The organism is Pseudomonas sp. TE3899, from assembly GCF_056279105.1.
In genome coordinates this window covers 3,239,362-3,353,827 of record NZ_JBWBQR010000001.1, presented here as the reverse complement: position 1 = coordinate 3,353,827, position 114,466 = coordinate 3,239,362, and the positions used below count along the sequence as shown (strand labels likewise).

Here is a 114,466-nt window from a genome sequence, read left to right as displayed (position 1 = left end):
CGGGGCTCATGTTGTCGAGGAAATTCAGCGCAGCCTTGGCCCGGCCAATCGGGTCGTTGGCGAACGGGTCTTTCCAGTTTTTCTTCTGATCTTCCGGGCCGCTGTAATGACCCGACGCCAAGCGCGCCTGTTGCTGCATCAGCGCCTTGGCCGCTTCCTGTTCATCGCTGGAAAACTTGCCGCCCTCGTTGGTGGCCACGGCGTTCAGCGAACGGCGATCCAGGTCGCCCATCAACGCATTCTTGTCTTCAACGCTGGCGTCGTAGGGCTTTTCGCCGGCCTTCATCTGCGCGTATTTCACGTCCATACGCTTGCGTGCATCCGCGGCGACTTCCGGGAAGGTCTTGTCCTTGGAGCTGGACACCGCGCCGGGTTGGGTGACGCCCAGCACCAGGGCGTCCGCGTTCATGCCCTTGCGCACCGGGAAGAACGGCGCGTTGTTGCCGATCGAACCGCTGTAGTCGGTGGATTTTGGCGAGAGGCTGACCGAGTCACCAGTCTTGGGGTCTTTGGCGGCCTGCTCGGTGGCAGCGGTTTTAGCCTTGGCCTGAGCAGCGGCGCCGTAAGCCAGCATCGCAGGGCTGTTGAAGGTTGAGGTGACGTTCATCGTCTTCCACTGTCTGGCGTGTATTGATGCGGATACATCGCAAGAACAGTGCCAGCAACGCTGATGGCATCTCGAACCCAAACGGGCAGGGGCTTTTGTAACGGGTCAGACACGATTGGAGCGCGGCAAAAAAATGACATCCTTTGCCAGCAGCGGCAGTTTTTGGCCGCTGCATGGCCAGGTGTCAGTCTTCTTTCTTCATCAACCCCGCCAGCGCGGCGAATGGGTTGTGCGTGGCCTTGGCGACTTTCGGCGTGCTGAGGGAGCCTTCGCTGAAGTACTGCTGGTCGGTGTAGCGCGAGTGTTCGTTGTCGTGGCAATACAGGCACAACAATTCCCAGTTCGAGCCGTCCTGGGGGTTGTTGTCGTGGTTGTGGTCGCGGTGGTGCACGGTCAGTTCGCTCAGGCGCTTGCCGGAAAATTCACGGGCACAGCGGCCGCACACGTGCGGGTACATCTTCAGGGCCTTGTCGCGGTAACCCATTTCCTTGTCGCGCTGGTTGTCGGCGAGGATGCGATCCAGCTTCGAGGTATTGGTTGGGGTGGACGAACTCATGGGTTCACCTTTGTAGAAGACTAATGACGGTAATGAACAGAGTTTAGCTCAGCCCTTGAGCTTCTCGGCAATCCAGATCGTATGGCGCGTGCCTTTGTTGCCGTGGGCGAAGACCTGGACTTCTTCGGCCTTGAACCCGGCCTTCTTCAATTTGTCGGAAAACTGCTTGTCGGCGCTGGCCGACCACACCGCCAGTATGCCTTTGGGGCGCAGGGCCTTGGCGCAGGCGTTGAGGCCGCCGGAGGAATAGAGCCAACTGTTGGCGCGCTGGGTCAGGCCTTCGGGGCCGTTGTCGACGTCGAGCATGATCGCGTCGAAACCCTGGGGCTCGGCTTGCAGCACTTTGGCCACGTCTTCCATGCGGATCACCGTGCGCGGGTCGAGCAACGGGTTGCCGGCCTTTTCGCCCAGCGGTCCGCGATTCCACTCGACCACGCCGGGCACCAGTTCGGCGACCACCACTTCAGCGGTCTTGCCCAGGTGCTTGAGGGCGGAGGCGAGGGTGAAGCCCATGCCCAGGCCACCGATCAAGACGCGGGAGTTCGGCCGGCCGGCGACCTTGCGGCACGGGATCTCGGCCAGGGCGTCTTCGGAGCCGTGCATGCGGGTGTTCATCAGTTGCCCGCCATCGCCACCCTGGATCTTGATGACGAAATCCTCGCCGTATTCGAACAGGCACAGGGCACCGCCGTTTTCAGGGATGGGGGCGGTGTCGAGTAGAACGAAACGTTTCATGGCAGGCTCTTGGAAAAAATTGGCATAAGGCAAACGGACGCGGTTGGGAGTAGCCTGCAAGCAGACAACAAGGCCAACGGAGCCATTGATGAAGCGCACCATTCTAACGGTCATTGCCCTGGCCGCGCTCTCGATAACTGCAGTGCAGGCCCAGGAGCAGCAAATCATCCCCATCAGCCCGGCGCCAATGCCCGGCTCGCCCGGCACCGCGACCCCCACGCCCTACCCGCAAATCACCCCGACCAGCGTGCCCCGCACCGGGCCTGGCAGCGGCGGCCCGCCCCTGGTGCCGATCGAAATGCCCAGCCCGCCGTCCAAGGACCAGCCGTTGCCGGGCCTTGAGCCGAACGGAGCGAAAAGCAAGTCGCCGGGGGGTTAGACCTGTTGCGAGAGTAACTGCCCGTCGGCCATGCGCAAACGCTTGGACAGGGAGATGGCGAGGGCGCGGATGATCTTGGCGGCGATTTTCGGCGCGTCGTTGAGCATCTTTTCCAGCGAATCCTTGCCCAGGTTGAGCAGTTGGCAGTTGCTCGCCGCGACGCAACTGGCCGAGCGCCGCTCGCCGTCGAGCACGGCCATTTCGCCGAACGCCCGACCGCTGCGCAGGGTGGCCATGATCACCGTTTGCCCGTCGCTGTTGGTCTTCTGCACCGAGACCTGGCCGGTGTGGATGATGCACATGAAACTGCCGGCATCGCCCTCGTGGAAGATCTCCTCGCCCTGGGCGATGGTGCTGATGCTGAAGTAGCCGGAAGCGGCGGCGAAGTCCACCGGCAGCAGTTGATCGAACAGGCCGCAGTCCATCAGCCAGTCGCGGATTTCGTTGTTCAGTAAGGTCGGTTCTGACATGTCGTCACGGTCTTTTTTGTTTTTTGCTGAATGATGCTCGTATCCCTGTAGGAGCGAGGCTTGCCCGCGAAGGCGTCGTGTCAGCCAACATAGATGTTGAATGTTGCGGCCTCTTCGCGGGCAAGCCTCGCTCCTACAAGGGCGGGTCGGCGTACGAGGTTTAAGACCGGAACGCCGAGCCAAGTTCCTCAGGCAATGCCCAAAACCTGGAAAACAAATGCGTATTCGAGGGCTACGTCACGTAATCCCTGGTAACGCCCGCTCATCCCGCCATGCCCGGCGCCCAGTTCGGTCTTGAGCAGCAGCGGGTTGTCGTCGGTTTTGGTCGCGCGCAATTTCGCCACCCACTTGGCCGCTTCCCAATACTGCACGCGACTGTCGTTGTAGCCAGCGATCACCAGCGTTGCCGGATACGCCTGGGCGGTGACGTTTTCGTACGGGGCGTAGGCCTTGATCCGATCATAGACGTCCGGCTCTTCCGGGTTGCCCCATTCATCGTATTCGGTGACGGTCAGTGGCAGGTCCGGGTCGAGCATGGTGTTGAGCACATCGACGAACGGCACTTCGGCAATCGCCGCCGCGAACAGCTCTGGACGCTGATTAAGCACCGCGCCGATCAGCAAGCCACCGGCGCTGCCGCCGCTGATCGCCAATTGCTGGGAAGTGGTGAAGCCGTTGGCGATCAGATGCTCGGCGCAGGCGATGAAGTCGCTGAAGGTGTTGTGCTTGTGTTCCTGCTTGCCGGCGCGGTACCAGGCTTCGCCCAATTCACCGCCTCCGCGCACATGGGCGATGGCGAAGGCGACGCCGCGATCCAGCAGGCTCAGGCGCGCATGGGAGAACCACGGGTCGAGGCTTTCGCCATAGGCGCCGTAGCCGTACAGATAAAGTGGCGTCGGTTTACCGAGTGCTTCGCGTTTGACCACCAGGCTGATCGGCACTTGCGTCCCGTCCGGCGCGGTCGCCCACAGGCGCTGGCTGACATAGGCATCGGCGTCGAACGGGCCGAGCACCGGGGTTTCCTTCAGCACTTTCTGCTCGCCGGTGGCCAGGTCCAGCTGACGCACCTGCGCCGGACGGTTCAACGCCTCATACCGCAGGCGGATCCGGTCGCTGACGAATTCCAGGCTGTTTTGCACATGCAGGCTGTAGGCCGCGTCCGGCAGTTGCACGCGATAAGGCGCCAGGCCTTGTGGGCGCACCTCGATGATCGGCAAGCCGCCTTCGCGCAGGCTCAGGGTCACGGCTTCGACGTTCAGGCTCAGGCCTTCGATCATCACCGTGTCGCTGTGGGGGATCAGGTTCTGCCACTCGGCCTCGGTCGGCGCCACGCCCGTGTCGGCGGCGGTGTACAGGGCGAAGTTGATGCCGTCGCGATTGCTGCGGATAAACCAGGTCCATTCGCCATCGAGCGCGCCGTGATCGACGTCGTACTCGTGATCCTCGACCCGTGGCGCCAGGCAGGTAAAGGCCAGGTGCGGCTGGAACGCATCGAGCACCCAGACTTCGCTGGTGGTCTTGCTGCCCAGGGACAGCAGCAGTTGCTGTTCGGAGCTGGAGCGGTAGCAATGCAGGAAGAATCGGCCGTCCGGCTCATGGAACACTTCTTCGGCCGCCGTGCCGTCCAGGCGATAACGCATCAGTTTATGCGGGCGATGGGTGTCGTCCAGTTCGCCGAAGAACAGGGTCAGGCTGTCGTTGGCCCAGGTCATGCTGCCGTCGCAGTCCTCGAACGCCAGTTCGCTGACACGGCCGCTGGATAATTCCTTCACGAACAGCGTGTAAATCTCATCGCCCGTGGTGTCGAGGCTGTAGCCCAGGCGCTGGTGGTCCGGGCTGATGCTGAAGGCGCCGAGGGAGAAGAAGCCGCCGTTGGCCAGTTCGTTCGGGTCCAGCAGCAGTTGCTCCTGGCTTTCGTCGATCAGCAGGCTGTCATCGGCCGGGCGCGGGCAGCGGTAGTGGCGAGCGTATTCGTCACCGGCCGTGGTGCGGGTGTAATACAAAAACGGCCCCCACGGCGACGGCAGGGACAGGTCGGTTTCCAGAATCCGGCCCTTGATCTCTTCGAACAGGGTTTCGCGCAATCCGGCCTGATCGGCGGTTTGTGCTTCTTGATAGCTGTTTTCAGCCTTCAGGTAGTCGAGCACCGCGTCGGTGTCGCGCTCCTGGAGCCAGGCATACGGGTCAACCCCATCGGCCTTGCGGGCAATCGGGGCGCGGGTGACGTTGGCGGTTAAGGGCATGAAGGGCTCTCGGACAATGTACGGAATAAGGGTTTCGCAGCGCTGCAGATCCTTGTGGCGAGGGAGCTTGTGTGGCGAGGGAGCAAGCTCCCTCGCCACAGGCAAGCTCCCTCGCCACACAAGCTCGCTCCCACAGGTTCTGTGTCTTGACCGGCTGGCATTGGGACAAGCCGGACGCGCGAAAAGTCGTTACTATAAGCGCCTCTTTGCCTGCCTTGCCATGGACACCATGACCGAGAACGACTATCTGATCGCTTGGGGCCTCTACGCCTTTGCCGCTTTAGGCTGCCTGTTGGTGTGGATGCGCCTGACCCGCTGGATGTGGCGCTACCTGCGCGAGCCGTTGCGGCTGCTGATGGCGGTGTTGCTGTTCAGCCCGACCATCATCGACCCGGTGAAGGAAAAGGTCGCTCCGGCCATCGCCATCACCGCCCTGGACCTGGCGTTCAAAGTGGGCAACAACGCCTGGCGCGCGATTTCCGATCTGTTCATGTACGGCATGATCGCCTTCGGCCTCTACCTGATTCTGGTGCTGATCCGCTGGCCGATCGAACGCGCCGCCGCAACCCGCAAGGAACAGGCCGCTGCTGCCAAAGCCGCGATCAAACCTGACGATTATGAAGACGATCAACCGTTCGGCGTCGCCGGGGATGATCGCTACGGCCGTCCACCAATCCCGAACAACCCTCAGCGTTCGCGCATCGAACCGCGTTTGTAACCTTGCCCCAGCATTGAAGCGAGAGTCCGAGCATGTGTGAGTTATTGGGCATGAGCGCCAATGTCCCGACCGATATCGTGTTCAGCTTCACCGGGCTGATGCAGCGCGGCGGGCGTACCGGGCCGCACCGTGACGGTTGGGGCATCGCCTTCTACGAAGGCCGTGGCCTGCGTCTGTTCCAGGACCCGGCGGCGAGTTGCGAGTCCGAGGTCGCGAACCTGGTGCAGCGCTACCCGATCAAGAGCGAAGTGGTGATCGGGCATATCCGCCAGGCCAACGTCGGCAAGGTCTGCCTGTCCAACACCCACCCATTCGTGCGCGAGTTGTGGGGGCGCAACTGGTGTTTCGCCCACAACGGCCAGCTTGCGGACTTTGAACCGATCAAGAGTTTCTACCGCCCGGTCGGCGATACCGACAGCGAAGCAGCGTTCTGTGACTTGCTCAACCGCGTGCGCGCAGCGTTCCCGGAACCGGTGGAAATCGAAGCACTGCTGCCGGACCTGGTAGCGGCTTGCGCCGAATACCGCAGCAAAGGCGTGTTCAACTGCCTGCTCAGCGACGGCGACTGGCTGTTCTGCTATTGCTCGACCAAACTGGCACAAATCACCCGCCGCGCCCCGTTCGGCCCGGCACGCCTGAAGGACGTCGATGTGATCGTCGACTTCCAGGCCGAAACCACGCCCAACGACGTGGTCACGGTGATCGCCACCGAACCCTTGACCGAAAACGAAACCTGGACCCGCTACGAACCGGGCCAATGGAGCCTCTGGCGACGCGGTGAATGCGTCAGCCAGGGCAAGACCGAATAAGGACTTACCCCATGTTGCTCAGTTATCTACGGCTGGTGTTGTTTGCGGCGGGCCTGTTGATCGGTGTCCAGGTGCCGGGGTTTATCAGCGACTACGCCAAGCGGATCGAAGCGCACCTGATTGAGGCGCAGACCGGGTTGAGCGGTTTCCAGGGCACGGCCAATGAGTTCTTCAAGGGCGACATGCAGGCGTTGGTCGCGCATTACCGGGCGAGCGAAGACCCGATCTTTCGCAGCGATGCCGACAGCCTGAGCAACCTGCTCACCCGTCAGGTCGCCCTCGATAAACAGCACATGGCGATGCAAGGCCCGTGGTACATCCGCTTCCTGCAAGTGGCACTGGCGGCTGATCCGGACATTCGCAAGGAAACCTGGAACGGCTACAGCTACCAGATCCTGCTGACCCCGGAAGCGATGATCTGGGGCATGAGCGGCGCATTGCTGCTGTCGTTCGGCATTGAATGCCTGTTCCGGTTGATCGACTGGGTGGTACTGGGCGGCAAACGCCTGCGCCAGAGCCGTCCGATTGAAGATCGGGATGTGCGCGGCCTCTAAAACCAAAGATCACTGCCCCCTGTAGGAGCGAGGCTTGCCCGCGAAGGCATCGTGTCAGTCGACATCGACGTTGTTTGACACGACGCCTTCGTGGGCAAGCCTCGCTCCTACGAGGGCGGCGGTGTGTCAGGCCAGCACGATGTAGCTTTCACCCACCTTGCGCGCATACCCCTCCAGCACCTGCTGACTCAACGCCACAATCTCCTCGACCCATTCCACCCCGATCCGCCACGACACCACCACTTGCAAGTTCGGTGGCCGTTGATCAATGGCCAGCAAGGTCAATTCCCCCCGGGCCAGCTCCTCGGCCACCAGCACCGGTGGCAGTGCGCCGATACCAAAGCCATCGCGCAGCAACCGGGTAATCGCCGACACCGAGTTTACGCAGTTCAACCGTGGCGCCATCACGCCATTGGCCTGCATCAACGCCAGGATGTCCTGGTGCGGATGGGAGTTTTTCGAGTAGGTAATGATCCGCTCGCGGGCCAGGTCCGCCACCCCTGAATACTCACGGTTGTAGATGGAGTTGCTGGCCACGATCCAGCCCATCGGGTGGCTGGCCAGTTCCAGGCTGCGCACGCTTTCCTGGCGCAGCAGGTCGGTTTGCAGGATCAGGTCGAGAAAGCCTTTTTGCAGCTGATCGCAGAGGTTCAGCGAGGTATCGGCCACCAGCTCGATTTCCACCAGTGGATAGTGATCCATCATCTGCGCCACCAACGGGCTGAGCCAAGTGTGAATCACCGTGTCCATCACCCCGATGCGCACCCGCCCGACCTTGCTCGAACGGGTCTCGATCGACTGCTTGAGCGCCTGCATGGTGTCCATCATCTGCTCGGCGTATTCGAGCACTTTCAAGCCTTCCGGGGTCAGGCTCACGCCCCGGGAATCGCGCAGGAACAGCTTTACCCCCAGCTCGCTTTCGAGCACGGCGATGCGGCTGGAAATCGACGCCTGGGTGGTGAAGAGCTTGTCCGCGGTCAGGCGAAAACTCTTCAGCCGCGCGACCCAAACGAAGGTTTCGAGGAACTTCAAATTCATAAGATCAACTTTTTCTTATGCCTAGGCCGGGTTTTTATTAGTTGGACGCAGCAGGGCCGGGCGCCCAAAAATCGGGCCATCCGGTTCCCACGATAGGCGTCGTCGGGGCTTCGAACAATACCAATAAAATTTGCACGGAGATTCGCCATGAGTGCGCCCGACACCACCGCCATCCCCAAGGCCACGGCTCGCCCCGGACCTTTCGACTGGTATCGCAACATCAACAAACAGGAACGCCGCACGTTCTGGAGCTGCAAGATCGGCTATGGCCTGGACGGCATGGACACCCAGATGCTCAGCTTCGTGGTGCCGACCCTGATTGCCATGTGGGGCATTACCACCGGTGAAGCGGGGCTGATTCACACCAGCACCCTGATCGCCTCGGCCATCGGCGGCTGGGTCGCGGGGATTCTCTCCGACCGCATCGGCCGGGTGCGCACCTTGCAACTCACCGTGCTGTGGTTCGCGTTCTTCACCTTCCTCTGCGGCTTCGCCCAGAATTACGAACAGCTGCTGATCAGCCGCACCTTGATGGGCTTCGGTTTCGGTGGTGAGTGGACGGCTGGCGCGGTGTTGATGGGCGAAGTGATTCGCGCCAAGGACCGCGGCAAAGCGGTGGGTATGGTGCAATCCGGTTGGGCGCTGGGCTGGGGGCTGACCGCGATTCTGTATGCGCTGCTGTTCTCGGTACTGCCGCCGGAAGACGCCTGGCGCGCCTTGTTCATTCTCGGCATCGTCCCGGCGATTTTCGTGATTTTCGTCCGCCGCCTGGTCAAGGACCCGGAAATCTATCGCGAAGCCAAAGCCAAACAAACCCCGGACAACCCGGCCAAGTTCTACGAGATCTTCGCCCCTGGCATCCTCTTCACCACGATTCGCGCTTCGGTGCTGACCACCGGCGCACTGGGTGGTTACTACGCGATCACCTCCTGGCTGCCGACCTTTCTGAAGAACGAACGGGGCTTGAGCGTACTCGGCACAGGCGGTTATCTGGCGATGGTGATCGTCGGTTCCTACGTCGGTTACGTCATCAGCGCGTACTTGACCGACATCCTCGGGCGCAAGAAGAACTTCATCCTGTTCGCCGTCGGCTCGTTCACCATCGTCTTGCTCTACACCCAATTGCCGGTCAGTAACGGCGTGATGCTGTGGCTGGGCTTCCCGTTGGGCTTCTTTGCCTCGGGGATTTTCAGCGGCATGGGCGCGTTTTTGACCGAGTTGTTTCCGACGCGGATTCGCGGCTCGGGCCAGGGTTTTTGCTACAACATCGGGCGGGCGCTGGCCGCGTTGTTTCCACTGTTTATCGGTTTGCTCAGCCAGAAAGTGCCGCTGAGCGTCGGCATCGGAGCGTTTGCGGCGGTGTCCTACGGCGTGGTGATCCTGGCGGCGTTGAGCCTGCCGGAAACCCGTGGCAAGCAACTTGAAGCCGAGTAACTGATAATCTGCCGGGCATGTTTTACAAGCATGTCCCGGCAGTTAAAAAAGAATATGCCTACAGGAGTGTTCACCGTGAGCCGCCTGCTATTGAACTGCGACATCGGCGAAAGCTTCGGCAACTGGACCATGGGTCTGGACGCCGAGGTCATGCCCTTCATTGATTGCGCCAACATCGCCTGCGGCTTCCATGCCGGCGACCCGAGCATCATGCGCAAGACCGTCAGCCTGGCCCTGAGCCATGGCGTACAGATCGGCGCGCACCCGGCGTATCAAGACCTGGTCGGCTTCGGCCGGCGTTCCATGGCCTACACCGCCCAGGAACTGCAAGACATTCTGCATTACCAGATCGGCGCCCTCGACGGCATCTGCCGGGCCCAGGGCGGCAAGGTCAGCTACGTCAAACCCCACGGCGCGATGTACAACGACATGATGGCCAACCCGGCGCAATTGCGCGCGGTGATCCAGGCTGTGGCCGCCTATGACCGCACCTTGCCGCTGATGCTGATGGCCACCCGCGACAACAGCGCCGCGCAGCAATTGGGCGATGAGTACGGCGTGACCCTGTGGTTCGAAGCCTTCGCCGACCGCGCCTACGACAGCGCCGGGATGCTGGTCTCGCGGCAACTGCCGGGCGCGGTGCATCACGATTCGGAGAAGATCATCGAACAAGCGCTGATCATCGCCCGTGGCGATCACCTCACGGCCAATGACGGCAGCGCTTTGCATTTGCGGGCCAACACGTTGTGCGTGCACGGCGACAACGCCAGTTCGGTGGCGGCCGTGCGCCGTATCCGCGAGGCCTTGAACCAGCAGAGCGCGTCATGAAGCCACGGGTGGAAGTGGTCGCGCTGGATTGCCTGATGGTGCGCCTGTTCGATGAAATCGCCGAAGCGAACATGCCATGGATGCTCGCGGCCAGCGAAAGTCTGCGCGCTGCGTTCGGCGGGCATTTGATCGATCTGGTGCCGTCTTATACGACGTTGATGGTGCATTACGACCTGACCGCACTGAGCCCGGCCCAGGCGCGGGAGTTGATCGCTGAGGCGTTGATCGATCTGTCGCCCAATGCCAGTGCCGGTGGCAAATGCCATGTGCTGCCGGTCTGGTATGACTTGAGCGTAGGTCCCGAATTGAGACTGTTGTCTCAACGCAGCGGCTTGGCGATGGACGAGGTGATCCGCTGCCACAGCGAGCGTGAGTACCAAGTGTTCGCACTGGGCTTCGCCCCGGGGTTTGCCTTCATGGGGCTGGTAGAGGAAATCCTCGCCGCACCGCGCCTGAACACGCCGCGCAAGAAAGTCGCGGCGGGCAGCGTCGGCATTGCCGAGCGACAAACCGCGGCTTACCCGGTGGTGTCCCCTGGCGGCTGGAACCTGATCGGCCGCACCCCGGCCAAACTGTTCGACCGCGAGCGGGACGGCTACAGCCTGATGCAGCCCGGCGACACGGTGCGCTTCGAAGCCGTCAGCCATGCCGAGTTCATCAACCTGGGCGGCGACGACACGCCACTGGAGGCCCAGGCATGAGCCGTCTAAAAATTGAAGCGAGTACGCCGCTGTGCCTGTTGCAGGATGCCGGCCGATTCGGCGTGCGGCACCTGGGCGTAACCCAGGGTGGCGGGCTGGATTGGCGGTCGATGTCGTGGGCCAATTGGCTGCTCGGCAATGGGCTGGACGCGCCGGTGATCGAAATCACCCTCGGCGGTTTTACCGTGGTGGCCGAAGAGGATTGCGTGCTGGCGTTGGCCGGCGCGGATCTGGGCGCGCAAGTGGATGGCGAGGCGTTGGCGCCGTGGCGCAGTTTCAGGCTGCATAAAGGTCAGCGGCTGCAATTCACCCAACCGCTGCTTGGCGCTCGGGCCTATCTCGCCGCGCCGGGCGGGTTTGATGCGCCGAAGGTGTTGGGCAGCAGTTCGACGGTGGTTCGCGAAGAACTTGGTGGACTTGATGGCATGGGCCGGCCGTTGGCCAAGGACGCGCCGTTGAGCTATTCGGGCAGCGGATTAATCCTGTTGCGCGAATTGCCGCAGGAGCATGTCCCGGATTTCAAACTCAATTCACCGCTGGACCTGGTGCTCGGCGCGCAGATTGGTGCGTTCAGCGGGCAAAGTCTGTTCGACGCGTTCAACAGTGTCTGGGAATTGGACAGTCGTGCCGACCGCATGGGCATTCGCCTGCTGGGCACGCCGCTGGAATACCAGGGCAAACCGATGATCTCCGAAGGCATCCCGCTGGGCGCGGTGCAGGTGCCGCCGGATGGACAGCCGATTGTGTTGCTCAATGATCGGCAGACCATTGGCGGTTATCCGCGTTTGGGGGCGTTGACGCCGTTGGCCTTGGCGCGGCTGGCGCAGTGTCTGCCGGGGGCGAAGGTCAGGTTGCGACCAGTGGTGCAGGACGTGGCGCATCGGGAGCAGGTCGCCTATTTGCAGCGGTTTGCTTCACACTGATCGTTCCCACGCTCTGCGTGGGAATGCATCCAGTGACGCTCCGCGTCACAGGGGACGCAGAGCGTCCCGGGCGGCATTCCCACGCGGGAGCGTGGGAACGATCAGTACGCTACTTGGAAAGAAACCGCATCCCTTCTTCCAACCCCCGCAGCGTCAGCGGGTACATCCGGTCTTCAATCAAATCCCGAACAATGTTGGTCGACGAGGTATAGCCCCAGGTGTCTTTCGGATACGGGTTAATCCAGATCAGCTTCTTGTACTTCTCCATGAAGCGTTGCATCCACAAATAGCCCGGCTCTTCGTTCCAGTGCTCGACGCTGCCGCCAGCCTGGGTGATTTCGTAGGGCGCCATGGCGGCGTCGCCGATGAAGATCACCTTGTAGTCGGCGCCGTATTTGTGCAGCAAATCCTGGGTCGAAAAGCGCTCGGAGGTGCGGCGCATATTGTTCTTCCACACCGATTCATAGACGAAGTTGTGGAAGTAGAAATACTCCAAGTGCTTGAACTCGGTCTTGCAGGCCGAGAACAGCTCTTCGCAAATCTTCACGTGGGCGTCCATCGAGCCGCCGATGTCGAACAGCAGCAACAGCTTGACGGTGTTGCGCCGCTCCGGCCGCATCTGGATGTTCAGCAGGCCAGCATCCCGGGCGGTATGGTCGATAGTGCCATCGATGTCCAGCTCTTCCGCCGCACCCTGACGCGCAAATTTGCGCAACCGGCGCAGGGCGACCTTGATGTTGCGCGTGCCCAGTTCCACCGAGTCGTCGAGGTTCTTGTACTCGCGCTGGTCCCAGACTTTCACCGCTTTGCCCTGACGCTTGCCGGCATCGCCGACCCGGATGCCTTCCGGGTTGAAGCCGCCGGAACCGAACGGGCTGGTGCCGCCGGTGCCGATCCACTTGTTGCCGCCGGCGTGGCGTTCTTTCTGTTCTTCCAGGCGTTTCTTGAACTCTTCGATCAGCTTGTCCAGACCGCCGAGGGACTGGATTTGCGCGCGCTCTTCATCGCTCAGGGAGCGTTCGAACTCCTTGCGCAGCCAGTCTTCGGGGATCAACGCCTGAAGGTGATCGTCGAGTTTTTCCAGGCCATTGAAGTAGGCACCGAAGGCGCGGTCGAACTTGTCGAAATGCTTTTCGTCCTTCACCAGGATCGCCCGGGCCAAGTAATAAAACTCGTCCATGTCGGCGAAGACCACGCGCTGTTTCAGCGCGTTGATCAGGTCCAGCAACTCGCGCACCGAGACCGGCACCTTGGCGGCACGCATTTCATTAAACAGGTTGAGCAGCATGGCGGTCAGCCTCTTAGCGGGTGCCGCGACGGCTCATGAACGCCAGGCGCTCAAGCAATTGCACGTCCTGTTCGTTCTTCACCAGCGCACCGGCCAGCGGCGGGATGGCCTTGGTCGGATCACGCTCGCGCAGCACCGCTTCGCCGATGTTGTCGGCCATCAGCAGTTTCAGCCAGTCCACCAGTTCCGAGGTCGAAGGCTTCTTCTTCAGGCCCGGCACTTTGCGCACGTCGAAGAACACGTCCAGCGCTTCGCTGACCAGGTCTTTCTTGATGTTCGGGTAATGCACGTCGACGATGCGCTGCATCGTGGTGCGGTCCGGGAACGCGATGTAGTGGAAGAAGCAGCGGCGCAGGAACGCGTCTGGCAGCTCTTTCTCGTTGTTGGAAGTGATGATGATGATTGGGCGAACCTTGGCCTTGATGGTCTCGTCGATCTCGTAAACGTAGAACTCCATCTTGTCGAGTTCTTGCAGCAAGTCGTTCGGGAACTCGATGTCAGCCTTGTCGATCTCGTCAATCAGCAGGATCACCCGCTCCTCGGACTCGAAGGCTTCCCACAACTTGCCCTTCTTCAGGTAATTGCGCACGTCGTGGACCTTCTCGGTGCCCAGTTGCGAATCGCGCAAGCGGCTGACCGCGTCGTACTCATACAGGCCCTGATGCGCCTTGGTCGTGGACTTGATGTGCCAGGTGATCAACCGGGCGCCAAAGGACTCGGCCAATTGCTCGGCGAGCATGGTCTTGCCCGTGCCCGGCTCGCCCTTGACCAGCAGCGGACGCTCCAGGGTGATGGCGGCGTTGACCGCCAGCTTCAGGTCATCGGTGGCGACGTAGGCCTGGGTGCCTTCGAACTTCATCTGCTAATCCTCGAACGGTAACGCCGGCCTGAACGGGGCAGGGCGGGACGCGACATTTATGATGCCCCGACTATAACGCGCTGCCCGGTCGACTGTGAACGCAGACGGGTTATTCAGTCTCTGAATGGGGCGTCACTTGGTGACTTAACCCTTATCCGGCTTCGGCTGTTCATACCGCGCATTGAACGCCTGGACGAAACCATTACGCAAAATCTGCAAAAACGCCTGGAACGCGCTGATATCTTGCTGGTGCACGTTGCCGCTGAGTTCAACTTTGGTGGCGAACTGGTTCTTGCGCTGGTTCTTCAGCACGGTTTCGGTGCTGCCGACGATGGCTTCCCACACGGAGCGCAAGATCCCTTTGTTCTTGTTCTCGACGTCCTGCTGCCAGTTGAACACTTCAACGTCTCGCAGCAACGGTTTGATGTAACCCTTTAGCTGGCCCTTGTTGGCTTCGGCTTCGATCACCACGTCGCCGTGGCCGGCATTGAAATCGAATTTGCCGTAAGCCGAGGCGAAGTCGTTCATGCGTTTGAGTTCGATGTCCTTGGCCCGCAGGCGGAATTCGAAGTCTTCGAAGTTGCTCAGGGGATCGAAGGTGGCGGTGGTTTCCAGCGGGGCGTGGCCCAGCAGCAGGGCCTTGCCTTCGAAACGGGCGTCGCGCTTGCCTTGGGTGTCGACCACGTTGGTCAGGTTATAGAGGCTGGCGTTAACCTGGGTGGCGTTCATGTTCACCGGCGGCGTGGAGTTGAAGTTCCTGAAGCTGATTTTGCCGTCGTTGATCCGCACTTCGTTCAGGGTAAACGGCAGCAGTTTGCTCAATTGAGCGCGCCAGTCAGTGCCGCGACCGGTCTGGGAGTTCTGTTTGTTGGCCCCGCCATCGACGAAGTTCACTTCGGGGTTGATGAACTGCACCTCGGCCACCACGGCATGGTCGTACCACAGGGAGTGCCAACTCACCGAGAGGTCGATCAGCGGCGCGTTGACGAAAGGCACCGGCACCTTGCCGTCGACCTTGACGATCTTCAGCCCGTTGATCTTGTAGGCGCCGCGCCACAGGGCCAGGTCCACATCGACCACCTGGCCACGGTAGTCGCCCATGTCCGCGAGTTTGTCGTTGAGGTAATTGCGCACCATATAGGGCAAGGCGATGTCCAGGGCGACCAACAGGATAACGAGGCCGGCGAGGGTCCAAAGGGGCCAACTGTATCGACGTTTCATGATGGCAATTCCTTGGCAATGTAAAGCCATTGACTGCTGGCGCCGGCGGACGTTCGACCTGACTGGACGACCCTCGGCAACAGGCATACCTTGAACAGCTAATTCAACGCTGCATAAGGACCCAGCCATGAGCCGTATTTTCGCTGACAACGCCCATTCCATCGGTAATACACCGCTGGTGCAGATCAATCGCATCGCGCCTCGGGGCGTGACCATCCTGGCCAAAATCGAGGGACGCAACCCCGGTTACTCGGTCAAGTGCCGGATCGGCGCGAACATGATCTGGGACGCCGAAAGCACCGGCAAACTCAAGCCTGGCATGACCATCGTGGAGCCGACGTCGGGCAATACCGGCATCGGCCTGGCGTTTGTGGCTGCCGCCCGTGGTTACAAGCTGATGCTGACCATGCCGGCGTCCATGAGTATCGAGCGGCGCAAGGTGCTCAAGGCGTTGGGGGCTGAGCTGGTGCTGACCGAGCCCGCCAAGGGCATGAAAGGCGCGATTGAAAAGGCTGCGGAAATTCTCGCCAGCGACCCGGCCAAGTACTTCATGCCGGCACAGTTCGAAAACCCGGCCAACCCGGCGATCCACGAAAAAACCACCGGCCCGGAAATCTGGAACGACACCGACGGTGCGGTCGATGTACTGGTGGCAGGCGTCGGAACGGGCGGAACCATTACCGGTGTTTCGCGGTATATCAAGAATACCCAAGGCAAACCGATTCTCTCGGTGGCCGTGGAACCGGTGTCGTCGCCGGTGATTACCCAGAAACTGGCCGGTGAAGAGATCAAGCCGAGCCCGCACAAGATCCAGGGCATTGGCGCCGGTTTTGTGCCGAAGAACCTCGATTTGTCGATGGTTGACCGGGTCGAACTGGTAACCGACGACGAATCCAAGGCCATGGCCCTGCGCCTGATGCAGGAAGAGGGGATTTTGTGCGGGATCTCTTGCGGTGCGGCGATGGCGGTGGCAGTGCGCCTGGCCGAAACCCCGGAAATGCAGGGCAAGACGATTGTGGTGATCCTGCCGGACTCGGGCGAGCGTTACCTGTCGAGCATGTTGTTCAGTGATCTGTTTACCGAGGCGGAGACCCAGCAATAATCTGTGTACCGGTTGTGGCGAGGGAGCTTGCTCCCGCTGGGCTGCGCAGCGGCCCCAAAATGTTGTGAGCGCTGCGCACTCAAGCGGGAGCAAGCGCCCTCGCCACAAAATGCACCCTGACTCCCAATGGTTGACTCCGGTCAGCCTTCGTTCAGGAACCTTATGTTAATAAGTGCTTTGTTGCGCAATCCTCAACACTGTTTGTTCAGATAGGTGGGTTTTTCCCCAGTCCGGTAGTGGGTATCATGGCCGGCTGCCACGTCGGGTAAATGGCGCGGTGCACAGTTGTTTATTCTCAAGGAGTCGTTGATGACCTTTTCCCTGGCCGCGAAAGCGTCGGTGTTGCTGTTATTCCTCGGCAGTACGCTCTATGTGCATTTGCGCGGCAAGGCACGGTTGCCGGTCCTGCGTCAGTTCGTCAACCATTCGGCGCTGTTCGCACCTTATAACGCCCTGATGTACCTGTTTTCTGGTGTTCCGTCCAAACCCTACCTGGATCGCAGCAAGTTCCCGGAACTGGACGTGCTGCGGGACAACTGGGAAATCATCCGCGACGAAGCCATGCACCTGTTCGACGAGGGCTATATCCGCGCCGCCGAAAAGAACAACGACGCCGGTTTTGGCTCGTTCTTCAAGAAGGGCTGGAAGCGTTTTTACCTCAAGTGGTACGACAAGCCTTTGCCCTCGGCCGCAGCCCTGTGCCCGAAAACCGTGGCACTGGTCAGCAGTATCCCGAATGTCAAAGGCGCGATGTTTGCCCTGTTGCCGGGCGGCAGCCATTTGAACCCGCATCGCGACCCGTTCGCCGGGTCCCTGCGTTATCACCTGGGGCTGTCGACCCCGAACTCCGACGATTGCCGCATCTTTGTCGACGGTCAGGTCTACGCCTGGCGCGATGGCGAGGACGTGATGTTCGACGAAACTTATGTGCACTGGGTCAAGAACGAAACCGAGAAGACCCGGGTCATCCTGTTCTGCGACATCGAGCGACCGCTGAGCAACCGTGTCATGACCCGTATTAACCGCTGGGTCAGTGGCCTGCTGGGCCGCGCCACCGCACCGCAGAACCTTGATGATGAACGCGTCGGCGGGATCAACCAGGTTTACGCCTGGAGCAAGAATTTCACTGACAAGTTCAGCGGCGTAGTCAAGCAGTGGAAACGCCGTCATCCCAAGGCCTACCGCGTATTGCGCCCGGTGCTGGCAGTGGTGGTGCTGACGTTGTTGGGGTATTGGTTGTTTGGTTGAATCGGCCACTGAACAAAAAACCGCTCTGTATGAGCGGTTTTTTTATGCGTGACAGAAAGCGCACAAAGCGCGACAAACCGACACAAGCCGTTAAACTCCCTCCCGGCGGTACGGCCCTGAACCACAGGCTTTTCCCTTGGCTGGCTCGCGCACTCCCTCAATGAAGGCGCAGCACACCTGCAGTGTGCTGCCATACACCCCATGGAATAGGCGACTCCCCTTGACTCAATCCCTCAAGCCCGGCGAAAACACCACCCTCAGCCTGCCCAAAGGGCATGTCGTGGTCACCCATGCGGCTGGTGACCAGTTGGACGTCAACCTCACCGCCTTCCTGGTCACCGAAACCGGCAAGGTGACGAACGACAGCGACATGGTGTTCTTCAACGCCCCAGAACACGCGTCCGGCGCCGCGATGTTCATCGCCCCGGTCACGCAAAGCGGCACCGTCAGCCACCGTATCGGCTTTGATCTGTCGCGCCTGCCGGCCACCATCACCAAGATCGCCATCACCCTGACCCAAGATGGCAGCGCCGGCGGTTTTGCGGCGGTCAAGGACCTGCGCGCCCAAGTGGTGGTCGGCGACCAGGTGCTGGAACTCGCGCCGGGTGCGTTCTCCCAGGAGACCGGCATTGTCGTGCTCGAGTTGTACGTTCGAAACGGCCAGATGAAGGCGCGCTCGGTCTGGCAGGGGTTCGCTTCGGGCCTGGCCGGGCTCTGCGGTCTCTACGGGATTGAAGTGGACGACGCGCCTGCCCCGGCAGCGGCCCCGACTCCCGCCGCCAAACCAGTCAATATCGTCAAATCGGTCATCACCCTGGACAAGCCAGGCACCAGCCACAAAGTGTCCCTGGAAAAAGGCCCGAGCGCACCGAAGGTCATCCGGGTCAGTGCGACCTGGGTGGACAACGGCGATGGCGAGGACAACGACGACCTCGACCTGCGCATCGGCATCCTGCGCCCGGACGGCCGGATGTCCATCATCCAGGCGCCCGACAAGAGCGGTGCCTTTGACGTCGACCCTTTTGTGTTCCACACCGGCGACGTGGTCAGCGCCAGTGCGTCGGCACCGGGCATCGAAACGGTCGAAATCAACCCGGCGATCTCCCTGCGCATGGGTGGCAAGGTCGCGCTGGTCTGCAGCGTCTACTCCGCGGTGGACAACGGCGCCGTCTCGGTGGCGTCGCTGAAACCGAAAATGCGCATGGAATACGGCGACCAGATCGTCGAATGCGCCTTTGAGTTCAAGGACGGTTTTTTCAGCAGCGCGATTTACACCTACGTCATTGGCCTGATCGAAATCGACCTGGATCACATTGAACTGAGCCCGTCCGGCAAGACCTCCAAGAGCACCAGCGAAGCGACCCCGTGGCTGTCGCGCAAGGGTGACAAACTGGAAATCACCATGGATGGCCCCGCCGTGTTCAAAGGTCATCCGCCGGAAAACAGCGGCAACAAACGTTACGTCTGAGTCCCTGTGACGGGCGCGTGACACTCATCGAGTCGCCACGCGCTAACGTGACGCAACGCAGGCTTGCCGAGCCTTTTCGGCAAGTCGTTGCAATCTGTGTCTGGCGCTGGTTATAGTCGGCGCTCGGTGGTCTTGCGACGCACCGTTCTTCCCCTCAAAAAAGATCCGCCCATGCCTGCATCCCACATCAACGCGGTAGTCGATTCAGCGGTCAACGCTGGCGTCGTGCCGTGCGGGATCCAGCAGCCTGTGCAGATCAGTCATTACCCCCCTCCTGTCAGTAGCACGCCGGTGTGCGCCGTCGTATCACCGCCAGGCGTTGGCATTTCGGGCTGATCAGCTTTTCTCTGCTGTTCCCCCATGCCCGTCTGAAAAAACGACTGAACTTCAGCCTCGGCTGAGTTGGCTTTTTTGCCTGATGACAGGTGGTATTTCATGTTTGTCCTTTCGAAAAAAACCGCGCTCGCGGCGGCGTCCACGAGCCTGTTCGTCCTGCTGTGGAGCAGCGGGGCGATCTTCTCCAAATGGGGCCTGGCCCACGCGTCACCGTTTGCCTTTCTGTTGATCCGCTTCACCATCGCCCTGTGCGGGTTGCTGCTGTTGATGCCGCTGCTCAAGCTGAAACGGCCCAAGGGCGGCAAGCCGATGCTGTATGCGATGGCCACGGGCGTGGTGCTGCTGGGGGCGTATCAGATTTTCTATCTGCTGGCCCTGGACCTGAAGGTCACGCCGGGCGTGATGGCGACGATCATGGGCGTGCAGCCGATCCTCACCGTGGTGATCATGGAGCGCCAGCGCTCTATTAGCCGCCTGTTTGGCCTGGCGCTGGGGTTGGCCGGGTTGATCATGGTGGTTTACCAAGGCATCGGCCTGGCCGGGATGTCGCTGGCCGGAATGCTCTTTGGTCTGCTGGCGCTGGCGAGCATGACCTTCGGCTCGATCATGCAAAAACGCATCACCGACAATCCCCTCGGCACACTGCCCGTGCAATACCTGGCCGGGCTGTTGCTGTGCGGGGTCTTTGTGCCGTTCCAGCCGTTTCATTTCGAACACAACACCGGGTTTATCGTGCCGGTGTTGTGGATGGGCCTGGTGGTGTCGGTGCTGGCGACGTTGTTGCTGTATCGGCTGATTGCCCGGGGCAACCTGGTCAACGTCACCAGTTTGTTTTTACCTGGTGCCGGCAGTGACGGCGGTGATGGATTACCTGATCTTTGGTAATCGTCTGGCGTTGTTGAGCGTGCTTGGGATGTTGCTGATCATTGTGGGATTGGTGTTTGTGTTCCGTCAGGCTCGCTAACGCTGACTGCTGGTCCTACAGCGAACCTGTGCGCTGTCGCGGCGGCGCACAACTTTCCAAGACGTTTCCTACGAAGTACCCTGTTGCCGCGTTTCGGCATCGACCTCTATAGTTTGGGCTCGCGGAAAATCCCGCGAATGACCTTGGCCGGTCGATCACACCAAACGCACCAGCGTCATTGTTTAGACATTTTCATGTCTGGATGTCGTGTTATGGCAGCTGTGCGCGGGACACCTTCGGGTGTGCCGGGGTTGGGTGTGCCGGTCGGCCAACCCGCACACAGCTGCCACCTTTTTCGCTTGGCCGCGAACGGTGGCAGCTCTATATGGAGTTGCACCTATGCTCGAAGTAATGCCCCGTTACCTTCCCATCGACACCTACGACGCCGACCACCCGGTGCTCTACATCAACACCCACCGAGAAGTCAGCGACATCGCCGCCTGCGCAATGCACCGCTTCACCGTGATCCGCGACCTGACCGACACCCTGACCAGCCTCAACCTCACCGGCATTTCCGACGGCGACCTGACCCGCGTCACCCGCGCCGTTCACCTGCTGGCGCGCGAAGGCTGCGCCATGCTCAACGTGGTCCAGGCCCGGGCGCGGCAGCGAGAAGACGGTTACAAAGCGGCGGTGTAGCGACTGACGCCTGACCAGCGTGCGGTATGCCAGGCACGCCGCACACGAAAAATAACCCTCGAATTTTGCAGAAAACCTCAAGAACCGACCCCAGCCTGTCGACAACCTCCTTACATACTCAAGGAGCGTTCACTATGAACAGTCAGCGTTTGGCCGTCGGGATCAGTCTGTTTTTCGCCATGAGCGGTGCTTGCCTGGCGAGCACGACGATCAGCCAGGGCGTCATCGAGTTTCGCGGCAGTCTTGTCGAATCGAGTTGCGCCACCGGCATCGGGGCGAATTCGACGGTTGAACTCAGCGATTGCGCGACGTCGGCGCGGGGTGGCAACGTCAGTGCGCATCGCGTCGAGCCGGCGCGTTCGGTGAGTGCACTGGACCCTTCCAGCGTGGATGTGAAACTGCTGAGCGAAAGCCGTCAGGGTGAGCATTACTACGATCAGCAATACGCCTTGGTCGATGGCGCCGGCAAACCGGTGACGGCCGGCAATTACCTGATTACGCTGACAGCGCCTTAGCCGCCCAATACCCCGTAGCTGCCTAAGGCTGCGATCTTTTGATCTTGTTTTTACGATCAGGATCAAAAGATCGCAGCCTTCGGCAGCTCCTGCGGGGGGCAGTCTCTAGCGGGTAGCCACCTCAGCCGGCTTCACCACCGCCGGTTTCAACACCAGCCACAACGCCGCCGCAATCAACACCCCGCCATAGATGTGCGCCATCGACAACGGCTCATCCAGCAACAGCGCGCCCCACAACACGCCGAACGGCGGGATCATGAAGGTCACGGTCATCGATTTCACCGGGCCGATGGAGCTGAGCAAGCGGAAGTACACAATGTACGCAAACGCGGTGCACACCAGGCCCAGCCCCAGCAGCGACAACCAGACATTCCAGCCGCCCCAGCTTGCCGGAGGGTTGCTGATCACGCTGTAGCCGAACAGCGGCAACAGGAACAACGTCGCACCGAGCATGCTGCCCAACGCCGACAAGCGACTGTCGAGGCCGCCGGCTTGGTCCAGCCAGCGTCGGGCCAGGAACCCGGCGAAACCGTAGCACGTGGTGGCGAGCAGGCAGGCGAGGGCGCCCATCAGCAATTGCAGATCGAACGCCACCGGACCGGCGCGGGTCAGCACGCCGACGCCAAACAGCCCGAGGAACACCCCGCCTAGCTTGGCTGCGGTGAGTTTTTCATGGAAGAACAACCCACCGATCAACACGCCCATCAGCGGCGTGGTGGCGTTGAAGATCGCCGAGTAACCGGCCGGCAGCACTTGGGCAGCCACGGAATACAGGGTCGCCGGAATCCCGGAGTTGATCACCCCGAGCAGCATCACGGTCTTGAGTTTGCCTTTGAAGTCCCAGCTGATGCGCATCAGCCCCAGGATCACCAGCAAGCCAACGGCCGCAATCGACACCCGGAAAAACGCTGTGGGAATGGTGCCAATCACCGGGGCGATGATGCGCATGAACAGGAAACTCGCGCCCCAGATCGCCGCCAGCGAGAGTAAACGGACAATATCGACAGGGCTCACGGTGCACTCCTTCCTTTATGGGGACGGAAGTGTTGCCGAGCGCCTGATCGATGGCAACCGAAAAACGTGCAATTAACTCCGGCCGAAAATTACGCTTCTCCTGCACCCGGTTCACTGGCTAAGCTCAGGGCTCCGAAATACCCGCAGAGGTCTCACCATGCCGCAGCAATGGCCAGCCGCCGATATCGCCCGAAGGATCCTCGACGGCTTTGACGATTACCGCGAGCATTTTCGCCAGATCACTGACGGTGCCCGGGCGCGTTTCGAGCAGGCCCGGTGGCAGGAGGCGCAAGTCGCCTCGGCGGCGCGGATCAACCTCTATGAAGAAAAGGTCGGCGAAACCATCGAGCGATTGCGCGCGGCCTTAGACAGCGAAACGCTGATGGACGTGAGCTGCTGGCCACTGGTCAAAAGCGCCTATATCACGCTGATCGACCTGCGCTTCGACGATGAACTGTCCGAGACCTGGTACAACTCGATCTTCTGCGGGCTGTTCAGTCATGACCTGATCAGCGACGGCTGCATGTTCATCCACACCACCCGGCCGAGCCTGCGCCGGGCCCGGGCCGCGCAAACCCGCACCTACAAGCCCCAGGGGCACCTGTCGGAAATGTTGGCGAGTATTTTTGCCGACTACCGCTTCAGCGAAGATTACGCCGACCTGGCCGGCGACCTGCGCCGCCTCGAAGCGCAACTGCGCGAGAACCTGCCGGACTGGGTGTGCAAGGACCCGGAACTGTCCGTCGAACTGTTCTCCTCGGTGCTCTACCGCAATAAAGGCGCATACCTGGTCGGGCGCATCTACACCCATGACGAGCAATGGCCGCTGGTGATTCCATTGCTGCACCGCGAAGGGCGCGGGATTCAGATCGATGCGCTGATCACTGATGAAGCCGACGTGTCGATCATTTTTTCGTTCACCCGTTCGTACTTCATGGTCGATGTGCCGGTGCCGGCGGAGTTCATCGGCTTCCTCAAGCGCATCCTGCCGGGCAAGCACATCGCCGAGCTGTACACCTCGATCGGCTTCTACAAACACGGCAAATCCGAGTTCTACCGGGCGCTGATCAACCACCTGGCCAACACCGACGACCAATTCATCATGGCCCCCGGTGTGCGCGGCATGGTGATGAGCGTGTTCACCCTGCCGGGCTTCAACACCGTGTTCAAAATCATCAAGGACCGCTTCTCGCCGTCGAAAAACGTCGACCGCGCCACGGTGATCGAAAAGTATCGACTGGTGAAAAGCGTCGACCGGGTCGGGCGCATGGCCGACACCCAGGAATTCGCCGACTTCCGCTTCCCGCTGAGCAAGTTCGAACCGGCGTGTCTGGAAGAACTGCTCGACGTGGCGGCGTCCACGGTGTCAGTCGAAGGCGACACCGTGCTGATTCGCCACTGCTGGACCGAACGGCGCATGACGCCGCTCAACCTCTATCTGGAAAACGCCAACGAGGCGCAGGTCCACGAGGCGCTGGAAGATTACGGCCTGGCGATCAAGCAACTGGCGGCGGCGAACATCTTTCCCGGCGACATGTTGCTGAAGAACTTCGGCGTCACCCGACATGGGCGGGTGGTGTTTTATGACTACGACGAGATTTGTTTCCTGACCGAAGCCAACTTCCGCCACATCCCGCAGCCGCGCACGCCGGAAGACGAGATGGCGTCCGAGCCGTGGTATTCGATCGGGCCGCTGGACGTGTTTCCCGAGGAGTTTCCGCCGTTTCTGTTTGCCGATGCCGGGCAGCGGCGGTTGTTTGATCAGTTGCATGGCGAGTTGTACAACGCCGATTACTGGAAAAGCCTTCAGGAAGCGATTCGTGCGGGGAAGGTCATCGACGTGTTTCCCTACCGCCGTAAGGGCCTCGACAACGAATAGTTCCCACTGATCGTTCCCACGCTCCGCGTGGGAATGCCTCCCTGGACGCTCCGCGTCCGCTCTTGGGACGCAGAGCGTCCCTGGCTGCATTCCCACGCAGAGCGTGGGAACGATCACAGCTGCAAGCTGCAAGCTTCAAGCTTCAAGCTAAAAGCCGATCTGCTTGTAGCTTGATGCTTGTAGCTTGCCGCTGCTTCTCTGTTACCCTTGCGGCTTTTGGCTTACAGCTTGCCGCTGCTTCTATGACTGACGAATCGCCTTCCATCGACAAACTGCTGAAAAACCTCGATCACGCCATGATTGCCGACCGCCACCGGCTGCGGCGGCAGTTGCTTGAGCTGCGCAAGAAACCTGACGAGGCCAAGTTGGCCCAGTGGGTGACGCGCATGCAGGCGTCCTGTGATCAGGTGTTGGCGCGGCGCGCCAGCCTGCCGGTGATTCGCTACGACGACAGCCTGCCGATCGCCGCCAAGCGCGACGAAATCAAAGAGGCGCTGCTCAAGCATCAGGTGCTGATCATTGCCGGCGAAACCGGTTCGGGTAAAACCACCCAGTTGCCGAAGATCTGCCTGGAAATCGGGCGCGGCCAGCATGGTTTGATCGGCCACACCCAGCCGCGTCGGATCGCTGCCCGCAGCGTCGCCAGCCGGGTCGCCGAAGAACTGGCCACGCCACTGGGCGCGCTGGTCGGCTATCAGGTGCGGTTCGAGGACCAGAGCGATTCCAACACCCTGATCAAGCTGATGACCGACGGCATCCTGCTGGCGGAAACCCAGAACGACCGCTACCTCGAACGCTACGACACGATCATCGTCGACGAAGCCCACGAACGCAGCCTCAACATCGACTTCCTGCTCGGTTACCTGAAAACCCTGCTGCCGCGTCGCCCGGACCTGAAAGTCATCATCACTTCGGCGACCATCGACCTGGAGCGTTTCTCCAAGCATTTCGATGACGCGCCGATTGTCGAAGTCTCGGGCCGGACCTTCCCGGTGGACACCTGGTATCGCCCGCTGACCCTGGAGCAGGACGAAGAGGGCAACCGCGTCGAGGATGACTTGACCGTGGACCAGGCGATCCTCGCCACCCTCGACGAAATCGCCGCGTTCGAACGCAGCGAGCGCAAGAGCCCCGGCGATGTGCTGGTGTTTCTGCCCGGCGAGCGCGAGATTCGCGACGCCGCGGACATGCTGCGCAAGGCCCAGCTCAAGCACACCGAAATTCTGCCGCTGTACGCGCGGTTATCGCCGGCCGAACAGCAGCGGATTTTCCAGTCGCACCCAGGGCGCCGCGTGGTGCTGGCGACCAACGTCGCCGAGACGTCGCTGACGGTGCCGGGCATTCGTTACGTGATCGACAGCGGCACCGCGCGCATCAGTCGCTACAGCTACCGCGCCAAGGTCCAGCGCTTGCCCATCGAAGCGATTTCCCAGGCCAGCGCCAACCAGCGCAAAGGGCGTTGCGGTCGGGTCGAGCCGGGCATTTGCATTCGTCTCTACGGCGAAGAAGATTTCATCGGTCGCCCGGAATTTACCGACCCGGAAATCCTGCGCACCAACCTCGCCGCCGTAATTTTGCAGATGCTGCATCTGCGCCTCGGCGAGATCACCGATTTCCCGTTTATCGAGCCGCCGGATGGCAAGGCGATCAGCGACGGTTTCAACCTGCTGCAAGAGTTGTCGGCCGTTGACCGCAACAGCCAGTTGACCCCGCTGGGGCGCAATCTGGCGCGCCTGCCGGTGGACCCGCGCATGGGCCGCATGTTGCTGGAAGCGGCGAAACTCGGCAGCTTGCAGGAAGTGCTGATCGTCGCCAGCGCCATGTCGATCCAGGACCCGCGCGAACGTCCGCCGGAACGCCAACAAGCCGCGGACCAGGCCCACGCCCAGTGGAAAGACGTGGATTCGGACTTCGCCGGGCTGGTCAATCTGTGGCGCGGTTTTGAAGAGCAGCGCCAGGCGTTGACCGCGAGTCCGCTGCGTAACTGGTGCCGCAAGAATTTCCTCAACTACTTGCGCCTGCGCGAGTGGCGCGACTCGCATCGGCAATTGAGCCTGATCTGCCGCGACATGCAGTTGACCCTCAATAAAGAGCCGGCGGACTACCCGAAACTGCACAAAGCCGTGCTCTCCGGGTTGCTCAGCCAGATCGGCCAGAAAACCGACGAGGGCGACTACCTCGGCGCGCGTCAGCGGCGTTTCTGGATTCACCCGTCATCCGGCCTGGGCAAGAAGCGCCCGCAATGGCTGATGGCCGCCGAACTGGTGGAAACCACCAAGTTGTATGCGCGCATGGTGGCCAAGATCGACGCCGACTGGATCGAGCCGCTGGCCGGGCACCTGATCAAGAAAAACCACTTCGAACCGCATTGGGAGAAGAAGCGCGGCCAGGTTGTGGCGTTTGAACAGATCACCTTGTTCGGGCTGATCGTGGTGGGGCGCCGACCGGTGCATTACGGGCCGATTGATCCGGTGGTGTCCCGTGAATTCTTCATTCGCGAAGGCCTGGTCCGGGGCGAGATTCAGTCCAAGGCCAAGTGCCTGACCGCCAATGCGCAGTTGCTGGAGCAGCTCGACGAACTGGAGGCCAAGGCCCGGCGTCGCGACATCCTCGCCGACGAAGAAACCCTGTTCGCCTTCTACGACGCGCGGCTGCCGGCGGAGATCCACCAGACCGCAACCTTCGACAGTTGGTACAAGGTCAACAGCCAGAAAGACCCGCAACTGCTGATCATGCGCGAAGAAGACGTGCTGGCCCGCGAGGCCAGTGAAGTCACCGCTCTGCATTACCCGGACACCTTGCACATCGGTGATCTGGAACTGGCCCTGAGTTATCACTTCGAGCCCAATCACCCGCGTGACGGCGTGACCCTGCGCGTACCGGCACCGTTGTTGCCGATGCTGCCGCCGGAACGCCTGGAATGGCTGGTGCCGGGCGTCATTGAAGCCAAGTGCATCGCGTTGGTGCGCAACCTGCCCAAGGCCCTGCGCAAGAACTTCGTGCCGGTGCCGGATTTCGTCAAAGCCGCGCTGCAGCGCATGACCTTCGCCGAGGGTTCGTTGCCCCAGGCTCTGGGCCGCGAACTGCTGCGCATGACTGGCGCGCGGGTCAGCGATGAAGCCTGGGCCGAAGCGGCGCAGCAGGTCGACAGCCATTTGCGGATGAACCTGGAAATCGTCGATGGCCAGGGCAAGTTCCTTGGCGAAGGGCGGGATCTGGCGGAGTTGACCGCACGCTTCGCCGAGGCCAGCCAAGCGGCATTGGCCGTGCCGCAAACCGCGAAAAACCAGCAACCGGTGGAGCCGAAAGTCTTCGCCGCTGTCGCCGAGAAAACCCAGCAGAAGATCGCCGGGTTGTCGATGACGGTGTATCCGGCATTGGTGGAGGAGAGCGGGACAGTCAAGGAAGGGCGTTTTTCGACCCCGGCTGAGGCCGAGTTCCAGCACCGTCGCGCGTTGCAGCGTTTGCTGATGCAGCAATTGGCCGAGCCGGCGAAGTTTCTGCGCGGCAAGTTGCCGGGCCTGACCGAACTGGGGCTGATGTACCGCGAACTGGGGCGCATTGATGCCCTGGTCGAAGACATCCTGCTGGCGAGTCTCGACAGCTGCATCCTCGACGGCGAAGACCCGTTGCCGCGCGATGGCGCCGGGTTGGCGTCGCTGGCCGAGCGCAAGCGTGGCGGCTGGACCGAGCACGCCGAACGTCTGGCGAAGCTGACCTTGGAGATTCTCAAGCTCTGGCATGGTCTGCAAAAACGCTTCAAGGGCAAGATCGACCTGGCCCAGGCCGTGGCGTTGAATGACATCAAGCAGCAGCTCAGTCATCTGGTGTATCCGGGATTTGTCCGGGAAACGCCGATGCAGTGGCTCAAGGAACTGCCGCGCTACCTGAAAGCCGTCGAGCAGCGTTTCGAGAAGATCGGCGCGCAGGTGCAGCGGGATCGGGTCTGGAGCGGTGAGTTGTCGGGCCTGTGGACGCAATACCAGACCCGCGCCAACAAACATGCGCAGGAAGGCAAACGCGATCCGCAACTGGAACTGTATCGCTGGTGGCTGGAGGAATACCGGGTGTCGTTGTTCGCCCAGCAACTGGGGACCAAGGTGCCGATCTCCGATAAGCGCCTGAACAAACAGTGGACCCAGGTCGAGCCATAACCCCTCTGTGGGAGCGGCTTTTGTGGCGAGCGAGCTTGCTCGCGCTGGGCTGCGCAGCGGCCCCAAAATTTTGTGAGCGCTGCGCACTCAAGCGGGAGCAAGCTCCCTCGCCACAAAAGCCCGCTCCCACAGGGGTGAGGTGTTTGATCCGGCAAATAGGGCCAAACCCCAGCGTTTATGGCAAACTTCGCGCCTATAAACGCCGGCCCCGCCGTTTTGCGCCTTCACAGGCCCGGGCGGTTCGGAATAAAGCGATGCCAGGTTTGCTTCCCCGGACGGGAAACGACCCTTTGTGTGTTGGTACGTCGGTGCCAACGCTTTCTGCCTGAACAGATTAGAGAAACGACCATGCATAACGTCGTCATCAGCGGCACCGGCCTCTACACCCCGGCCAACAGCATCTCCAACGAAGAGCTGGTGCAGTCTTTCAACGCTTACGTCGCGCAATTCAACGCCGACAACGCTGACGCCATCGCGCGTGGCGAGCTCGAAGCGTTGACCGAGTCCAGCGCGGCGTTTATCGAAAAAGCCTCCGGCATCAAGAGCCGCTTTGTCATGGACAAGGACGGCATCCTCGACCCGCAACGCATGGCGCCACGCCTGCCCGAGCGGTCCAACGACGAATGGTCGGTGCTCTGCCAGATGGCCATCGGCGCTGCCGAGCAAGCCTTGCAGCGCGCCGGCAAGACCGCCGCGGACATCGACGGCGTGATCGTCGCCTGTTCCAACCTGCAACGCGCCTACCCGGCCATCGCCATCGAAGTCCAGGAAGCCCTGGGCATTGAAGGTTTCGGCTTCGACATGAATGTGGCCTGTTCCTCGGCGACCTTCGGTATCCAGGCCGCCACCAACAGCGTGCAACTGGGCCAGGCCCGGGCGATCCTGATGGTCAACCCGGAAGTCTGCACCGGTCATCTGAACTTCCGCGACCGTGACAGCCACTTCATCTTCGGCGACGCCGCCACCGCGGTGATCATCGAACGTGCCGACCTGGCGACCTCCCCGTACCAGTTCGACATTGTCAGCACCAAGCTGCTGACCAAGTTCTCTAACAACATCCGCAACAACTTCGGCTTCCTCAACCGCGCGGCGGAAGAGGGCATCGGTGCCAAGGACAAACTGTTCGTGCAGGAAGGCCGCAAGGTATTCCGCGACGTGTGCCCAATGGTCGCCGAGCTGATCGCCACGCACCTGGACGAAAACAAGCTCAACATCGGCGATGTGAAACGCTTCTGGCTGCACCAGGCCAACCTCAGCATGAACCACTTGATCGTCAAGAAACTGCTGGGGCGCGAAGCCACCGAAGAAGAAGCCCCGGTGATTCTGGATACCTACGCCAACACCAGCTCCGCCGGTTCCGTGATTGCGTTTCACAAGAACCAGGATGACCTGGCCAGCGGTTCGCTGGCGGTGCTCAGCTCGTTTGGTGCCGGGTATTCGATTGGTAGCGTGATTCTGCGTAAGCGCTGAGTTAACGCCTAAAAGATCGCAGCCTGCGGTAGCTGCTACAGGATCGGGTTCAACTCAATAGTGAGGTTGGACTCGATTCTGTAGCAGCTACCGCAGGCTGCGATCTTTTTTTGTGCATGAGGTATTTGGGCCAAGGACGCTTTTGTGGCGAGGGAGCTTGCTCCCGCTCGGCTGCGAAGCAGTCGTAAAGTCAGCGAATGCGGTCTGTCTGATGAAATGCAGGGGACCGCTTCGCGCTCCAACGCGAGCAAGCTCGCTCGCCACAAAAGGCCGGTGTGAATGGGAAATGAAAACAGCCCCGCGCTGGACTATCGGACGGATGATGGGGACCGATAGACCAACGCGAGGCTGTAAAGGAGCAGCTTCGAGCGGCAAGCTTCAAGCTGCCAGCAGTGCGCTTGAACTTGAAGCTTGTAGCTTGAAACTTGCAACTGCTTTTTTAGAACTTGGCTTCGGCATCCAGTTGCAGGGTCTTGATGTCCGAGTCGCGGATGGTGGCGTTGGTGAAGTCGGATTTAGCCATGAAGTACGTCGCGCCCAGGGCGAAGTTCTTGTCGATTTCATAGCTGACTTTCAACTTGCTGCCACGCGAACCGGTGAAACCGTTGGCGAAGTCGGAATCGGTGAAGGCACCGACCACGGCGTTACGCTGTACGTCGCGATAGTTGTAATCCACAGCGAAGCCGTAAAGCTTGGTCTTCACACCGGTCAACCAGGCAGCGTCCTGATCGTTGCTGGCGTCTTTGTTGGTGACGTATTGACCGTACAGCGACAACGGCATTGGCAGGCCGCCGATGTCGATCTGACCAAAACCTTCGTACAGCTTGAACTGTTCGTTCGGAGTGTTGCCGTTGGTGGCCAGGATCGATGGCGTGGTGGTGCCACCTGCGGTGATGTCGTCGTCGTTGTCGTAACCGTAGACGCTGCCACCCAGGGTCAGTTTCAGGTTGTCGGTGATGGCGAAGCGCGCACCCAACTGACCGGCGTACAGACGCAGGTCGTGCTTGAACTGCACGCCGTCGCCGTCGACGTTGTCCTTGAGGGTGTAGTGGCCGGCGCTGCCGAACAGCTCGGTGCTGGCGCCCAACGGGTACTTGTAAGTCAGTGCCAGACCTTCCGGGCTGATGTCGCTATCCCAGATGATGTCGCCCATGCTCACCCATTGCTGCGGCATCTTGCCGCCCACAACGTGCAGGTTCTTGAGGAAGTCGGGGTGGTAGTCGACGTAGCCCTGATCCAGCCAGATCGACTTCTTGTCGAAGTAGCCGTCCAGGCTCTGGTTGGTGGAGCGAGCGTCGTCGTTGTTGCCGGTGGCGATACGGATACCGGTGTCGACCTGCGGGTTGATTTCGCTGTAGGCACCCAGGCGAACGCGAATGCGCTGACGGTCCTGGTCTTTGTTGTTCGACACACCATCGTTCTTCACCGTTTCCTGGCGGAAACGCACGTCACCCTTGAACTGGGTCTTGGCAGCCCAGGCCAGTTTCTGGTCGAAGGTGCTCAGTTCATTGGTTTTCTTCGCGGTCGCGGCGATCTGCTCGTTGGTCTCTTGCTGAGCCTGGCGGGCGATTTGCTGGTCTTTCTGGTCACGGGCCAGTTCGGCTTGCAGTTCGGCGTATTGCGCCTGGGAAATCGAGCCGTTTGCCTTGAGCATGTCGAGCAGTTTGGCGTCGACTGCGGCGCTGGCCGGAACACTCATGGCCAGCATCAGGCCGCCACACAAGGCCGCCGCAGTTTTCGTGGAAGCAAGACGCATATCAATCTCCGAAGATGAAAGGGATGACTGAGCCATCCAGGACACAACCGACCAATGACGGACGGAAAACAGTGACCGGGTAGAACCCGGCGCTCTAAAAACAGGCGCCAGTATCGCGATGGTTTATGACAGTGCAGTGGCAAAGTGATGGCAGCTCGATGACGATACAAACCTTTCGTGAACCTTTGTTCTAGAGCACTGTCGGCGGATGACGGGTGTGCAATGGGCGGCGATAAGCGATACTCGCCGGGCTGTTACGCGAACAATTGTGAGAATGCCGATGCCGCTGCAACGTCTGGAAAGCCTGTCCGAAATCGCGCCGCTCACGTGGGACGCGCTGGTGCCCGAAAATCAGCCATTCCTGCGCCATGCCTTCCTCAGTACGTTGGAAGACAGCGGCAGCGTCGGCCCGCATTCCGGCTGGCAACCCGAGCATTTGCTGCACATCGAAGGCGAGCGTCTGATCGCCGCATTGCCCAGTTACCGCAAGTGGCATTCTTACGGCGAATACGTGTTCGATCATGCCTGGGCCGATGCCTGCGCCCGTGCCGGCATCGACTATTACCCCAAACTCCTGACCGCCGTGCCGTTCAGCCCGGTCAGCGGCCCGCGCTTGTTGGCGGCCCGTGTCGAGGATGGTTTTGAGTTGCTCAAAAGCCTGCCGGGTTATCTGGAAATCGAAGAACTCTCCAGCGCGCACATCAATTTCACCGACCCGTTCACCGACGCCGCGTTGGCCGAACAGCCCGGCTGGCTGCAACGCATCGGCTGTCAGTACCACTGGCAGAACCGCGACTATCGGGACTTCCAGGACTTTCTCGACGCCCTCAGTTCGCGCAAGCGCAAGCAGATGCGCAAAGAGCGCGAGCAAGTGGCGGGGCAGGGCATCGAGTTCGAATGGCTCGAGGGGGCGCAACTGACCGAGGCGCAGTGGGATTTCGTCTACGCCTGCTACGCCAATACTTATGCGGTGCGTCGGCAAACGCCGTACCTGACGCGGGAATTCTTCAGCCTGTTGGCCGAGCGCATGCCGGAATCGATTCGCGTGGTGCTGGCCAGGCAAGGCTCACGGCCGGTGGCCATGGCCTTCAGCCTGGTGGGGGGCGACAGTTTCTACGGTCGTTACTGGGGTTGCCTGGCGGAGTACGACCGTTTGCATTTCGAGACGTGTTTCTATCAGGGCATGGATTACGCCATCGCCAATGGCTTCCAGCGATTCGACGCCGGGGCTCAGGGCGAGCACAAGTTGATTCGCGGCTTCGAGCCGGTGATCACCCATTCCTGGCACTACCTGCGCCATCCGGGGTTGAAAGCGGCGGTCAAAGACTTCCTGCAACAGGAACGGGTCGGGGTGTTGGCGTATGCCGAGGAAGCGAGGACCGCCTTGCCTTACCGGCAAGCCTGATCCTCGCCACGGGCATCAGCTGCCTTCCTTGGCCAGCCAGCGATAAGTCACCCCGCCGACCACCGCGCCGAGCAGCGGGGCGACCCAGAACATCCACAACTGCGCGATGGCCCAGCCGCCGACTATCAACGCCGGGCCGGTGCTGCGCGCCGGGTTGACCGAAGTGTTGGTGACAGGAATCGAGATCAGGTGGATCAGCGTCAGGGCCAGGCCGATGGCGATCGGTGCCAGCCCGGCCGGCGCGCGTTTGTCGGTGGCGCCGAGGATGATCAGCACGAACATCGCTGTCATCACCAGTTCACAGACGAAGCCTGCGGCCATCGAGTATTTGCCGGGGGAATGCTCGCCGTAGCCGTTGGAGGCCAGGCCTGCCGACAGGTCGAAGCCTTCCTTGCCGCTGGCGATGTAGTAAAGCAAGGCCGCCGCGATGATCCCGCCAATGACTTGGGCGATGATGTAGGCCGGTAATTCCTTGGCCGGGAACCGACCGCCGACGAACAGGCCGACCGATACGGCCGGGTTGAGATGACATCCAGAGATATGGCCAATGGCGAACGCCATGGTCAGCACGGTAAGACCAAACGCCAGGGCCACACCCAGCACCCCGATACCCAACGGCGAAGACGCGGCCAGCACCGCACTGCCGCAACCTCCCAACACCAGCCAGAACGTACCTAACAACTCAGTGACTGAACGTTTGAACAGAGACATGAGAGCGTCCTTGATAGGCGACCTATCGAGACTGTAGTGCGTGATGCGTCCTGCAGATGTACGACAGGCTCATTTCCAGAACCTTGGCTGAGTACAGCAGGGTTCTGGCGGAAATCCAGCAGCCATGAAAAAACCGCCAGAGCCCGTGGTTAAAGGGCTTTGGCGGTGATCGTTCCCACGCTTCGGGTGGGAATGCAGCCCGTGACGTTCCGCGTCACTGGACGCGGAGCGTCCCCTGAGACATTCCCTCGCAGAGCGTGGGAACGATCAGGTAACGGTTTCAATCGATCCCGACAAACCCACCCGTCTGGTGCGCCCACAACCGCGCATATAACCCGCCATGGGCCAACAGTTCGGCGTGGGTGCCGGTCTCGGCGATCTTGCCGTTTTCCAGCACCACCAAGCGGTCCATGCGCGCGATGGTCGAGAGGCGGTGGGCGATGGCGATCACGGTTTTGCCTTGCATCAGGGTTTCCAGGCTTTCCTGGATCGCCGCTTCGACTTCCGAGTCCAGTGCCGAGGTGGCTTCGTCCATGATCAGGATCGGCGCGTCCTTGAGCAGCACCCGGGCGATGGCGATCCGCTGACGCTGGCCACCGGAGAGTTTCACCCCGCGCTCACCGACGTGCGCATCAAAACCGCTGCGACCTTCAGCGTCCGAGAGCAACGGGATGAACTGGTCGGCGCGGGCTTTGTGCACCGCGTCCCAGAGTTCGGCGTCGGTGGCATCGGGCCGGCCGTAAAGCAGGTTGTCGCGAATCGAACGGTGCAGCAGCGAGGTGTCCTGGGTGATCATGCCGATACGCTCGCGCAGGCTTTCCTGGCCGACTTCGGCGATGTTCTGGCCATCGATGAGAATGCGCCCACCCTCCACGTCATAGAGACGCAGCAGCAGGTTGACCAGGGTCGATTTGCCAGCGCCGGACGGCCCGATCAGACCGATTTTTTCTCCGGGCTTGATGGTCAGGTTGAGGCCGCCGATGATGCCTTTCTTCTTGCCGTAGTGGAAATCCACGTGCTCGAAACGCACCTCGCCACGGGCCACGGCCAGGGGTTTGGCTTGTGCGTGATCGGTGACGCTGACCGGTTGCGCGATGGTGCGCAGACCGTCCTGGACCATGCCGATGTTTTCGAAGATGCCGGTGACCACCCACATGATCCAGCCGGACATGTTGACGATGCGGATCACCAGGCCGGTGGCCAGGGCAATTGCGCCCACCGAGATCAGCGACTGCGACCACAGCCACAGCGCGAGGCCGGTGGTGGTGACGATCAGCAAGCCGTTCATGCTGGTGATGGCCACGTCCATGCTGGTGACCACGCGGCCGGCCATCTGGGCTTTTTCGGTCTGTTCCTTGATGGCTTCCTTGGCGTACTGCTGTTCGTAATTGGTGTGGGCGAACAGCTTCAACGTGGTGATGTTGGTGTAGCCATCGACGATCCGTCCCATGAGTTTGGAACGCGCATCGGAGGACTGCACCGAGCGGTCCTTGACCCGTGGCACAAAGTAATAGAGCGCGCCGATGAAACCGGCGATCCAGGTGATCAACGGGATCATCAGGCGCCAGTCGGCTTCGGCAAACAGCACCAGGGCGCTGATCGCGTAGATCAACACATGCCACAGCGCATCCACCGCTTGCACGGCCGAGTCGCGCAGGGCGTTGCCGGTTTGCATGATGCGTTGGGCGATGCGCCCGGCGAAGTCGTTCTGGAAGAAATTCAGGCTCTGCTTGAGCACGTAGCGGTGGTTCTGCCACAGGATCAGGCTGGTCATGCCCGGGGTCAGGGTCTGGTGCACCAGCAGGTCATGCAGGCCGAAGAAAATCGGGCGCAGCACCAGGGTGACCACCACCATCCAGGTCAGTTCGAGGGCGTGATCCTGGAAGAAATTCGGGTTCGGCGTGCCTTGCGCCAGGTCGATGATGCGGCTCAGGTAATTGAACAGCGCGACTTCGATCAGCGAGGCGAACAGGCCGACAATCAGCAGGGCGGCGAAACTCGGCCAGACCTGCTTCAGGTAATAGGTATAGAAGGGGAGAACCCGGTCCGGCGGAGCCGCCGTTGGTGCATCGCGGAAGATGTCGATCAGTTTTTCAAAACGGCGATAAAGCATGGGTTCTCCGCCCGCGCTGGGGCTCTCCTTTGAACAGTGTGAGCGGTGCCGCAGGGCGACAACCGCTCAAGACATCCTGTGAAGCTTAGTCGATGACTTTGGCCGACTTGATGAACACAGGATCGGCGGGTACGTCTTTCATGCCGCCACGGGTAGTGGTTGGCGTGTTGACGATGATGTCCACCACGTCCATGCCTTTGACGACTTTACCGAACACGGCGTAGCCATCGCCCTGGTCGAGGAAATCGTTGTCCTTGACGTTGACGAAGAACTGGCTGGTGGCCGAATCCGGATTGGAAGTACGCGCCATGGACAGCGTGCCACGCACGTTATGCAGGCCGTTTTTGGATTCGTTCTTGATCGGCGCCTTGGTGTCTTTCTGCTGCATCTGCTGCGTGAAGCCGCCGCCCTGGACCATGAAGCCCGGGATCACACGGTGGAAAATCGTGTTGTTGTAGAAGCCACTGTTGACGTAATCAAGGAAGTTTTTGGTACTGATTGGCGCCTTGACCGCGTCCAGCTCGATTTCGATCTGGCCGTTGGTGGTGTCCAGCAGCACGTGCGGTGCCTTGGCGGGCGTAGCGGCCATCAGGTTGGCGGCAAACAGCACGGAGCCGGCGACGAGGGCGATTTTTTTCAGCATGGGTCAGTGATCCTGAGTAGTGGTGTCGACTGCGGTGAGAAACTCGAGCAGGGTTTGGTTGAAGCGTTCGGGTTGATCCAGCGGGGTGGCGTGGCGCGAATCGGCGATCACCACCAGCCGCGCATCGGGCAGCAGTTTTACATAGGTTTCTTTCAGCGCCACCGGTGTGTAGTCACGGTCGGCGCTGACGATCAGGGTTGGACAGGCGACCTTCGAAAGTCGTTCCTGAACCCCCCAGCCAACGATGGCATCGAAGCTGGCGAGATAAGCATGTTTGTCGTTTTTTGCCCAGCGCTCGGTCATCTTTTGTCGCAAGTCCGCCTGCTCCGGTTTCGGGAACAGCTTGGCGCCCAGGGCCTTGCCGATGGCGCCGAGGCTGAGTACGCGCATCAGACTCCAGCGCTTGAACCACTGCCAATAGTCGTCGCGGCTGCGCAACTTGACCTCGGGCGAGCTGTTGACGATGCACAGGCTCTTAAGCAGTTGCGGCTGATCCGTGGCTAGCTGGAAACCGATCATGCCGCCCATGGACAGGCCCACGTAATGGGCCGGGCCGAGGTTCAGGTGTTCCATCAGCGCGATCAGGTCGGCGCTGAACCCGGCGATGCTGTAGCGCTCGCGGGGTTTGTCCGAACGACCGTGGCCGCGCACATCCGGGACGATCACCCGGTAGCGGGCGGACAGCGCCGGGATCTGCATTTCCCAGTCCAACGTGCTGGAACCCAGCCCGTGGACCAGCAGCAACGGCGTGCCGTGGCCATATTCCTCATAGTGCAGGTTGCAACCTTCATGTTCGAAATAGGCCATGCAGAAACTCCGTGTCAGGCTTGTTCAGGGGCGGCGAAAGGCGCATCCAGCGGCGCAGTGTCGAAGGTGCGCAGCAGTTCGATGAGGATTTGCGTCGCCGGGCCCAGGGGTTTGTCCTTGTTCGAGTACAGATAGAAGCTCGGGTTGCGACTGCCGCCCTGGTCCAACGGTAGCAGCTTGAGCGTGCCTTCCTTCAATTCCCGTTCGATCATGTGCCGGGGCAACCAGGCAAAGCCTAGCCCGCTGCTGACAAAAGTCGCGGCGGTGGCCAGGCTGCCGACGGTCCAGCGCTGTTCGGCGCCGAGCCAGCCGACGTCCCGTGGCTGCTGGCGGCCGGAGTCGCGGATCACCACTTGCATCTGGGTTTCCAGGTCCTGGAAATTGATTTCGCGGTTGAGTCGATGCAGCGAGTGATCGGGGTGGGCGACGGCGACAAATTCCACATCGCTCAATTCCGCGCCCAGGTAGCCGGGAATGCTGAAACCGGTGATGGCCAGGTCGGCCACGCCTTCGAGCAGGACTTCCTCGACCCCCGACAACACTTCCTCGCGCAGCCGCACCCGGCAGCCACGGCTTTGCGGCATGAACGCGGTCAAGGCGCGCACGAGACGGGCGCTGGGGTAAGCGGCATCGACCACCAGCCGCACTTCCGCTTCCCAGCCTTGTTCCATGTGATGGGCCAGGTCTTCCAGTTGACTGGCCTGTTTCACCAATTGCCGCGAGCGACGCAGCAACACGCCGCCGGCTTCGGTGAGCACGGCTTTACGGCCATCGATGCGCAGCAGCGGCACGCCGAGCTGGTCCTGCATGCGGGCCACGGTGTAGCTGACCGACGATTGCGAGCGATGCAGCGCTTCGGCGGCCTGGGCGAAACCGCCGTGGTCGACCACGGCTTGCAATGTTCGCCATTGATCAAGGGTCACGCGGGGCGCTTTCATGATGAGCTCCTCTTGTCCTAAGCTGGCGGTCCCTATTGGAGACTGCCGAATGAAAAAATTCTGTTGTGTAGTGTTGGCGCTGTTGCCGCTGACGGCGTTTGCCTATCCGATCGATGTTCAAAAACAGCTCAATGGCATGAGCATCGACTACAACGCCTTCGACACGGATAACGACATCGCGTCCATTCAGGTCAACAACTACGGCAGTACGGATGCGACGTGTAAGGTGGTGTTCAACAACGGCCCGGAAGCACCGCGCACCCGCACCGTCGACGTGCCCGCCGGCAAACATAAAAACGCCACGGCCAAATTCACCCGCACGATCATCAAGATGCGTATCAACCTGAGCTGCACCCCGAAATAGATGTCTCCCCGGTAGGAGCGAGGCTTGTGTGGCGAGGGGGCTTGCCCCCGTTCGGCTGCGAAGCAGTCGTAATCCAATCATCGCGGATTATCTGGAACACCGCGGTGGATGGTTTTGGGGTCGCTTCGCGTCCCAACGGGGGCAAGCCCCCTCGCCACACAAGCCCGCTCCCAAAGGAATAGGGCATGCTCAGCTTATAAACGAATTTATCGATGCTTTATAGCAGTTATTTGCGCTTTTTCATCGATATAACTCTGTTTAACCTCCACTCCATCGCCCTACAGCATTCTCAGATGGAGGCTACATCCCATGTCCCGCGTTCTGATCATCGAAAGCAGCGCCCGTCAGCAAGACTCGGTTTCCCGTCAGCTGACCCAGACCTTCATCAGCCAATGGAAAGCCGCGCATCCGGCGGATCAAATCACCGTCCGTGACCTGGCCGTCAATCCGGTGCCGCACCTGGACATCAACCTGCTCGGCGGCTGGATGAAACCTGCCGAACAACGCAACGACATCGAACAGGCTTCCCTCGACCGTTCCAACCAGTTGACCGACGAACTGCTGGCCGCCGACGTGCTGGTCATGGCCGCGCCGATGTACAACTTCGCGATCCCGAGCACCCTCAAAGCCTGGCTCGACCATGTGCTGCGTGCCGGCGTGACCTTCAAATACACCGACACCGGCCCCCAAGGCCTGCTCAGCGGCAAACGTGCCTACGTGCTGACCGCTCGCGGCGGGATCTATGCCGGTGGCCCGGCGGATCACCAGGAACCGTACCTGCGTCAGGTCATGGCCTTCATCGGCATCCACGACGTGACCTTCATTCACGCCGAAGGCATGAACCTGGGCGGCGACTTCCAGGAGAAGGGCCTGAACCAGGCCAACGCCAAGCTTTCCCAAGTGGCTTGAGGCTTTAATCGCCAGATAATCCCTTGATGTTCAAGTGGCCTGGCGCAACCCCTTCAAGGCTTTACGCGCATCGAACCTCCCTTTGCACTTGTTGCTCCTGAGTGCTGTAGCCCGATTGAACGCATTAGCGAGATCGGGCTTTTTTTTGCCCGGGATTCACACAGACCTGTAGGAGCGAAGCTTGCTCGCGAAAGCGGTGTGTCAGCCAACATCAATGTTGGATGGGCCGCCGCCTTCGCGAGCAAGCTTCGCTCCTACAAGGGATTTGTGTGATTAGCCGTGAAGCGCAAAACCCGCTATCGTCGCCGCCATTCGAAACGAGGCGAGCATGGGCTATCTACTTTTTGTCACGCTGATCCAGGCGTTTTCCTTCAGTTTGATCGGCGAGTACCTGGCCGGGCATGTCGACAGTTACTTCGCGGTGCTGGTGCGGGTGCTGCTGGCCGGGCTGGTGTTTATTCCGCTGACGCGCTGGCGTTCGGTCGAGCCGGCGTTCATGCGTGGCATGTTGCTGATCGGCGCGTTGCAGTTCGGCGTGACCTACGTCTGCCTGTACCTGAGTTTCCGGGTGCTGACGGTGCCGGAAGTGTTGTTGTTCACCATCCTCACGCCATTGCACGTGACCTTGATCGAGGATGCGCTGAACCGGCGCTTCAACCCGTGGGCCCTGGTCGCGGCACTGGTGGCGGTGGCAGGCGCGGCGGTGATTCGCTACGACCGGATCAACCCTGATTTCTTCATGGGCTTCCTGCTGCTACAACTGGCCAACTTCACCTACGCCGCCGGGCAAGTCCTTTATAAACACCTGGTGGCCCGTCACCCCAGCGACCTGCCGCATTACCGGCGTTTCGGCTACTTCTACCTCGGCGCATTGGCGGTGGCGTTGCCGGCGTTCCTGCTGTTCGGCAAACAGAACTTCCTGCCCGAAGCACCGCTGCAATGGGGCGTGCTGGTATTCCTCGGGCTGGTCTCGACCGCGTTGGGGCTGTACTGGTGGAACAAAGGCGCGTGCCTGGTGAACGGCGGGACGCTGGCGGTGATGAACAACCTGCATGTGCCGGTGGGGTTGCTGATCAATCTGCTGATCTGGAACCAACATGAGGAGTTGGGGCGGTTGTTCTTCGGTGGTTCGGTGATCCTGGCGGCGGTGTGGATCAGTCGATTGGGCGTACGCCGGCCTGTCTTGACGTCGTAAGCGCAAGTGCGCAAAAAGTTGCGCACTGCTTTTGGCTAAAACGACGGGTAAATGCGCTGTAAGCCACGCTGCTCAAGGCTTACAGCCAAGTGCGCAACTTCTTGCACAGTACTGCGCAACTTCTTGCGCACTTGTCGGCCGTTTCCTACAGCAAAAGTCGGAAAAACCCACGGTCACGTCGCCCAAACCCTTGAAACATAATGGCCACATGATGGCTGGCACGCCTTTTGATATCTCCTTCGGCACCTGGACAGGCAATCACGCCGTCCGGTCCTGTCTTTGAGCAAGGAGAGCATCCCATGGCAACACCTGCCTACATGTCCGTCACTGGCGAAAAACAAGGCCTGATCACGGCTGGCGCATTCACCGCTGACTCCGTTGGCAACACCTACCAGGAAGGTCACGAAGACCAGGTCATGGTTCAGGCGTTCAGCCACGACGTGATCATCCCGCGTGACCCGCAATCCGGCCAACCGACCGGTCAGCGCGTGCACAAGCCAGTGGTGATCACCAAGGTCTACGACAAGGCTTCGCCACTGCTGCAAGCCGCACTGACTTCCGGCGAGCGCATGAGCGAAATCGTTATCCAGTGGTACCGCACTTCGGCCCAAGGGACCCAAGAGCACTACTACACCACCAAACTGGAAGACGCGATCATCGTCGCCATCAACAACAAAATGCACAACTGCCAGGATCCGTCGAACGCCCACTTCACGCACCTGGAAGAAGTGCAGTTCACCTACCGCAAAATCACCTGGACCCACGAAGTATCCGGTACTTCGGGTTCCGATGACTGGCGTCTGCCGGTGGCCTGATCCAGGTTGACCGTTGTACCGCCTCGGCCCGCGCGGCCGGGGCGGTTGGTTGTCCCCTAAAGAATTTTTGCAGTCGTTGATCGCCAACGGGCGTCGACGGCTGTCGCAACAGCGCATGAGGAACACGGAATGTTCGCACCGGCCAATCAGACCCACTTTGCCCTGACTATCGACGGGGCCGACAGCTATTTTCAGGTGCTGTCCTTCACCGGCCGGGAAGCGCTCAACCAACCGTTCGAGTTCGAACTGGAACTGGTCAGCGAAAAGGCCTCGCTGAACCTCGAAAGCCTGTTGCACAAACTGGCGTTTTTACAGCTCGCGCAAAACGGCACCGGCATCCACGGGTTGGTCTACAGCATCGCCCAGGGCGAGGCCGGCAAGCGTCTGACCCGCTATAAAATCTCGCTGCGCCCGCAACTGGCGTACCTGGCGCACCGGGTCAATCAGCGGATCTTCCAGCAGATGAGCGTGCCGCAGATCATCAGCCAGGTGTTGGAAGAACACGGCATCCTTGCCAGCGACCACAAGTTCCAGCTCAGCGCCGTGTACCCGGAGCGGATCTACTGCGTGCAGTACGACGAATCCGACCTGCACTTCGTTCAGCGTCTGTGCGAAGAGGAGGGCATTCACTACCACTTCCAGCACAGCGCTTCCGGGCATCTGCTGATGTTCGGCGACGACCAGACCGTTTTCCCGAAACTGGCGCCGGTGACTTATCAGCAGGACACCGGACTGGTCGCCGATCAGCCGGTGATCAAGCGTTTCGGCCTGCGCGTAATCACCCGAACCAGCCGCACCACGCGCCGCGATTACGACTTCACCAAACCGAAGATCGAGCTCGAAAGCGACGCCAAGAGCGCGGCCAAACCGGACCTTGAGGACTACGATTACCCCGGCCGTTTTGTCGACCGCGAGCGCGGCAAACACCTGGCCAATCGCGCCCTCGAAAGACACCGCAGCGACTACCGCTTGGCCGAAGGCAGCAGCGATCAACCGGTGCTGGTCACCGGGCATTTCCTCGCCCTGACTGCCCACGCCAACCCGGCGTGGAACGACCTGTGGCTGCTCACCGAAATCTTCCACGAAGGCAAACAGCCGCAGGTGCTGGAAGAGGTGATCAGCAGCGACGTCACCGACCTCAAGGACGACTTTCACCAGGGCTATCGCAACCGCTTCAGCGCGACGCCGTGGAACGTGCCGTACCGCCCGCCGCTCGAGCACCCGAAACCCAAAGTCCTCGGCACCCAGAGCGCGGTGGTCACCGGCCCCGAAGGCGAAGAGATTTTCTGCGACCAGTACGGCCGGGTGAAGGTCCAGTTCTTCTGGGACCGCGAAGGCCAGCACGACGACAAGACCAGCTGCTGGATGCGCGTCGCCTCGAACTGGGCGGCGCAGACCTTCGGCTCGATCAACCTGCCACGGGTTGGCATGGAAGTGCTGATCACCTTCCTCGAAGGCGACCCCGACCAGCCGCTGATCACCGGTTGCCTGTACCACGGCGTCAACCTGCCGCCGTACAAACTGCCGGACTTCAAAACCCTGGCCACGGTCAAGAGCAAGGAATACAAGGGCAGCCGCGCCAACGAACTGCGCATCGACGACACCACCAGCGAGATCAGCATTGCGCTGCGCAGCGATCATGGCGCCAGTGCGATCAACCTCGGTTACCTGACCCATCCACGCCCGTCCGGCGGCCAGCCGCGTGGCGAAGGTTTTGAACTGCGTACCGACCGTCATGGCGCGGTGCGTGCGGCCGCCGGTCTGCTGATCACCACCGAGCCGCGTCCCAACGAATCCAAACACCATAAAGACTTGCCGGAAACCGCCGAGCGTTTGGCCACGGCCAGCGAGCAGCAGGACGGTTTTGCGATACAGGCCAAGGAACTGCAAGCCCAGGAAGCGGGCGATCAGGACGACGTGGCCAAGGCGTTGCACGCTCAGCACCAGGGCATTCTCGGTAGCGGCCCGGCGAACATGAGCGCCAACGAATTTCCCGAGTTCACCGAAGCGCATCTGGTGCTCGCCAGTCCGGCGGGCATCGCCCTGACCACCCCGCGCTCCAGCCACATCGCCACCGGCGAACACCTGGCCCTGAGCAGCACCGGCCACACCAGCCTGTCGATCGGTAAACGCCTGCTGGCCAGCGCCAGCCAGGGCATGCGCCTGTTCGTGCAAAACCTCGGCTGGCGGCTGGTCGCGGCGTCGGGTGACATCGACATTCGCGCCTTGAAAGACAGCATCAACCTGCTGGCCAAACTCAACATCACCGCGAATGCCGACCGCATCACCATCACCGCGAAAACCGAACTGGTGATCCAGGGCGGCGGCAGCGCCACGACCTACAACGCCGGCGGCATCACCCACGCCACCACCGGCCCGTATACCGCCCACGCGGCGAACTTCGCCTACACCGGGGCGAAAAGTCTGGCGGGTGTATTCCCCGAACCGCCGAAACCGGGCAAGGGCAATCTGGAACTGTTCAACCAGTACGCCGGGCTTCAAGGCATCAAGGGCGGCGACTTTGAAGTGGTTGATGCCTTGGGCAAGAGCCTCAAAGGCACGCTGGATGCGAAGGGGTTTGCCACGGTTTCCGGGGCGGCGCCGGGGCCGGCGCGGGTGATGTTTGGCAAGGACCCGGCGGACACCTGGAGTGATGGCAGTTACATCGGTAAACCGGAATGGCCGCTGCAACCGCCGAGTGCCGAGGACGTCCCCGGCCCGGTGCAATCGATGGTCGCCCAGGTATTGCCGAGCAAGAACTGGGACGTGCTGGAGCAAGGCAAAGCCCTGGCGCAAAGCGGCATGAGCGCCGTGCAAACCGCCCAAGGCGCGATGCAAACCGCGAAGCAAATCAAAGGCGTGGCGCAGGGCGGAATGGCCGGGTTGCCGAAGCTCGCCGGTGCCGCGATGCCGAGCGCCTCAAGCCTGCTCGGTGCCGCGAGCAAGAGCGGCAAGTTGCCGAGCCTGCCGGCTGTCACCCCTCCCAAGACCTCCTTTAAAACCCCGGGCCTGCTGGCGGGTGAGATGCTGTCATGACCACTGAAATCGTAAAACGTGAACCGCAGGTTGCCATTGTTCCGCTGAGCGCTATCGACGTTCAGGACGTCGCCAGCAGCGCGGCAGTCTTCGACGCCTGGTTGCAATCCGCCAGCGGCGGCGTGGTCACCCTCGACCGGATCAAGAACGTCGCCGGTGCCTTGCCGGTGGTGGGCAACATCATGGCGCTGGTCGATGCGCTGGGCGACATCGTCACCCTGTCGAATGCCCAGAAACGCGACCTGCTCGCCTGGGCCAGTCTCGGCATCAACCTGATCGGCGTCCTGCCGTTGCCGCCGGCCATGGCCGCTGCACGCATGACCCTGCGTCCGACCCTGTTTCTGGTGCGTCAGGAGATGAAGGCCTCGACCAAAGCGCTGCTTGGCTCGTCGGTGGTCGAAATACTGATAGGGCACTTGAACGATTCGATTATCGGTACCCTCGACGACTTCGTTGAACAAGCCAAAGGCAAGCTGCCGGGTATTCTGGCGGACGCCGGCAAGCTGGGCGAGGACGTCATCAACGAGATCGCCAAAGGCCTCGACGCGGTGGCCAATGGCAAGCTCGATGCCAAGGGTGATGCCCAGGCGGCCGGTCAAAAAATCAGCGCCGCCGGCGACCAACTGCTCAATGATCCACTCGCGGCGATCGGCAACATTTTCGGGGCCGCAGCCAGTGCATATAAAGCCGCAGGCAAGGGCCTGGCCAATAGCGCAGCCGAAAACCTGCTACCCGATGACATCAAAGAACGGGTGGCCACCGAAACCAAGAAGTTGCGGGCGATGGGGCCGGAACTGCGCACGCAGTTGAGCAAGCTGGACGATGAATCGGTACAAAACTCCATCGGCTGGTTGCTGTTTATCCTGTCCAGCGCCGTCACCGTCTGGCGTAAGCGCAATGCTCATGGTCAGAGCGCTGGAGTCAAACCTGACAAGACGAGTCAGGCCAAGCGCACGGCGTCTGAGGGTGGTTTGGGGGCCAACAGTCATCAGGTGCCGGCCACGAATACTGCCAATGGCAAGAAAAATGGCACCTGTACCGGCACCTGCAACAGCATCAGTTTTGCCATGGGGTCGGAGAGTCTTAGCCACACCGATTTCAGCCTGCCGGGGCCGTTCCCGATTGAGTGGACTCGTACCTACAGTTCGCGCCTCGGGGCCTACGATCAAAGCGAGCTCGGCGCCCGCTGGATCACTGAATTCACCACCCGTTTTGACTGCATTGGCGATGGCCTGAAGTTTCACGACGCCGACGGCCGCAGCCACGACTATCCGCTGCCGAAGGTCGGCCTGTTTCATTACGACGCCATCGAAAACATCACCCTGGTGCGCTCGGGAGATGACCAATTACTGCTGTGCCGTGGTTTCGAGCGCAAAGAAACCTACGTCCGTCGCGGCCAGCGTTATGTGCTGACGAATGTGGTCCTGCGCAACGGCGCCGGGATCATGCTGCATTACGAGCATCGCCACGGCGAGCAGTCGGTACTGTCGGACCTGATCACGTATCAAGAAAACGACATCAGCAAAGTTCACCTGCACCTCGGTACGATGACCGACGATCACGGTCGGCTTATTGGCCTCTGGGAAATCGTCGACGGTGCACCGCTGCGACAGCTCTGTGCCTATCAGTACGACGCTTACGGCGACCTGATCCAGGCGCAAGACGAGAACGGCGCCGCCTGGTCCTATCAGTACCAACATCACCTGATCACCCGCTACACCGACCGCACCGGTCGCGGCATGAACCTGGAATGGCAAGGTACCGGCGCCGACGCCAAAGCAGTGCGCGAATGGGCCGACGACGGCAGCTTCGACACCCGTCTGGAGTGGGACGAAAACATCCGCCTGACCTACGTCACCGACGCCCACGGCAACGAGACCTGGCACTACTACGACATCCTTGGCTACACCTACCGCATTCGTCACCCGGATGAGCGTTCGGAATGGTTTTTCCGCGATGACGCCAAGAATGTGATTCGTCATGTCCGTACGGATGGCAGCACGGATCGCTACACCTACGACGAGCGTGGCAACCGCCTCGAACACATCCGCGCCGACCACACCGTGATGCACTACGCCTACGACGATCAGGACTTGCTGATCAAGATCAGCGATGCCGAGGGCGGCCAGTGGCAACGGGCCTACGATGATCAGGGCAACCTGGTCGAAACGGTCGATCCGCTGGGCAACAAAACCGAATACGCCTACAACAAATCCGGCCAACCCACCGCGATCAAAGACGCCAACGGCAACGAAAAAGCCCTGGCCTACAACGACGCCGGGCAGTTGGTGGAATACGTCGATTGCTCGGGCAAAACCAGTGTTTGGGAATACAACGAACTCGGGCAGATGATTTGTTTCACCGATCCGGCCGGGCAGAGCACTGAGTACGAATACAAGGCCGGGCAGTTGGTGTTGATCAAACACCCGGACAAGACCGAAGAGCGCTTCGAGCGCGATGCCGAAGGTCGTTTGCTCACCCACGTCGATGGCCTCGATCGCTGCACCACCTGGAGCTACACCGCGGCCGGTCTGATCGCCGAACGGGTCGATGCCGCCGAACAAACCCTGCGCTACCGTTGGGACCGCCTCGGCCAGTTGCTGGCCCTGGAAAACGAAAACGAACAACGCGCGCACTTCCACTACGACCCGGTCGGTCGCCTGCTGGAAGAAACCGGCTTCGACGGCCGCTCCACGCGCTATCAATACGACGCCCAGACCGGGCGCCTGGCCCACACCGTCAACGGCGAACGCGTGATCTCGGTCAGCTTCGACCCCATGGGGCGCCTGACCGAACGCCGCGCCAGCCTGGGGGACAAGTCGCAAAGCGAAACCTTCGCCTACGACGGCAACGGCAACCTAGTCATGGCGAACAACGCCGACAGCCGCTTGCAATGGTTCCACGACCCGGCCGGCAACCTGTTGCGCGAACACCAGCACTACCTCGGCCTGGAACAACCCACGGTCGCCATCTGGCAGCACGAGTACGACGTGCTCAACCAGCGTGTCGCCACCGTACGCCCGGATGGGCACCGCGTCAGTTGGCTCACTTATGGCAGCGGCCACTTGCTGGGCCTGCGTTTGGACGATCACGAACTGATCGGCTACGAACGCGATGACCTACACCGCGAAGTCGCCCGCCACCAGGGCAACCACCTGCTGCAAACGCAAAAATGGGACCCGGCCGGCCGCTTGCAAGAGCAACTGCTGGGACGCAGCGACGACCAATCCACACTGCTCAAGCGTGAATACAAATACGATGCCGCCGGCCAACTGACCGACATCAACGACAGCCGCCGCGGCCCATTGGCTTACCGCTACGACCCGGTCGGCCGCCTGCTCAGCGCTACCACCCGCCAAGGCGTGGAAACCTTTGCCTTCGACCCGGCCAGCAACCTGCTCGACGACAAAGTCACGGAAATCCGCCGCCCACTGGACCAGACTCCGCCACGCAGCAAACTGGTCGACAACCTGCTGCGTGAATACGCCGGCACCCACTACGACTACGACGAACGCGGCAACCAGATCCAGCGCTGGCACAACGGCACCCGCAGCGATCTGCAATGGGACCTGTTCGATCGACTGGTGCGCTACGAAGACCCTCGCCTGGCCGTCGACTTCGCCTACGACGCGTTAGGACGGCGCCTGCACAAAAACTCCAGCGCCCACTACAAACAGCGCCCCGAAGCCGGCTCGCAATGGAACCGCAGCGAACACGCACGCAAACAACGCGAATACGGCTGCGGCTTCACCCTCTACGGCTGGGACGGCGACAACCTCGCCTGGGAAAGCAGCCCGGCGCAAACCGACGGCGCGCCGGGCCGCACTGTTCACTACGTCTTCGAACCCGGCAGTTTCGTCCCGGTCGCCCAGGCCGTGCGTCATGCGCCGATCAACCTGGCGGGCCAACCGGATTACAGCGGCGAATACAGCCTCGACGAGGATCCGTTGTGGAATCACAAGGCAACGGCCTTAGCGTTTGATGCGTTGGCTTGGTATCAGTGCGATCACTTGGGTACGCCGCAGGAACTGACGGACCCGCAAGGCAACATGGCCTGGACTGCGCAGTACAAGGCGTGGGGACAGGTGACGGAACAGCGTTCGGAATGGGCGCGGCAGCAGGGGGTGGTGAACCCGATACGGTTCCAGGGTCAGTACCACGATCATGAGACGGGGCTGCACTACAACCGACACCGGTACTATGATCCGGGAATTGGCCGTTTCATAAGCAAAGACCCGATCGGTTATATGGGAGGGCTAAATCTTTATGCTTATGCACCAAATCCGACAGGTTGGGTCGATAGCCTTGGTCTGAGTGCAACGTGCCCATGTGAGTGTAAAAAAGTACTTGAGGCCGAAGGTGTTGTGACAGGTCGCCATGGCGATCTTCGAAAAATAGGCGGGCTCCAAGACTCGCACCACATCTATCAAGATGCGTCGATGAATGGGATTTCAGGTTACAAATACAATGATGCGCCTGCTATAAGCCTTCAGGGAAGAAACCCAGATGGAACCACTCGTGGAACGCCGCACTATAATGCCAATCGAGCCCAAGATAAGGCATCAACCGCTGGCCTGCTTGGTAGTGAAACTGTCGTAGCTTTCAAGTCGCTCCGTGCTGCGGGACTGAGCCCGAAGGCAGCGAAGTGCGCGACACTCCAAGCACGCGGCTATTTCACCGGGATTGAAGCCAACGCGGGTACCAGCACCGCAACACCTTCCAAGAGACGGAGTCGATAAATGAGTACACCTACTAATCAGCAAGCCTATGCCAAGACCAAATTGCTCGTAGAGGCCATTGATCGGCGTGACTCGCCGGCGCTTGAGAGAGATTTTGGAATATCCAGCGCGGTTGCTGATGAGATTTACGAATCTATCGATGATTACTTCGACAAAGGAACCAAGATATCCATCGCACCAGAAGAAAAAGCTTTTGATTCACGTGCACAACACCGTCCTTTCATTGATGCATATGAAACTGACGGTAAAGCACTCGGATTAGAATGTGTCCTTTTTGCTAATGGCGCCCCCGGTGAAGCGATCCTTCATCTTGAGGTTTCCGAAAGTAATGGCCAATTGGCGGTTTATTATAAGTACATTGGTTCCTGATAGCTCATGGAGAGCGTGAATCAATGCGGGCATTGACCACTGATAATTTTTACGGAATCAAGGCGAGGGAAGTTGCTCAATGAAAGGCGTTATACGATTGGGCGACTCCACCTCCCACGGTGGAGTGGTGCTCGAGGCGTTCTCTCAAGCCAATAAAGGGGGACGGATTTATTTTCTACCCCGTCGGTAAAGAGTTTAGCCCTGAAAATAATGTGCTCATATAATTTGATGGTGAAGAGCAAAAAAATGGCCAAAAAAATGGGACGGATTTATTTTCTACCCAGTTGCTAAGAAATCAGCCTAGGAAATAAGGAATAAAAAAAGGGGACAGATTTATCTTTATCCAGTCGGTAAAAGGATCAGCCCTGGAACTAAGGAAAATAAATAAATCCCCTTTTCGGAGTATGCGAAGGTCACGTGTCAGGCGTAGGTTATGTGAAATATTATCGCGATGCCGACAATAAAAGGTGGTGGTCTGAAGATCAGACCGGTCATGGGGAAAGTGCGTGGAAAGTTCATAATAAAAGCGGTGAGTGGATAGCTGATGCTGATGCGTATGGCGACTATATGGAAGGAAAGCATAAGGGTGATACAGGTAAGAATTTGAATTTTAGTTCTATGAAATGTAAAGGTGCGAAATGATTGAGACAGCGGAGGAGTTTGTTGCGTTACGCAGTAGTCAAATAAAAGACGAATACGATAGAGCTGCAATGGAAGAAGCTCCTGTATCAGTGTGGCGCGAAGTTATAAGTGAGTATCCTGGCTATAGGAAGTGGGTTGCGCATAACAAGACGGTTCCTCTTGAGATTCTTGAGGAGTTATGCGTTTTCTCGTCGGATGTGAGACGATTTATTGCCTCAAAAAGAAAGCTATCGCTTAAGCTTTTCGAGCTTCTTTCCAATGATTTAGATGCTAATGTAAGAGTCGAAATTGCAGCGAATAATAAAGCGCCAAGGACGGTCTTGGAGAGCCTGTTAATGGATGCAGATGAAGATGTAGTGAGTGCGGCAAAAAATAACTTAGAGCGGCGGGGATGTACTCGCTAGATTTTCTACTGGTGATTATTTCAAAAATAAAGGGGGGCGGATTTATTTTTTATCCAGTCGGTAAAAGGGTCAGTCCTGGAAATAAGGAAAATAAATCTGTCCCATTTTTTTTTAAAGCAGGGCTGACATGCTTCATTCTTCTCTAAATGTATGAAAACTAAGCTGGGGATCTGATATGCAGCAGGCTGAACCAATCCATCCCGACGAGGCACAGATAGAGGTATGTAAAAAGTACGGGCTGTCTGTAATACCGCCAGAAGAGATGGTCGCCATCGCCATCAACTCGCTTAATCAAACTCCGATTTATGGCAGCAGAGTTCAATTGCCTGAGGGTGGGAATGTGAGTTGGTTTATTCATTGCGGTGAATATTCTGCAACTGATGATTTTTACAAAGCTGTCCACATTCACCACTTAAGCGAAATGCTACCTGAGGTCTTAAAATACCTATGTTTGCCGACAGGTTCAAAATTCATCATTGATACTCAAGGGTATGAAGATGTTTGGATGGCCGAATGACGCAACGCTAAAACATCCGGGCAAATTGGATTAATAATCATTGATGGAGTCGCTGCAGCATGGCTACTTTCTGTGTTGCTTAGGGGGGGAGGTGCAGAAAAGGTGACGGATTTATTTTAAGAGCGTTGGCATGTAAAGAATAAATCCCTCAGTTTTTCTAAGTTGCTAATTTTGATTAGTTGTCGCGTGAGCTTAGTGATGATTCGTCGAGATCGCCTGAAATCGCTTCAAATAACGCTTAACCCACCATCCCAATATGAGATTTTTGTATGCTGCAATTAACTCCTGTCTTTAACCGTTTCCGAACTGCCTGCATCGTCACTTCGGTTCTCTTCTGCGGCCCGAGCCTGGTGCAAGCTCAGTCGGCGGACGTGTCCAAGCAACTGGATAATGCGGTACTTCAATACGCTTATTCCAAAGAGCAGAAAGATCTTGAGGCCGTGAACCGGTTACTCAAGAGTGGCGCCAAACCCGATATTCAGATTTTGTGGCATGCCGCTTATTACAAGCGTCCTGACCTGGTCGATCGTTTTCTTGAATTTCCGATTGATGTCAATCAGCCCATCAGTGACAACGGAGAAACCGTACTGCTGTCAATGCTGGGGCATATGGGCGATCCAGAAGAGCTCAAAGATACAACGCACATTGTGCATAGTTTGCTCAAGGCGGGTGCCGACACTAATGTGATTGCTCAGGGCGGGACTAATACCCCACTTATTGCGGCGGCAAAGCTAGAGAAGTCATCGGCGCCGGAGTTGATTAAGTTACTGTTGCAATTTGGTGCTGATGCCAAGATGGTGACGCCGCAGGGGTTTTCGCCACTCATGAAGTCGGCGTCTGATCTTGAGGTTATCAAGGTGTTGATTGCCGCTGGCACCGATCCTTATGGTGTCACCAAGGTTGGTTCAACCGCTTTGCATTTTGTTTGCGAGCGCGCCTATAACCTGAGCGATCAACCTGATCCGCAAGCTGCACAGCGGATTGCCCTGCTGCACAAGGCTGGCACTTCGATTGATGCATTTCAGCCACAGCAGCAGGCATGGCCTGTTGGTACACCTTTGCTGGAAAGTGCGATCCACCACAATCCTGACTGCACCAAGGCCTTGATGGCAGCAGGTGCTGACAAGGATGCTCTCGCTTTCCCTCCGGAATATGTGGCTGAAGATCCCAGTGCGAAAGGCCAGACGGTGCGTCAAAATGTACTGAAGTCGGCAAAAGATGTACCTGATCTGTATTCGGATGCCGTTGTGAAGTTGTTCCAGTAAAAACATTAAACCGAGCACCATTAATTTAAGGATGAATATGAAAAACGCAGCATTGATCTTCGTACTCACAAGCACTTTTTCAACCTTTAACGTCGCACAGGCAGAAGACGTTGATCCCGCAGCAATGAAGAATGTCTACGACTCCACACGCAACATTGCCGGTCTCATTACTTACTGCGTCGATAAAGGCTTTCTAAAGTCGGACAGTACTGAAAACGCCAAGAAGATGGTGGCGTTCGCGAAAGGTATGCCTGGCGGTGTGGACACCAGCGACGGGGATAAGAACGAAGCCTATGGTCGCGAGGGTAAGGGCAAGGGGCCAGACGGAAAGTACGAGCGCGTGGAAAGCGCCGCGCCCCAGGGTGTTGAAGCCTGGTGCAAAGAAGCCGATGAAGGCGTGCGTGAAGGGTTGAAGTCAGTCGGTCTGTAGGCGTTACTGCACTTGCCACTATGATTGCCTGGACTGAAAGACGCTCGCTGACTGGCGAGCGTTTTCAGCTGTCGGGGACGTTCGGTTATTACAGGGATGACCACATCATGAAAGACATCATTCGCTTGGGCGACTCCACCAGCCACGGTGGCGTGGTGCTTGAAGCCTTTTCCCAAACCGACCTCAACGGCAAGCCGATTGCCGGTGTCGGCCACAAGGTCAGTTGCCCACTGTGCAAAGGGATTTTTCCGATTGCCGAGGGCAGCAGCACCTACACCGTGGGCGGTATCGCGGTGGCGCTGGATGGGATGAAAACTGCGTGCGGTGCTGCGTTGATTGCCAGCGGGCCAAAGGGCGCAGTGATCAGTTGAGTATCGAACAGGGTTACATGACGTGTTTTTCGGGTTCGGGAATATGGCTTGCGCCGAGCACCGCTGGCAGCAACCCGGACCGCAAATCTCCACCACTCGGCTGTTGATACAGGCTCAAGCCGAACTCCGGCAGCACCGCCAGCAGGTAATCGAAGATATCGCCCTGGATCCGCTCGTAATCGGCCCACGCGGTGGTGCGGGTGAAGCAGTAGATTTCCAGTGGGATACCTTGGGCGGTGGTCTGCATCTGGCGGACCATGCAGGTCATGTTCGGCTGGATCTCCGGGTGGCTTTTCAGGTACGCCAGCGCATAGGCGCGGAAGGTGCCGATGTTGGTCATGCGCCGGCGGTTGGCCGACATCGCCGCGACATTGCCCTGAGCCTCATTCCAGGCCTTGAGTTCCGCTTGTTTGCGGCCGATGTAGTCGGTCAGCAGGTGCACTTGGGCCAGTTTCGCCTCTTCGTCATCGCGCACGAAACGCACGCCGCTGGCGTCGATGAACAGGCTGCGCTTGATCCGGCGTCCACCGGACTGCTGCATGCCGCGCCAGTTCTTGAACGACTCGGACATCAGGCGCCAGGTCGGGATCGAGACGATGGTCTTGTCGAAATTCTGCACTTTGACCGTGTGTAACGTGATGTCCACCACGTCACCATCGGCACCGACTTGCGGCATCTCGATCCAGTCACCGACCCGCAGCATGTCGTTGCTGGTGAGTTGCACACTGGCGACGAACGACAGCAGCGTGTCCTTGTAGACCAACAGAATCACCGCCGACATCGCGCCCAGACCCGAGAGCAGCAACAGCGGTGAACGGTCGATCAATGTGGCGACGATGATGATTGCGCCGAGCACGTACAAGACCATTTTCGTCAGTTGCACGTAGCCTTTGATCGAGCGGGTGCGGGCGTGTTCGGTGCGGGCGTAGATGTCCAGCAGGGCGCTGAGCAGGGCACTGGCTGCCAATAGAAGGAACAGAATGGTGAACGACAGCGCGACGTTACCGAGGAAGATCCGGCTGGTTTTGCTCAGTTCCGGCACCAGGTACAGGCCGAACTGGATCACCAGTGACGGCGTCATCTGCGCCAGCCGATGGAAGACCTTGTTGTGCCGTAAATCGTTGACCCAATGCAGCGCCGGTTGGCGGCCGAGCATTTTGGTGGCGTGCAGAATGAGGTAGCGCGCCACTCGTCCGAGGACCAGCGCCACCACCAGTAGCAGGACCAGCGCCAGGCTGGAATGCAGGAGCGGGTGCTGGTCGAGGGCGCCCCAAAGGTCTTGGGCATTGAGCCAGAGCTGTTTGATATCCATGGGCGAAAACGATTCTTCTGTAGGTTGCGTCGGGGCGATTAGAGCATTTAAGACGCTGTGGATGACGTTTGGAGACAAACCAGGCAACAAAAAAGCCACTGTTTACTGTCGTTTGTATAAAGAAACTCGGCCTTAGCGCTCGAAACCGTTACCCTATGCAGCTGTTTTTTTGTATTTCTTCGAGGTAGCACCCGTGTTTTCCCAATTCGCCCTGCACGAACGCCTGCTCAAAGCCGTGGCCGAGCTTAAATTTGTCGAGCCAACGCCTGTGCAAGCAGCGGCTATTCCGCTGGCGCTCCAAGGGCGTGACCTGCGGGTGACAGCGCAAACCGGCAGCGGCAAAACCGCTGCTTTTGTTTTGCCGATCCTCAACCGTCTGATCGGCCCGGCGAAAGTCCGCGTCAGCATCAAGACCCTGATCCTGCTGCCGACCCGCGAGTTGGCCCAGCAGACCATCAAGGAAGTCGAGCGCTTCGCCCAGTACACGTTCATCAAGTCCGGCCTGATCACCGGCGGTGAAGACTTCAAGGTCCAGGCCGCCATGCTGCGCAAGGTGCCGGACATCCTGATCGGTACGCCGGGCCGGATGATCGAGCAATTGAACGCCGGCAACCTCGACTTGAAAGAAGTTGAAGTGCTGGTGCTCGACGAAGCCGACCGCATGCTCGACATGGGCTTTGCCGAAGACGTGCAGCGTCTGGTGGCAGAGTGCACCAACCGTCAGCAGACCATGCTGTTCTCCGCCACCACCGGCGGTTCGGGTCTGCGCGACATGGTCGCCAAGGTCCTGAACAACCCTGAGCACTTGCAGCTCAACAACGTCAGCGACCTGAACGCGACCACCCGTCAGCAGATCATCACCGCTGACCACAACCAGCACAAAGAACAGATCGTGAACTGGCTGTTGGCCAACGAGACCTATCAGAAGGCCATCGTGTTCACCAACACCCGGGCCATGGCCGACCGTATCTACGGCCGTCTGGTGGCGCAGGAATACAAAGCGTTCGTGCTGCACGGCGACAAGGACCAGAAGGATCGCAAACTGGCGATCGACCGTCTGAAGCAGGGCGGCGTGAAGATTCTGGTTGCCACCGACGTTGCCGCTCGCGGCCTCGACGTGGAAGGCCTGGACCTGGTGATCAACTTCGACATGCCGCGCAGCGGCGACGAATACGTGCACCGCATCGGTCGTACCGGTCGCGCCGGCAACGATGGCCTGGCCATCTCGCTGATCTGCCACGGCGACTGGAACCTGATGTCGAGCGTCGAGCGCTACCTCAAGCAGAGCTTCGAGCGCCGCACCATCAAGGAAGTCAAAGGCACCTACGGCGGACCGAAAAAGGTCAAGGCTTCGGGCAAAGCCGTTGGCGTGAAGAAGAAAAAAGTCGACGCCAAAGGCGACAAGAAGAAAACCGGCGCCAAGGCCCCGACCAAACGCAAAATTGCTAACCGCCCGAAGACCGACGCCCTGTCGCTGGTCAGCAAGGACGGCATGGCGCCGCTCAAGCGCCGCAAGCCGGAAGCGCCGGCTGCTGAGTAATGCCGCGTAGAAGCTTGCGAACAACAAATCTGTGAAGGGGCGTGTTGTGGCGAGGGGGCTTGCCCCCGTTGGACTGCGCAGCAGTCCCATTCTTTGGGGCCGCTTCGCGTCCCAACGGGGGCAAGCCCCCTCGCCACAAAGCCCTCTAATCACCGGTTCTGTGTTGCACCTGAATGACCCAATAAAAAACCCGGACAAGTGTCCGGGTTTTTTTTATCTCCAGCGTTTATCAGCTCCCCAACAGCCCACTGGTGTCCGCATCAAAGCGTTGCTTGGCCTGATCCGCCACCGGTTTGAGCAAAGCAAGCAGCGCCGCCTCGCTGTACAACTGAGTGACCGCCAGTTCCTTGGGCGTTGGCTCAATCGGGATCAGCACGTCTTCACCGTCTGCATGCAGCCAGATCGCCACAAGGTGAATCGCCGAGACAAACAGCACCCGCAGTTCAACGGTTTTACCCTGCAATTGCGGCGACTGCTCCGCCAGTTTCAACGCAGCCACCGTGGCGGCCGCGATGGCCCCGTGGTTCAGCGAAGCGAACTCGACATGACCGCGGACATCGGCCAATTGCGCATCGGCAATCGTCACGCCATCGGAAAACACCAGGTAATGCCAATCGCCGAGCTTGGCGTCTTTCAGGCCTTTGCCGTGGCTCATGTCCTCCAGGCTGAGCGAGTAACCGCGATAGGCCTCGCTGAGGCTGATCTTGCTGGCCGTGGCGCTGGCGAACTGGCGATTAATGCCAAAGCCTTGGGTTTGCAGGGCGGCTTGCAGCGCCGGACGCAATGTTTGCACGCCGTTGGAAGGCGCCTTTGGATAAGTCAGTTGCATGATGTCGCCCTCCTAGTTTTTCACGGTGAAGTAAGTGTTGGTCCAGTTGCCGCCGCCGTTGTACGAACCGGGGAACGAGTTCAGCGCGCGGGTCGAGTAACCGTAGATGGAATCCGCGATCAACACGTAGTTGCCGTTGGTGCCATAGATCGTCAGGAAGTGCGCACCGCCGCCGTACCAGGCACAACGCAAACCGATCGGTCGGCCCATGTTGATCTGGTTCTGAATGGCCGACATCTGCAACGAGCCTTGATTCATGCCGTTGAAACTGCGGGTGATCCTCAAGGCTGAATCCAGATAGCCATACACATTGCACGGGCCTGGCTGATTACAGCAATTGCGGTCCAGCGCAGCAGTGGCCACGCCGCATTGAGTCCAGGACCCGGTGCCGTAATAGTTGCCGACCGAGGCGGACACCGCCGCCCAGCACCAGTTGGTCTGGGTTTGTGGCTGCATCGTGAAGTTGAGGCTGGCAGCGGCCAGTGCATTGAGTGGTGCCGCCGACTCGACGTCGACCAGGTGCGGGTTGAGCAGATGACCGGTCAGGCACCTTGGCAGTGTCTCGCCGGTGAATTGCGTTGCTTCAGTGGTTAACATTTTCAATCCTCCATGAGTGAAAGCTAGCGTCCAGCTAGTGGGGGGGTAGCGGTGTTGCTGAGCGATCGGCGTACGCGGTTTGCCATGTTGAATGGCCGGCTCCGATCCAGGCTCGAGGTAACCTTAGGCGCGGTTATGCGTTTGTGCAATAATTAAATGCACTAGTGCAAAATCAAAGTCAAAAGATCGCAGCCTTCGGCGGCTCCTACGGGAATGTCGGTCTTACACGATCCCCGTAGGAGTTGCCGAAGGCTGCGATCTTTTGATCTTGCCTCTAACTCTCAGCCTTCTTATCCGCCGCATCCAATTCCTTCAACCGCTGATCAATCAACTGGCACTTGTCCGGCAAATCCGCGCTGGCTGTGCCGAGATCCATCTTCTGCAACTCATCGTTAATCTCCTTGGCCTTCTTCGGATTCTGCTCGGTGAGCCGGGTCACTTCCTTGGCCAGTTGTTCACGTTTGGCGGTGGCTTCCTCGGGTGTGCAAGCCCAGGCGGGCAGGGCGCAAGCGAGGGTGGCGGCGAGGGTTAGTTTCAGCAGGGTTTTCATGGGGCAGGCCTCAGTTCCGGTTAAGGCGGGTTATCCGGTTGAGGGTTGTCGGATGAAAAAAGTTCAGCACAGGTGCGAGAGCTGACGAAGGTCGGTGATGGGCTATTTACGGCGGTCCGTCATGCGGCCTCTATATGGCCATCAATTTTGCCTGCTCCCGGGACATCCACTAGCGAAAAGAACGGCACGCTTAAACGCTTCTCGCAGTTGGAGACGCAAGACGATTCCGATCAACCGTTCCAGGTCTCCGGTTACGCGAGTGGGGTGGAAGGTGCGGGTTCGACAGTGCTCACCGCATCATCAACCCCCCATCCACCGCGTACTGGCTGCCAGTAACATAAGCCGCATCATCTGAAAGCAGAAATAGCGCCACTGCCGCCGCTTCGCTCGCCGTTCCCATGCGTTTCAATGCCAGCCGGTTTACAACGCCTTCCTCAAATTCCTTGCGCATGGGCTCCAGCATAAAACTCCGAAATGGGCTTTCTATAGGCCCCGGCACTAACACATTAACCCTGATACCACGCTCGCCCAGCGCCGCCGCAAAACAGCGGGCCATGGATATCAGCGCACCTTTGCTGGCCGCATAAACACTCGCCATGGGCGCGGCTTCATAGGCAGAAGTAGATGAAGTGAGGACAACCGAGGCGCCTGGGTTCAGCAGGTTTGTCAGGCTGGCGATTTGCAGCATCGGCCCTCGGGCGTTGGCGTTCATCATGCGGTCGAAAAACTCGGCGCTGGTGTCCTCGATCCCTGCGACTCGCGCATAGCCGGCGTTCAGCCATAGTCCATCGAGCCCACCCAACGCTGCGACGGTGTTGGCCAGTTCTTCGGCTGCTGTCGGTTGTGAAGCGTCGTTCTGGAACACCAGGGCCTCGGCAGGTAGCTTCCGTCGGGCATCATTCAGATGCGCCCGGCTGAGCCCGGTCACCGCCACCGCTCCGCCTTCTTCCACGATACGGATAGCCCCCGCCAGCCCGATGCCGCTGGTGCCCCCGGTGATCAGAATGCGTTTTCCGGTAAATCTGCCCATCCGTCGTCTCCTTGCCGTTTTGGACTCCAATCCAGTATTACGCCAAGGGATTGCTTTGATAATGCGTTAGTATCCGAACGACTTATTAAGGAACCCATACATAATGCGAGGCAGTGAATACGCCCAGCTTCGGGCCTTCGTCGCGGTGGTCGAGCATGGCAGTTTCGTGCGGGCGGCGGCGCATCTGGGGATGTCGGCGTCAGCGCTGAGCCAGACCATCCGTCAGCTGGAAGAGCGTCTGGATGTGCGCCTGCTCAACCGCACCACCCGCAGCGTGTCGCCGAGCGATGCCGGTGCGCGGCTGTTGTTGCGCCTGCAACCGGCGCTGAACGAGGTGGACGCGGCTCTGGCTGGGGTCACGCAATCGCCGGGGACGCCTAGCGGCCGGCTGCGCATCAATGCGCCAAGGATCGCGGCGATTCATTACCTGGCGCCGCTGATTGGTCCTTTCCTCAATACGTATCCCGGCGTGAGCCTCGACATCGTGACCGATGAGCGTTTGGTGGACATGGTGGCGGGCGGTTTTGATGTGGGTATTCGGCTTGGTGAAAGCCTCGACCAGGACATGATCGCCGTGGAGTTGAGCGGGCATCTGGAAATGATGGTCGTGGCCTCACCGGCCTACATCGAGCAATTCGGCACGCCGCATACGCCTCACGATTTGAGCGAGCATCAGTGCCTGTCTTATCGCTGGCCCACCGATGGCAGCCTTTATCGCTGGGAGTTCGAGCGTGCGGGTGAACGCCTCGCGATTTCGGTCAACGGTCCGCTGGTGGTCACCGAACCGGAGATGCTCACCCGTGTGGCGCTTGAAGGCGCTGGTATTGCGTACCTGTTTGAGCATCAGGTTCGGGAGCACATCAGCGCTGGCCGGTTGGTCCATCTGTTGCAGGACTGGACACCGGCCTTTCCCGGTTTTTACCTTTATTACCCGAGTCAGCGGCAGATGGCACCGGCGCTGCGGGCGTTTCTGGATTTTGTGAAGAAGCCGATGCCACCGGACTCCTGATTCTTTGTAGGAGCGAGGCTGCCCGCGAAAGCGATTTCATGATCAACCGAGATGTTGAATGCTAAATCGCTTGCGCGAGCAATTGCACTCCAGGGCGCTATCCGCCATGGCAGCAACTGGCCGACGCCTTGTCGTCGTATTTGTCGTGGTGCTTCACCCACTCCATGATTTCTTCTTCATTGCGGCCCTTGGGCGTCAGGTCGAGGTAGTTGTAGGCGCCGACCAGCAGGTCCAGACCTCGTTCGTAGGTGGAGTAGGTGTGGAAGATGTCGCCGGCTTCGTTGCGATAAAACACGCTGAGGCCGGGCATTTCTTCCTCGGTCCAGTCAGATTTTTCGTAGTTGTAGGTAGCCGTTCCGGCCGCGACGTCTTCAGCTCGGGCGGAGACGCCAAAGTCGTAGTTGAAATCGCAACCTTCTGACGACACCCAATCGAATTTCCAGCCCATGCGCCGCTTGAAGGCCTGGAATTCGGCGAATGGCGCGTGGGAAACCGCCACCACCGCCACGTCATGGTGGGCCAGGTGCAGGTTGGCGCCGTCGATGTGGTCGGACAGGAACGAGCAGCCGGTGCAGCCTGCGTCCCAGCCTTTGGCGAACATGAAGTGATAAATGATGAGTTGGCTGTGGTCGCCGAACAGGTCGGCCAGTTTCAGTTCGCCGTTTGGGCCTTGGAAGTGGTAGTCCTTGTCGATCTTCACCCAGGGCAGGGCGCGGCGTTCGGCGCTGAGTTTGTCGCGTTCTTTGGTGAAGTCTTTTTCGTGGGCCAAGTGTTGCTTGCGGGCGGCGAGCCATTCTTCTCGCGATACGACGGGATGATTCTGAATGTTCATCGGATTTCTCCTGCGCAGTGCTGGGGAGGTCACTTACACCGGTTAGTCGTTTGACCTGTGGAAAATTCGACATACCGCCGATCGGCGCCGTTCAAAACCTCGGCTGAACGGCTAACCGCCGCGCCGGTCACAACCTATGAAGGCCATCACACACTCTGGCTTGGAGGTTGAATCAGGATGACGACTTATAACTGGGATTTGATTGAGCGCTTGCTACACGAAGTGCAACACGGTGAAGGCAGCTACACGCCACGCGCCTATGCCGAGCAGTACGCGGCGGAGAAAGCCTCCGAGGGCGAGCAGACTGAAAACCTGGACCATCTGAAAGCGGTGGCCGGCGAGTACGAAAAATTACTGCTGGAACGCGGCTATATCGAGCCCCGGCCCGAAGAGCAGGGCGGCTCTGGTTCGAATTACATTTTGACGCCGCGAGGTTCGAGCCTGTTGAGCCTGATCGACAGCAGCATTCCGGGGAATGACCATCCGCGCCAAGTGCTGGATGAACAGGCGGATGCGCTGGATGAAGTGACGTTTGATGAGGTGGCATCGAAGGCGCAGATTGCTTAGATCGATAAAAGCATCGCGGGCAAGCCTTGCTCCTACCCAAGGCTTGCCCGCGATAATTCTCACTGTGCCGAGTTACCCCTGCTTCACCGCCTTCAAACACTTCAAATTGTTGAAATCATTCCTCACCCCATCAATCTTCTTCAACAACCGCTCGCGCTGAGCCGGTGTGCTCTCGGCCATCAGATCCACCAGCAACCCGCGAGCCTGGTCCTCGGTATTGGCGTAGGCCTGGCGGTAAGCCGGTGTCCATAAACTCTCGCGATTGACCAGAAGTGTCTCGATTCGTTGTGGGAATTCTGGACTCTGGCGTTGTGCGACGGCCGCGCTGAATTGCTTCTGCCAGTGCACGCGGTTGGCGATCCATTGCTGATTTTGATCGCCCAGGGCGTTCGACCAGGCCATCACCCGTTGCTGCTGGGTGGGGCTGAGGGGGCCGAGCCAGTCATTCAGGCGTTTGTCCATGCGCGCGCCACGGTCCTTGATTTGCTGGTCGAGGGACGGCTTGAGGTATTCCTCCTGGCGTTTGCGCTGGTCCTTGGCGAAGGCGTCGTTCATCTCCGCCACTTGTTGGTCATTCAAGTCCTGCAGCAACTCGATGGCCGACGGGGTGATTTCCCGGGCGGTCTGGGCGATGGCTTGTTTGGCTTCCTGGGTGCGGGCCTTGAGCGCGTCGTCGGTGACCTGGTTGGTCTCGACCATGGTCTGCAAGCGGTCCAGCCAATCAAGGTAACCCGGCAGCTGCGTGGTGCAGTGCCAGCTCAAGTGTTCCTTGAGGCGTTCGTTGAACCAGCCTTTTTGTTCGCCGTTCATGTCCAGGTAGTCGCTGAGCGTCCACGGGATGATCACGTCGAGGTTGCGGTAAGCCAGTCCCATGCGGCTGCACGCGCCGAGGGCCAGGGTGATGGTGAGGAGGAGGGCAACGCGTTTGAACCAGCGCGACATGGGCGAATCCTTGCGAAGGCCTGGCTTCTTCAATGTGATTGTCTATGTGAGCGCAAGATAAGCCCGGCAGTTCAAGCCAATCAATAGAAGGCGCGTTCGGCCTTGAGCGTTACCAACCCGTCGCACTGGCTGTTGTGCCCGGAGTAGGCGGAGCAGTCGCTGCCGCTGAGGTTGGAGTCGCTGTAGATCAGGTCCAGGTCGACGCCCATGAACGCTCGGGACAGTTGCAGTGACCAGTCGGTGAAACTGCCGACCATGCCGCCATCTACGGAAACCGGCGCGTTGAGCTGGTGGGTGGTGTACTTCATGCTGATCCCGATGCCGAACGGCTGGTTGCCACCGAGGTCCGCGAACACCGTGCTGTTCTGTTTGTCCGGGTCGTTGCTGAAGGCGGCGCCGAAACGGCTGCCGAGAAAGGTCAAGCCACCGAACAGCTCCTGGCTGTCGAGGGTGTCCACTTTCGGATAGCTGTAATGGATCATGCCGACTTCGTAGCCGAGGGTACGGTCGAAAGGCTGTTTAAAACCCATGTAGGAATCGATTTCGAGGTTGCTGCCCGGGTTTAGGCCGGCGCTCGGTGACCATTGGCCCACGTAGAAACCGCTGCCGTGGCTCAAGTCGAGGCCGCCGTGGAATGAGCCGGTGCTGGCGGGCTTGACCAGCCCCTGGGCCATGCTGCGGCTGGGCGTGGTGCCGAGCTTGAGGTCGAAGTCGCCCAATTCGCGCTGGAAGATTTGCGCGTGGGCGATCGAGCACGACAAGAGCAGGCTGCCGAGCAATAAGTAGGAGAATTTGAGCATGCGTCACTCCATGACAGCGAGGAAGCAGTGACCGAAAGTCTGCTGAAACGCTTAATCTAGACGGGTGCAAGCATACCGGCGAATGCTCGGCATTGAAGGCCGTTCGTCGATTTCTGAAATATTGATGGGTTTTGCGGGGTGTGGCGGGAGGGTTCCAGTCCAAGCGCTTCGAAGCTCAAAGCGCTTACGGACCAGTTAAAGCAGGGTGTTACTTCTTGCCGAGCGTGATTTGCTTCGACGGGCCGAATGTCTGGCCGCTGACGCCTTTGGCAATTTGCTGGATCTCGCCACCGGACTTGAGGAACGCAGCGATCTGGTTGTTGATCGATTCGCTGGTTTCAACGGCTGGAGCTGGCTTTGCTTTGCTGTTGGATGCTTTTACACGCATGGCGGCCATTAACCTGTAGAAAATTAACTTGGCCAGGCATCGTACAGGAAATACTTGACAATTGCTTGGCAAATATCCCCCTGAAATAACCGAGGCCATCACTCGATTATTCACAAGTTATTGATCGAAATACCCGGCTAAGCTGCTGTTTTAAATAAGAAGATGGGGCAATAAAAAACCTGTTTGGCAGCAACGAATGCTGGCCAGGGCTGACGGATCGGTCAGACGAGCGGTGAGAAACCTGTCGGCAAGCCCAGGAAAATTAAGGCTCCCGGAGGATTTTCTCGCGCCACCGGGCCGGCCGGCGAACGCGGCCCGCAAAACCGGGTAGAATGCCGCCCACGCAATGAGGGTATTGGAAATGGCTTTAGTCGGGCGCTACAACAGTTTGCAAGTGGTTAAACACACTAACTTCGGTTTATATCTGGACGGTGGCGCGGATGGCGAAATCCTTCTGCCCAATCGTTATATCCCCAAAGATATTCCCAGCGAAGATGAAGATTGGCTCAACGTTTTTGTTTATCTGGACAGCGATGACAAACTCATCGCAACTACCGAAACACCGAAAGTTCAGGTCGGTGAATTCGCCAGTTTGAAAGTCGTTGAAGTCAACAGCATCGGCGTGTTCCTGGATTGGGGTCTGCCGAAGGACCTGTTGCTGCCGTACTCCGAAGAAAAACGCCAGATGACCGCCGGCGAGTATGTGGTGGTGCATGTCTACCTCGACAAGCACACCCGCCGCATCACCGCGACTGCGCGTCTGGACCGTTACCTGGACAAGACCCCGGCCAACTACACCCCGGGCCAGGAAGTTGATTTGCTGGTGGCCGAAGCAACCGACATGGGCTTCAAGGCGATCATCAACAACAAGCATTGGGGCTTGATCCACAAGAACGAAATCTTCAAGTTCATGCGCGCCGGTAAAGAAGAGAAGGGCTTTATCAAGGAAGTCCGTACCGACGGCAAGATCAGCCTGAGCCTGCAACCGGTCGGCGAAGAAGCCGCCACCAGCCTGAACTCGAAGATCCTCGCCAAGTTGCGTGATAACAACGGCACCCTGCCGATCAGCGACAAGAGCGATCCGACCCTGATCAGCAGCATGTTCGGCGTCAGCAAAGGCAACTTCAAGAAGGCTATCGGCGCGTTGTACAAGAACGGCCAGATCGTCATTCATGCCGATCGCATTGAACTAAGCTGATCGCTCGCCGGCCCCATGTAGGCCGATGACATGGGGTTGGACTGCGATGAAAAAAGTTCTGTTTGCCTACGCCGGCACCTTGCTGGCGTTTCTCCTGCTCGACGGCCTCTGGCTCGGCGTGTTGATGGCGCCGACTTACCGCACGCTGCTCGGCCCCCTGATGCTCGACCAACCGCTGCTGGCCCCGGCAGCGGTGTTCTATCTCCTTTATGTCTTCGGTTGTGTGGTGTTCGTGGTGTTGCCGGCCCTGAGCTGGCAGCGGGCCGCGCGCCTGGGGGCGTTGTTGGGGCTGGTGGCTTATGGCACTTATGACTTGAGCAACTGGGCGACGTTGAAGGGATGGTCGGCGGGGTTGGCGGTGATGGATATGGCGTGGGGGACTTTTGCCACAGGTGTGGCGTGTACCGCTGGTTACTGGGTGGCGCACAAGCTGACGAAGGTCAAAGCCTAGCAACGGCAGCGTTGATGACGCAATCGGGAATCTGAAGGTCCACTTCAGGCGGCATTTCCTGGCCATCTGGTTAATAATCGACGGCATGATTTTTCGCCCCAGCCTGGTGCTGGGGCTTTGCTTTTACTGTCGAGTTCCTGCCATGGATTGTGTTGTCGAGGTGTTCCGGTGAGCGCCACCCGGCGTAGCGCCGATGGGTTTGCCCTGCAAGTGATGCTCGGGTTGTGCCTGATCTGGGGCGTGCAACAAGTGATGATCAAGTGGGCGGCGCCCGACATTGCGCCAGTCATGCAAGCCGCCGGGCGGTCGGGTATTTCTGCGTTGCTTGTAGGGCTTCTCATCTGCTGGAAGGGCGGTTGGGATCAGGTGAGCCATACGTGGCGCGGTGGACTACTGGCCGGTGCGCTGTTTGGCCTGGAGTTCTTCTTCATTTCCGAAGGTTTGCAACTGACCACGGCGGCGCACATGTCGGTGTTTCTCTACACCGCGCCGATCTTTACCGCATTGGGTGTGCATTGGCTGTTGCCCAGCGAGCGCTTAAGGCCGGTGCAATGGTTGGGGATTTTTCTAGCATTTGTCGGGATCTCCATCGCGTTTGCCGGCGGTGTGTCGTGGGATAACCTCGACCATCGCATGTTGATGGGCGATGCATTGGGCGTGCTGGCCGGCGCTTCGTGGGGCGCGACCACGGTGGTGGTGCGAGCCTCGCGCCTGTCGGAAGCACCCGTGACCCTGACCCTGTTCTATCAACTGATCGTCGGTTTCGTCGGCCTGTTGCTGATTGCAGTGCTCAGCGGCCAGGTCACCCACGTCAGCCTGACCACCGTGGCGGTGGCCAGCGTGTTGTTTCAGGGGTTGGTGGTGTCGTTCTTCAGTTACCTGACCTGGTTCTGGCTGTTGCGCCGTTATCTGGCGGCGAACCTGGCGGTGTTCTCGTTCATGACGCCGCTGTTCGGCGTCACGTTCGGCGTGGTGCTGCTGGGTGAAGATCTGAGCCTCAACTTCGTGATCGGCGCAGTGCTGGTGTTGCTTGGCATTACGTTTGTCAGCGCTGAACAGTGGGTGCGCCGTCGTTTGCGCAAAGCCCTCGGCCAGCAGTGAGCGGGCGCAGGAGCAAACCGCCGGCGATCAGCAAACCGCTGCCGGCGAATATCAGCGCAGGCTGCAAACCACCGCTGAAATGGCTGCTCAATGCGGCCAGCAACGGCCCGGCGAGCTGACCCACGGCAAAGCACGCGGTCAGCAGCCCGGCGTTGCGCTGGGTGGCGTGGGGCGCCAGTTCCCGGGAGCGTTGCATCACCAATTGCATGCAGGCCAGGAACGGCGTGCCGCAGAGGATCACGCCCAACGCCAGGCCCGGGGCGCTGCCCAGCAAGCAGGCGAAGACCCCGGCGGCTTGCAACCACAAGGTTACGATCAGCCAATGGCGCGTGGCGTTCGGCGTGTGTCGACGTAAACTCACCAGCAACACCCCAAGCGCTGCCGCGAGGCCGAAGCATGGCCAGAACAGATCCGCCATCCATTGCCCGTGGAACTGCGCGTTGGCCATTTGCGAGAGGAACGTGGCGGGGATGATGTAGCCCAGGCCGTACAAGCCGTAGATCAACCCTAAGCGGCCGATGCCCTGATTGCCTGAAGTCGTAACAGGTGGTGCCGAGACGGCGGCAGTCGGTTGCGGCAGGAAGGGCAGGATCGCCAGCAGCATCACCAATGCGACGGCGGCATATATCAGCCACAAAGTTGCCGAAGTCTGCCCCAACAGGTGTGAGACCAGAGCCAGCATCCCTGTCAGAAAAATTCCCAACCCCGGTCCGGCAAACACCAGGGCCCCCAACCGTGGACGACCGGCGGCCGCAGCCAATGGCTGGCTCAACGCAGTAATCATCACCAACACCCAGGCGCTGGCTACGCCGGTGCCGAAGCGCAGCAGCAGATGCGACCAGAAGCCGTTGGCCCAGAACGAAGCCAGGGTCAGCAATACGCAGAGCCACAGGCCACCCAACAGGCGCAGGCGCACATGGTGATGGCGGCGGGCGAACATCGCGTCCACCGCGCCGACGAAGTAGCCAAGGTAGTTGGCCGCCGCAATCAGACCAGCGGCCGTCAGGTCAATCTGACCTTCACTGAGCAAGTGTGGAAGTTGCGGCGTCAGGGCGAAACGCCCGATGCCCATGGCCATCATCAGGGCGATGAAACTGGCGGTTAAGCGAATCAGCGGGGACATGGTCCGAATTCCTGCAGAGGATCAATGACCGTCAGGCTAGGACTGATTGACTTTCTTTAAAAATGAATAATAGTGAGTAACTTGTTCTGATTTGGAGATGGTTGTGGAATTCAGCCAATTGCGGATTTTCCAGGCCGTCGCGCAAGAGGGCTCCATCACTCGCGCGGCCGAACGCCTGCACCGGGTACCGTCGAACCTGTCGACCCGGCTTAAACAGCTGGAAGAGCAACTCGGTGTCGAGCTGTTCCTGCGCGAGCGTCAGCGTTTGCAGTTGTCGCCTGCGGGAAAAGTCCTGCTGGACTACACCGCCAAACTGTTTGCCCTGCACGACGAAGCCAGTGCGGCGGTGCAGGGCGGGCAACCGGCCGGCGACTTCGTGCTCGGCACCATGTACAGCACCGCTGCCATCCATCTTCCGGGGCTGTTGGCGAACTATCACCGCACCTATCCGGCGGTGAACCTGCAAGTGCAGTCTGGCCCCAGCGGCGAATTGCTTGAAGGTCTGCTCACCGGGCGTCTCGACGCGGCGCTGGTGGACGGTCCGCTGCAACTGGCGGGGCTCGATGGCGTGCCGCTGTGCGACGAACGGCTGGTGCTGATCAGTGAGGCCGGTCACCCGCCGATCCTCAGCGCGATGGATGTGCAAGGGCGCTCGGTGTTCACCTTTCGTCAGGGCTGTTCCTACCGGATGCGCCTGGAAGCCTGGTTTGCGCATTACCACGCGGCGATGGGCCGGGCGATAGAAATCGAGTCTTATCCGGGAATGCTCGCCTGTGTGATCGCAGGCTCAGGCGTGGCGCTGATGTCGGAGTCGATGCTCGCCAGTCTGCCGGGCCGTGAAAGCGTGGCGGTGCACCCGCTGGCCGAGCCATTTGCCAGCGCCACGACGTGGCTGATGTGGCGCAAAGGCATGCTCGGGGCGAATTTGAACGCGTGGCTGGAGCAGCAGCAATTGGCCTTTCCAACGGCGCCGAGTCAGGCGCTGGCGACGGCTTGAACTTTCGGTCAGCTATTTGGATCAATTCAGTAACAGATCATTGCGATCTTGGGCGAGCATTGCTTGGCACTTCGGACTACTATCAGTGCGAAGTGGCTACAGAATTGCGCCACTCGGCACTACCCTGAAGGGGGCACCATGAAAGAGAAAATCCAAAACTGGCTGCACGACCTGGGTGTCGCACTCGGTTTGATCGAACCGCCTCTGCAACCTGTGCCAATCCGCACTGACGACGAACAACGTCGACGCCAGCCGCGCCGCCGGTAAGTTGCATGCAGTGCCTGTGGCGAGGGGGCTTGCCCCCGTCCGGCTGCGCAGCAGTCGTAAATCACATGACGCGGTCCGTCTGATACAACCGGGGTGAATGGTTTCGGGGCTGCTTCGCAGCCCAACGGGGGCAAGCCCCCTCGCCACAGGCAAGCCCACTCGCCACAAAAGCCTCCCTGCCATAGATATCGGTGTGTTTGGCAGCCATTCTCAATCCCGTCCAATCCTCACCAAAAACCGACTCAAATCTTCCGCCGTCCTGGCGTCCTTGAGCATCCGGTCTTCCTCCGCCGTAAACGCTGTCAGCCCCAGCTCATCCTCCAGATGAAAGATAAGCTCCTCGATATCCTCTTTATCCAGCCCCAACTGCGCCAGGCTGGCGTTGTCGTCGAAGTCATCCCGGCCTTCCAGCAGGCGGCTGATAAAGCGGTGCACGGCAGCACGAACGGCGGCTCTTTTCATGGTCGTTCTTCGAGGGCGTTATTGTTGTTGTCCCTGGGCTGAGTACAGCAGGCTTCAGCCGTGGCAGCGCTGCCACTCGTCAATCATCGTGCGCAGATGCTCTCCGGAAAAACTGCCGAAATGCCCGCCATGCACCGTGCGAATCGGTAGCGCGCGCAAGCGTTGCAGGCTGCGGGCATAGTCGTCGAGGTTGGAATGGTAGGCGTCTTCGATCAGCGGCCCGTCGTAGATGATGTCGCCGCTGAACAGGGTTTCGGTCGCCGCTTCATACAGGCTGATGCCGCCCGGCGAATGCCCCGGTGTGTGCAGCACTTGCAACACGCGGTCACCCAGATCCAGCACGTCACCCTCCTCAATGAAACCCGTGGCCGGCGCGGCTTTGACCCGGTATTCGGCATAGCACAGCGGGCAGTCCGGGTGCGCCTCGAACATCTCGTCACCGACAAACGCCGTGCTCAAGGTGTTCTCGCCGTCGGGCGACGCGAGAATCTGCGCTTCAGCCGGGTGCACCAGGCGTTCGGGGAATTCGTGATGCCCGGCAATGTGGTCGAAATGGCAATGACTCGCCACTGCCACCAACGGCCGCTCGGTAATCCATGGCAGTTGCTCGCGCAGGCTCACCAGCCCCGAGCCGCTGTCCAGCAGCAAGTCCTTGTCGCGGCCCTGGATGTGCCAGAGGTTGCAGCGGTAGAAGGGGCGGATGTACGGCTCGTGAATCAGGCGAATGCCGTCGGACAAGGTTTTCACTTCAAACCACTGGTCACGAGAAACAATCTTCATAAGCAGTTTCCTTCAGACGAAAAAAAACGGGTGTGGCAACCGACGCCACACCCGTCGAAGAAAGCATCAGTTCTTTATAGAAGCTTAGGCCGCGCTAGCCAAAACGGCCGGGCGACGGGACAGCAGGCTGACCAAGACAAAGCTCACCAAACCTACGCCGAGGCTGTAATAGATCGGTGTGTTCGCATCCAGACCATCCTTGAACATGAACACCAGCGCCGTGGCGAAGCCCATGCCCATGCTGGCGATGGCGCCGGCAGTGGTGGCGCGTTTCCAGAAGATCGCGCCCATCAGCGGGATCAGCATGCCGCCCACCAACAGGTTGTAGGCCAGGGTCAGGGCGCTGATCACGTCATTCACGATCAGGGCAATGCCGAGCACGACAACGCCGGTCATCAGGGTGAACAGACGGTTGATGCGCAGGCTCGACTGTTTACCGCCACGCAGTTTCGGCAGCAGGTCTTCGGTCAGGGTGGTGGCGGCGGCGAGCAGGCCGGCGCTGGCGGTGGACATCATGGCGGCCAGTGCCGCGGCGATCACCAGGCCACGGATACCGTCCGGCAGGGACAGCTTAACGATGGCGGCGAAGGCGTTGTTGACGTTGTCCAGGTCCGGGATCAGCACATGAGCGGCCATGCCGATCAGGGCACAAGCCAGGCCGTAGAGGATGCAGTAGAAACCGGCAAAGGTACCGGCGTACTGCGCGACTTTGGCCGACTTGACGGTGAACACCCGCTGCCAGATGTCCTGGCCAATCAGGATCCCGAAGAAGTAGATCATGAAGTAGGTAATGATCGTGTCCCAACCGATGGTGGTGAAGCTGAAGGCAGTCGCCGGCAGTTTCAGCACCAACTCATCCCAGCCGCCAACGCGATACAGGCAGATCGGCAACAGGATGAACATCAGGCCCACAGTCTTGATCACGAACTGGACGATGTCGGTCAGGGTCAACGACCACATGCCGCCGATGGCCGAGTAGATCACCACCACGCCACCGCCGAGCAGTACCGAAATCCAGAACGGCAGGCCGAACAGCACTTGCAGCACGGTGCCGATCGCCAGGATCGAGGTCACGCCGATCATCAGCGCATACGCCAGCATGATCACCGCGCTCGCCGAGCGGGCCATCGGGTTGTAGCGTTTTTCCAGGACCTGGGTAACGGTGTAGATCTTCAGTTTCAGCAGCGGTTTGGCGAGGAACAGGTTCAGCGCCACGATCCCGCAACCGAGGGCCGCGCACAGCCAGAAACCGGAGATGCCATGGACGTAGCCCAGGCGCACGGTGCCAACGGTAGACGCGCCGCCCAGAACGGTGGCAGCCATGGTGCCCATGTACAGGCTCGGGCCGAGGTTACGACCGGCGACCAAAAAGTCTTCGTTGGTCTTGGCTTTGCGCATGCCGTAATAGCCGAGTATCAGCATCGCGGCGGCGTAGATGAGTACGACGAATAAATCCAGGGCCATGATGGCGTGTCTCCGATTGTCTTTTTTATGGTGAGGCGAAAATCAATTCCTGCGAAAACATCATCCCTGTAGGCGCGAGGCTTGCCCGCGAAGGGGGCGATGCGGTCTGTCAGGCAGACCGCGTTATCGTTCTTCGCGGGCAAGCCTCGCTCCTACAGGTCATGCGTTGTCCACAAGTAATGCGTTGAATCAGGCGGCTTGGCGCAACGCCGGTTTACCCAGCGAATCCGTGCCCTTGCTGCGTGCATCCTGCGGGCCGAACACTTCCTTCGGTTCCGGGAACAGGCTCAGCAGCATGAAATACACCAGGGAGGCCAGACCCAGGGTCACCGGCAGGCTGATGTCGATGCCGCCAGCGAGGTTGCCCAGCACACCCACGAACTGCCCCGGCAGGTTCACAAAGCACAAACCCACCAGCGCACTCGGGATCCACGCCCCCAGGCCACGCCAGTTCCAGCCGTGGGTGAACCAGTAGCGGCCACCTTTCTCGCCGCGGGTGAACACTTGCAGGTCATCCGGGCAGTAGAAGCCGCGGCGCACCACCAGTCCGATGATCATGATCACCATCCATGGGGTGGTGCAGGTGATGATCAGCACGGCGAAGGTCGACACGCTCTGCACCAGGTTCGCCGCAAAGCGCCCGATAAAGATGAAGGCAATCGACATCACCCCGATCAACAGCGTCGCCTTGACCCGCGACAGCACCCGAGGGAACACGCTGGACATGTCCAACCCGGTGCCATACAGCGAGGTGGTGCCGGTGGACATGCCGCCGATCACCGCAATCAGGCACACCGGCAGGAAGAACCAGCTCGGTGAAACGGCCAGCAGACCGCCGACGTAGTTGTTGGCCGCGATGTAGTCCGGGGCCTTGATCGCCACGATGGTCGCGGTGGTCAGGCCGAACAGGAACGGGATGAAAGTCGCGATCTGCGAGATCACCACCGCCGCCATGATCCGGCCTTTTGGCGTGTCGCGAGGGATGTAGCGCGACCAGTCACCGAGGAACGCCCCGAAGGAAATCGGGTTGCTCATCGCCACCAGCGCAGCGCCGATGAACGCGGCCCAGAAGCCTGGTTGACCCATGCTCACGGTGCCGGCGAAGTTCACATCGAAGGGGCCGGCGAAAGCGAAGATGCCCAGCAGGAACAGCAGGCTGGCGCTCCACACCGCGATCTTGTTGACCCACAGCAGGAAGCGGAAGCCGTAGATGCACACGGTCAGCACCAGGATCGCGAACAGACCGTAGGCCAGGCCCAGAGTCAGGTCGGTTTCCGGCAGGCCGATCAAGCGTTTTGCACCACCAATCAACGCATCTCCCGAACTCCACACACTGAGCGAGAAGAAGGCGATGGCGGTCAGCAACGACAGGAACGAACCGACGATCCGCCCGTGCACGCCGAAGTGCGCACCGGAAGACACGGCGTTGTTGGTGCCATTGATCGGGCCGAACAGGCCCATCGGCGCGAGGATCAGCGAACCCAGCAACACCCCCAGCACAATCGCCCAGACACCGGCCTGGAACGACAGGCCGAACAGCACCGGGAAACTGCCGAGCACGGCGGTGGCGAAGGTATTGGAACCGCCGAAGATCATCCGGAACAAGTCCGTCGGGCCTGCGGTACGTTCGCTGTCCGGGATCTGTTCGACCCCGTAGGTTTCAATTTGCGTAAGGCTTTGGTCTTTGTCTTTGTTGTTGTTATTCATGATCAGCTCCGATCATAAAGGCGCGCTCATCGTGTGTGAGCGTCACCTGTTTGGCTAAGGGGATGGCAGCCCTTCCGGCATAGCGGACAAATGTTCGTGACAGGCCAGCCAAAGGCCTTGTTGTTCTTTGCGAAAGACGATGGTCTCGCGCTCCTGGCTGAAGTGTTGCTCCCCTTGCATGCGCAGCTCGGTGGCCACGTCATGGATGAAAATCGCCACGTCACCCTGCAGGCTGACAAAGGCGTTGCTCGAGGTGCACGACAGCACTTCGAAGCCATCCTCGGCGCGCCAGGTGTCCCACAACGCCTGGTAGGCATCGCGCGACAGCAGGGGCTGTTCGAGGGTGTAGAACACGAAGCTGGCATCGGCGCTGAAGGCGCCGAAGTAGGCTTCGCGATCATTACGGGCAAAAGCGCTCACCAGATCGGCGGCGGCTTTCAAAACCTGATCGCGTTCGTTCATGACCACTCCTCAGCGGTGGGCCACGCCCGGCAGTACGCAGAGCATTTCGTACAGCAGGTTGGCGGCCAGCAGCGAGGTATTACCGGTGGTGTCATAAGCCGGCGAGACTTCTACCAGATCGCAGCCGACCAGGTCGAGGCCTTGGCAGCCACGCACGATTTCAATTGCCTGAATGGTCGTCAGACCACCGATTTCCGGGGTGCCGGTGCCAGGTGCCCAGGCCGGATCGATGCCGTCGATATCGAAACTCAGGTACACCGGACCGCCGCCGACTTTCTCGCGAACTTCGGCCATTAGCGGCGCCAGGGATTTGTGCCAGCACTCTTCGGCCTGAACCACGCGGAAGCCTTGTTTGCGGCTCCAGTTGAAGTCTTCGGACGTGTAACCCTGGGCGCGCAGGCCAATCTGCACCACGCGGTCGGGGTCCAGAAGACCTTCTTCGACGGCGCGACGGAAGGTGGTGCCGTGGGCGATTTTCTCGCCAAACATGTGATCGTTCACATCGGCGTGAGCATCGATGTGCACCAGGCCGACCTTGCCGTGCTTTTTATGAATCGCACGCAGGATCGGCAGGGTGATGGTGTGGTCGCCGCCCAGGGTCAGCGGGATCACGTCGTGTTCGAGGATGCTGTGGTAGGACTCTTCAATGATCCGCACGGCGTCCAGCAAATTGAAGGTGTTGATCGCCACGTCACCGATGTCGGCAACCGACAGCGAATCGAACGGCGCGGCGCCGGTGGCCATGTTGTACGGGCGGATCATCACCGATTCGGCGCGGATTTCGCGAGGTCCGAAACGAGTGCCAGGGCGCAGGGAAGTGCCGATGTCCAGCGGCACGCCAATGAAGGCAGCGTCCAGGCCGGCAGCGGTGGTCAAGTGGGGGAGTCGCATCATGGTGGCGATGCCGCCGAAGCGCGGCATTTCGTTGCCGCCCAGTGGTTGGTGAAGAATCTTGTCCACGGGTAAGGCCTCATCGTCGTTGTTTTATTTATGTCGGCGCGCCGTTCACGGGAGAGACGGGCACCGCTGTGGGCCGATAATGCGAAATGTAGTGGGCGGGAAGAATCGCTACGGGCAAATACTTAGTTCAGATTTTTCTAAACTAATGGCGGGCACGGCGATAGACTCCCTCGCGTGATCGTTCCTGCGCTCTGCGTGGGAATGCATCCACGGACGCTCCGCGTCCCGCTCTTTTGTGCATGTGACGCAGAGCGTCACGGGCTGCATTCCCACGCAGAGCGTGGGAACGATCGACAGGTGGAGAACCCCATGGCCAACGCTTTACCCGACCTGAAACTATTACGCATCTTCGTCAGCGTGGTCCGTCATCAGGGGTTCGCCAACGCCCAGCAAGAGCTCAACCTCTCGACCTCGGCGATCAGCACCTACATGAGCCAGCTCGAAGCCGCGCTCGGTCTGGTGCTGTGCCATCGCGGGCGCGGTGGGTTCAGCCTGACCAGTAAGGGCGAGTTGTTCCATCAGGAAACCTTGCGGCTATTGGCTGAACTGGAAGGTTTCGAGCAATACGCAGCGGCATTGAAGGGTGAGTTGCGTGGCACTCTGAACCTCGGGGTCATCGATTCCACCGTCAGCGACAAGGCCTTGCCCTTTGCCGAAGCCATCGGCGCCTACAGCCAGGAACACCCGGCAGTGCATTTGCATTTGTCGGTAATGAGTCCCTACGAACTGCAACTCGGCGTGCAGGACAACCGCCTCGACCTGGCCATCGGCGCGTTTTCCACGCGCATGAGCGGCCTGGTGTACATGCCGCTGTACCGCGAACAACACTGGCTGTATTGCAGCAGCCGCCATCCGCTGTTCACCGAGCGGCGCATTCCCGAACAAGTCATCACCCAGCAGCGCATGGTCGGCCGCGGTTACTGGAGCCAGGCGGAATTGGCGCGCCACGGCTTCAAGCACAGTGCCGCCACCGTGGAAAGTATGGAAGCCCAACTGATCCTGGTGCTGTCCGGCGCCTACATCGGTTACTTGCCGGAGCACTACGCCCAGGCCTGGGCTGACAAGGGCGACTTACGGGTGTTGCTGCCAGCAACCTTCGGTTATCAGGCGCCGTTCTCGATGATCGTGCGCCGAGGCCGCAGCCGCGAACCGCTGATCCAGACCTTCCGCGATCTGCTCAAAGCACAGCTTAATCAGGCTTAAGAACATGTCCAGAATCCAATGCCCCCGCTGCCTGCGTCCGCAAAGCCATTGCCTGTGCCCGCTGATCCCGAGCCTCGACAGCCGCACCCGGGTGTTGCTGTTGCAGCATCCCAGTGAAGTGAACCATGCGCTGAACACCGCGCGTCTCGCCGCGTTGGGCTTGAAGAATGCCGAGTTGATCGTCGGTGAGGTGTTCGAGGATTTGCCGGCGCTGCTGAACCCACCCGGTTATCAGGCGCGGTTGTTGTTTCCTGCCGATGAGGCGCAGCCGTTGCGCAGTTATGCCGAAAACGATCAACCGCTATTGCTGGTGGTCCCGGACGGCACGTGGCGCAAGGCGCGCAAGATGCTGCACCTCAATCCGTTGCTGGCGGCGTTGCCCCGGGTGACATTGGTCGATGGCGGTGTGTCGCGGTATCGGCTGCGCAAGGCTCCGGGGCCGGGGGCGTTGTCGACGGTGGAGGCGATTGTGCAGGCGTTGCAGACGCTGGAGTCACCGACGTCGTTCGAGCCGTTGCTGAAGCCGTTCGAGGCGTTGATCGAGGGGCAGATTGCGGCGATGGGGGAGGAGACGTACCAGCGTAATCATGGCAAATGATCACCTGTGGCGAGGGGGCTTGCCCCCGTTGGGTCGCGAAGCGACCCCAAAACCATTCAACCCAGTTGGGTCAGGCAGAACGCGCTGGCAGGATTGCGACTGCTTCGCAGCCGAACGGGGGCAAGCCCCCTCGCCACAGGGAGTGAGTGAAGCCTACCTTTCGCGCATCGCTTCGGTCCGCGCCTTCAGCACCGGCTTGAGCAGATAATCCAGCACACTTTTCTCCCCGGTAATAATGTCCACCGTCGCCACCATCCCCGGAATGATCAGCAGCGGTTTCACATCCCCGCCCAAGTGATTCTTATCGGTCCTGACCTGAATCAGATAGAAGCTGTTGCCCTTGTCATCGGTAATCGTATCCGCCCCGATCAACTCCAGCTTGGCACTCAGCCCACCATAAATCGTGTAGTCATACGCACTGAACTTGACCATGGCTTTCTGCCCTGGATGCAGGAACGCCACGTCTTGCGGGCGGACCTTGGCTTCGATCAGCAGGTTGTCTTCCAGCGGCACGATTTCCACCATGTCGCTGCCCGGCTGGACCACGCCGCCGATGGTATTGACCTTCAGCACCTTGATGATCCCGTGCACCGGCGATACCACCGTGGTACGGGTCACCCGGTCGTCGATGGCGATGCTGGAGGCGGTGATTTTCGACAGGTCGGTGCGTTTCTCATTCAGCTCCTTGGCCGCATCCGAGCGGAAGGACTGTTCCGATTCGTCGATCTTGCTTTTGATCTCGTTGATTGCCGATTCCGCCCGAGGAATGGCCAGCGTCGTGGCATTCAGCGAACCGCGAATCTCCACCGCGCTGCGTTTGAGCCGCAGGATTTCCACTGGCGATACCGCCCCGGTGCCCACCAGCGGCGCGGACATGTTCATCTCTTGTTGCAGCAACGCCAGGCTCGAACTGAATTGCCCTTGTTTCGAGCGGAATTCCGCCAGTTCCTGGGTTTTTTGCCGAAGTTGTTCAGTCAAGGTCCGCTGTTCACTGGCCAATCGTCGTTGCCGTTGATCGTAGAGCGAACGTTCGTCCTCGGCCACTTGCGGCGCCTTGGCGATCACTTCATCGGAAAGCTTGAACGGCCGCCCCTCGGCCTCGGCGGACAAGCGCTCGACCTTCGCGGTCAACGAATAACGATCCGCCTCGCTCTCACCCTTGTTCGACAGAAACCGCGTGTCGTCCAGGCGCAGCAGCGTATCGCCCTTGTTCACCATTTGCCCTTCACGCACGAAAATCTCGGAGACGATGCCGCCCTCCAGGTTCTGGATCACCTGGACCTTGCTCGACGGAATCGCCTTGCCTTCGCCCATGGTGACTTCCTGCAACACCGCAAACTTGGCCCAGACCAGCGCCGAGATCAGCAGCCCGGCCGCGAGCCACACGGTGATCCGCGACAGGCGCGGAGAATCCTGCAACGCCGCGCCGGCGGTTTCCGGCATGTATTCGCTTTCCGCGCTTTTGCTAAAGCTGCCGAAGTAGCCGCGATCCTTTGAAACATCGGACGATGAGCGAGCCATGGGCAACTCCTAGACGGCCGCAGAGCCGACACGGCCCTTGCGCAGTGCATCGATGACCGCTTCTTTCGGACCGTCAGCCACGATCCGCCCGTTGTCCAGCACCACCAGCCGATCCACCAGGCTCAGCATCGAGGTGCGGTGGGTGACCAGCAGCAGGGTTTTGCCCTGGACCCAGCTATGGAGTTTTTGCCGCAGAACGTCTTCGCTGCTGTTGTCCATGGCGCTGGTGGGTTCGTCGAGCAACATGATTGGCGGGTCGAGCAACAAGGCCCGGGCCAGCAACACCGCCTGACGCTGACCGCCGGACAGCAGTTGTCCGCGTTCACCTACCGGCCGGTCGAAGCCTTGCGGGTGTTGCCGCGCCAGTTCGGTCACGCCGGTCAATTCCGCCACTTCGAGCATCCGCGAATCGCTGACGTAACGGGCGCCGAGGGTCAGGTTGTCGCGCAGGCTGCCGGCCAATAGCGGCAGGTCATGGGCGACGTAGCCGATCTGTTGGCGCAGGTCGGCGACGTCCAGTTGCCGCAGGTCCAGGCCATCGAGCAGCAGTTGGCCTTCTTCCGGTGCGTAGAAACCCATCACCAAACGAGCGAGCGTGCTTTTGCCCGAACCGCTGCGGCCGATGATGCCGATCCGTTCGCCGGGTTTGACGCTGAAGCTGATGTTGGCCAGCGCCGGAGCGTTCTGGCCGTTGTAGTGGAAGGTCACGCCGCTGACGTCCATCGCGCCTTGCAGTTGCGTGCGTTCCAGTGGGCGTTGTTTCGGATCGCGTTCTTGTGGCAAGGACATCAGCGCATCCGTGCTTTTCATGGTCAGTTGCGCTTGCTGGTAGCGGGTGATCAGACCGGCAATCTGCCCCAGCGGTGCCAGGACGCGGCTGCCGAGCATGTAGGTCGCCACCAGCGCACCGACGCTGAGGTTGCCGGCGATGATGCTGTAGACCCCGGCGACGATGGTCGCCATGCCGGAGAATTGCTGGATGAACAGCGTGCCGTTGGTCGCCAGCGCCGAGAGGTTGCGCGCATGGCTGTCGAGGCGGGTGAGGGCGCCGTGGGTGCTTTCCCATTTGTGCTGGCGCTCGCTTTCGGCGCTGCACGCTTTCAGGGTTTCCAGCCCGCCGAGGGTTTCGATCAGCAACGCCTGGCGTTCGGCACCCAGGCTCAAACTCTTCTGCACGGTGTCGCGCAAACGCACCTGGATCACCATGGCGAAAATGATCGTGATCGGAAACGCCAGCAGCGGAATCACCACCAGCCAGCCACCGAGCAGGCCGATCACCACCAGCATCAATACCGCGAACGGCAGGTCGATCAGGCTGGTCAGGGTCACGGCGGTGAGAAATTCCCGCAGGCCCTGGAAGTCATGGATGCTCTGGGCGAAACCGCCGATGGTCGCCGGCCGGGCTTTCATCGACATGCCGGTTATGCGTTCGAACAGGGTTGCCGAGAGGATGACGTCGGTTTTCTTGCCGGCGGTATCCAACAAGTGCGCGCGGACCACCCGCAGCACCAATTCAAAACCGGTGCCGATCAGCAGACCGATAGCCAGCACCCACAAGGTCGAAACCGCCTGGTTCGGCACCACCCGGTCGTAGGTCTGCATCACGAACAGGGGCACCATCAGCCCCAGCAGGTTGATCAGGAAACTGGCGAGGATCGCATCGCTGTACAGCCATTTCGACAGCTTCAGTGTGTCGCGAAACCACGCCTCGACTCGCGGCACCAGCGGCGAGCGCAGGTCTTCGAGTTCATGGCGCGGCCGGGCGAATAGCGCCTGGCCACTGTAATTGGCGGTCAGCTCTTCACGGCTGACCCATTGTTCACCGCCCTCGGCTTCGCTGGGCAGGATCAGCAACTGACCATCCTCGCCAAAGCGGCGCAGCACGGCAGTGCGACCATTGTTCAGGATGAGCAGAACGGGCAGGTTGAGCGCGGAAATATCCGCCAGATCCCGGCACAACAAACGCGCCTGCAAACCGGCCCTGGCCGCTGCGCGAGGCAGCAGGTCCAGGCTCATGCGTTGCTTGTTCAGGGGCAGGCCGGCACTCAGGCTGGCGCGGCTGACGGCCGCGTCGTGGAGTTTGCAGAGGATCAACAGACCGTCCAGAAGCGGGTCATCGAAGCTCAGGCGCGGATCGACCCCAGTGTTGCCGGGTTCCATGCTGGTCAAATTGATCGCTCCTGTTGGCATAGGTAACCACACACCTCCCGGTGTAGGAGCTGCCGAAGGCTGCGATCTTTTGATCTTAAAAAATCAAAATCAAAACATCGCAGCCTTCGGCAGCTCCTACGCGGGGGGTTATTTCAGTTCAGGCAAACGCGCTTCGTTTTTCACTTCCGAGGAGGCGATCGCATCGGCGGGCAGCACCACCCGTTGTTTGCTCAGCAACTGACCCATGTTCGCCAGCACGCGGTACATCGAGTACTCCTCGGTGTAGCGCACTTCGGTGTAGCGGCGGTTGGCGTTGTAGAGCTCGTTTTCACTGTCGAGCAAGTCGAGCAGGGTCCGTTGGCCGAGGCCGAACTGATCCTGATAGGCCGCGCGTACACGTTTGGTGGTTTCGGCGTATTCGCGGGCGGTAGGGGTCTGTTTCTTGGCATTGACCATGGCGTTCCAGGCCAGGTGAATGTTCTCGTTGAGCTGGCGCAGGGCGTTGTTGCGGATGTCCATCGCCTGGTTGATCTGGTGCGCATCGGAAGCCAGGCGCGCCTTGTCGCTGCCGCCGCGGAACAGGTTGTAGTTCATCACCACGCCGACGCGCCACTCGTTGTCGTGGCCTTCATCGCCCTGCACGTTGTTGTTCGCGCCCACCGCGGCTTCGGCGTCGAAGCGTGGGTAGAACGGCGACTTGGCGACTTCGTACTGGCTCTCGGCCGATTGCACGTCGGCCTGGGCGGATTTCAGGTACGGGTTGTTTTCGACCATGCTCTGCTGGGCTTCCGGCAGGCTGGTTGGCAATTCGCCGCGGGTCGATGCCGGGGTTTCGAGCTCGTCGGGGATACGCCCGACGACGCTGTAGAAATTCGACTCGGCGTCGGCCAGGTCGACTTCGGCGGTGTCGAGGTTGTTCTGCGCCAGTGCCCGGCGAGCGGTGGACTGATCGGAGTCGGCGTTGCTGCCGACACCGCGCTGGGTGCGCAGGCCGATCTGGTCGTTGACCCGCATGTGCGCTTGCAGGTTGTTGGTGGCCAGCGTCACCAGCTCGCGGCGCTTGAGCACTTCGAGGTAGACCTCGATGGTGCGCAGGGCCAGATCCTGGGCGGTGCCCTGGGCGTAATAGGCCCGGGAGTTGGACACGCCTTTGGTGCGCTCGACTTCGTTCGCGGTGTTGAACCCGTCGAACAGCATCTGCCGCAGGCGCAATTCAGATTGGGTGTAATTGAGGATTTCGGTGTGGTGGTTGCCGAAGGCCCGGGTGTTGGTGTTATCGCTGTAGCCGCGCCCGTAGGCAGCGTTCAAATCCACCGATGGATAGAAGCCCCCTTTGGCGACTTTCACTTGTTCATCCGCCGACAAGCGCGCGTCCACGCGCGATGCAAGTTCGGGGTGCGTCGCGATGGTGCTTTGGATTGCGTCGGTCAACGACATGGCCTGAGCCTGAGAAGTGCAGGCCATGGCCAGCAAAACCGCGCTGCAGAGGGGGGTTAAAAGGCGCATGGGTACTTCTCCCTGTTTCCTGATGGTGCTTACTTGTCGTCAAATACTTGACGTTTTATTAGGCGAAACCGTTTCACTCTTGTAACAACAGAGCTAAGAACATTCTAGGGAAAACCTAAGAACTATTTCTCATAAGGCTTATGTCAAAAAAAACTTATGCGCTCTGAAAAATCCAGCACATTGTTCAATCCGAAAGCCCTTGATTTATGAGCCTTAGGGAGCTCCAGAGGGTTTGAGGAAAGTTCCATCCACTTAGCGACATAGGGCGAAGAAGTGCTGGAGGGGAGGGAAGTGGGACGGTTTTGAGGCGACATTTTTTTGTCACTTGAGTGAATCAGGACCGTTACGCATCGCTCGCAGGGAGGTTGTTCCGCAGTGGGAACCCGATGCCATTGATTGCAGAGGGTTTTATGCCGAGCCGGACAAATGGCCCGCGAACGACACGCTTGGCGAGAACGTCGCCAGGAATGCGTTTTACCTTGGTAAACACGTATTCCGGTAGACGATCCGCCAGGCAAGCCCGCTTTCGCCATGAGCACGTTCTTCGCGCAACCAGATGCCGACAGCGGTTGGCAGCGCAGGAGATTTGCACATGGCTACGCTCATTGGGATCGTCAGTAAGGTCATTGGTCAGGTGTTTGCGGTTGCGGCCGACGGTACTCGACGCGCGTTGGTCGAGGGCGACCGGTTGTTTGCCGGCGACCAGTTGGTCACCGGGGCCGAAGGCGCGGTGGCGGTGCATCTGCAAAATGGCCAGGAGCTGACGCTTGGGCGAGGCAGCAGCCTGCAAATGACGTCCCAACTGCTCGCGCATCAGGCGCCCCACGTGGACACCCCTGAAGCGGTGACGCCGACTGAAGCGCAGTTGACCGATGTACAAAAACTCCAGCAAGCCATCGCGGCCGGCGCCGACCCGACCCAGACCGGTGAAGCCACCGCTGCCGGCCCGACGTCGACCGGTGCGCCTGGCGGTGCCTTGGGTGGCGGTCACAGTTTCGTGCTGCTGGAAGAAGTGGGCGGGCGGGTTGATCCGAACATCGGTTTCCCTACCGCCGGGTTTGGCGGCATTCCGGAGTTTCCTGAAGAACGGCACAACGCCGATGTGCAGCAGAACGACAACACCGTGGTGGTGCCGCCGGTGAATAACATCGTCACCCTCGGCGGCCTCGACGCCGCGGGCGGTGAACTGACCCTCAACGAAGCCAATCTGCCCGACGGCTCGGCGAGCAATCCGGCGGCCCTGACCCAGAGCGGCACCTTCACCGTGACCGCGCCCGATGGCCTGCTGAGCCTCAGCATCGGCGGCATCAACGTGATCAGCGGCGGGGCGGCCTCGGGCTTCCCGCAATCGATCACCACCCAACTCGGCAACACCCTGACCATCACCGGCTACAACCCGGCCACTGGCGTGGTGAGCTACAGCTACACCCTCAACGGCAACGACACCCATTCGGCCGGCGATGGCGCCAACAACCTCAGCGAACAATTCACCGTGGTCGCCGGGGACACCAATGGCGACACGGCCACCGGTTCCCTAGACATCAACATCACCGACGACGTGCCCAAGGCCGTGGATGACAACAACGGCACCGCATCTGAAACGCTGCTGACGTTGACCGGCAACGTGCTGACCAACGACGTGCAAGGCGCGGATCGCGTGGCCATCGGCCCGAATTCCGGCCCGATCACCCCCGGCACCTTCACCGGCACTTACGGCACTCTGGTGCTCAACGCCAACGGCACTTACACCTACACGCTCAACACCAGCGATGCGGATTTCAAAGCGCTGCACGGTGGCGGCAACGGCACCGAAAACTTCACCTACACCATTACCGATTCTGACGGTGACACCAGCACCGCCAACCTGGTGCTGCAGATCCACAACAACGATGACCCGGTCGTCATCAATGGCCTGAACGTCGAGGGCGGCGAACTCACGGTCTACGAAAAAAACCTCAGCCTCGGCAGCGCGCCCGACAGCACTCAACTGACCCAAAGCGGCACCTTCACCATCACCGCCCTCGATGGCGTGCAAACCCTCACTGTCGGCGGCATCACCGTCGTCAGCGGCGGCGTGGCGGCGGGGTTCCCGCAATCCATCCCGACCGGTTTGGGCAATACGCTGACCATCACCGGGTTTGATGCGACCACCGGCGTGGTCAGCTACAGCTACACCTTGAACGGCAACGATGCGCATCCAACGGCGGGTGGCGCGAATAACCTGCCTGAGCAATTTGCAGTGACGGTGGTCGATGACAACGGCACCACGGCCAACGGCTCGCTGGACGTCAATGTGATCGACGATGTGCCGAAAGCCATCGACGACAGCAACGCCAGCACGGCTTCGGAAACCTTGCTGACACTGAACGGCAACGTGCTGACCAACGACGTGCAAGGCGCGGATCGCGTCGCAACCGGCCCTGTGACGCCCGGCACCTTCGCCGGTACTTACGGCACCTTAGTGTTGAATGCCAACGGCACCTACACCTACACGCTCAATACCAGAGATGCGGATTTCAAAGCGCTGCACGGTGGCGGCAACGGCACCGAAAACTTCACCTACACCATTACCGATTCCGACGGTGACACCAGCACCGCCAACCTGGTGCTGCAGATCCACAACAACGATGACCCGGTCGTCATCAATGGCCTGAACGTCGAGGGCGGCGAACTCACGGTCTACGAAAAAAACCTCAGCCTCGGCAGCGCTCCTGACAGTACTCAACTGACCCAAAGCGGCACCTTCACCATCACCGCGCTGGATGGCGTGCAAACCCTTACTGTCGGCGGCATCACCGTCGTCAGCGGCGGCGTGGCGGCAGGTTTCCCGCAATCGATCCCGACCGGTTTGGGCAATACGCTGACCATCACTGGGTTTGATGCGACCACCGGCGTGGTCAGCTACAGCTACACCTTGAACGGCAACGATGCGCATCCAACGGCGGGTGGTGCGAATAACCTGCCTGAGCAATTTGCAGTGACGGTGGTCGATGACAACGGCACCACGGCCAACGGTTCGCTGGACGTCAACGTCATCGACGATGTACCGAAAGCCATCGACGACAGCAACGCCAGCACTGCGTCTGAAACCTTGCTGACACTGAACGGCAACGTGTTGACCAACGACGTGCAAGGCGCGGATCGCGTGGCCACTGGCCCGGTCACGCCTGGCACTTTCGCCGGCACTTACGGCACGCTGGTGCTCAACGCCAACGGCACCTACACCTACACGCTGAACACCAGCGATGCGGATTTCAAAGCGCTGCACGGCAATGGCAACGGCACCGAAACCTTCGCCTACACGATTACCGATTCTGACGGTGACACCAGCACCGCCAACCTGGTGCTGCAGATCCACAATAACGACGATCCGGTCATCATCAATGGCCTGAACGTCGAGGGCGGCGAACTCACGGTCTACGAGAAAAACCTCAGCCTCGGCAGCGCGCCCGACAGCACTCAACTGACCCAAAGCGGCACCTTCACCATCACCGCCCTCGATGGCGTGCAAACCCTCACTGTCGGCGGCATCACCGTCGTCAGCGGCGGCGTGGCGGCAGGTTTCCCGCAATCCATCCCGACCGGGTTGGGCAATACGCTGACCATCACCGGTTTTGATCCAGCCACCGGCGTGGTCAGCTACAGCTACACCTTGAACGGCAACGATGCGCATCCAACGGCGGGTGGCGCGAATAACCTGCCTGAGCAATTTGCAGTGACGGTGGTCGATGACAACGGCACCACGGCCAACGGCTCGTTGGACGTCAATGTGATCGACGACGTGCCAAAAGCCATCGACGACAGCAACGCGAGCACGGCTTCGGAAACCTTGCTGACACTGAACGGCAACGTGCTGACCAACGACGTGCAAGGCGCGGATCGCGTCGCAACCGGCCCTGTGACGCCCGGCACTTTCACCGGTACTTACGGCACCCTGGTCCTGAATGCCAATGGCACCTACACCTACACGCTGAACACCAGCGATGCGGATTTCAAAGCGCTGCACGGTGGCGGCAACGGCACCGAAAACTTCACCTACACCATTACCGATTCTGACGGTGACACCAGCACCGCCAACCTGGTGCTGCAGATCCACAACAACGATGACCCGGTCGTCATCAATGGCCTGAACGTCGAGGGCGGCGAACTCACGGTCTACGAAAAAAACCTCAGCCTCGGCAGCGCGCCCGACAGTACTCAACTGACCCAAAGCGGCACCTTCACCATCACCGCCCTCGATGGCGTGCAAACCCTCACTGTCGGCGGCATTACCGTCGTCAGCGGCGGCGTGGCGGCAGGTTTCCCGCAATCCATCCCGACCGGGTTGGGCAATACGCTGACCATCACCGGTTTTGATCCAGCCACCGGCGTGGTCAGCTACAGCTACACCTTGAACGGCAACGATGCGCATCCAACGGCCAACGGTGCGAATAACCTGCCTGAGCAATTTGCAGTGACGGTGGTCGATGACAACGGCACCACGGCCAACGGTTCGCTGGACGTCAACGTCATCGACGATGTACCGAAAGCCATCGACGACAGCAACGCCAGCACGGCTTCGGAAACCTTGCTGACACTGAACGGCAACGTGCTGACCAACGACGTGCAAGGCGCGGATCGCGTAACCACCGGCCCTGTGACGCCCGGCACCTTCACCGGCACTTACGGCACCTTAGTGTTGAATGCCAACGGCACCTACACCTACACGCTGAACACCAGCGATGCGGATTTCAAAGCGCTGCACGGCAATGGCAACGGCACCGAAACCTTCGCCTACACCATTACCGATTCTGACGGTGACACCAGCACCGCCAACCTGGTGCTGAACATCCACAACAACGACGACCCTGTGACCCTCAACGGCCTCGACGTCGTGGGTGGCGAGCTGACGGTCTACGAGAAAAACCTCAGTGACGGCACCAGCCCGAACGCGCCGGCCCTGACCCAGACCGGTTCGTTCACCGTCACCGCACTCGACGGCTTGCAAACCCTCGATGTGGGCGGCATTCATGTGGTGGTCGGTGGGGTGGCGGCAGGCTTCCCGCAATCAATCGTGACCCCGCTCGGCAGTACGCTGACGGTCACCGGTTATGACGCGACCACGGGCGTGGTCAGCTACAGCTACACCCTGGTGGGCACCGAAACCCATCCGAACGCCAATGGCGCCAACAGCATCAGCGAAAACTTCAACGTGGTGGCCACGGACACCGACGGCAGCACGGCCACCAATCAGATCAACGTCAATATCGTCGACGACTTGCCGACAGCCCACCCGGACAGCGCGTCGGTGGCTGAGGGCGGGACGGTGTCGGGCAACGTGCTGGATAACGACATCGGCGGTGCCGATGGCCCCGCGGTGACGGGCGCAGTCGTTGGCGTACGCGCCGGCAGTGACACCTCGACCTCGGCCATCGGTGGCCTGGGCTCGAACATCAACGGCACCTATGGTTACCTGACCCTGGATGCCAACGGCAACGCGGTCTATCACAGCAATCCCAACGCGGTGAACGCCCCGGGCGCCACCGATACCTTTGTCTACACCGTGCGCGATGCCGATGGCGATGAAAGCACCACCACCATCACCATTGACGTCTCGAACAGCTGCATCAAAGCGGTCAGCGATACCGACGTGACCGTCTACGAAAAAGCCCTGGACCTGACCAAAGATGGCCAGGACCTGGCGGCCGGCACCGTCGTCGGCAGCGACCCGACCAGCACCGGCGAAACTGCCAGCGGCACACTGGTCGGCTCGGTCACCGGGGCGATCGGCGCGATCACTTATTCCCTGGTGGGGAGCGCCAATGGTAACTATGGCCAGATTGTGCTCAACCCCAACGGCACCTACACCTACACCCTGACCTCGCCGGCGACCACCACACCGCATGCCGACGACGGCGCGAATACGCTGACGGAAAGCTTCACCTACCAAGCCACCGATTCCCTGGGCAACATCACCACCAGCACCATCGTCGTGCAGATCGTCGATGACGTGCCAAAAGCGGTAAACGACAGCAACAGTGGTGTGGCCTCAGAGACTGCGTTGACCCTCAATGGCAACGTCCTGACCAACGACATTCAGGGCGCGGACCAGGTTGCCACCGGGCCGAACGCCGGGCCGGTCACCCCCGGCACCTTCACCGGCACTTACGGCACCTTGGTGCTGAATGCCAACGGCACCTACACCTACACGCTGAACACCAACGATGCCGACTTCAAAAACCTGCACGGCGGCGGCAACGGCACGGAGACGTTCGCCTACACCATCACCGACGCGGACGGCGACACCAGCACCGCCAACCTGGTGCTGCAAATCCACAACAACGACGATCCCGTCACCCTCAATGGCCTCAACGTCACCGGCGGCGAACTGACCGTCTACGAGAAAAACCTCAGCGACGGCACCAGCCCCAACACCCCGGCCCTGACCCAAAACGGCACCTTCACCGTCACCGCGCTGGACGGCTTGCAAACCCTTGATGTCGGCGGCATTCATGTGGTCGCGGGCGGCGTGGCCGCAGGCTTCCCGCAATCGGTCACCACGGCGCTCGGCAGCACGTTCACCGTCACCGGCTACAACGCCACCACCGGCGTGGTCAGCTACAGCTACACCCTGGTGGACAACGAAACCCATCCGACCGCCAACGGCGCCAACAGCATTACCGAGAACATCAACGTGGTGGCCACGGACGCCGACGGCAGCACCGCGTCGGGGCAGATCAACGTCAACATCGTCGATGACTTGCCAACCGCTGCGCCGAACACTGGCACCGTAACCGAAGGCGCAACCGTCAACATCAGCGTGCTCGGCAACGACGTGCTGGGTGCCGATGGCGCGGCGGCGGGCGGGGCGGTGGTCGGTGTGCGCGCCGGCAGCAACACCGCGACTTCGGCGGTGGGTGGCTTGGGCACCAACATTAACGGCACCTACGGCTACCTGACCCTGGATGCGGCAGGCAACGCCGTGTACCACAGCAACCCGAACTCGGTCGGCGTGGCGGGGGCGACCGATACGTTCGTCTACACCGTGCGCGATTCCGACGGCGACGAAAGCACCACCACCATCACCATCAACGTCAACGACAGCGGCCTCAAAGCGGTGGTCGATCAGGACGTGACGGTCTTCGAAAAAGCCCTCGACCTGAGCAAGGATGGCCTCGACCTGGCCCCCGGCACGGTCACCGGCAGCGACCCGACCAACACCGGCGAAACCGCTACCGGCACGCTGGTCGGTTCGGTCACCGGCGGCACCGGTCCATTGACTTACAGCGTGGTCGGCAGCGCCACCGGAACCTACGGGCAAATCCTGATCAACCCGGACGGCAGCTACACCTACACCCTGACCTCGGCGCCAAAAACCTCGCCGAACGCTAACGACGGGGCGAACACCCTGAGCGAAAGTTTCACCTACAAAGCCACCGATGCCCTGGGCAACAGCACCACCAGCACCATCGTGGTCAACATCGTCGATGACGTGCCCAAAGCCGTGGCGTCGGACCGTTCGGTCACCGCAGTGGAAATCGATTCCAACCTGCTGTTGGTGATCGATGTCTCCGGCAGTATGGCGGATGCTTCCGGCGTGCCCGGCCTGTCGCGGATAGCCTTGGCGAAGCAGGCTATCAGCGCCTTGCTCGATAAGTACGATGACCTCGGCGACGTGCGAGTGCAGATCGTCACCTTCAGCAGCAGTGCCACCGACAAGACCACAGTCTGGGTCGATGTGGCGACCGCCAAGTCGATCATCGCCTCGCTCACCGCCGGCGGAGGCACCAACTACGACGCAGCAGTCGCGGCGGCGAAACTGGCGTTTGGCACACCGGGGCAACTGACCGGGGCGCAGAACGTCGGGTACTTCTTCTCCGACGGCAAGCCCACCTCCGGCCAGGAAACCGGTACGGCGGATGAGGTCGCCTGGAAGGCTTTTCTCGACGCCAACGGCATCAAGAACTATGCGATCGGCCTTGGCAGCGGCGTCAGCAATGCCAACCTCAACCCGCTGGCCTATGACGGCAGCACCCACACCGACACCAACGCGGTGGTGGTGACCGACCTCAACCAGCTCAACTCGGTGCTCTCGGGCACGGTGCAAGGCGCGCCGGTCACCGGCACGTTGCTGGAGGGCGGTTCGTTCGGTGCCGATGGCGGCTTCATCAAAACCATCGTGGTCGACGGCACCACTTACACCTACGACCCGAAAGGCAACAGCAACCAGGGTTCGCTGACCTTCAGCGGCGGCACCAACCACGGCACCTTCAACACCGCCGATAACAGCATCAGCATCGCCACCAACAACAGCGGCACCCTGGTGATCAACCTCGATACCGGTGAATACACCTACACCTCGCAAAAAACCACGGCGGTGGTGATCACCGAAAACATCGGCTTCACCGTCAGCGACAACGACGGCGACCTGGCCAGCTCCACGCTGACGGTCAAAGTCATTCCGAACGCACCACCGGTGGCAGCGGATGACCACATCATCACCAACGTGCTGTCGGGCACCATTGTGGTGCCGGGCGAGCTGCTGCTGGCCAACGACACCGACGCCAATGGCGATCCGATGACGGCCACCCCGACCACGTTCAACACCGGTTGGGCCGCCAAGGGCGCGGACTTCACCGGCACGGGCGCGATCAGCTTTGCCGGCACCGGCAACACCGCCGCCAACCAGGCACTGGCCGATGTGCGTAACGCGTTTGCGGCCAACACGGCAGCGATGACCGCCGTGCTGGTGATCAGCGGCTACCTCGGCACCGTCACCACGGCTAACGCCAACGATGAAGACCTCATCACCGTCAAACTGAAACAAGGCGAAACCCTCAACCTCGACCACAACCTGGCGGCCGGTCACGTGACAATGGAGTACTCGCTCAACGGCGGCGCGTTCGTGAGCATCGCCGATGGCGGGACCATCACCGCGACCTCCGATGGCACCTACCAGATCCACGTCACCAACATCAGCAACACCACGGGCAGCAGCCCGACAGCGGCCGAGAACTACCAACTGACCATGACCGTCAACTACGCCGGGGCCCACGATGTCACCCCGGACTACCATGGCACCTACACCGCCAACGACAACCATGGCGGCAGCGACACGGCGAACGTGACCATCAGCTACCAGGACGGCCACACCCTCACCGGCACGGCGGGCGATGACGTGTTGGTCGCGGGCACTGGCAACAATGTCCTCAACGCCGGCGACGGCAACGACGTGCTCACCGCCGGCTCAGGCAACAACGAGTTGCACGGCGGCGCCGGCAATGACTTGTTGTACAGCGGACCGGGCAACGACCTGCTCGACGGCGGCACTGGCACGGACACTGCCAGCTACGCCCACGCCACGGCCGGCGTCACCGTCGACCTGAGCCTGCTCACCGCACAAAACACCCTCGGCGCCGGCACCGACACCCTCACCGGGATCGAGAACCTGACCGGTTCCAACTTCAACGACACCCTGACCGGAGACAACAACAGCAACGTGATCAACGGCGGCCTGGGCAACGACGTGCTCAACGGTGGTGGTGGCGATGACTTCCTGATCGGCGGCCTGGGCAACAACACCCTGACCGGCGGCGCGGGTGCCGACACCTTCCAGTGGCTGGCCGGCAACAGCGGCCACGACGTGGTCACCGACTTCACCCCCGGCACCGACAAACTCGACCTGTCGCAACTGCTGCAAGGCGAAAACGGCACCGCAGCGTCGCTGGATGACTACCTGCACTTCAAAGTCACCGGCAGCGGCGCCACCCTCGTCACCAGCATCGACGTCAGCGCCATGGCCGGCGCCACGCCGAACCAGACCATCGACCTGGCCGGCGTCAACCTGGCCAGCCACTACGGCGTCACACCGGGAGCGGGCGGGGTGGTTGCGGGCGGACATGACACGGCGACCATCATCACCGGCATGCTCAACGATCACTCGTTGAAGGTGGATACGGTTTGATGCGCTAGGGCTGGAACGACGAAACCCGCCATCCCCTTGCTAGGGGGATGGCGGATCGTTCCCACGCGCAGCAAAGGAATGCCTCAACGGACGCTCCGCGTTCGGCTGTTGATGGGACGCGGAGCGTCCCGGGCTGCATTCCCACGCAGAGCGTGGGAACGATCAGAAAGGCTAACGACATCACATCGGCTCCGGCGGCCCTATCAGCCGCCCCATGACACCAAACAGCCCCAGCGACTTGATCGCCGCCAACTCTCCCTGCGTTTCGACCCTCTCCGCAATCAACGGCAGATCAATGCTGTTGGTTGCCCTGTATATCGCTTCAATGAACAGCCGCTTATCACTGTGCTCATCAATCCCCCGAATGTAGCTCCCGTCAATCTTCAGGTACGCCAATCCCAGCTGAGTGAGGTTGCCGATCTGGCTAAAACTCCCGCCAAAATGCTGTAACCCGATGCGATACCCCGTGTTGAGCAAGCTGTGGCTCAGGCGCTGCAATTCGTCCGGGGGCGGGAGTTGGCGTTCGTCGATTTCCAGGATCAGCAGCGGCGCGAGTTCCGGCAGGGAGTCGAGAGACTGAACGATCTGTTGCAACGAGGCCGGATCGCGCAGGGTGGTGCCGGACAGGCTCAGAGCCAGGGGCCAGCGATTGACCGCAAGGTAGTCGAGGGTGGCGTCGAGCATGGCGAGGTCAAAGCGGGCGGACCAGCCGAGGCGCTCGATCCAGGGCAGGAAGTGCCCGGCGGCAATCGCTTCGCCCTGTGGGTCGAGCAGGCGCGCGAGGACTTTGTGGTGCAGCACCTGGCTGGTGTCGGCGCATTGCACCACCGGTTGGAAATACAGTTGCAGCTTGCCGTGGGTCAGGGCGTCGTCGATCCAGTTGCGCCAGTCGTGTTGGGACTGGTTCGGCGCGGTGCTGGAATGATCCAGATGCGCCCACGGCCGTTCGGGATGTTGCTGGGCCTGGGTCAAGGCCTGATCGAGGCGCAGCAGCACCTCGCCGGCCGGCTCGCCCGGTTGGTAGGCGACGATGCCCAGGTGCGCCACCGGCATGCTGTCGCTGGCACCGGTCAGGCGCAGGTTTTCCAGGGTGGCGCTGATTTCGGCGCACAGGCGCGCGGCGTCCTTGTCGTCCAGGCCCGGGGTCAGCAGGCTGAACTCGCCGCCGCGATTGCGCGCTGCCAGCCAGGTCCGGCGCTCCGGGATTTGCGTCAGGCGTTTGAGCAACTCGGCGACGGCACCGATCAAGGCATCAGTGCGCTGGCCGCCCAGGCGTTGGTTGAGGCCCGCCAAGTCGTTGATCCGCAGCATCAGCAAGTGGCCGTCACTGCTCTGTTCGCTGACCAGCAAGTGATCGGCCAGTTGCTCGTCCAGCAAGCGTCGGTTGGCCAGTCCCGTGAGGTTGTCCTGATAGGAATCGGCCCGCAGCTTTTCACTGCGCGCCGCCTCTTCGGCGAACAGCGCCTTGAGCTTCTCGACCATCTGATTCATCGCCAGCACCACCCGTTTCAGTTCCGGCGTGCGTGGCAGTTTCGGCAGGCTGAGAAATTCCCGTTTGCTGATGGCTTCGGCCTGTTTGACCATCGTGTCCAGCGGGCGCAATTGCCGGCGCAGCAACCAGCCGCCGAACATCGCACTGACCACGCCGCACAGCAGCAGCCAGGCCAAACTGCCGAGGGTGCTGTCCCAGAGCTTGGCCAGTGCGAACTGCGGATTGCTCAACACTTCGACCCGCGCCACTTGCTCCCAGCCGCGCATGATCAGCGCATCGCCCCCTTGCGCGTGCAGGTTCACCAGGCGCACGAACCAGTCGGGTACACCCTCGATCCGCGCCGGAGCGTCACGTTCCACCAGCACCTGTTCATCGGCGATGTTGACCACGCGGATGCTGCTGAAATAGCCACTGTCGAAAATCGAGCTGACCATCAACTCGATCATCGCCGGGTCGTCGATCTGCGTGGTCAGCGACAGCCCCAGCGCGGTGGCGGCGTCCTGGGCGTGGGAGCGCAATTGTCCGAGCATTTGCTCGCGCGAGCTTTCCAGGCCGACAAAAAAACTGCCGCTGAACGCCACCAGCAGAAACAGGCAAATGGCGAGAAACAATTGTTTGCGCAGTGACATAAAACGCTCCTTGCTTTGGCGGCTAGCCGTCGCCCACGGCGAACCCTTCGGCCTGCATTTTTTTCAACACGTCTTGCCAGCGCGACAGCTTCTTCGAGTCGCTGCTGCGCTTGCCGCCATTGGCGCCCGGCAGGTACAGGCCTTCGGCGTTGAAGGCATACACCGGCAGCAGGTCTTTGCGCTGCGAGGCAGGGCGGATCTCGCCGATCAGGTTGTCCAGCACCAGCGGATCCGCCGTGGGGCTGCTGTAGAAGGTCAGCACCATGTGCGCCTGGTTCTGGGTCAGGGCCTTGACGTAGGTGATGCGCAGTTTTTCGCTGGGAACCCCGAGCTGACGCAGGCTGAAATATTTCGCCAGGGCGTAGTCCTCGCAGTCGCCGGCGCCCTTGATCAGGGATTCTTCTGGCGTGGCCCAGTAATCGATCTGCTGCCAGATGCGACTGTCGTCTTGAAAACTCAGTTGCTGATTGAAGAAGCGATTGACCGCGTTCAGTTGTTCGCGCTCTGGCTGGTTGCGTTCACCTTGCAGCATCTGGTTCCAGGCCTTGATCCGCCCTTGGGCCGGGCCGAGGGAGCCGTAGCGTTTTTCGGCGGTTTGCAGGATCAGTCCGAAATCCCAGTCGGCGCAGACTCGGCCCAGCCCGGCCAGCAAAAAAAACGCCAGCAGCCCGCCGCCGAACCGAAGTCGGAGCGCTGGCCATCCTGGACTACGCCGACTGCAAGACATGTCTGGCTGCTCGGGTGCAGATGACTGGAGTTTAGGTGGTGTTTTGGCTGGGGGAGGGTTGATCGTCGGCTTGCAGTGAACCCTGTGGCGAGGGGGCTTGCCCCCGTTCGGCTGCGCAGCAGTCGTAAAACCAGCCGGCATGGTGTGTCAGAAGAAACCGGGTTGCAGGGGTTGGGGTCGCTTCGCAACCCAACGGGGGCATGCCCCCTCGCCACAAAAGCCCTTTACCACGGAGACAGGATCAGGGTTTTTGCAGGGTTTTCTGCTTGAGGATGTAAACCGTGACCAGCACCGCACTGGTCAACATAAACCCCCGCGCCCACGGCAATGGCACCAGGTAGCAGGAGAACAGAATGCTCACCCACATCAGGCCGATGGCGTAGACCTTGCCCTTGAGCGGGATACCGTTGCCGTCCAGGTAGTCGCGAATCCACGGTCCAAGCCGTGGGTGCTCGACCAGCCATTGGTAGAAACGCGGCGAACTGCGTGCGAAACAGGCGGCGGCCAGCAGCAGGAACGGCGTGGTGGGCAATACCGGCAGGAAAATCCCGATCACCCCCAACGCCACGCTCAGCCAGCCGATGGCCAGCAGCACGTAGCGCAACATCAGGGAGCGGTGGCCTATGGGGTTGTCCATAGGCAAGACCTTAGTGGTGACGTGGCTTGAGGATCGCCGGTTTCTCGTCGGGTGCCTGGCACAGCAGGTACAGCGCGGTCAGGGCTTCCGGGATCTGCACGATCATGTCGTCCATCAGGTTGGCGTCCTTGGCGATGTCTTCGAACTCAGGCTGTTCGTCGAACAGACCGGAACCGACCATGATCGGCAGGAGCATTTCGCTGACTTCGTCTTCGGCGGTTTCGAACCAGGCCGCTTCGCGCAGGAACACGCCTTCCATGAAACCGATGCACCAGCCGCGCAGGTCGGAATCGTCCGGCTCTTCGCCCAGGTCCAGGTCGCATGGCAGCTCGAACTCTTCGTCGGAAGCCAGTTGGCGCGCGATGTGAGCCTTGAGGGCCAGCAGGGTGGATTCGATCGCTTCACGCTCGGTGTCGTCGGCGTAATGCGGCTCTTCGGCGAAGAGGGCGTCGATCCATTCACGGTCTGGAACGTTTTCGGAACAGATCGACAGCGCCGTGAGGTAGCCGTGGGCGGCCACGTAGTCCAGCGCCTCGTCATGCAGCTCGTCGGCGTCGAGGAAGACTTGCAGGCGGGTTAGTTGCTCAGCGAAGGACATTAAAAGCTACCTTGGGGAATTAAACAGATGCGGGAATTCTAGGCCTTCTTGAGCCCTCAGGCCAGCCGCGCGGGATATTTGCCCCTCATACACACCACCTTTCCCTGTAGGCGCTGCCGAAGGCTGCGATCTTTTGATTTTGCTTTTTAAAGACAAGATCAACAGATCGCAGCCTTCGGCAGCCCCTTGGGGGGATCAGTGTTTGTCCTGATGTGTCTTATCAGCGGCACCCTTTGCCGGGAAGGGGTCGGGTATACTCGCGCGTTTTGTGATGCCCTGCTGGCGTCGCGGCTGAGATGTGAAGCGTCATGCAATGCGCACTTACGATTTGTCAGTGCAGCCTGCGTGGTTCTGAACCAGCCTTGCAGGGATGTTTCGGTGATTTTTGGAGTTTTTATGCTCGAACAGGCTCAACGCGTCCTCAAGGACATCTTCGGCTACGACAGTTTCCGTGGCCGCCAGGGTGCAATCATTGAGCGCGTGGCCAATGGCGGCGACGCCCTGGTGCTGATGCCCACCGGTGGTGGCAAGTCCTTGTGCTTCCAGGTTCCGGCGCTGCTGCGCGAAGGCCTGGCGGTGGTGGTGTCGCCGCTGATCGCGTTGATGGACGACCAGGTCGCGACCCTTGAAGAGCTCGGCGTTGCTGCCGCGGCGTTGAACTCGACCCTGAGCGCCGAGCAACAGCGCGACCTGGCCGCCCGGATCAAGCGCGGCGAAGTGAAAATGCTCTACCTGGCGCCCGAACGTCTGGTCCAGCCGCGGATGCTGGCCTTCCTGCAAAGCCTGGAAATCGCCCTGTTCGCCATCGATGAGGCGCATTGCGTATCCCAATGGGGTCACGACTTTCGCCGCGAATACCTGCAACTGGGCCAGTTGGCCGAGCTGTTCCCCAACGTCCCGCGCATCGCCCTGACCGCCACCGCCGACAAACGCACCCGGGAAGAAATCGTCGATCGCCTGCATTTGCAGGATGCCGAGCGCTTCCTGTCGAGTTTCGACCGGCCGAACATTTTCTATCGCATCGTCCCCAAGGAGCAGCCGCGCAAGCAATTGCTGGCGTTCCTCGCCGAACGGCGCAGTGACGCAGGCATCGTCTATTGCCTGTCGCGCAAGAAAGTCGACGAAGTAGCGGTGTTCCTCAGTGAACAAGGCTTCCCGGCGCTGCCGTACCACGCCGGTCTGCCCAACGAGACGCGATCCCATCACCAGAAGCGCTTCCTCAACGAGGAAGGCCTGATCATGGTCGCCACCGTGGCGTTCGGCATGGGCATCGACAAACCCAACGTGCGCTTTGTCGCGCATCTGGATTTGCCGAAATCCCTTGAGGCGTATTACCAGGAAACCGGTCGTGGCGGCCGTGATGGTCTGCCAGCGGATGCCTGGATGGCCTACGGCCTGCAAGACGTGGTGATGCTCAAGCAGATGCTGCAAAACTCCGAAGGCGACGAGCGCCACAAGCGCCTGGAGCAGCACAAGCTCGACGCCATGCTCTCGCTCTGCGAAGAAACCCGCTGCCGTCGCCAGACGCTGTTGGCCTACTTCGACGAAGACATGCCCGAGCCGTGTGGCCACTGCGACAACTGCGTCGACGGCGTGCAGACCTGGGACGCCACCGAGCCGGCCCGCCAGGCGCTTTCGGCGATCTATCGCACCGGCCAGCGCTACGGCGTCGGCCATCTGGTCGACGTGTTGCTGGGCAAGGACAACGAAAAGGTGCGCAGCTTCGGCCATCAGCACCTGTCGGTCTACGGTGTCGGCAAGGCGATGGGCGAGAGTGAATGGCGCTCGCTGTTCCGCCAGCTTGTTGCCCGTGGCTTGGCGGACATCGACCTCGAAGGCTACGGCGGCCTGCGTCTGAGCGACACCTGCCGGCCGCTGCTCAAGGGCGAAGTGACCCTGGAATTGCGCCGCGATCTCAAGCCGCAGACCACCGCCAAAAGCAGCAAGAGCCAGGCGAGCCAACTGGTGCGTGGCGAAGAGCGCGAACAGTGGGAAGCCTTGCGCGCCCTGCGGCGCAAGCTTGCCGAAGAACACGGCGTGCCGCCTTACGTCATCTTTCCCGACTCGACCTTGCTGGAAATGCTGCGCAGCCAGCCGACTTCGTTGGCGGAAATGGCCACGGTCAGCGGCGTCGGCGCCCGCAAGCTCGAGCGTTATGGCGAGGCCTTCCTCGAGGTGCTCGGCGGTCAGGTCGAGGCGCCGAAAGTGGTGGCCGACTTGCGCCACGAGCTGATCACCCTGGCCCGGGCCGGCATGACGCCGCTGCAGATTGCCGGTCAGCTGCAATGCTCGGAAAAGAACGTCTACACCCTGCTTGCCGAAGCGATTGGCAAGCAGCAATTGTCCCTGGAACAGGCGTTGGACCTGCCGGAAGAGTTGATGGGCGAAATCCAGGACGCGTTCCTCGACGGCGAGGGCGAGTTGCCACCGGTGGCGGAGATTGCTGCATTGTTCGCCGGTCGTGTGCCGGAAGGGGTTTTGTACTGCGTGCGAGCGGCGCTGCAATCCGAATTCGAGATTTAGGTGACCCACCGCATAGATGTAACGATTCAGTACGGAGCAAACCTTGCCTATAGCGAAAGGTCATGCTTAGCTGACTAATAATTAGATTTTCTCTATTTAAGCCTAACCATGAGTTTTTTATGCCGTTAACCGATCAACACCGCTTTGGCATGCAATTGGCCCAGATGTCTCGTGGCTGGCGTGCCGAACTGGACCGCCGTCTCGCCGGCCTGGGTCTGTCCCAGGCGCGCTGGCTGGTGCTGCTGCACCTGGCGCGCTTCGATGAAGCCCCGACCCAGCGCGAACTGGCGCAAAGCGTCGGCGTCGAAGGGCCGACCCTGGCCCGCTTGCTCGACAGCCTGGAAAGCCAAGGCCTGGTTCAGCGTCAATCGGTGGTTGAAGACCGCCGGGCGAAAAAAATCGTCCTTTGTGCTCCGGCTCGACCGTTGATCGAACAAATCGAAACCATTGCCACCCAACTGCGCCACGAACTGTTCGAAGGCGTCGATGAGGCGGATTTGAAGGTCTGCATGCGGGTGCACGGTCACATCCTGGGCAACCTCGAAAAATCTTGAGGTAAATCCAGACGCCGAGTTTTTGAGATACCCCGTTGGGCAGACTATAAAGAACTACTCGGCAATATCGTGTTCGTACCGGATGTGCGAACGCGTACAGGTTGGTTCTGCTTAATCTAAGGGATGCTCATGCTCGAGAGTTGGCACGTGGTATTGCGGTATTGCACCCAGCTGCTTGTGGTGGGTGGTGCGGTCACTTACTCGGCATTGGCACCTGCCCTTGGGTTGGGTGACATCACGCTGCATTCGGCGCTGAACCAGCCGCTCAGCGCCGACATCGCACTGGTGGATGCCTCCGGTCTGGCGGAGGGCGACCTGTCGGTCAGCCTGGCCACGGCCGACGAGTTCAGCCGTGCGGGCGTCGAACGTGTATTTTTCCTCAATAACCTGAAATTCACCCCGATCCTGCGGGGTAATCGCGCGCTGATCCGGGTGACCTCCAGCAAACCGGTCAATGAACCCTTCCTGAATTTCCTGGTGCAACTCAATCAGCCCAACGGGCGCTTGCTGCGAGAGTTCACCGTGCTGATCGATCCACCGGGTTCGCCGGGGATTGTTCCGGCGACTGACGAACCGACGGCCAGCGCTCCGACTTCCGGGTTCCCAAGCGTCGAACCTTTGGTTGCCCCCAAGGCCAAACCTTCGGCGAAAGTCGCTGCGCTCGCCGCAGTCGTAGCTCCACCGGCGGCAGCGCCAGCAAACGATGCAGTGGCCGAGCAACTGGCCGCCAGCATCTTGCAAAACCAGCAACTGCAAAAAACCATCGATGAGTTGAACGCCAGGCTCAAGACCCAGGATGGGCAAATCGCCGACGAGAGAAAGCAGGTCAGCGACTTGCAGACCCGATTGTCCGAAGTCGCGCAGACGCCAGCTGCCGCGCCAGTCGCCGTGGCACCTGCACCTGTCGTGCTTGAACAGCCCGAGACCGGCAACTGGCTGTTGATGGCCGGATTGCTGGGGCTGGTGCTGCTGGTGCTGCTGGGATTGTTTATTCGCCGCCAGCGGCAGCAAGCGCTGACCGAGCCGTTATCGATGACCCCCGATGAGCCCGCGCAAGAGGTGCAGCCATCGTCGCTCAGCCTCGCGAAAGTCCCCGATCACCACGAAGAAACCCCCGTCGGCGATGTGCTGGAAGGCGTGGGCATCTACCTGGCTTATGGTCGGTTTTCCGAAGCGGCCGGCCTGTTGCGTGAGGCGTTGGTCAAGGAACCGCAACGTACCGACCTGGCCGTGCAACTGTTGGAGGTGCTGGGTAAGCAGGGGGACGTGGCGGCCTATGACGCGCAGGAAAGCAGCCTGCGTGACGCCGGGTTTGACCCGCAGCAACTGACGGACATTCGCGCTCGCTACCCGAAACTGGCGAATGCCACCCCGATCGCGGCCATTGCGCCGACGGCGGTCATTCCACCCGTTGCGGCGGCGGTGGCCGAAGCCGCACCTCGTGATGAGTTCCAGCTGAACCTGGACGACCTGTCGATGGATTCCAATTGGGATCTGGTCAGCCCGTTCGACGACGCACCGGCGGCCAAACCATCGACGCCGCCGGACGAACCCGCGTTCACGTCCAATCTGCACGTAATGCCCGACGTTTTCGAAATGCCGGATGAGCCGGCGTTGGGCGAACCGGAGCTGGAGTGGGATGCCGTACCCGAGGCGGAATCCCTGGACGACAGCTTCCTCGACGCCTTCAGCGAGCCGGGTCCGGCGCTGGAGCTTGAGCCATTGCCGAGCAGCGCCGGGAAACTGGAACAAGCCCAGACCTGCATCGATGACGGTGATCTGGACAGCGCCATCGAGCTGCTCAACGAATTGCTCAAGGAAGGCGACGAACCGCTGAAGCAGACTGCGCGAAACTTATTGGCCGGCATCCGCTGATCCTTGGCATGTGATCCATTGTGGCGAAGGAGCTTGCTCCCGCTCGGCTGCGCAGCAGAGGTTATTTCAACGCTCACGGTGTACCTGACACACTGGCTGTGCAGGTTTTGGGGCTGCTTTGCAGCCCAGCGGGAGCAAGCTCCCTCGCCACAGGGTTCAGTGTTTTGCCATCGGGTCGGCGCTCAGAACGTCTGCCCCAAATTCAGATAAACCGCCTGCTCATCCGCATCATTGAGGCCATAGCTGAAGTTCAGCGGCCCCAGCGGTGTGTCGAAACCGATGAACACGCTGGCGGCGTTGATGTAGCCGCTGTCGAACGCATTGTCGTTGTTCCACGCCCGGCCGCGTTCCAGCGAGCCGCCGATGTACAGCGGGAAGTCCAGCGGCAGGTAGGAGCGCGGTGTCAGGCGTCGGTAATAAACGCCGCGCATCAGGCTGATGTTCTGCCCGGAAATCGCATCCTCGCGAAACCCCGACAACTGCCGCGCGCCGCCGAGCAGGAAGCTTGAAGTCACCACGTTGGCATCGTCCAAAGTGCGGCCATAGCGCCCACCGAGAATGAGGGTGTCGGGCCCGCTGCTCATGGCCTTGTCCAGTTTGAACTCCCACTGGCGGTAACGTTGGTCCGAGCCCAGCCCCGGTTCGAATTGCCGGAACGCGAGGCTGATGTCCTTGCCTTCGTGAGGGAAGTAGACGTTGTCGAACGAGTCGAACGAATACTTGAGCTGATAGAAACCCTCGTTGAAGCTTTCACTCGGCAAGTCCTGATCACCGATGCGCACGTCCGCCTTGCCCCAGGCCTCGCCGACGCCGAAGCGGATTTCGCCGCTATTGCCGATCTGTCGGCCGACATTCAGGCCGAAGCCATAACGTTCGACGCGGTACTGGGCGATCGGGTCGTTATCCAGGATCGACTCGACGTTCTGCGCTTCAAATGCCGCATAGGGCGCAATGAAGTAGCGCGAACCGACGTCCAGCGGTTGATAGAACTCGCTGTAGAGTTCCTGTTTGTCGCCGAGCTGCGCCCGGGTCAGCCATTCGGCGCCGAGGCGATTGATGCCGTTGACCCGGTAACTGGCGCCGAGGTTGAAGGCGCTGTCGCCACGCATGTCGTCCGACAGGTTCAAGCCGACCCGCAGGTAATCGGTGCCGCTGCGCTTGCCCCGGGCGCTGATCACCAGGGTGTGATCCTCGCCCTTGTGCACCACGCGGTATTGCACCTGTTCGAAGTAATCGAGGCCGTACAGGGTGCCCATGTCGGTTTGCAGGCGGCCCATGTCCAGCGGTTCGCCGACGTGTTGGCGAATGTAGTAGCGAATCACGTCGTCGCCGACTTTCGAGTCGTTTTCCACCTTGATCGCGGTGATGATCGGCGTGCGCTGGCTCGGTGCCCGGGCGGCGGTCAGTTCGGCATCCAGCGCTTGCGCCGGTTTGAGTTGGGTCAGGCGCGGTTCGAGGATTTTGGTGGCGCGGTAACCGGCGTCGATCATGTCCTGGGCGCGGCCGAAATCAGTCACGCCGAAACTGGCGAGTGAGGGCTGAATCAGCACGTCGTCCTTGTGCAGGGCGGCGAGTTGTTCTTCGGAGTTGCGCCGGGTCATCAGGGTAATCGACTGGTTCAGCACATCGACCACGGTGGTCAATTGTTTGCGGTTGCGCAGCGGGGTGCCGATGTCGACCACGATGGCGATATCGACGCCCATCTCCCGCGCCACATCCAGCGGGATGTTGTCGGTCATGCCGCCGTCCACCAGCAGCCGACCGCCCAGCTCGACCGGGGCAAACACCGCCGGGATCGACATGCTGGCGCGGATCACCTGGGGCAAATGGCCTTTGCGGAACACGACTTTTTCGCCGGTGGAAATGTCGGTGGCGACCGCGCGGAACGGGATCGGCAGTTTGTCGAAGTCGCGGGTGTCGCTGGCGTGGGCCAGCAGGCTTTCCAGCAACAAGGCCAGGTTCTGGCCTTGAATCACCCCGAGCGGCAGGCCGAGGCTGCCGTCATCGCGAAAACTCAGCTTCTGTTTCACCAGGAAGTCCCGATCATCCTGCTTGCGCCGGAACGGCACGTCTTCGCGCGGCGGTGCGTCTGACAGGGCCTGTTGCCAGTCGATGTTCAGCGCCAGTTTTTCCAGCTCATCGATCTTGTAGCCCGAGGCGTAGAGCCCGCCGATTACCGCGCCCATGCTGGTGCCGGCAATCGCATCGATCTTGATGCCTTGTTCTTCCAACGCCTTGAGCACGCCAATGTGGGCAAGGCCACGGGCGGCGCCGCCGGACAGCACCAGGCCGATTTTCGGTCGGGGCGCATCGACGGCTTGGGCGATCAGGGGGAGGAGGCAAAGCAACAGGCAACAGAATAAACGGCGCATCGTGAATCTCGGGGCAAGCGACAAAGGCGGCTATTATAGCGGCGCCCCTCTGGCTCAGGAGTTTCAGCGATCATGACCATGCAAAAACCGGAAATCGTCATCACGTATTGCACGCAATGCCAGTGGCTGTTGCGCGCCGCCTGGCTGGCCCAGGAACTGCTCAGCACCTTTGGCGATGATTTGGGCAAGGTGTCCCTGGTGCCGGGCACGGGCGGGGTCTTTCATATCTTTTGTAACGAGGTGCAAATCTGGGAGCGCAAGGCCGACGGCGGTTTCCCCGAGGCCAAGGTGCTCAAGCAACGGGTCCGGGATCAGATCGACCCGGACCGCGACCTCGGGCACAACGACCGCACTCAGTGAGAGGCGGCTTCGGCGGCCACGGTTTTCTTGCTGCTGCCGGATAACCGACTGCTGACCACGATGGCGACGATGATCAATGCACCGCCGAGCAACATGCGCGGGGTCGGGTTTTCATCGAACAGCAGCCAGGCCACGGTGATGCCGTAGATCGGCTCCATGGCAAACACCACCGCGGCGGTCCGCGCCTTGATCACCGCCAGGCTGGCAACGAACAGGCTATGGGCAACGCCGGTGCAGAACACCCCGAGCAGGCCGATCCACAACCAGTCGAGGGCGCGCACTTCGCTCAACTGCGGCGCCGCCACCGGAAACAGGCACAGCGCGACCACCACGTTCTGGCACAGCGCCGCCTGCACCGCCGGAATGCGCCCGGAACTGGCGCGGTTGGTCAGGGACAGCAGGGCGAACAGCAAACCGGAACCCACGGCCCAGAGCAGGCCGACGGTCGCTCCGGTGCCCAGGTCGAAGGCGGGGGTAACGAGCACCAGGCCTACGCTGACCAGTACCACCAACAGGATTTCATTGGCGCGGATGCGCTCGCGGAAAATCAGCCCTTCGAGGATCACGGTAAACGCGGGGAAACTGGCAAAGCCCAGGGTCGCAATCGCCACCCCCGCGACTTTCACCGCGATAAAAAAACTGACCCAATGCCCGGCCAACAGCAAGCCGCTGAGCAGCAGGCGGCGCCAGTCCACGGCTTCAAGTTTCTGCCAACGGGTGTTGCTGGCGAACCGCGCAAAAAATGCCAGGGCCAGCACCGCGAACGCCGCACGGCCGAAAACGATGACGGCGGGGGAGGCGGCCGCGAGTTTGCCGAACACGCCGGTCAGGCCAAACATCAATGCGCCGATATGCAGGGCGCCGAGGGCGGTACGGGGAGTCATTGCAGTCCTTGATAAACGTGTTGAGTCGGGCCATTGAACCGCGTAATGCCCCGGCCTGTCTGTCGGCAGACTATCGTCTTTTGTCGCCAGCCTCGCGCCGCAATGTCCCGGGCGATGCGCCAAACTCGCGCAACACCGCTGCCGCAAACGCACTTTGTGAGCTGTAGCCGACGCGGCTGGCAATCTCGCCAATCGGCAATGGCGTATCCCGCAACAACCCCACCGCGATGTGCAAGCGCCGACTGCGAATGTAGTCCATCGGCGTCTGCCCGCATTCCGCCACGAATCGCGCGTGCAGCCGAGCGCTGGAGAGGTCGGCAATGCGCGCCAGGTCGGCCACTTGCAGCGGATAGGCCGCGTGTTGATCGATGTGCGCATTCATCGCCGCATATGGCAGGCGCCGCCCACCGATGGCGTCCGGTTTGACGTTATTGAGACTGGCCAGCAACAGCACCGCGCCTTGCTGGGCTATCAGCGGATCGCTCACCGGGCTGCCCGCCAGCCAACTGACCAATTGGCTTTGCCCGGCATCCAGTGGCAGCCGTCCGGCGTTGTCGAGCAAGCGGCGGCTGGCGTCGGCGTGCTCGCCCAACGATTGCGAAACCCACTGATCGCTCGGCACATCCAGCACCAGGCAACGACTGCCGTTGGCGCTGCCGCAGGCGTGGTGCATGCCGGACGGGACCACCACGAAACTCTGCTGGATCACCTGGCTGCCATGGCCGCCGACCTCGAAATCCAGCGCACCCGAGAGCCCGAACACCAGTTGCGCGTGGTCGTGGCTGTGGATGATCAGGTCTTCGGTGTACTGGCGCAGCGTGAGGAGCGGTCTCATCGCAGGTCTCCGGGCAAGGTGCGGCCAGTCTACACCGGCCGGGCGCTGTCACAGGATTGACTCGCCACTGTCATGGGCAATTAATCCGACCGGCGCAAGCTTGTAAAAACATCGCAGAGGGTTGCCCATGACCAGCGCCGAGCTCGCCAAACCCAGCCGTAAACAACGTGTGCGCACCCTATGGATTTCCGATGTGCATTTGGGCACGAGGGATTGCCAGGCTGAGCACCTGTCGCAGTTTCTCAAGGGCTACCATGCGGACAAGGTCTATCTGGTGGGCGACATCATCGATGGCTGGAAACTGCGCAGCGGCATGTATTGGCCCCAGGCCCACACCAACGTGATCCGCCGTTTGCTGACCATGAGCAAACGCGGCACCGAGGTGATCTACGTCACCGGCAACCACGACGAATTCCTGCGTCGTTATTCGAAGCTGATCCTGGGCAACATCCAGTTGGTGGACGAGGCGGTGCACGTGACCGCCGATGGCCGGCATCTGCTGGTAATCCACGGCGACCAGTTCGACGTGATCACTCGTTATCACCGCTGGCTGGCCTTTCTCGGCGACTCGGCCTACGAATTCACCCTGACCCTCAACCGCTGGCTCAACCATTGGCGCGCCCGCTATGGCTACGGCTATTGGTCGTTGTCGGCATACCTCAAGCACAAGGTGAAAACCGCAGTCAGCTTCATCAGCGACTTCGAAGAAGCCATCGCCCACGAATGCGTCAAACGCGAGTTGCATGGCGTGGTGTGCGGGCACATTCACCATGCCGAGATTCGCAAGGTCGGCGGGGTGGATTACCTCAATTGCGGGGATTGGGTGGAGTCGTGCACGGCGCTGATCGAGCATTGGGACGGGTCGATCGAGCTGTATCGCCTGGCGGATGCCCAGGCGCGGGATGCGGAGTTGAAAGCGGTGAAAATCGCGGAGCCGGCGTAGGAAAGTCAGACGCCTTCGCGGGCAAGCCTCGCTGCTACGGTTGGAATGCATTTCCCTGTAGGAGCGAGGCTTGCCCGCGAAGAGGCCATCACAATCACCCTGATCTCAGGCCGGCGCGTGCTCTTCCATCGCCGCCTTGTAAATCGAATGCTTCGGCTGCGCAAACAACCGCTCCATCATCGGTTCGAAGAAACTCAACGGCAAATGCTCATACGCCGGATCAAACGCCGCCGCATCGTATTTGGCACAGAATTCAATGGTCGCCTGGTACTGCGGATGCCCGCTGAATTGTTCGCGCAGGTGCCGGTCCATCCCCAGGTGATGGAAGAAGTAATAGCCCTGGAAGATCCCGTGTTGCTCCACCATCCACAAATTCTCGGCGCTGACGAAGGGCTTGAGGATCGCGGCGGCGATGTCCGGGTGATTGTAGGAGCCGAGGGTGTCGCCGATGTCGTGGAGCAGGGCGCAGACCACGTATTCCTCGTCGCGGCCATCGCGAAAGGCGCGGGTGGCGGTTTGCAGGGAATGGCTCAGGCGATCCACCGGGAAGCCACCAAAGTCACCCTCCAGTAATTTCAGGTGCGCCACAATCCGTGTCGGCAATTGCTTCGCGTAGGCACTGAAGTCGGCGGCGATGATCGCCCAGTCTTCTTGCGTGCCGTCCTGCATGTGGGTGAAGCGGGCATTGGCGTTCATCGGTGATCTTCTTGTTTTTGGCGAAGTGATGGCTTGAGTGTAGAACTTGGATCCACTGCTGCACTGTCTGCACGGGACGCATTGCTGGCCTGCGGAGCCTAGAACGGCACGCGGCCCAGAATCATGTCGCGGTACATGACGAAATCGCCGAGCAGGCTGTAGAGCGGATGCTGGAAGGTGGCGGGACGATTCTTCTCGAAGAAGAAATGCCCGACCCAGGCGAAGCTGTAACCGGCCAGCGGCAGGGCGATCAGCAGCAGCCACGCGCCTTTGCCGATGGTCAGCGCCAGGATGAAAATGACCAGGGTGGTGCCGATAAAGTGCAATCGTCGGCAAGTACTGTTGCTGTGTTCGCTGAGGTAATACGGGTAAAACTCAGCGAAGCTATTGAAACGTTTGGTGTTTTCCACGACTGCGATCTCTGTGGTTATTGTTCTGATGGCAAGTTGTTCTGCGGGTAGCTTATTTGAGTCTAGAGTGATCATTGGCATCAGCCAGTGACAATAGGCGCCACTTTAGTATCCTTCGGTAATTGGCCGTAGCATGCGGCTCATCATTTAAGTAAACGCCATGAGCGAACGAACGACTTCTGCAAGCTGGGCGATGGGGATTGTCAAAGCACTGGAGATGGACGGCCTGGATTGCCGGGTTCTGTTCAAGCAACTGGGGCTCGACTACGCGTCGCTGGATGATCCGGATGCGCGCTTCCCGCAGGATTCCATGACGCGGCTGTGGCAGCGTGCGGTCGAGCTGTCCGGTAACCCGGCGATCGGCCTGAACATGGGCAAGGTGGTTCGACCGGCATCCTTCCATGTTGCCGGTTACGCCTTGATGTCGAGCCAGACATTGGCCGAAGGCTTTCAGCGGCTAGTGCGTTACCAGCGGATCATTGCCGAAAGTGCCGACCTGAGTTTCCGCTTGCTGGACGAGGGCTACGCGCTGATCCTGACGGTGCATGGCGACCACCTGCCACCGACCCGGCAAAGTGCCGAAGCGTCATTGGCCTGCGCACTGGCGCTGTGCGGCTGGCTGACCGGGCGCACCCTGCAACCGCGCAAGGTGCTGGTGCAAGGGGATGAACCCACCGATCTGGAACCCTATAAACAAGCCTTCCACGCGCCTTTGGTGTTCAACGCGCCGTACGACGCGTTGATCTTCGAGCGCGCCGACATGGAAGCACCGCTGCCCACCGCCAACGAGGCGATGGCGCTGCTGCATGACCGGTTTGCCGGTGAGTACCTGGCGCGGTTTTCTGAAAGCCGCGTGACCCACAAGGCCCGGCAAGTGCTGTGTCGGTTGCTGCCCCAGGGCGAACCGAAGCGCGAAACCGTGGCGCAGACGTTGCACCTGTCGCAACGCACCTTGCAGCGCCGCCTGCAGGAAGAAGGCACGAGTTTTCAGACCTTGCTCGACGACACCCGCCGCGAACTGGCCGAGCAGTACCTGGCGCAGCCAACGATGACTCTGCTGGAAATTGCCTACCTGTTGGGGTTTGCCGACCCGAGCAACTTCTTCCGCGCCTTCCGCCGCTGGTTTGACGCCACGCCCGGCGAGTACCGGGCGCGGTTGCTCGACGCGCCGAAACTGATCAGTGACGCCAGAACGCCGGAATACACAGAACGAACACCGTAATGATCTCCAATCGGCCGAGCAGCATGCCGAACGAAAGAATCCATTTGGCGGCGTCCGGCAGGGTGGCGAAGTTGCCCGCCGGGCCGATGGTCTCGCCCAGCCCTGGGCCCACGCCAGACACGGTGCTGGCGGCGCCGGTCAGCGCGGTCATCCAGTCCACACCCAGTAGCGACAGCAGCAGCGCGATCACGCAGATGGTGATGGCGAAGAAGAAGGAAAAGGTCAGGATCGAGCGCACGATCTCTTCGTCGAGGCGATGGCCGTTGTACTTCTGCTTGATCACCGCGCGTGGGTGAATCAGCTGGTTAAGGTTGGCCTTGAGCAGGATGTAGGCGACCTGGAAGCGGAAAATCTTGATCCCGCCCGCCGTCGAGCCCGAACAGCCGCCGACAAAGCCCAGATAAAAGAACAGCATCAGCGAGAAATTGCCCCACAGGCTGTAGTCCCCCAGCGCAAAGCCGGTGGTCGTGACCACCGAGGTCACGTTCAGCGCCACGTGCCGCAGGGCATCCAGCCAATGCAGATCGGTAGTCCACCAGTACCAGGTGCCGAGCACCAGCCAGGTCACCAGCAACATGCCGAGCAAACCCTGGACCTGCTGATCCTTGATCAGGGCCCTGCGGTTGCCGCGCAAGGTTGCCACGTACAAGGTGAAAGGCAGGCTGCCGAGAATCATGATCACCACCGCGACCCAGTGCACCGCCGGTTGTGTCCACTTGGCCAGGGACTGGTCGGAGGTGGAGAACCCGCCGGTGGAAATCGCCGACATCGCGTGGTTGATCGCATCGAACAGACTCATCCCCGCCCACCAGAACGCCAGGCTGCCGACGATGGTGATGCCGACGTAGGCGGCGACGATCAGGCGCGCCACCATGTGCGAACGGGGCATGACCTTTTCGGAACGGTCCGACGATTCGGTCTGGAACAGGCGCATGCCACCGATGCGCAACAGCGGCAGAATCGCCACCGCCATGCCGATAAAGCCGATGCCGCCGATCCAGTGCAGCAACGAACGCCACATCAGGATGCCGGGGGACATGGCGTCGAGACCGGTGAGCACCGTGGAACCGGTGGCGGTGATGCCGGACATGCTTTCGAAGAACGAGTCGGTGTAGCTGATGTGCTGGGTCAGCAGGAACGGCAGCGCAGCGAAGATGCACACCACCAGCCAGCTGCTGACGGTCAGCAGGTACATGTCCCGGGGGCGCAGGTGTATGTGCTCGGGGCGGCCGGGGATGACCAGCGCCAGGCCGGCGACGAAGGTGATCATGCTGGCCCAAAGGAACGATGGCAGGTCGCTGGTGCGGTCGAAAATCACCAGCGTGGCCATAGGCACGACCATGGCGATGGCCAGGGTGATCAGGAAGATGCCGATGATGAAACCAATGATCCGTAAGGTCGGCAACGCCATGAAGTCCGCTCGGGCTGAAGTAGGGAAGGGCGCCATTCTACCTGTGGGGCAGGGCATGTAAACCGGCACTCCCGAGGTGGATCCCGCTAGAATAGCCAAACATTTTTTACAGGAGGTGGCCGATGCAGGCTCTCGACGCTTTGCTCAACCGTGTTTCCGTTCCACGTCTGGTCGAACCGGCCCCGACCGCCGAGCAGCGCGAAGTGCTGTTCGCCGCCGCGATGCGCGCGCCGGACCACGGCCATTTGCAGCCATGGCGCTTTTTGACCGTCGAAGGCGCGGCCCGCGAGCAAATGGGTGAGTTGCTGGCCGAAGCGGCGAAGTTGCAGGACGGCGAAGTGTCCGAAGCGGCGCTGGACAAGGCACGCAACGGCCCGCTGCGAGCACCGCTGGTGGTCGTGGTGATTGCGCGGTTGCAGGATCACGTCAAGTATCCGAAGTCCGAGCAACTGCTGGCGGCAGGGTGTGCGGCGCACGGGATTTTGCTGGCGGCTTATGCGCAGGGGATTGGTGCGGTGTGGCGTACGGGTGAGTTGGCGTATTCGGCGCATGTGGCCAAGGGCCTGGGACTGGCGCAAGGGGAAGAGGTGATTGCGTTTCTGTACCTCGGCACGCCGCAGAAAGAGCCGCGGGTGGCGGAGAAGGTTGATCTGGCCGAGTTCGTTAGCGCCTGGCCGGCCGCTTGACGATCGTTCCCACGCTCTGCGTGGGAATGCCTCAAGGGACGCTCTGCGTTCCAATGGGGCGCGGAGCGTCCCGGGCTGCATTCCCACGCAGAGCGTGGGAACGATCTAAGCAGGCACTCCCGGCACCAACGGCAATTCCAAGCTGGCAATAAACCCGCCCTCCGGGTGATTGGCCAGCACCAGGCTGCCGCCATGGCGCTCAGCGGCTCGCCGCGCAATGGCCAGCCCCAGGCCATGCCCGGCGGCTGTTTGTCCCGGCGCGCGGTAGAACGGTTCGCCCAGCAGATTCAAGTGTTCGGCCCCGACCCCCGGCCCATGGTCACGCACGCTCACCACCATCCGCTCGCCCTGGCGCGAGGCCTGCATTTCAATCGGCTGGCCTACCGGGTTAAAGCGCTGGGCATTGCGCAGCAGATTGTCCACCGCGCGCTCGATCATGGTCGGCCAACCCTTGAGGTTCAGCTGCGGCTCGGCATCCAGGCGCACGGTCTGTTCCGGGAAGCCCAGTTGCGCATCCTTTTGCAGGGTATGAAGCAAGGCGTTGAGATCGACCTCTTCAGCGCTGGCGTTATCAGCATCGACCCGGGCCAGGACCAGGATTTCGCTGATCAGTGCTTCCAGTCGATCGCATTCACGGGTCAGGCGCGGCCAGAGTTTTTGCCGTTCTTCAGGGTTGGCCCGTTCGGCCAGGGCCAGGGCTATCCGTAACCGCGCCAGCGGCGAGCGCAGTTCGTGGGACACGTCCCGCAGCAGTTGTCGCTGACTACCGATCAGGCTTTGCAAACGTGCGCCCATGCGGTTGAAGTCGTTGGCCAGCACGCCGAACTCATCACGACGGTTAGCCAGTTTCACCAGGCTGTTCTGCTGATAAGTGGTTTGCCCCAGATCATGCACCGCACCGCGCAAACGGCTGAGCGGGCGGGTGATCGAGAGGGTCACCAGCAAACTGAACAAGGTCAGCACCACCAGCGCAATCCCCAGCGCACTCAACGGCCAGAGCAGGCTTTCGCGGTGCCACGAGTCCAGTTCCGGGTGCGGGATGCGGTAGATCAACAGGTAGGTGTTGCCGGTTTTTTTGCTGGTGTATTCAGCGGTCAGGCGGCGCCATGGCAGGCGACGATCATCATCATTCTGCCGCGCTTCGAAGGCCGCCGCACGCCGTGGGAAGGTGCCGCGCACCACCGGGTCGCCGCTCTCGTTGAGCACCTGAACGTCGATGTGATACTGGCGTTTGCGCTGTTCGAGGATGTCCTGAGCGGCATCTTCGCCTTGGGCTTCGTAGGTTTGCGTCCACTCTTCGGCCAGGGTGTTGAGGCCCGGGTGGCGGCTGAGAATCCACGCGTCCTGGTTGAGCATGTGCCCCAGCAAAATGGAAAGCCCTGCAACCAGAGCGATGGCCAGCCAGAAGCTGGCCAAGATACGCCAGAACAATGAACGCACAGAAAATCCTCGAACAAACACAAATCCCATGTAGGAGCGAGGCTTGCCCGCGAAGGCGATTTCATGATCAACCGAAATGTTGAATGTCAGATCGCTTTCGCGGGCAAGCCTCGCTCCTACAGGGGCTTGCACTCACATTGAATAATGGCAAAAGACCCAACGGGGTGAGCCGTTGGGTCCGTAGTTAACGCATTATTGCGCTTTTTGCGGCTGTTGCGCTTTCCAGGCCTTGAACTCGGCCCACTCGGCACGGCGCTCGGCTTGTTTCTTCTGGATCTCGTCGAATTTCTTCTGTTGATCCGGTTTCAGCACGGCGCGTACATCGGCCTGGGCTTTCTGATGCTTGGCGGCCATTTCGTCTTTCATGGCTTTCTGGTCAGCCGGGGAGAGTTTCTCCAGGTATTTCTCGACCAGTTGTTTGCGATCATGCATCTGCTCGCCCATGATTTTGCGGATCTGCTCGCGCTGTTCGCGGCTCAGGTCCAGCTGGCTGTACGGGCCTTTGCCGTGCATGCCGTGCATCTGACCGCCGTGGCGCGAACCGTCCATCGGGCCACCCATCGGGCCGGCACCTTCAGGCATGGCCATGGCAACGGTTGGCAGGGCGGCGGCGAACATCAGAGCGATAAGAGTCTTGCGCATGGTGAATCTCCTTGTCTCGTTCCCGGTACGTTCCGGATGAGTTCAGATTACGGAGATCAAGGTCAGCGGCGGTCAGCGGAGCGTAAAGCTTGGGTAAAGACAGTTTTGCGCCGACCTGACAAAACTTACACGTTGCGTAGGAGCAAGGCTTTCCCGCGATGGCGTCCTCCAGAACGTGATCGCGGGAAAGCCTTGCTCCTACACGGAAAATGCTCGGGGTTAGAGGCTGTAGTAGTAGCCGCGACTGCGCAGGGCGACGATGCGCGGACGACCGTCAGGATGCGGGCCGATCTTCTTGCGCAGGTTGCTGACGTGCATGTCCAGGCTGCGGTCGTACAGAGTCAGCTTGCGACCGAGGGCGATCTGCGCCAGTTCCTGTTTATCCAGGGGCTCGCCGGGTTGTTTGATCAGGGCTTCGAGCAGGCGACTTTCGGAGACGGTGAGGGTGAATTCCTGTTCATCGATGCTGACCACGCCGCGCACCGGGCTGAAGCACAGGTCGCCGAGTTCGAGCTGGCTGGACACTGCGGCCGGATGACTGCGGCGCAACACCGCACGCAACCGGGCTGTCAGTTCTCGTGGGTCGCATGGCTTGGCCAGGTAATCGTCGGCGCCGAGTTCCAGGCCGAGGATGCGATCCAGCGGTTCGCCCCGGGCTGAGAGCATCAGCACCGGCAAGTCCGGGTGGTCGCTGCGCAATTGCTTGAGCAGTTCCAGGCCGCTGCCGTCGGGCAGCATCACGTCCAGCACCACGGCCGCCGGGGAGGTTTCGGCCAACGCACGGCGGGCACTCTGGCCATCGTGACAGGCACGGACCACAAAGCCTTCCTGACTCAACCAACTGCCCAGGAGCTCACACAGCTCCTGGTCATCATCAATTAATAACAGCTCGCTCATGACTCACTCAATTTAGCCATTGCCGACGTTTTCGACTTGCTCCACTGGCAAAGATACCGCAGAGCAGGGCCAATAGCGCTACTCCGCCACCGGTGACGAACCATTGCTGCTGATCCGTCAGCAAGCGAGGCAGCGGGCTGCTGGCCAGGGCTTCCTTGAGTTGCAGCTTCAAGCGCTGGTTCTCCTGGCGCAACCGGCTCAGCTGGGCGCTTTCGCGTTCGGCATCGACACTTTGCAGTTGTTTGTTCAATTCTTCTCGTTGCTGCTCGCTGACTTTCAAACGCTGCTGCAACTCGGCGATCTGGCTGCCGGCGCTCAACGACAACGGTGTGGAGTTACTGCCGGGGGCAGCCTCTTCACCGTGCACGGGGGCCACGATCGACAACGTCACCAACATCAGACACAACGGACCCTTGCGCATCACGACTCCTGATTCCAATCGAGTTATTGGGCAAGTTGTCGGCAGGCAAACGAGAATAATGAGCGATTGAGAGCGCGATGAACCGATAAGGTTCATCGCGAGGGGAGAGATTACGGCAGGACTTGCTTGAACGGCTTCACGGAAACGTTGGCGTAGACGCCTGCGGCCACAAACGGATCGGCCTCGGCCCAGGCTTGTGCGGCGACCAGGGATTCGAATTCGGCGACGATCAAACTGCCGGTGAAACCTGCGGCACCCGGATCATTGCTGTCCACGGCAGGGTTGGGGCCGGCCAGCACGATACGACCTTCGCTCTTGAGCTGTTGCAGGCGCTCAAGGTG

99 protein-coding genes and 1 pseudogene (2 of these 100 running past the window's edge) are annotated in these 114,466 nt (G+C 60.5%); 49 read left to right on the top strand and 51 right to left on the bottom strand.

The features are described 5' to 3' along the window. The 3 genes from ACZ89E_RS15335 to ACZ89E_RS15325 all read right to left on the bottom strand — a co-directional run. A protein-coding gene (locus tag ACZ89E_RS15335; protein ID WP_149657148.1) for a hypothetical protein crosses the window boundary here: on the bottom strand, window positions 1–607 show its 5' portion. Its footprint begins 248 nt before the window's first position; only the first 607 of its 855 coding nucleotides appear in the window; its start codon is at window positions 605–607; the stop codon falls past the left edge of the window. Between the two features lie 184 nt (window positions 608–791). Next, window positions 792–1,163 carry a YajD family HNH nuclease gene (locus ACZ89E_RS15330; protein ID WP_133839269.1) on the bottom strand — a complete coding sequence of 124 codons (372 nt, stop codon included), beginning with the start codon at window positions 1,161–1,163 and terminating at the stop codon, window positions 792–794. Window positions 1,164–1,211: 48 nt separating this feature from the next. Next, complete coding sequence (locus ACZ89E_RS15325; protein WP_476255983.1) at window positions 1,212–1,898, bottom strand: spermidine synthase; 687 nt, start codon at window positions 1,896–1,898, stop codon at window positions 1,212–1,214. 88 nt (window positions 1,899–1,986) lie between these two features. Here ACZ89E_RS15325 and ACZ89E_RS15320 point away from each other — a divergent pair, with 88 nt between their 5' ends. Continuing rightward, complete coding sequence (locus ACZ89E_RS15320) at window positions 1,987–2,277, top strand: hypothetical protein (RefSeq protein ID WP_149657147.1); 291 nt, start codon at window positions 1,987–1,989, stop codon at window positions 2,275–2,277. Here ACZ89E_RS15320 and ACZ89E_RS15315 read toward each other — a convergent pair. Continuing rightward, complete coding sequence (locus ACZ89E_RS15315; protein WP_476255982.1) at window positions 2,274–2,747, bottom strand: cyclic nucleotide-binding domain-containing protein; 474 nt, start codon at window positions 2,745–2,747, stop codon at window positions 2,274–2,276. The genes ACZ89E_RS15320 and ACZ89E_RS15315 overlap by 4 nt on opposite strands. 188 nt (window positions 2,748–2,935) lie before the next feature. Next, a complete protein-coding gene (locus tag ACZ89E_RS15310; RefSeq protein ID WP_476255981.1) occupies window positions 2,936–4,990 on the bottom strand; it encodes a S9 family peptidase in 2,055 nt (684 codons plus the stop codon). A 220-nt stretch (window positions 4,991–5,210) separates the two neighbouring features. On the opposite strand from ACZ89E_RS15310, the gene ACZ89E_RS15305 reads away from it, so the two are divergent. From ACZ89E_RS15305 to ACZ89E_RS15295, 3 genes are read left to right on the top strand one after another with little or no spacing between them, the layout of a single operon-like run. After that, window positions 5,211–5,708, top strand: a complete 498-nt coding sequence (locus ACZ89E_RS15305) for an MFS transporter (protein ID WP_149657145.1) — start codon at window positions 5,211–5,213, stop codon at window positions 5,706–5,708. A 32-nt stretch (window positions 5,709–5,740) separates the two neighbouring features. Further along, window positions 5,741–6,517 (top strand): class II glutamine amidotransferase, encoded by a 777-nt coding sequence (locus ACZ89E_RS15300; RefSeq protein WP_149657144.1) that lies wholly within the window; start codon window positions 5,741–5,743, stop codon window positions 6,515–6,517. Between the two features lie 11 nt (window positions 6,518–6,528). Continuing rightward, window positions 6,529–7,071 carry a DUF2937 family protein gene (locus ACZ89E_RS15295; RefSeq protein WP_133839262.1) on the top strand — a complete coding sequence of 181 codons (543 nt, stop codon included), beginning with the start codon at window positions 6,529–6,531 and terminating at the stop codon, window positions 7,069–7,071. Between the two features lie 126 nt (window positions 7,072–7,197). Here ACZ89E_RS15295 and ACZ89E_RS15290 read toward each other — a convergent pair whose 3' ends face one another. Beyond that, entirely contained in the window at window positions 7,198–8,109 is a 912-nt protein-coding gene (locus ACZ89E_RS15290; RefSeq protein WP_476255980.1) for a LysR family transcriptional regulator, read from the bottom strand. A 147-nt stretch (window positions 8,110–8,256) separates the two neighbouring features. On the opposite strand from ACZ89E_RS15290, the gene ACZ89E_RS15285 reads away from it, so the two are divergent. The 4 genes from ACZ89E_RS15285 (at window position 8,257) to ACZ89E_RS15270 (ending at window position 11,995) form a co-directional block, all read left to right on the top strand. Continuing rightward, on the top strand, window positions 8,257–9,543 hold the full coding sequence (locus ACZ89E_RS15285) for an MFS transporter (RefSeq protein WP_463259687.1): 1,287 nt from the start codon (window positions 8,257–8,259) through the stop codon (window positions 9,541–9,543). Between the two features lie 75 nt (window positions 9,544–9,618). Beyond that, window positions 9,619–10,371, top strand: a complete 753-nt coding sequence (locus tag ACZ89E_RS15280) for a 5-oxoprolinase subunit PxpA (RefSeq protein WP_476255979.1) — start codon at window positions 9,619–9,621, stop codon at window positions 10,369–10,371. Next, entirely contained in the window at window positions 10,368–11,072 is a 705-nt protein-coding gene (locus tag ACZ89E_RS15275; protein ID WP_476255978.1) for a 5-oxoprolinase subunit B family protein, read from the top strand. The genes ACZ89E_RS15280 and ACZ89E_RS15275 overlap by 4 nt, the downstream gene beginning before the upstream one ends. Further along, the gene (locus ACZ89E_RS15270) at window positions 11,069–11,995 is read left to right on the top strand and encodes a 5-oxoprolinase subunit C family protein (RefSeq protein WP_476255977.1); all 927 of its coding nucleotides are present in this window, start codon (window positions 11,069–11,071) and stop codon (window positions 11,993–11,995) included. The genes ACZ89E_RS15275 and ACZ89E_RS15270 overlap by 4 nt, the downstream gene beginning before the upstream one ends. A 109-nt stretch (window positions 11,996–12,104) precedes the next feature. Here the strand turns inward: ACZ89E_RS15270 and ACZ89E_RS15265 are convergent, their stop codons facing one another. The 3 genes from ACZ89E_RS15265 to ACZ89E_RS15255 all read right to left on the bottom strand — a co-directional run bounded on the left by ACZ89E_RS15265 (window position 12,105) and on the right by ACZ89E_RS15255 (window position 15,363). Next, window positions 12,105–13,283, bottom strand: a complete 1,179-nt coding sequence (locus tag ACZ89E_RS15265) for a vWA domain-containing protein (protein ID WP_054049045.1) — start codon at window positions 13,281–13,283, stop codon at window positions 12,105–12,107. Between the two features lie 13 nt (window positions 13,284–13,296). Continuing rightward, window positions 13,297–14,142, bottom strand: a complete 846-nt coding sequence (locus ACZ89E_RS15260) for an AAA family ATPase (protein ID WP_149657138.1) — start codon at window positions 14,140–14,142, stop codon at window positions 13,297–13,299. Between the two features lie 144 nt (window positions 14,143–14,286). Next, window positions 14,287–15,363, bottom strand: coding sequence for a DUF748 domain-containing protein (locus ACZ89E_RS15255; RefSeq protein WP_149657137.1), 1,077 nt, complete (start codon window positions 15,361–15,363; stop codon window positions 14,287–14,289). Between the two features lie 127 nt (window positions 15,364–15,490). Between ACZ89E_RS15255 and cysK the strand changes: the two genes are divergently transcribed. The 3 genes from cysK (at window position 15,491) to ACZ89E_RS15240 (ending at window position 19,181) form a co-directional block, all read left to right on the top strand. Next, window positions 15,491–16,465: a cysteine synthase A gene (gene cysK, locus ACZ89E_RS15250; RefSeq protein WP_133839252.1), complete on the top strand. Its 975-nt coding sequence runs from the start codon at window positions 15,491–15,493 to the stop codon at window positions 16,463–16,465. Window positions 16,466–16,774: 309 nt separating this feature from the next. Continuing rightward, window positions 16,775–17,713, top strand: a complete 939-nt coding sequence (locus tag ACZ89E_RS15245) for an aspartyl/asparaginyl beta-hydroxylase domain-containing protein (RefSeq protein WP_476255976.1) — start codon at window positions 16,775–16,777, stop codon at window positions 17,711–17,713. Between the two features lie 220 nt (window positions 17,714–17,933). Then, the gene (locus ACZ89E_RS15240) at window positions 17,934–19,181 is read left to right on the top strand and encodes a TerD family protein (protein ID WP_476255975.1); all 1,248 of its coding nucleotides are present in this window, start codon (window positions 17,934–17,936) and stop codon (window positions 19,179–19,181) included. 263 nt (window positions 19,182–19,444) lie between these two features. Here ACZ89E_RS15240 and ACZ89E_RS15235 read toward each other — a convergent pair whose 3' ends face one another. Beyond that, window positions 19,445–19,618, bottom strand: coding sequence for a hypothetical protein (locus ACZ89E_RS15235; RefSeq protein ID WP_178128985.1), 174 nt, complete (start codon window positions 19,616–19,618; stop codon window positions 19,445–19,447). On the opposite strand from ACZ89E_RS15235, the pseudogene ACZ89E_RS15230 reads away from it, so the two are divergent. The 3 genes and pseudogenes from ACZ89E_RS15230 (at window position 19,617) to ACZ89E_RS15220 (ending at window position 21,635) form a co-directional block, all read left to right on the top strand. Then, window positions 19,617–20,481 (top strand): annotated as a pseudogene (locus ACZ89E_RS15230) (DMT family transporter). The gene ACZ89E_RS15235 and the pseudogene ACZ89E_RS15230 overlap by 2 nt on opposite strands. A gap of 339 nt (window positions 20,482–20,820) precedes the next feature. Then, window positions 20,821–21,120 carry a hypothetical protein gene (locus tag ACZ89E_RS15225; RefSeq protein ID WP_149657134.1) on the top strand — a complete coding sequence of 100 codons (300 nt, stop codon included), beginning with the start codon at window positions 20,821–20,823 and terminating at the stop codon, window positions 21,118–21,120. A gap of 134 nt (window positions 21,121–21,254) precedes the next feature. Further along, window positions 21,255–21,635, top strand: a complete 381-nt coding sequence (locus ACZ89E_RS15220; protein WP_476255974.1) for a type 1 fimbrial protein — start codon at window positions 21,255–21,257, stop codon at window positions 21,633–21,635. A gap of 105 nt (window positions 21,636–21,740) precedes the next feature. Here the strand turns inward: ACZ89E_RS15220 and ACZ89E_RS15215 are convergent, their stop codons facing one another. Then, entirely contained in the window at window positions 21,741–22,649 is a 909-nt protein-coding gene (locus ACZ89E_RS15215; RefSeq protein WP_149657132.1) for a DMT family transporter, read from the bottom strand. A 157-nt stretch (window positions 22,650–22,806) separates the two neighbouring features. Between ACZ89E_RS15215 and aceK the strand changes: the two genes are divergently transcribed. From aceK to ACZ89E_RS15200, 3 genes are all read left to right on the top strand, one after another. Continuing rightward, complete coding sequence (gene aceK / locus ACZ89E_RS15210; RefSeq protein ID WP_476255973.1) at window positions 22,807–24,528, top strand: bifunctional isocitrate dehydrogenase kinase/phosphatase; 1,722 nt, start codon at window positions 22,807–22,809, stop codon at window positions 24,526–24,528. 242 nt (window positions 24,529–24,770) lie between these two features. Beyond that, window positions 24,771–28,682 (top strand): ATP-dependent RNA helicase HrpA, encoded by a 3,912-nt coding sequence (hrpA, locus tag ACZ89E_RS15205; protein WP_476255972.1) that lies wholly within the window; start codon window positions 24,771–24,773, stop codon window positions 28,680–28,682. Between the two features lie 348 nt (window positions 28,683–29,030). After that, window positions 29,031–30,152 carry a beta-ketoacyl-ACP synthase III gene (locus ACZ89E_RS15200; protein WP_463259696.1) on the top strand — a complete coding sequence of 374 codons (1,122 nt, stop codon included), beginning with the start codon at window positions 29,031–29,033 and terminating at the stop codon, window positions 30,150–30,152. 439 nt (window positions 30,153–30,591) lie between these two features. Here the strand turns inward: ACZ89E_RS15200 and ACZ89E_RS15195 are convergent, their stop codons facing one another. Beyond that, complete coding sequence (locus ACZ89E_RS15195; protein WP_149657127.1) at window positions 30,592–31,908, bottom strand: putative porin; 1,317 nt, start codon at window positions 31,906–31,908, stop codon at window positions 30,592–30,594. A 280-nt stretch (window positions 31,909–32,188) separates the two neighbouring features. Here ACZ89E_RS15195 and ACZ89E_RS15190 point away from each other — a divergent pair, with 280 nt between their 5' ends. Then, window positions 32,189–33,313, top strand: coding sequence for a GNAT family N-acetyltransferase (locus ACZ89E_RS15190; protein WP_476255971.1), 1,125 nt, complete (start codon window positions 32,189–32,191; stop codon window positions 33,311–33,313). A 15-nt stretch (window positions 33,314–33,328) separates the two neighbouring features. Here ACZ89E_RS15190 and aqpZ read toward each other — a convergent pair whose 3' ends face one another. The 5 genes from aqpZ to ACZ89E_RS15165 form a co-directional block, all read right to left on the bottom strand. Further along, window positions 33,329–34,024 carry an aquaporin Z gene (gene aqpZ, locus ACZ89E_RS15185; RefSeq protein WP_476255970.1) on the bottom strand — a complete coding sequence of 232 codons (696 nt, stop codon included), beginning with the start codon at window positions 34,022–34,024 and terminating at the stop codon, window positions 33,329–33,331. A gap of 280 nt (window positions 34,025–34,304) precedes the next feature. Beyond that, window positions 34,305–36,137 carry an ABC transporter ATP-binding protein gene (locus ACZ89E_RS15180; RefSeq protein ID WP_476255969.1) on the bottom strand — a complete coding sequence of 611 codons (1,833 nt, stop codon included), beginning with the start codon at window positions 36,135–36,137 and terminating at the stop codon, window positions 34,305–34,307. A gap of 85 nt (window positions 36,138–36,222) precedes the next feature. Further along, window positions 36,223–36,780 (bottom strand): peptidylprolyl isomerase, encoded by a 558-nt coding sequence (locus ACZ89E_RS15175; protein ID WP_463259699.1) that lies wholly within the window; start codon window positions 36,778–36,780, stop codon window positions 36,223–36,225. A gap of 3 nt (window positions 36,781–36,783) precedes the next feature. Further along, window positions 36,784–37,587: an alpha/beta fold hydrolase gene (locus tag ACZ89E_RS15170; protein ID WP_476255968.1), complete on the bottom strand. Its 804-nt coding sequence runs from the start codon at window positions 37,585–37,587 to the stop codon at window positions 36,784–36,786. 14 nt (window positions 37,588–37,601) lie between these two features. Further along, window positions 37,602–38,525 carry a PA3225 family LysR-type transcriptional regulator gene (locus tag ACZ89E_RS15165; RefSeq protein ID WP_149657121.1) on the bottom strand — a complete coding sequence of 308 codons (924 nt, stop codon included), beginning with the start codon at window positions 38,523–38,525 and terminating at the stop codon, window positions 37,602–37,604. A 49-nt stretch (window positions 38,526–38,574) separates the two neighbouring features. Here ACZ89E_RS15165 and ACZ89E_RS15160 point away from each other — a divergent pair, with 49 nt between their 5' ends. The 13 genes from ACZ89E_RS15160 to ACZ89E_RS15100 all read left to right on the top strand — a co-directional run bounded on the left by ACZ89E_RS15160 (window position 38,575) and on the right by ACZ89E_RS15100 (window position 53,581). Then, window positions 38,575–38,889 (top strand): 3-phosphoglycerate kinase, encoded by a 315-nt coding sequence (locus ACZ89E_RS15160; RefSeq protein ID WP_149657120.1) that lies wholly within the window; start codon window positions 38,575–38,577, stop codon window positions 38,887–38,889. A gap of 309 nt (window positions 38,890–39,198) precedes the next feature. Beyond that, complete coding sequence (locus tag ACZ89E_RS15155) at window positions 39,199–39,798, top strand: FMN-dependent NADH-azoreductase (RefSeq protein WP_123507765.1); 600 nt, start codon at window positions 39,199–39,201, stop codon at window positions 39,796–39,798. A 328-nt stretch (window positions 39,799–40,126) separates the two neighbouring features. Next, a complete protein-coding gene (locus ACZ89E_RS15150; protein WP_149657117.1) occupies window positions 40,127–40,993 on the top strand; it encodes a carboxylate/amino acid/amine transporter in 867 nt (288 codons plus the stop codon). A gap of 299 nt (window positions 40,994–41,292) precedes the next feature. Continuing rightward, window positions 41,293–41,808 (top strand): Hcp family type VI secretion system effector, encoded by a 516-nt coding sequence (locus ACZ89E_RS15145; RefSeq protein WP_149657116.1) that lies wholly within the window; start codon window positions 41,293–41,295, stop codon window positions 41,806–41,808. A 129-nt stretch (window positions 41,809–41,937) separates the two neighbouring features. Continuing rightward, complete coding sequence (locus tag ACZ89E_RS15140; protein ID WP_476255967.1) at window positions 41,938–44,844, top strand: type VI secretion system Vgr family protein; 2,907 nt, start codon at window positions 41,938–41,940, stop codon at window positions 44,842–44,844. Continuing rightward, the gene (locus ACZ89E_RS15135) at window positions 44,841–49,583 is read left to right on the top strand and encodes an RHS repeat-associated core domain-containing protein (protein WP_476255966.1); all 4,743 of its coding nucleotides are present in this window, start codon (window positions 44,841–44,843) and stop codon (window positions 49,581–49,583) included. The genes ACZ89E_RS15140 and ACZ89E_RS15135 overlap by 4 nt, the downstream gene beginning before the upstream one ends. Next, complete coding sequence (locus ACZ89E_RS15130; RefSeq protein ID WP_149657114.1) at window positions 49,584–49,952, top strand: hypothetical protein; 369 nt, start codon at window positions 49,584–49,586, stop codon at window positions 49,950–49,952. It abuts the gene before it with no gap. 435 nt (window positions 49,953–50,387) lie between these two features. Then, window positions 50,388–50,594, top strand: coding sequence for a hypothetical protein (locus ACZ89E_RS15125; protein ID WP_476255965.1), 207 nt, complete (start codon window positions 50,388–50,390; stop codon window positions 50,592–50,594). After that, a complete protein-coding gene (locus ACZ89E_RS15120; RefSeq protein WP_476255964.1) occupies window positions 50,591–50,998 on the top strand; it encodes a hypothetical protein in 408 nt (135 codons plus the stop codon). Before ACZ89E_RS15125 ends, ACZ89E_RS15120 begins: the two co-directional genes overlap by 4 nt. 175 nt (window positions 50,999–51,173) lie before the next feature. Then, a complete protein-coding gene (locus tag ACZ89E_RS15115; protein ID WP_476255963.1) occupies window positions 51,174–51,515 on the top strand; it encodes an immunity protein Imm33 domain-containing protein in 342 nt (113 codons plus the stop codon). A gap of 269 nt (window positions 51,516–51,784) precedes the next feature. Beyond that, window positions 51,785–52,780, top strand: a complete 996-nt coding sequence (locus ACZ89E_RS15110) for an ankyrin repeat domain-containing protein (protein WP_149657109.1) — start codon at window positions 51,785–51,787, stop codon at window positions 52,778–52,780. Window positions 52,781–52,817: 37 nt separating this feature from the next. Then, complete coding sequence (locus tag ACZ89E_RS15105; protein WP_149657108.1) at window positions 52,818–53,210, top strand: hypothetical protein; 393 nt, start codon at window positions 52,818–52,820, stop codon at window positions 53,208–53,210. Window positions 53,211–53,317: 107 nt separating this feature from the next. Beyond that, the gene (locus ACZ89E_RS15100; RefSeq protein ID WP_163909000.1) at window positions 53,318–53,581 is read left to right on the top strand and encodes a PAAR domain-containing protein; all 264 of its coding nucleotides are present in this window, start codon (window positions 53,318–53,320) and stop codon (window positions 53,579–53,581) included. A gap of 13 nt (window positions 53,582–53,594) precedes the next feature. Here the strand turns inward: ACZ89E_RS15100 and ACZ89E_RS15095 are convergent, their stop codons facing one another. After that, window positions 53,595–54,893 carry a mechanosensitive ion channel family protein gene (locus ACZ89E_RS15095; RefSeq protein ID WP_149657106.1) on the bottom strand — a complete coding sequence of 433 codons (1,299 nt, stop codon included), beginning with the start codon at window positions 54,891–54,893 and terminating at the stop codon, window positions 53,595–53,597. 193 nt (window positions 54,894–55,086) lie between these two features. Here ACZ89E_RS15095 and ACZ89E_RS15090 point away from each other — a divergent pair, with 193 nt between their 5' ends. Further along, window positions 55,087–56,433, top strand: a complete 1,347-nt coding sequence (locus ACZ89E_RS15090; protein WP_123406347.1) for a DEAD/DEAH box helicase — start codon at window positions 55,087–55,089, stop codon at window positions 56,431–56,433. A gap of 229 nt (window positions 56,434–56,662) precedes the next feature. On the opposite strand, the gene ACZ89E_RS15085 is transcribed toward ACZ89E_RS15090, so the two are convergent. The 4 genes from ACZ89E_RS15085 to ACZ89E_RS15070 form a co-directional block, all read right to left on the bottom strand. Next, window positions 56,663–57,262, bottom strand: a complete 600-nt coding sequence (locus ACZ89E_RS15085; protein WP_476255962.1) for a hypothetical protein — start codon at window positions 57,260–57,262, stop codon at window positions 56,663–56,665. Window positions 57,263–57,274: 12 nt separating this feature from the next. Continuing rightward, a complete protein-coding gene (locus ACZ89E_RS15080; RefSeq protein ID WP_149657104.1) occupies window positions 57,275–57,859 on the bottom strand; it encodes a papain-like cysteine protease family protein in 585 nt (194 codons plus the stop codon). A gap of 274 nt (window positions 57,860–58,133) precedes the next feature. Then, window positions 58,134–58,409 (bottom strand): hypothetical protein, encoded by a 276-nt coding sequence (locus ACZ89E_RS15075; RefSeq protein ID WP_476255961.1) that lies wholly within the window; start codon window positions 58,407–58,409, stop codon window positions 58,134–58,136. A gap of 289 nt (window positions 58,410–58,698) precedes the next feature. Next, the gene (locus ACZ89E_RS15070; RefSeq protein WP_476255960.1) at window positions 58,699–59,439 is read right to left on the bottom strand and encodes an SDR family oxidoreductase; all 741 of its coding nucleotides are present in this window, start codon (window positions 59,437–59,439) and stop codon (window positions 58,699–58,701) included. 103 nt (window positions 59,440–59,542) lie between these two features. Between ACZ89E_RS15070 and ACZ89E_RS15065 the strand changes: the two genes are divergently transcribed. Further along, on the top strand, window positions 59,543–60,448 hold the full coding sequence (locus ACZ89E_RS15065; RefSeq protein ID WP_476255959.1) for a LysR family transcriptional regulator: 906 nt from the start codon (window positions 59,543–59,545) through the stop codon (window positions 60,446–60,448). 97 nt (window positions 60,449–60,545) lie between these two features. Here ACZ89E_RS15065 and ACZ89E_RS15060 read toward each other — a convergent pair whose 3' ends face one another. Beyond that, window positions 60,546–61,280, bottom strand: coding sequence for a DUF899 domain-containing protein (locus ACZ89E_RS15060; RefSeq protein ID WP_476255958.1), 735 nt, complete (start codon window positions 61,278–61,280; stop codon window positions 60,546–60,548). 177 nt (window positions 61,281–61,457) lie between these two features. On the opposite strand from ACZ89E_RS15060, the gene ACZ89E_RS15055 reads away from it, so the two are divergent. Beyond that, on the top strand, window positions 61,458–61,847 hold the full coding sequence (locus tag ACZ89E_RS15055) for a transcriptional regulator (protein ID WP_169371102.1): 390 nt from the start codon (window positions 61,458–61,460) through the stop codon (window positions 61,845–61,847). Between the two features lie 72 nt (window positions 61,848–61,919). Here ACZ89E_RS15055 and ACZ89E_RS15050 read toward each other — a convergent pair whose 3' ends face one another. From ACZ89E_RS15050 to ACZ89E_RS15040, 3 genes are all read right to left on the bottom strand, one after another. After that, window positions 61,920–62,789, bottom strand: coding sequence for a DUF6279 family lipoprotein (locus tag ACZ89E_RS15050; protein ID WP_463259715.1), 870 nt, complete (start codon window positions 62,787–62,789; stop codon window positions 61,920–61,922). Between the two features lie 80 nt (window positions 62,790–62,869). Further along, complete coding sequence (locus ACZ89E_RS15045; RefSeq protein WP_476255957.1) at window positions 62,870–63,589, bottom strand: TorF family putative porin; 720 nt, start codon at window positions 63,587–63,589, stop codon at window positions 62,870–62,872. A gap of 208 nt (window positions 63,590–63,797) precedes the next feature. Further along, window positions 63,798–63,986 carry a hypothetical protein gene (locus ACZ89E_RS15040; RefSeq protein WP_017337097.1) on the bottom strand — a complete coding sequence of 63 codons (189 nt, stop codon included), beginning with the start codon at window positions 63,984–63,986 and terminating at the stop codon, window positions 63,798–63,800. A gap of 352 nt (window positions 63,987–64,338) precedes the next feature. On the opposite strand from ACZ89E_RS15040, the gene ACZ89E_RS15035 reads away from it, so the two are divergent. The 3 genes from ACZ89E_RS15035 to ACZ89E_RS15025 all read left to right on the top strand — a co-directional run bounded on the left by ACZ89E_RS15035 (window position 64,339) and on the right by ACZ89E_RS15025 (window position 66,727). Next, window positions 64,339–65,175 carry a CvfB family protein gene (locus tag ACZ89E_RS15035; protein ID WP_054049140.1) on the top strand — a complete coding sequence of 279 codons (837 nt, stop codon included), beginning with the start codon at window positions 64,339–64,341 and terminating at the stop codon, window positions 65,173–65,175. A gap of 46 nt (window positions 65,176–65,221) precedes the next feature. After that, window positions 65,222–65,626, top strand: a complete 405-nt coding sequence (locus ACZ89E_RS15030; RefSeq protein WP_149657095.1) for a DUF2177 family protein — start codon at window positions 65,222–65,224, stop codon at window positions 65,624–65,626. Between the two features lie 168 nt (window positions 65,627–65,794). Continuing rightward, window positions 65,795–66,727, top strand: a complete 933-nt coding sequence (locus tag ACZ89E_RS15025; RefSeq protein WP_476255956.1) for a DMT family transporter — start codon at window positions 65,795–65,797, stop codon at window positions 66,725–66,727. On the opposite strand, the gene ACZ89E_RS15020 is transcribed toward ACZ89E_RS15025, so the two are convergent. Next, on the bottom strand, window positions 66,672–67,850 hold the full coding sequence (locus tag ACZ89E_RS15020; RefSeq protein ID WP_476255955.1) for an MFS transporter: 1,179 nt from the start codon (window positions 67,848–67,850) through the stop codon (window positions 66,672–66,674). The genes ACZ89E_RS15025 and ACZ89E_RS15020 overlap by 56 nt on opposite strands. A gap of 103 nt (window positions 67,851–67,953) precedes the next feature. Here ACZ89E_RS15020 and ptrR point away from each other — a divergent pair, with 103 nt between their 5' ends. Together ptrR and ACZ89E_RS15010 are read left to right on the top strand one after the other, a co-directional pair. Next, a complete protein-coding gene (ptrR, locus tag ACZ89E_RS15015; RefSeq protein WP_463259720.1) occupies window positions 67,954–68,847 on the top strand; it encodes a putrescine utilization regulator PtrR in 894 nt (297 codons plus the stop codon). Window positions 68,848–68,985: 138 nt separating this feature from the next. After that, window positions 68,986–69,114: a PA1414 family protein gene (locus tag ACZ89E_RS15010; RefSeq protein ID WP_003184145.1), complete on the top strand. Its 129-nt coding sequence runs from the start codon at window positions 68,986–68,988 to the stop codon at window positions 69,112–69,114. A 210-nt stretch (window positions 69,115–69,324) separates the two neighbouring features. Here the strand turns inward: ACZ89E_RS15010 and ACZ89E_RS15005 are convergent, their stop codons facing one another. The 6 genes from ACZ89E_RS15005 to speB form a co-directional block, all read right to left on the bottom strand. Then, a complete protein-coding gene (locus ACZ89E_RS15005; protein ID WP_149657091.1) occupies window positions 69,325–69,576 on the bottom strand; it encodes an acyl carrier protein in 252 nt (83 codons plus the stop codon). Between the two features lie 54 nt (window positions 69,577–69,630). After that, window positions 69,631–70,356 (bottom strand): MBL fold metallo-hydrolase, encoded by a 726-nt coding sequence (locus tag ACZ89E_RS15000; RefSeq protein ID WP_476255954.1) that lies wholly within the window; start codon window positions 70,354–70,356, stop codon window positions 69,631–69,633. Window positions 70,357–70,440: 84 nt separating this feature from the next. After that, on the bottom strand, window positions 70,441–71,820 hold the full coding sequence (locus ACZ89E_RS14995) for a sodium:solute symporter family protein (RefSeq protein WP_149657089.1): 1,380 nt from the start codon (window positions 71,818–71,820) through the stop codon (window positions 70,441–70,443). 189 nt (window positions 71,821–72,009) lie between these two features. Beyond that, window positions 72,010–73,527, bottom strand: a complete 1,518-nt coding sequence (locus ACZ89E_RS14990) for a purine-cytosine permease family protein (RefSeq protein ID WP_149657087.1) — start codon at window positions 73,525–73,527, stop codon at window positions 72,010–72,012. 54 nt (window positions 73,528–73,581) lie between these two features. Continuing rightward, window positions 73,582–73,989 carry a YybH family protein gene (locus ACZ89E_RS14985; RefSeq protein WP_149657086.1) on the bottom strand — a complete coding sequence of 136 codons (408 nt, stop codon included), beginning with the start codon at window positions 73,987–73,989 and terminating at the stop codon, window positions 73,582–73,584. A 9-nt stretch (window positions 73,990–73,998) separates the two neighbouring features. Next, on the bottom strand, window positions 73,999–74,949 hold the full coding sequence (speB, locus tag ACZ89E_RS14980) for an agmatinase (RefSeq protein ID WP_054049162.1): 951 nt from the start codon (window positions 74,947–74,949) through the stop codon (window positions 73,999–74,001). A gap of 309 nt (window positions 74,950–75,258) precedes the next feature. Here speB and ACZ89E_RS14975 point away from each other — a divergent pair, with 309 nt between their 5' ends. Both ACZ89E_RS14975 and ACZ89E_RS14970 read left to right on the top strand, forming a co-directional pair. Next, a complete protein-coding gene (locus ACZ89E_RS14975) occupies window positions 75,259–76,152 on the top strand; it encodes a LysR family transcriptional regulator (RefSeq protein WP_008013540.1) in 894 nt (297 codons plus the stop codon). A gap of 4 nt (window positions 76,153–76,156) precedes the next feature. Further along, window positions 76,157–76,750 (top strand): tRNA-uridine aminocarboxypropyltransferase, encoded by a 594-nt coding sequence (locus ACZ89E_RS14970; RefSeq protein ID WP_149657085.1) that lies wholly within the window; start codon window positions 76,157–76,159, stop codon window positions 76,748–76,750. A 153-nt stretch (window positions 76,751–76,903) separates the two neighbouring features. Here ACZ89E_RS14970 and ACZ89E_RS14965 read toward each other — a convergent pair whose 3' ends face one another. The 3 genes from ACZ89E_RS14965 to ACZ89E_RS14955 form a co-directional block, all read right to left on the bottom strand. Next, entirely contained in the window at window positions 76,904–78,271 is a 1,368-nt protein-coding gene (locus ACZ89E_RS14965; protein WP_123515350.1) for an HlyD family type I secretion periplasmic adaptor subunit, read from the bottom strand. Between the two features lie 9 nt (window positions 78,272–78,280). Continuing rightward, complete coding sequence (locus tag ACZ89E_RS14960; protein WP_476255953.1) at window positions 78,281–80,440, bottom strand: type I secretion system permease/ATPase; 2,160 nt, start codon at window positions 80,438–80,440, stop codon at window positions 78,281–78,283. A gap of 129 nt (window positions 80,441–80,569) precedes the next feature. Further along, the gene (locus ACZ89E_RS14955) at window positions 80,570–81,928 is read right to left on the bottom strand and encodes a TolC family outer membrane protein (RefSeq protein ID WP_149657083.1); all 1,359 of its coding nucleotides are present in this window, start codon (window positions 81,926–81,928) and stop codon (window positions 80,570–80,572) included. A gap of 592 nt (window positions 81,929–82,520) precedes the next feature. Between ACZ89E_RS14955 and ACZ89E_RS14950 the strand changes: the two genes are divergently transcribed. Then, window positions 82,521–91,871 (top strand): retention module-containing protein, encoded by a 9,351-nt coding sequence (locus ACZ89E_RS14950; RefSeq protein WP_476255952.1) that lies wholly within the window; start codon window positions 82,521–82,523, stop codon window positions 91,869–91,871. Between the two features lie 180 nt (window positions 91,872–92,051). Here ACZ89E_RS14950 and lapD read toward each other — a convergent pair whose 3' ends face one another. The 4 genes from lapD to ACZ89E_RS14930 form a co-directional block, all read right to left on the bottom strand. Beyond that, window positions 92,052–93,992 carry a cyclic di-GMP receptor LapD gene (lapD, locus tag ACZ89E_RS14945; RefSeq protein WP_149657081.1) on the bottom strand — a complete coding sequence of 647 codons (1,941 nt, stop codon included), beginning with the start codon at window positions 93,990–93,992 and terminating at the stop codon, window positions 92,052–92,054. Between the two features lie 22 nt (window positions 93,993–94,014). Continuing rightward, window positions 94,015–94,719, bottom strand: a complete 705-nt coding sequence (lapG, locus tag ACZ89E_RS14940) for a cysteine protease LapG (RefSeq protein WP_476255951.1) — start codon at window positions 94,717–94,719, stop codon at window positions 94,015–94,017. 241 nt (window positions 94,720–94,960) lie between these two features. After that, on the bottom strand, window positions 94,961–95,356 hold the full coding sequence (locus ACZ89E_RS14935; RefSeq protein ID WP_149657079.1) for a YbaN family protein: 396 nt from the start codon (window positions 95,354–95,356) through the stop codon (window positions 94,961–94,963). 10 nt (window positions 95,357–95,366) lie between these two features. Continuing rightward, window positions 95,367–95,954, bottom strand: coding sequence for a UPF0149 family protein (locus tag ACZ89E_RS14930; RefSeq protein ID WP_133839201.1), 588 nt, complete (start codon window positions 95,952–95,954; stop codon window positions 95,367–95,369). Between the two features lie 396 nt (window positions 95,955–96,350). Here ACZ89E_RS14930 and recQ point away from each other — a divergent pair, with 396 nt between their 5' ends. The 3 genes from recQ to ACZ89E_RS14915 all read left to right on the top strand — a co-directional run bounded on the left by recQ (window position 96,351) and on the right by ACZ89E_RS14915 (window position 100,906). Beyond that, window positions 96,351–98,477, top strand: a complete 2,127-nt coding sequence (recQ, locus tag ACZ89E_RS14925) for a DNA helicase RecQ (RefSeq protein ID WP_476255950.1) — start codon at window positions 96,351–96,353, stop codon at window positions 98,475–98,477. Between the two features lie 119 nt (window positions 98,478–98,596). Then, the gene (locus ACZ89E_RS14920; RefSeq protein WP_133839199.1) at window positions 98,597–99,031 is read left to right on the top strand and encodes a MarR family transcriptional regulator; all 435 of its coding nucleotides are present in this window, start codon (window positions 98,597–98,599) and stop codon (window positions 99,029–99,031) included. A 129-nt stretch (window positions 99,032–99,160) separates the two neighbouring features. Continuing rightward, window positions 99,161–100,906, top strand: a complete 1,746-nt coding sequence (locus tag ACZ89E_RS14915; RefSeq protein WP_476255949.1) for a motility hub landmark protein FimV — start codon at window positions 99,161–99,163, stop codon at window positions 100,904–100,906. Between the two features lie 182 nt (window positions 100,907–101,088). Here the strand turns inward: ACZ89E_RS14915 and ACZ89E_RS14910 are convergent, their stop codons facing one another. After that, the gene (locus tag ACZ89E_RS14910) at window positions 101,089–103,278 is read right to left on the bottom strand and encodes a patatin-like phospholipase family protein (RefSeq protein ID WP_476255948.1); all 2,190 of its coding nucleotides are present in this window, start codon (window positions 103,276–103,278) and stop codon (window positions 101,089–101,091) included. Window positions 103,279–103,350: 72 nt separating this feature from the next. Here ACZ89E_RS14910 and ACZ89E_RS14905 point away from each other — a divergent pair, with 72 nt between their 5' ends. Beyond that, complete coding sequence (locus ACZ89E_RS14905) at window positions 103,351–103,638, top strand: Rdx family protein (RefSeq protein ID WP_054049193.1); 288 nt, start codon at window positions 103,351–103,353, stop codon at window positions 103,636–103,638. On the opposite strand, the gene ACZ89E_RS14900 is transcribed toward ACZ89E_RS14905, so the two are convergent. Further along, complete coding sequence (locus ACZ89E_RS14900) at window positions 103,632–104,522, bottom strand: DMT family transporter (protein WP_476255947.1); 891 nt, start codon at window positions 104,520–104,522, stop codon at window positions 103,632–103,634. The two genes, ACZ89E_RS14905 and ACZ89E_RS14900, sit on opposite strands and share 7 nt — an antisense overlap. A 70-nt stretch (window positions 104,523–104,592) precedes the next feature. Further along, window positions 104,593–105,357, bottom strand: a complete 765-nt coding sequence (locus ACZ89E_RS14895; RefSeq protein WP_149657074.1) for a helix-turn-helix transcriptional regulator — start codon at window positions 105,355–105,357, stop codon at window positions 104,593–104,595. A 127-nt stretch (window positions 105,358–105,484) separates the two neighbouring features. Between ACZ89E_RS14895 and ACZ89E_RS14890 the strand changes: the two genes are divergently transcribed. Beyond that, on the top strand, window positions 105,485–106,300 hold the full coding sequence (locus tag ACZ89E_RS14890; protein WP_476255946.1) for a UDP-2,3-diacylglucosamine diphosphatase: 816 nt from the start codon (window positions 105,485–105,487) through the stop codon (window positions 106,298–106,300). Window positions 106,301–106,405: 105 nt separating this feature from the next. Here the strand turns inward: ACZ89E_RS14890 and ACZ89E_RS14885 are convergent, their stop codons facing one another. Continuing rightward, window positions 106,406–106,996 (bottom strand): HD domain-containing protein, encoded by a 591-nt coding sequence (locus tag ACZ89E_RS14885; RefSeq protein ID WP_476255945.1) that lies wholly within the window; start codon window positions 106,994–106,996, stop codon window positions 106,406–106,408. Window positions 106,997–107,094: 98 nt separating this feature from the next. Continuing rightward, complete coding sequence (locus ACZ89E_RS14880; protein ID WP_149657072.1) at window positions 107,095–107,406, bottom strand: Mpo1-like protein; 312 nt, start codon at window positions 107,404–107,406, stop codon at window positions 107,095–107,097. 160 nt (window positions 107,407–107,566) lie between these two features. Here ACZ89E_RS14880 and ACZ89E_RS14875 point away from each other — a divergent pair, with 160 nt between their 5' ends. Next, window positions 107,567–108,628 (top strand): AraC family transcriptional regulator, encoded by a 1,062-nt coding sequence (locus ACZ89E_RS14875; protein WP_149657071.1) that lies wholly within the window; start codon window positions 107,567–107,569, stop codon window positions 108,626–108,628. On the opposite strand, the gene ACZ89E_RS14870 is transcribed toward ACZ89E_RS14875, so the two are convergent. After that, window positions 108,585–110,039, bottom strand: coding sequence for a TrkH family potassium uptake protein (locus ACZ89E_RS14870; protein WP_149657070.1), 1,455 nt, complete (start codon window positions 110,037–110,039; stop codon window positions 108,585–108,587). The two genes, ACZ89E_RS14875 and ACZ89E_RS14870, sit on opposite strands and share 44 nt — an antisense overlap. A gap of 122 nt (window positions 110,040–110,161) precedes the next feature. On the opposite strand from ACZ89E_RS14870, the gene ACZ89E_RS14865 reads away from it, so the two are divergent. Further along, complete coding sequence (locus ACZ89E_RS14865; RefSeq protein WP_476255944.1) at window positions 110,162–110,725, top strand: NAD(P)H nitroreductase; 564 nt, start codon at window positions 110,162–110,164, stop codon at window positions 110,723–110,725. A 105-nt stretch (window positions 110,726–110,830) separates the two neighbouring features. On the opposite strand, the gene ACZ89E_RS14860 is transcribed toward ACZ89E_RS14865, so the two are convergent. The 5 genes from ACZ89E_RS14860 to ACZ89E_RS14840 all read right to left on the bottom strand — a co-directional run. Continuing rightward, on the bottom strand, window positions 110,831–112,165 hold the full coding sequence (locus tag ACZ89E_RS14860; protein WP_476255943.1) for a sensor histidine kinase: 1,335 nt from the start codon (window positions 112,163–112,165) through the stop codon (window positions 110,831–110,833). 192 nt (window positions 112,166–112,357) lie between these two features. Further along, window positions 112,358–112,807 carry a Spy/CpxP family protein refolding chaperone gene (locus tag ACZ89E_RS14855; protein ID WP_463259734.1) on the bottom strand — a complete coding sequence of 150 codons (450 nt, stop codon included), beginning with the start codon at window positions 112,805–112,807 and terminating at the stop codon, window positions 112,358–112,360. A gap of 219 nt (window positions 112,808–113,026) precedes the next feature. After that, window positions 113,027–113,704: a response regulator transcription factor gene (locus tag ACZ89E_RS14850; protein ID WP_123409237.1), complete on the bottom strand. Its 678-nt coding sequence runs from the start codon at window positions 113,702–113,704 to the stop codon at window positions 113,027–113,029. A gap of 7 nt (window positions 113,705–113,711) precedes the next feature. After that, the gene (locus ACZ89E_RS14845) at window positions 113,712–114,125 is read right to left on the bottom strand and encodes an SH3 domain-containing protein (protein WP_463259735.1); all 414 of its coding nucleotides are present in this window, start codon (window positions 114,123–114,125) and stop codon (window positions 113,712–113,714) included. A gap of 110 nt (window positions 114,126–114,235) precedes the next feature. Then, window positions 114,236–114,466: the 3' portion of a YciI family protein gene (locus tag ACZ89E_RS14840; protein WP_149657065.1), read on the bottom strand. It continues 69 nt past the right edge of the window; 231 of the gene's 300 nt are visible here — the last part of the coding sequence; its start codon lies beyond the right edge, outside the window; it ends in the stop codon at window positions 114,236–114,238.

What these genes read in the sequence shown, in the direction of transcription:
- ACZ89E_RS15330 (WP_133839269.1), bottom strand. Translation starts at nt 1,163, where the DNA reads ATGAGTTCGTCCACCCCAACCAATACCTCGAAGCTGGATCGCATCCTC.
- ACZ89E_RS15325 (WP_476255983.1), bottom strand. Translation starts at nt 1,898, where the DNA reads ATGAAACGTTTCGTTCTACTCGACACCGCCCCCATCCCTGAAAACGGC.
- ACZ89E_RS15320 (WP_149657147.1), top strand. Translation starts at nt 1,987, where the DNA reads ATGAAGCGCACCATTCTAACGGTCATTGCCCTGGCCGCGCTCTCGATA.
- ACZ89E_RS15315 (WP_476255982.1), bottom strand. Translation starts at nt 2,747, where the DNA reads ATGTCAGAACCGACCTTACTGAACAACGAAATCCGCGACTGGCTGATG.
- ACZ89E_RS15310 (WP_476255981.1), bottom strand. Translation starts at nt 4,990, where the DNA reads ATGCCCTTAACCGCCAACGTCACCCGCGCCCCGATTGCCCGCAAGGCC.
- ACZ89E_RS15305 (WP_149657145.1), top strand. Translation starts at nt 5,211, where the DNA reads ATGGACACCATGACCGAGAACGACTATCTGATCGCTTGGGGCCTCTAC.
- ACZ89E_RS15300 (WP_149657144.1), top strand. Translation starts at nt 5,741, where the DNA reads ATGTGTGAGTTATTGGGCATGAGCGCCAATGTCCCGACCGATATCGTG.
- ACZ89E_RS15295 (WP_133839262.1), top strand. Translation starts at nt 6,529, where the DNA reads ATGTTGCTCAGTTATCTACGGCTGGTGTTGTTTGCGGCGGGCCTGTTG.
- ACZ89E_RS15290 (WP_476255980.1), bottom strand. Translation starts at nt 8,109, where the DNA reads ATGAATTTGAAGTTCCTCGAAACCTTCGTTTGGGTCGCGCGGCTGAAG.
- ACZ89E_RS15285 (WP_463259687.1), top strand. Translation starts at nt 8,257, where the DNA reads ATGAGTGCGCCCGACACCACCGCCATCCCCAAGGCCACGGCTCGCCCC.
- ACZ89E_RS15275 (WP_476255978.1), top strand. Translation starts at nt 10,368, where the DNA reads ATGAAGCCACGGGTGGAAGTGGTCGCGCTGGATTGCCTGATGGTGCGC.
- ACZ89E_RS15270 (WP_476255977.1), top strand. Translation starts at nt 11,069, where the DNA reads ATGAGCCGTCTAAAAATTGAAGCGAGTACGCCGCTGTGCCTGTTGCAG.
- ACZ89E_RS15265 (WP_054049045.1), bottom strand. Translation starts at nt 13,283, where the DNA reads ATGCTGCTCAACCTGTTTAATGAAATGCGTGCCGCCAAGGTGCCGGTC.
- ACZ89E_RS15260 (WP_149657138.1), bottom strand. Translation starts at nt 14,142, where the DNA reads ATGAAGTTCGAAGGCACCCAGGCCTACGTCGCCACCGATGACCTGAAG.
- ACZ89E_RS15255 (WP_149657137.1), bottom strand. Translation starts at nt 15,363, where the DNA reads ATGAAACGTCGATACAGTTGGCCCCTTTGGACCCTCGCCGGCCTCGTT.
- cysK (WP_133839252.1), top strand. Translation starts at nt 15,491, where the DNA reads ATGAGCCGTATTTTCGCTGACAACGCCCATTCCATCGGTAATACACCG.
- ACZ89E_RS15245 (WP_476255976.1), top strand. Translation starts at nt 16,775, where the DNA reads ATGACCTTTTCCCTGGCCGCGAAAGCGTCGGTGTTGCTGTTATTCCTC.
- ACZ89E_RS15235 (WP_178128985.1), bottom strand. Translation starts at nt 19,618, where the DNA reads ATGAAATACCACCTGTCATCAGGCAAAAAAGCCAACTCAGCCGAGGCT.
- ACZ89E_RS15225 (WP_149657134.1), top strand. Translation starts at nt 20,821, where the DNA reads ATGCTCGAAGTAATGCCCCGTTACCTTCCCATCGACACCTACGACGCC.
- ACZ89E_RS15220 (WP_476255974.1), top strand. Translation starts at nt 21,255, where the DNA reads ATGAACAGTCAGCGTTTGGCCGTCGGGATCAGTCTGTTTTTCGCCATG.
- aceK (WP_476255973.1), top strand. Translation starts at nt 22,807, where the DNA reads ATGCCGCAGCAATGGCCAGCCGCCGATATCGCCCGAAGGATCCTCGAC.
- hrpA (WP_476255972.1), top strand. Translation starts at nt 24,771, where the DNA reads ATGACTGACGAATCGCCTTCCATCGACAAACTGCTGAAAAACCTCGAT.
- ACZ89E_RS15200 (WP_463259696.1), top strand. Translation starts at nt 29,031, where the DNA reads ATGCATAACGTCGTCATCAGCGGCACCGGCCTCTACACCCCGGCCAAC.
- ACZ89E_RS15195 (WP_149657127.1), bottom strand. Translation starts at nt 31,908, where the DNA reads ATGCGTCTTGCTTCCACGAAAACTGCGGCGGCCTTGTGTGGCGGCCTG.
- ACZ89E_RS15190 (WP_476255971.1), top strand. Translation starts at nt 32,189, where the DNA reads ATGCCGCTGCAACGTCTGGAAAGCCTGTCCGAAATCGCGCCGCTCACG.
- aqpZ (WP_476255970.1), bottom strand. Translation starts at nt 34,024, where the DNA reads ATGTCTCTGTTCAAACGTTCAGTCACTGAGTTGTTAGGTACGTTCTGG.
- ACZ89E_RS15180 (WP_476255969.1), bottom strand. Translation starts at nt 36,137, where the DNA reads ATGCTTTATCGCCGTTTTGAAAAACTGATCGACATCTTCCGCGATGCA.
- ACZ89E_RS15175 (WP_463259699.1), bottom strand. Translation starts at nt 36,780, where the DNA reads ATGCTGAAAAAAATCGCCCTCGTCGCCGGCTCCGTGCTGTTTGCCGCC.
- ACZ89E_RS15170 (WP_476255968.1), bottom strand. Translation starts at nt 37,587, where the DNA reads ATGGCCTATTTCGAACATGAAGGTTGCAACCTGCACTATGAGGAATAT.
- ACZ89E_RS15165 (WP_149657121.1), bottom strand. Translation starts at nt 38,525, where the DNA reads ATGAAAGCGCCCCGCGTGACCCTTGATCAATGGCGAACATTGCAAGCC.
- ACZ89E_RS15160 (WP_149657120.1), top strand. Translation starts at nt 38,575, where the DNA reads ATGAAAAAATTCTGTTGTGTAGTGTTGGCGCTGTTGCCGCTGACGGCG.
- ACZ89E_RS15155 (WP_123507765.1), top strand. Translation starts at nt 39,199, where the DNA reads ATGTCCCGCGTTCTGATCATCGAAAGCAGCGCCCGTCAGCAAGACTCG.
- ACZ89E_RS15150 (WP_149657117.1), top strand. Translation starts at nt 40,127, where the DNA reads ATGGGCTATCTACTTTTTGTCACGCTGATCCAGGCGTTTTCCTTCAGT.
- ACZ89E_RS15145 (WP_149657116.1), top strand. Translation starts at nt 41,293, where the DNA reads ATGGCAACACCTGCCTACATGTCCGTCACTGGCGAAAAACAAGGCCTG.
- ACZ89E_RS15140 (WP_476255967.1), top strand. Translation starts at nt 41,938, where the DNA reads ATGTTCGCACCGGCCAATCAGACCCACTTTGCCCTGACTATCGACGGG.
- ACZ89E_RS15135 (WP_476255966.1), top strand. Translation starts at nt 44,841, where the DNA reads ATGACCACTGAAATCGTAAAACGTGAACCGCAGGTTGCCATTGTTCCG.
- ACZ89E_RS15130 (WP_149657114.1), top strand. Translation starts at nt 49,584, where the DNA reads ATGAGTACACCTACTAATCAGCAAGCCTATGCCAAGACCAAATTGCTC.
- ACZ89E_RS15120 (WP_476255964.1), top strand. Translation starts at nt 50,591, where the DNA reads ATGATTGAGACAGCGGAGGAGTTTGTTGCGTTACGCAGTAGTCAAATA.
- ACZ89E_RS15115 (WP_476255963.1), top strand. Translation starts at nt 51,174, where the DNA reads ATGCAGCAGGCTGAACCAATCCATCCCGACGAGGCACAGATAGAGGTA.
- ACZ89E_RS15110 (WP_149657109.1), top strand. Translation starts at nt 51,785, where the DNA reads ATGCTGCAATTAACTCCTGTCTTTAACCGTTTCCGAACTGCCTGCATC.
- ACZ89E_RS15105 (WP_149657108.1), top strand. Translation starts at nt 52,818, where the DNA reads ATGAAAAACGCAGCATTGATCTTCGTACTCACAAGCACTTTTTCAACC.
- ACZ89E_RS15100 (WP_163909000.1), top strand. Translation starts at nt 53,318, where the DNA reads ATGAAAGACATCATTCGCTTGGGCGACTCCACCAGCCACGGTGGCGTG.
- ACZ89E_RS15095 (WP_149657106.1), bottom strand. Translation starts at nt 54,893, where the DNA reads ATGGATATCAAACAGCTCTGGCTCAATGCCCAAGACCTTTGGGGCGCC.
- ACZ89E_RS15085 (WP_476255962.1), bottom strand. Translation starts at nt 57,262, where the DNA reads ATGCAACTGACTTATCCAAAGGCGCCTTCCAACGGCGTGCAAACATTG.
- ACZ89E_RS15080 (WP_149657104.1), bottom strand. Translation starts at nt 57,859, where the DNA reads ATGTTAACCACTGAAGCAACGCAATTCACCGGCGAGACACTGCCAAGG.
- ACZ89E_RS15075 (WP_476255961.1), bottom strand. Translation starts at nt 58,409, where the DNA reads ATGAAAACCCTGCTGAAACTAACCCTCGCCGCCACCCTCGCTTGCGCC.
- ACZ89E_RS15070 (WP_476255960.1), bottom strand. Translation starts at nt 59,439, where the DNA reads ATGGGCAGATTTACCGGAAAACGCATTCTGATCACCGGGGGCACCAGC.
- ACZ89E_RS15065 (WP_476255959.1), top strand. Translation starts at nt 59,543, where the DNA reads ATGCGAGGCAGTGAATACGCCCAGCTTCGGGCCTTCGTCGCGGTGGTC.
- ACZ89E_RS15060 (WP_476255958.1), bottom strand. Translation starts at nt 61,280, where the DNA reads ATGAACATTCAGAATCATCCCGTCGTATCGCGAGAAGAATGGCTCGCC.
- ACZ89E_RS15055 (WP_169371102.1), top strand. Translation starts at nt 61,458, where the DNA reads ATGACGACTTATAACTGGGATTTGATTGAGCGCTTGCTACACGAAGTG.
- ACZ89E_RS15050 (WP_463259715.1), bottom strand. Translation starts at nt 62,789, where the DNA reads ATGTCGCGCTGGTTCAAACGCGTTGCCCTCCTCCTCACCATCACCCTG.
- ACZ89E_RS15045 (WP_476255957.1), bottom strand. Translation starts at nt 63,589, where the DNA reads ATGCTCAAATTCTCCTACTTATTGCTCGGCAGCCTGCTCTTGTCGTGC.
- ACZ89E_RS15040 (WP_017337097.1), bottom strand. Translation starts at nt 63,986, where the DNA reads ATGGCCGCCATGCGTGTAAAAGCATCCAACAGCAAAGCAAAGCCAGCT.
- ACZ89E_RS15035 (WP_054049140.1), top strand. Translation starts at nt 64,339, where the DNA reads ATGGCTTTAGTCGGGCGCTACAACAGTTTGCAAGTGGTTAAACACACT.
- ACZ89E_RS15030 (WP_149657095.1), top strand. Translation starts at nt 65,222, where the DNA reads ATGAAAAAAGTTCTGTTTGCCTACGCCGGCACCTTGCTGGCGTTTCTC.
- ACZ89E_RS15020 (WP_476255955.1), bottom strand. Translation starts at nt 67,850, where the DNA reads ATGTCCCCGCTGATTCGCTTAACCGCCAGTTTCATCGCCCTGATGATG.
- ACZ89E_RS15010 (WP_003184145.1), top strand. Translation starts at nt 68,986, where the DNA reads ATGAAAGAGAAAATCCAAAACTGGCTGCACGACCTGGGTGTCGCACTC.
- ACZ89E_RS15005 (WP_149657091.1), bottom strand. Translation starts at nt 69,576, where the DNA reads ATGAAAAGAGCCGCCGTTCGTGCTGCCGTGCACCGCTTTATCAGCCGC.
- ACZ89E_RS15000 (WP_476255954.1), bottom strand. Translation starts at nt 70,356, where the DNA reads ATGAAGATTGTTTCTCGTGACCAGTGGTTTGAAGTGAAAACCTTGTCC.
- ACZ89E_RS14995 (WP_149657089.1), bottom strand. Translation starts at nt 71,820, where the DNA reads ATGGCCCTGGATTTATTCGTCGTACTCATCTACGCCGCCGCGATGCTG.
- ACZ89E_RS14990 (WP_149657087.1), bottom strand. Translation starts at nt 73,527, where the DNA reads ATGAATAACAACAACAAAGACAAAGACCAAAGCCTTACGCAAATTGAA.
- ACZ89E_RS14985 (WP_149657086.1), bottom strand. Translation starts at nt 73,989, where the DNA reads ATGAACGAACGCGATCAGGTTTTGAAAGCCGCCGCCGATCTGGTGAGC.
- ACZ89E_RS14975 (WP_008013540.1), top strand. Translation starts at nt 75,259, where the DNA reads ATGGCCAACGCTTTACCCGACCTGAAACTATTACGCATCTTCGTCAGC.
- ACZ89E_RS14970 (WP_149657085.1), top strand. Translation starts at nt 76,157, where the DNA reads ATGTCCAGAATCCAATGCCCCCGCTGCCTGCGTCCGCAAAGCCATTGC.
- ACZ89E_RS14965 (WP_123515350.1), bottom strand. Translation starts at nt 78,271, where the DNA reads ATGGCTCGCTCATCGTCCGATGTTTCAAAGGATCGCGGCTACTTCGGC.
- ACZ89E_RS14955 (WP_149657083.1), bottom strand. Translation starts at nt 81,928, where the DNA reads ATGCGCCTTTTAACCCCCCTCTGCAGCGCGGTTTTGCTGGCCATGGCC.
- ACZ89E_RS14950 (WP_476255952.1), top strand. Translation starts at nt 82,521, where the DNA reads ATGGCTACGCTCATTGGGATCGTCAGTAAGGTCATTGGTCAGGTGTTT.
- lapD (WP_149657081.1), bottom strand. Translation starts at nt 93,992, where the DNA reads ATGTCACTGCGCAAACAATTGTTTCTCGCCATTTGCCTGTTTCTGCTG.
- lapG (WP_476255951.1), bottom strand. Translation starts at nt 94,719, where the DNA reads ATGTCTTGCAGTCGGCGTAGTCCAGGATGGCCAGCGCTCCGACTTCGG.
- ACZ89E_RS14935 (WP_149657079.1), bottom strand. Translation starts at nt 95,356, where the DNA reads ATGGACAACCCCATAGGCCACCGCTCCCTGATGTTGCGCTACGTGCTG.
- ACZ89E_RS14930 (WP_133839201.1), bottom strand. Translation starts at nt 95,954, where the DNA reads ATGTCCTTCGCTGAGCAACTAACCCGCCTGCAAGTCTTCCTCGACGCC.
- recQ (WP_476255950.1), top strand. Translation starts at nt 96,351, where the DNA reads ATGCTCGAACAGGCTCAACGCGTCCTCAAGGACATCTTCGGCTACGAC.
- ACZ89E_RS14920 (WP_133839199.1), top strand. Translation starts at nt 98,597, where the DNA reads ATGCCGTTAACCGATCAACACCGCTTTGGCATGCAATTGGCCCAGATG.
- ACZ89E_RS14915 (WP_476255949.1), top strand. Translation starts at nt 99,161, where the DNA reads ATGCTCGAGAGTTGGCACGTGGTATTGCGGTATTGCACCCAGCTGCTT.
- ACZ89E_RS14910 (WP_476255948.1), bottom strand. Translation starts at nt 103,278, where the DNA reads ATGCGCCGTTTATTCTGTTGCCTGTTGCTTTGCCTCCTCCCCCTGATC.
- ACZ89E_RS14905 (WP_054049193.1), top strand. Translation starts at nt 103,351, where the DNA reads ATGACCATGCAAAAACCGGAAATCGTCATCACGTATTGCACGCAATGC.
- ACZ89E_RS14900 (WP_476255947.1), bottom strand. Translation starts at nt 104,522, where the DNA reads ATGACTCCCCGTACCGCCCTCGGCGCCCTGCATATCGGCGCATTGATG.
- ACZ89E_RS14895 (WP_149657074.1), bottom strand. Translation starts at nt 105,357, where the DNA reads ATGAGACCGCTCCTCACGCTGCGCCAGTACACCGAAGACCTGATCATC.
- ACZ89E_RS14890 (WP_476255946.1), top strand. Translation starts at nt 105,485, where the DNA reads ATGACCAGCGCCGAGCTCGCCAAACCCAGCCGTAAACAACGTGTGCGC.
- ACZ89E_RS14885 (WP_476255945.1), bottom strand. Translation starts at nt 106,996, where the DNA reads ATGAACGCCAATGCCCGCTTCACCCACATGCAGGACGGCACGCAAGAA.
- ACZ89E_RS14875 (WP_149657071.1), top strand. Translation starts at nt 107,567, where the DNA reads ATGAGCGAACGAACGACTTCTGCAAGCTGGGCGATGGGGATTGTCAAA.
- ACZ89E_RS14870 (WP_149657070.1), bottom strand. Translation starts at nt 110,039, where the DNA reads ATGGCGTTGCCGACCTTACGGATCATTGGTTTCATCATCGGCATCTTC.
- ACZ89E_RS14865 (WP_476255944.1), top strand. Translation starts at nt 110,162, where the DNA reads ATGCAGGCTCTCGACGCTTTGCTCAACCGTGTTTCCGTTCCACGTCTG.
- ACZ89E_RS14855 (WP_463259734.1), bottom strand. Translation starts at nt 112,807, where the DNA reads ATGCGCAAGACTCTTATCGCTCTGATGTTCGCCGCCGCCCTGCCAACC.
- ACZ89E_RS14850 (WP_123409237.1), bottom strand. Translation starts at nt 113,704, where the DNA reads ATGAGCGAGCTGTTATTAATTGATGATGACCAGGAGCTGTGTGAGCTC.
- ACZ89E_RS14845 (WP_463259735.1), bottom strand. Translation starts at nt 114,125, where the DNA reads ATGCGCAAGGGTCCGTTGTGTCTGATGTTGGTGACGTTGTCGATCGTG.